This is a genomic window from Bacillus sp. EB106-06-01-XG163, assembly GCF_058791615.1.
This window is the reverse complement of record NZ_JBYTDS010000006.1, coordinates 56517-171859: the sequence shown is the minus strand read 5'-3', so window position 1 is coordinate 171859 and position 115343 is coordinate 56517. Positions and strand designations below refer to the sequence as shown.

The window sequence follows — 115343 nt, the reverse complement described above, 5'->3', positions numbered from 1 at the left end:
GGCGTGACGGTATACGGTCCGAAAGAGCGGGCGGGACTTGTGACATTTAATCTTGATGAGGTTCACCCTCATGATGTCGCGACTGTCCTCGATGCTGAGGGCATTGCGGTCAGAGCCGGCCATCATTGCGCCCAGCCGCTCATGAAATGGCTGGATGTATCTGCTACTGCGAGAGCGAGTTTTTATCTGTATAATACAGAGGAAGAGATCGATAAGCTCGCGGAAGCCCTCCAAAAGACAAAGGAGTACTTTACAAATGTCTTTTAATGCAAATTTAGATACATTATACAGACAAGTGATCATGGATCATTACAAAAATCCGCGCAACAAAGGGGTTTTGGATGACAGCATCGTCGTCGATATGAACAACCCGACTTGCGGCGACCGGATCAGACTGACAATGAAGCTTGACGGCGATACCGTTCAGGAAGCGAAGTTTGAAGGAGAAGGCTGTTCTATCTCCATGGCTTCAGCTTCCATGATGACGCAGGCGATTAAAGGAAAAGATATTGATACCGCCCTTTCCATGTCTAAGATTTTCTCAGACATGATGCAAGGGAAAGAGTATGACGACTCGATAGATCTCGGGGATATTGAAGCTCTTCAAGGCGTTTCGAAATTCCCGGCCCGGATTAAATGTGCCACCCTTTCATGGAAAGCACTTGAAAAAGGAGTCGCTGGCGAAAAAGGCGGCAATTAAAAGATTGGAGTGAAAATGGATGGCTAAAAAAATGCCTGAAATTGGTGAATACAAGTACGGTTTTCACGATAAGGACGTTTCCATTTTCCGTTCAGAGCGCGGATTGACAAAAGAAATCGTAGAAGAAATTTCACGCATGAAAGAAGAGCCTCAATGGATGCTTGATTTCCGCCTGAAATCTCTTGAGCATTTCTACAACATGCCGATGCCGCAGTGGGGCGGGGATTTAAACTCTTTAAACTTTGACGAAATTACGTATTACGTAAAGCCGTCTGAGCGTTCAGAGCGTTCTTGGGATGAAGTGCCTGAGGAAATTAAACAGACATTCGACAAACTCGGTATTCCTGAAGCTGAGCAAAAATACCTTGCCGGTGTTTCTGCACAGTACGAATCCGAAGTTGTTTACCACAATATGAAAGAAGATCTTGAAGAGCAAGGCATCGTCTTCAAAGACACAGACAGCGCGCTGAAAGAAAATGAAGACATTTTCCGCGAGCACTGGGCGAAAGTCATTCCGCCGACTGATAACAAGTTTGCGGCGCTGAACTCAGCTGTTTGGTCCGGCGGATCTTTCATCTACGTGCCTAAAGGCGTGAAGGTTGAAACACCGCTTCAAGCTTACTTCCGCATCAACTCTGAAAACATGGGTCAGTTCGAACGTACGCTGATCATCGTTGACGAAGAAGCAAGCGTTCATTACGTAGAGGGCTGTACGGCTCCTGTGTACACAACAAACTCGCTTCACAGCGCGGTTGTTGAAATCATCGTCAAAAAAGGCGGCTACTGCCGTTATACAACAATTCAAAACTGGGCGAACAACGTTTACAACCTAGTAACGAAACGTACGGTTTGTGAAGAAAACGCGACGATGGAATGGGTTGACGGAAACATCGGTTCTAAATTGACGATGAAATATCCGGCTGTCATTCTGAAAGGTGAAGGCGCGCGCGGCATGACGCTTTCTATCGCTCTTGCGGGTAAAGGACAGCATCAGGACGCAGGCGCGAAAATGATTCACCTTGCACCGAATACGTCATCCACAATCGTATCAAAATCGATTTCCAAACAGGGCGGAAAAGTAACATACCGCGGTATCGTCCACTTCGGACGAAAAGCGGACGGCGCCCGTTCAAACATCGAGTGTGATACGCTCATTATGGATAACAAATCAACTTCTGATACAATCCCTTACAATGAAATCCTGAACGACAACATTTCATTGGAGCACGAAGCGAAAGTATCAAAGGTTTCTGAAGAACAGCTTTTCTACTTGATGAGCCGCGGTATTTCTGAAGAAGAAGCAACAGAAATGATCGTTATGGGCTTCATCGAGCCGTTCACAAAAGAACTTCCGATGGAATACGCAGTTGAAATGAACCGTTTGATTAAGTTCGAAATGGAAGGCTCCATCGGTTAATAGTAAAACCCCGCCATATGGCGGGGTTTTTTTGTTTATTGAATAGTGAAATTTCCGTATTCGCTTGACCGGACATGAATCGGGCCGTTTAAATTGTAGTTCTTCTCTTTGACAATATCGCGGAAAACGTCGACACGGGCAACCGATTCTCTCCATTCGTCCTGGGTGTCCTCATCTGACGGATTCATCAGATCGTCATAGCGCACATCCAAGAATTTATTGAGCCATTTCTTCTCGTCAGTACCGTCTTTCGGTGACCCGCCCATTTTTTTGTTCGTGCGTTTAATCAGGGCATAAAAGGAGTCTGGATCATCGCCGTCGCCATGCTGAATCACCGTATCGTACATCACCGCTTTGGCCAAGGCCGTTTTCAGTCCGGCATTTTCTGAACGCTTCATCGCCGGCTGATAATACAAGCTGTCATTTACCTTATCCTGGGCAGCGCGGAAGGCTTTATCATTGCCAAGTGAGCGCCAGGCAGAAGCGAATCCTTTCAGATTGCTGATGTCATCGCTTTCGTCCTTCGCAAGGCGACGCAATTCAGGCAAATACTTTTTCAATTTGTTATTCGGCACCGCTTTCGTGTATACTTCGACTACTTCCAGCGCATCTCCGGTAGCCGTCGTAAAGCCGGCCCGCCCGCAAGTGTAACCTCTTCCGTCATCCAACGCTTCAACATATCCGTATTGGATTTCCGTCTTTCCGTTTTCAAAAATGCTGGTCAGCTGTTCCGCCCGGCGCTTCTGATCCTTATTCAGCCCGGCCGCAAAAACCGTACCGCTCATCATCAGGGTAAAAAACATGGTGAAAATAAGTGACGAAACCGCCGTCTTCTTCCAAAAACCTGCTTTTTTCTTCAAGCTGATTTTCATTGCCATACCCCTTTCATATGTAAGTTACGCACTCAGTATACATGAGGGGGTTGTTTTTTTGTTGAAAACACACGAATTTGTCAATATTTTGAATCCTAAGCCCTATCAGGCGCTTCATAAAAAGAACGCACCTTCATCAGACAGACAATCCCGTTCTCGCGTCATTCTCATCTGTAACATAGTCAACGCGGAGAAATCCGCATTGTACAGCCTGCTGATAAAGGGCTTCGAGCATATCCGGATCTTTGCAATATAACGTTACATACGAGCAATCTGCGATGAGAAGCACAAGTTCACAGGAACTCTCCAAATACTCCTCGTACGTATTGATTTCCGTTACCATCCCGCCCGGGAAAGCTTTCAATTCAGCAAAAATCATATAATAAGGGTTTCCTTCCAGACGCTGACGGAGTTCTTGACCCTGAATGATGCGCTGATTTTGCGGAAACAGGTCTGTATCGGTGTCTTCTTTGAATTCCGTATACGCCTCTCCATCACCGATAAACCACGTATAGGAAGAGATGGGGAACGGTTGTAATATATCTGCCGCAAACCGTCCGAATTGATTTGGGATGTCAAAAGTAATGCCGCGTTTCATATGGTCGTATCTCCTTTTGGCTTTTGCTAGAATAATATGGTATACCATTTGGATAAATATTGAAAGGGGTGGGTGTTATGACAACACGATACGGAATTGATGCGCCTTATGGAGCGTTTGGATTTATCTTTATTGCGCTCCTTTATGCCGCAGGCACGTTATACGGCATGATTCCTCCTTACTGGGGCTGGCTGACGGGCACCTTGTTTTTATTGCTCGGTCTTTGGATGCTCTTGTATTCAACGGCCATTAAACTTTTACACCGCCATCGCATTCTTGCGCTATCCGGTTTAAAGCCGGACATGAAGGTGCTTGATGTCGGTACGGGGCGGGGGCTATTAGCCATCGCCGCGGCTCAAAAAGGCGCTGACGTCTCAGCGATTGACAAATGGTCAAGCTGGGACCTGGTCGGAAACGGAAGAGACGCATTTGAAAAGAACAGACAGGCTGAAAGAGCGCCGGAAATTGATTTGTATGACGGACTGGCGCAAGACATGCCGTTTCCTGATGAGACGTTTGATCTTGTCATTTCGCATTTTGTCGTACACAACATTTCAGGCAGAAAAAAGAGGGAACGGGCGATTGCGGAAATGGTGAGGGTGCTGAAGCCTGGCGGCATTTTGGCCGTGTCAGATATAAAAAATACATCACAATACAGAGAGATTCTTGAGGAAAACGGCTTTCAGACAAGAACGTATTCCTTTTATTATACGTTTCCGTTTTCGAAACTCATCATTGCTGTCAGGACTCCAGTAGGAACCGGGCGCTCCATTTGTTAAAATAAATAAGACAAAACAGATAGAAAAGGTGTTATACATGAAGTCTTATTTGATTATCGGGGCCGGCATTCTCGGTGCGTCCGCGGCTTATCATCTCGCAAAGGCCGGGGCGGATGTAACGGTCATTGACCGGAAGCACCCGGGGCAGGCGACTGACGCCGCGGCGGGGATCGTCTGCCCGTGGCTGTCACAGCGCCGCAATCAGGCATGGTATGCGATCGCAAAAGGCGGAGCCCGCTATTATAACCAATTGATACAGCAGCTTGAAGCTGACGGAGAAACGGACACCGGTTATCAAAAGGTCGGTGCCGTCAGCCTCCATACGGATGAAAAAAAGCTCAGCCAAATGGAGGAAAGAGCTTATAAAAGAAGAGAGGACGCCCCTGAAATCGGTGACATTACAAGACTGACTCCGGAAGAAACGAAGGCGCTGTTCCCCGCGCTGTCGGAGGAATACGGGGCGGTTCATGTCAGCGGCGCGGCCCGGGTGAACGGGAGGGCGCTTCGTAAGGCGCTGTTAAACGCGGCCGTTAAGCACGGCGCGGCTGTTTACAATGAAGAAGCGTCAATATTGACAGAGGATGGTGCCGTCATCGGTGTGAAAACCGCAGAACGCACGCTTACTGCCGACCAGGTTCTCGTAACGGCCGGCGCTTGGGCGAGAGAGCTGCTTGAGCCGCTCGGCATCCGTTTTTCAGTATCATACCAAAAGGCACAGATCGTTCATTTAGAGCTTCAAGGAGAGGATACGGGCGGCTGGCCCGTCGTCATGCCCCCAAACGATCAATACATTCTCGCCTTTGACAGCGGCAGAATCATAGCGGGCGCGACTCATGAAAACGATACCGGCATGGATTTGCGGGTGACGGCCGGCGGGCTCCGCGAGATTTTTGACAAAGCATTAACCGTGGCGCCGGGGCTTTCAGACAGTACTGTGATAGAGACAAGAGTCGGTTTCAGACCGTTTACTCCCGGTTTTCTTCCCGTCATCGGCAAAGTGCCGAATATCAGCGGACTCCTCGTTGCCAACGGGCTGGGCGCCTCAGGGCTGACGAGCGGGCCGTATCTGGGGGCTGAACTGGCGAAACTCGCGCTCGGGCAGCAGACGGAAATTGATTTGAGCCTTTATGATCCGGCCGGGGCGCTTGAATAAAAAATAGCTTTTGGCGCATTCTTATGATAGGATGGAGCTTTAATGAATAAGAGGACGTGACCCATTTGATAAAAATAAACCTTCCTGCTCCTGATGTAACCATTACGGAACGGCAGCAGTCACCGTCGGAGAATGAACCGGCGATTAAAGCGATTTACGGTTTCATTGATTTTCACCAAATTCCGAGAGACAAAGGCGGCATCTTTATGTTTTATAACATTCATGATGAGCTGCTGTTTGTCGGGAAAGCCCGTAAATTAAGACAAAGAATCAAAAAGCATTTTGAAGACAATGTGTCGCCTGTTAAACATCACAGGGACGAAGTGTATAAAATTGAAGTATGTGTCGTAAATGATCCGATGGAAAGGGAGATTTACGAAACGTACGCGATCAATACCCTTCAGTCGAAATACAACATTGAGAAAGTATTTTATAAATAAGAAAAACCGGAGCTTAAGGGCTCCGGTTTTCTTTATGTTTACAGTGCCAGCCACATCACGGCAATATGCACGATCAGCAGACAGTAAACGACGAGGAATAGCTGGACGACCTTTTTTCTGAATAACATGCAGATCATCATGAGCACGGGAAAAATCAGGACGCCGGCCGTTTTATTGATTGATGTATTCGGACGGTTCGACACGTCATAGTGAATGGCCATATCAGCAGGAAGAAACGGATAAAACACAATCGACAGAATAAAGGCGAGAACTACAGCTCCCCACAGCACTTTATCATTCATCAAAAACATATGAACACTCCCTTTTTTACATATAATAGTATATTAGTCCGAAAAATCTAATTTATCAATATTTTACCTGTTGATTGGTGTATAATCATGTCAATGAAATTTCCATACGCTAGGAGGGTTTCAATTGACTGACAAGAAGCAAACCAGCATGTTTTCATTCTTTCTTTTTATCATGGCCGCCTGGATCATCGTTTTGTTTTTTACCGTCATCGCGGCACTGCCAAGCTCCGCCATCCAATTAACCAAGCATCAATCCAAAACCGTTTCCATGATTTATCCGCAAAGCTGGGGATTTTTCAGTAAAGATCCGAGAGAAGACAGCTTGAATATCTATCTTCTTGATGCCGATGAGGAGCTCAGATGGCCGAATAATTCTCTGAAAAATGTCATCGGCTTAAACCGCTACGGCCGGACGCAAGGGATAGAGCTCGGCCTTATGCTGGAAAAGCTGCCTTCCAAAGAGAAGTGGAACGACTTCACGACTGGCCAAGACATTAAGGATACCACATTTTTGAAAATGAAAAATGAGTCTCCCTCCCCAAGGCTGAAAGGGAAAATGATCATTACATATGAACGCATTACCCCATGGGCATGGAGCCAGCATACCGAAACGAAAAGAACCATCCAAAAATACATCGGAGTGGATGTCAATTGATTCAGGATGCAAAAAAGCAGCTCACCTTATGGATGATGAAGAATCCGCCTTGGACAAATGTGTACGGGCTTGCCAGAAGCTTAATCGCGCTCGGCACGCTGCTGACATTGCTGTTTAATCCGGCGTCTGTCTTCTTCAAAACGCAAAATCAAATGCTCAGTTTTTCCGACACGTTCAGCCTGTTTCTGCTGTTTCCCGATTTCCGTTACATTGAGATCGTCAAAGCCGTTTGTATCTGTATGTTAATCCTTGTCGTCATTGGCTGGCGGCCGCGAATCACCGGTTTTTTTCACTGGTGGATTTCGTACAGCTTCCAAAACTCCGCCGTTACCCTTGACGGAGGAGATCAGGTGGCTGCCGTTTTTACACTGCTGCTGCTCCCGCTGACATTAACCGATCCGCGGAAATGGCACTGGTCTCCGTACGAGGCGTCTTTTGAGAAAAGACCGCTTGAGCCTTATTACCGCTCCTTATGCTGGGCGACACTGACAATCATCAGAATACAGGTCGCGATGCTGTACTTTAACTCTGTCATTGCCAAACTGATGGAAGAAGAGTGGCAGAACGGAACCGCCGTTTATTACTATTTGAACGATCCGATGCTGGGTCTGCCGGATGCGCTTCACGGTCTGTTTGACTTTATCCTGCAGTCCAAGCTTGTCGTCATCCCGACTTGGGGCACGCTCATTGTGCAAACCATTATGTTCTGCGCTTTGTTCGCTCCGAAAACATATTGGCGTCTGATATTGTTTATCTCCATTTTTATGCACGAAATCTTTGCCGTTATGCTGGGGCTTACCTCGTTTTCCATTACGGTGGCTGGTATTTTGGTCCTGTTTTTGGTGCCGGCAGAGAAAACAGTAGCTTTGAACCATTACAATCCCCTTTTTATCAGATACAATTTTTTCAATAAAAGGAAAAGGAGGAAACTATTTGGTTAAAAGCAAGAAGTCCGCAGCTGCCATGATGCTGGTGTTTGTTTTAATGGTCGCATTAGTCGGCCCGCATGCCGCGGCGAAAACTGAGCCGTCGGTCTCTTATTCGGGTGAAGACATTTTTTCCGGCATCTTTTTCGGACAAGGTGAGGTCGCAAAACTCCTTCCTGAAGTATGGGATACCAAGGCTGTCAAAAAGATTGATCAGGATGAATTAAAGCAAGTTTCCGATCAGGTGATCGCTGATATTAAAAAGTCATCGCCGGATTATTTTAAAGAGTTGAAAGCGGCGGTCTACAGCGGCGATTATGAGAAAGTGAACAGCGTCATTGATCAAGGTTCGCAGATTATGGCGAAAGTGCTGAAAGAAGAGTTTGACAAAAAGAGCATGGACAAAGGAAAATCAACGGCCATCGGCCAATGCGCAACGGCTGTATGGGTATTTTTAAACGCGGCGGCCGCCATTGAGACGATCGCTCTTGCGGTAGCGGCCATCATTTTGACAGTAGCAAGCGTTGACGAAGATTCCGACTTAGGAAAAGAGCAGCTCATCGCTAATGTCGTTGACCGCATTAACGCGCAGCACTGAGGCTGAAGAAAGAAAACGCTAAGGAAACGAACCTTAGCGTTTTTTTGATTGAAGCATCTGTTTTAAATATGCTTCTGAATCAAAGCCGAGTTCCTCGTCGGCTTCTTTTTTCAGTTCAAGCTGAAGTCGCACGTACGTGTCATATTTCGGGCTGAGCTTTTGAAGAAGATTGCTGAAAGGCGATCCCGCCTTCAGCGCGGGCAGATCAGAAGCGGATTCTCCGACCTTGATCAGGCCTTCCCTGTATTCTTCATCTGTCTGCACTCTTTTCACAAGCTGAATGATGATGTTTTTATGAGTGTCCCAAGTGGCGGGGTCTCTCTCCAAAATCCGCTCGATAAATTGGTCATGCTGGACTTTGTGCTGCTGAAGCTGAGCCGGATCCTCCTTGCCGACCAGCTGCATCATCGGGTGTGCAGCCGGAACTTCTTCCATATCATCCAATACTTTAATAAGCTCCGCCCATATCGTTTTTTTCTCATCTGTATCAATAGAAAAGTCGAGGAACGGTTCAAACAGCGCGGCGATAAATTCTCCGAAATCTCCCGGGAACAGTTTTTTCAGCTGAAGTCCCATATACTTCGGTTCATCTATTTTGACCTCGCCGATATCATGCAGAATTGAATCGACATTTTCCGCATCTTCCACGCGCTTGATCAGCATTTCAGTCAGTTTCCGTTCCTGCTCAAGCTCTTCAATCTGCCGGCTGAGCTTTTGATGCTGCCGGCGCAGTATATCATGCAGACTGCTGCCCTCTAAGAGGAACGCTTTAATATCGCTTACAGACAGTGCCAGCATTCGGAGGGCGGCAATCATTTTCAGCGTATTCACGTTCTGAGCGGAATACTCACGGTATCCGTTAACAGGGTTTTTGCTGATGGTGATTAAACCTTCCTGCTCATAATATTTGATGGCTTTTTTCGTGAGACCCGTCTGCCTTGCGGCTTCTTTTATATTCATTCTGAATCACTCCCTGTTTTTCATTCTAAACGTGTCTCTAAGGGTCAGGTCAAGAGAGGGCGGGAAATAAGACGGGTTTATTTTATATTTTAGAAATTTCAGAAAATATGATTGACAACGCACCTTTGTTGCGATTAATATAACGTTATATAATGTTATATAACGTTATATAATAAAACACTGAGGAGTGAAGGATTTGAGTCAAACTGCCGCACAAGTGAATCACAAAGTTCAGGCTTTCTTGGATGATCTGAAAGGAAAAACGATTGACCACGTCTTTTTCGTCGCTTGCGGGGGTTCTTCAGCCATTATGTATCCGAGCAAGTACGTGTTTGACAGAGAGGCGAAAGCCATCAGCTCTGATCTCTACAGTTCAAATGAATTTATTCAGCGCAATCCCGTTCAGCTCGGAGAGAACTCTCTCGTGATTTTATGTTCTCAGTCAGGCAATACGCCGGAAACGGTGAAAGCCGCCGGTTTCGCCAGAAAAAAAGGCGCGCTTACGATTGCGATGACCTTTGAGCCTGATTCGCCGCTAGCGAAAGAAGCCGAATATGTCGCGGTGTATGACTGGGGTGAGAATGCACAGGCGATAAATACGAATTACGGGGTTCTGTATCAAATCGTGTTCGGCGCTTTACACGTGCTGGAAAACCATCCCGCGTTTGAGCCGGCGATCGACGGACTCAATAAGCTCCAGACCGTATATGACAAAGCGCTTAAACAAGAAGCGGATCACGCAAAGGCATTCGCGAAAGCCCACGAAAAAGAAGATATCGTTTACACGATGGCAAGCGGTGCGAACTACGGCGTCGCTTACTCCTACAGCATCTGCATTCTCATGGAAATGCAATGGATTCATTCCCACGCCATTCATGCCGGAGAATATTTTCACGGACCGTTCGAAATCATTGATGAATCCGTTCCATTTATTATCCTGCTCGGCTTAGACGAAACAAGACCCCTTGAAGAGCGGGCGCTTTCCTTCTCAAAAAGATACGGCAAAAAACTGACTGTGCTTGATGCGGCAGCATATGATTTTTCCGGAATTGACGATTCTGTAAAAGGCTATCTGGCTCCTCTCGTATTAAACCGGGTGCTCAGAAGCTATGCGGATGCGCTGGCGGAAGCAAGGAACCATCCGTTAAGCCAGCGGCGTTACATGTGGAAAGTCGAATATTAAGAACGCGCATTATATTTCACCGGACTATAATGATATATAACGTTATAGTCCGGTGACAAAGGAGGAAAAGCATCTGAAAAAGCTCATCTGCCTGTTCGTTCTGTTAGCCGTATGTCTGTCAGCCGCCGCCTGTTCAAGCCAAAGCAGTTCCTCTGACGGAAAAGTGACTCTGAAGTTTTTTCACAGGTGGCCGAAGGAGCCGGAAAAAAGCTATTTTGAAGAAGCGGTCAAAGAATTTGAAGCCGCTCATCCGGATATTCATATCCAAACGGAAGCGGTCTTAAACGATTCTTATAAAGACAAGGTGAAAGTCATGCTCGGAACAACGAGCCCCCCTGATATTTTCTTTTCATGGAGCGACCGGTTTGCTTATAAATTCATCAAAGGAGATAAAGCCCTCGATCTGTCGTCTTACTATCAGCAGGATAAAGATTGGTCCTCACAGCTTGTGCAGTCACAAATCAAACCTTTTACGCATGACGGAAAACAGTACGGTGTTCCGTGGCAAATGGACGCTAAATCATTCTTTTATAATAAGGACATTTTTAATTCATTACATTTGAAGCCCCCGGCGACATGGGATGAACTGATCACAGTCTCTGAGAAATTGAAAGAGAACGGATATATTCCGATCAGTTTCGGAACAAAAGCGCCTTGGACCATTTCTCATTATATCGGGACGCTGAACCAGCGTATGGTGGATGAAAAAACGCGGGCGAAGGATTACAGCCCGGAAACCGGGGAGTTTACGGACGAAGGCTATGTCAAAGCGCTTGAAAAGCTTCAGGAACTTCTGCCGTACTTTACAAAGCACGTGAACTCCGTTGATCACGAATACGTGCGCCAGCAGTTTACGAGCGGCAAAGCGGCGATGATTTATGCGGAAACGGCAGAAATTAAGCTCGTCGAACCGGTCAATCTGGGCTTGTTTCCTTTCCCGAAAATCAGCGGCGAAAAGGGATCTCCCCGTGCACTGACCGGATCTCCGGAAGGATTTATGATTTCCTCAAAAACGAAGCACCCGAAAGAAGCCATGGAATTTCTTCAGTTTTTAACCTCGAAAAAAATGGGAGAGAAGCTGATAAAAGACGTCGGTAAATACAGCGCGGTTCAGGGAACGGCGACAGAAAACAATTCCACCCCGATCCAGCGTGAAGCCGTGCAGGATATCGTCCGCGCCGAAACAATGGTGCCGTGGTTTGATATGGATGTTGACGTTGAAATCGCCGATGTGTATGCGGCAGGCGTTCAGCAGATGCTCGGCGGCACAATGACACCGCGCGAGGTGATGAATTCCGTGCAGAAAGCGGCGCGTCAAGTCAAAGCGTCATCTGAATAGAACAGATTTCTTTGGAGAAAGGAGATGAGGATTTCCTTGGTCAGCCGAAAACGTTTCATTCCGTATCTGTTTCTCGCGCCCGCGCTGATTTTTCTGCTGTTCGTTTACATTCCGATTATTGAGAATGTGTTTTTCAGTCTGTTTGAATGGAGCTCATTTCAACCCGAAAAGACGTTTATCGGTTTGAAAAATTATATTGACCTGTTTCACGATCCCGTATTTTTTACAGCGCTCCGCAACAATGTGCTGTATGCGGTCATATCGCTGATTTGCCAGGTTGGCGGCGGCTTAATTCTGGCGGCCGTGCTGGAAGACAGATTGGTAAGAAAATGGTCGCCGTTTTTCCGCACGGTCTTTTTTCTTCCGGTCGTCATTTCCATGACCGTCATTGCGCTGTTGTTTGATTTTATTTATAACCCGGAAATCGGGCTTTTGAATCAGCTGCTGGAAGCCGTCGGACTTGATGAACTGACCCGGGCGTGGCTGGGCGATGAAAACACCGCTATGCTTTCTGTCATTTTTGTGTCTCAATGGCAGTCTGTCGGTTACATCGCCATGCTGTACATTGTCTCGATTCAGAGCATTCCTGCTGAATTATATGAATCGGCGCAGCTGGACGGAGCCGGAAAAATCCAGCAGTTTTTTCACATTACGGTGCCGCAGACGAAAGAAATGTCGTTTGTTGCTGTGGTGATGACGCTGACCGGCGCATTTACCGTATTTAATGAACCGTATATTCTGACCGGCGGAGGGCCGGGCAATGCTTCAGAAGTGCTGAGCACATTTTTGTATAAGAGCGCTTTTACAAAGGATATGATGGGCTACGCTTCTGCGATCGCGACGGTGGTGCTTTTGCTGACGCTTGCTCTGTCGCTTATTCAGATGAAATTCTTTAAGACCGGAAAGGAGGAGTAGCCGATGCTTCCTGAAAAGACGGACTTGCGTCATGCCCGTCAGGCCGTCAGAACAGGCGGAAAACCGAGAAAATGGTATGTCGGGGAAACGTCTGTGTGGCTGTTTCTCATTATCTACCTCATTGCCGTTGCTTATCCGCTGTTATGGATGGCGGTCAGCGCCTTTAAAAGCTCGGATGAGATTTTTGAGCACAGCTGGTCGCTGCCCTCTGTCTGGCATCCCGAAAACTTCGTATCCGCATGGAATCAAGGGATTTCCGCTTATTTTATGAACAGCGTCATTGTGACCGTGCTGACTTGTCTCATCACCGTATTTGTGAGCGCCTGGGCGGCATACGGGCTTGCCCGTTTTCAATTTAAAGGAAAAGGGTTTGTGCTGATCATTTGTCTTGGCGGCTTGATGCTGACGCCGCAGGTCAGTCTTGTGCCGCTGTACTCTATTATCCAGTCATTGGGACTGTACAATACGTATTGGGCATTGATTCTTCCGTACGCCGCCTACCGTATTCCGTTTACCGTGATTCTGATCCGTTCCTATTTTTTGTCGATTTCCAAAGAGCTTGAGGAAGCTGCCTATCTGGATGGATGTACAAGTTTCGGGATATTTTTCAGAATATTCTTACCTATGAGCGTGCCGATTCTGGTGACATCAGGCATTTTGACGGCTTACCATACATGGAATGAGTTTATGTTTGCGATTATTTTTATCGATGATGAAAATTTACGGACGATTCCGGCCGGGCTGATGCAGTTCAGAGATGCGCTGCAGACGGATTGGGGCGTGCTGCTGGCCGGGCTGACGATTTCTGCTGCTCCGATCATAGCGCTGTTTTTATTGATGCAGAGATATTTTATCCGCGGCATTGCTGCGGGAAGCGTGAAAGGATAAGGAGGATGAAAAGATGAAACTGATAGCGGCCGGAGATAATGTAGTAGATTATTATCAGGATCAGGAGACGTTTTACCCGGGCGGAAATGCGTTAAACGTAGCCGTGCTTGCCCGGCGCTTAGGCCACGAAACTTCTTATATCGGGATTCTCGGCAGTGATGAAGCGGCGGATCACGTATTGAATGTGCTGAAACTGGAAAAGGTGAATGCCGATCTGATCCGCCGGGCATACGGCGAAAACGGGATGGCGGTCGTCACGCTTGATGAAAGAGGGGACAGGATATTTGCCGGATCAAATAAAGGCGGCGTGCAATCGCGTCTGACGCTCGCTTTTCAGGATAATGACATCTCATTTATCGCCGGACATGATTTGCTGCATACGAGCGTATACAGCAGGATAGAACGTGATCTTCCGATGCTGAGCGGCCATGTGCCGATTTCCTTTGACTTCTCTGTAAAACGTGACGAAGCCTATTTAGAAGCGGTCTGTCCGTACGTGACGTATGCGTTTTTTTCCGGGAGTGATTTGAGTGAAAGTGAATGTATGCGGCTTGCCGAAAAAGCCTGCGGTTTCGGAGCGAAAATCGTCTGTCTGACAAGGGGGGAATATGGCGCGGTGTTATCGGATGGGGGACGCGTCTATCATCAGCCGGTGGTAAGAGCTGATATAATAGATACATTGGGCGCGGGTGATTCTTTTATCGCCGGGTTTCTTACCGATTTCTTCGAGCATCAGGATATTCGGCGAGCGCTTACTGCAGCCGCCGGGACGGCTGCCAAAACATGCGAAGGGTTCGGAGCGTTCGGTTACGGGCATCCCTACAGGCCGGGCGGCGGGAAAAGCAGTGAAAAAACGAGAATACGATAAGCATTGTCTCGTTTTTTATACTTGTTACGCATAGGGACTGTTAATGGTAAACGTAACGCGGTCGGTATGCATTAAAAACAGCGAGCTGTATATCGGCTTGTCTTTTGACATAAATGCGGTTTTGTCAATTTCAAAAAGTGCATCCCCGATATCACAAGCCAGATAGCGGCTTTCTTCCTGCTTGGCGTATACGACATTTAACAGCTTCGTATTATGGGTGGGCACCACTTGATAGTGCTGTTTCAAAATGTCATGCATCGACACGCCTCCTTTAATATGCTTGCCGATGTCGGGAAATAAACTGAGCGGATAGTGGGCGATTTCGAATGAGAGCGGCTGGTCGTCGTGAAATAAAATGCGTTTTAATTCAAGAACGGGACTTTCGGAAGCGACGCGAAGTTTTTGGGCGATGGATTTAGGCGCTTCAATGATTTCATGGGAAAGGATCTGATGTTTCGGTTTTTTCCCCGTTGATTCCATAAATTCAGAGTAGCCGTTGACCGCGATGAGCTCCCGTTTCAGTTTAGGGCTTTTAACGAACGTTCCCTTTCCCTGCTGCCGGACGAGCCAGCCTTCTTCCACAAGATCAAGGATGGCCTTCCTGACCGTTATGCGGCTGACGTTGTACGTTTCGCACAGCTCATTTTCAGTCGGCAGTTTTACGGACGGCGAATAAACGCCCTTCTTGATATCGTCCGCGATAATTTGTTTCAGCTGAATATATAAAGGTTTCGAGCTCCCGTTATTTAACAATGGGACGGACCTCCTTTGTCAAGTAGTAGTACTATTATATGTATTATGACGTTATAATACAAATTTGCTTTTCATTTATGAATCTGTCAGAAACCCCGAACATTTTTAACATAACAGAAAGATGTGGCGGTTTCCAGTATTGGAGGAGGTTTCGAATGGCATCATTAACATTTGACCATATCAAAAAAACATACGGCGCCCAATCGGCGGCAGTGAAGGATTTTCACTTAGATGTAAAAGATGAGGAGCTGCTGGTGCTAGTCGGTCCCTCCGGCTGCGGCAAATCTACGACACTCAGAATGATTGCCGGACTGGAGAGCATTTCTGAAGGGAAGCTTTATATCGATGGAGACGCGGTGAACGATCTGCCCCCGAAGGATCGCGATATCGCGATGGTTTTTCAGAATTACGCGCTGTATCCCCACATGACGGTGTTTGATAATATGGCGTTCGGTTTGAAGCTCAGAAAGCTGCCGAAAAAAGAAATCGCAGAGCGAGTCCGGACTGCCGCTGATATTTTGGAAATCGGGCATCTGCTCAAGCGGAAACCGAAGGCTCTTTCAGGCGGACAGCGGCAGCGGGTTGCGCTCGGCCGGTCGATCGTGCGGGAGCCGAAAGTGTTTCTGATGGACGAGCCGCTTTCCAACTTAGACGCGAAATTGCGAGTGACGATGCGCGCCGAAATCAGCAAGCTCCATCAGCGTTTGAAAGCGACCATCGTTTATGTGACGCATGATCAGACGGAAGCGATGACAATGGGCGACCGGATTGTCGTGATGAATGAAGGAGATATTCAGCAGGCCGCAAGCCCCCATGAGATTTATCATTATCCGGCGAATCTGTTTGTGGCGGGTTTTATCGGTTCTCCGAGTATGAATTTTATAAAAGGCGTCATTGAAGAAAGTCACGGGCAATGGTATTTTGCCGGTTCGTCCGTTCGTCTGCCCATTCCGAAAGAAAAAGCGGCCGTTCTTGTGCAGAAAGGATACAGCGGTAAGGAGATGATTGCGGGGCTGCGTCCGGAGCATTTGACGCTTGCCGGACAATCAGAGCACCCGCCTGAAGCGGTGTGCCGCGCTGTGGCGGAAGTATGTGAAAACTTAGGCGCGGAGATGTACGTTCATGCGGTGAGCGGAGATGACCGCATGACGATCCGTCTTGACGGCGCTTCACAGGTGAAACCCGGCGATGCCATTCTGCTTGCGGTCAATATGAACCGGGCCGTCTTTTTTGATGCCGACACTGAAAACGCCGTATATTGAAAAAGGGAGCCTGATGATCGGGGCTCCCTTATCACTTCTTATGATACGATTACCAGATTTCATCCGCCCATTCCGGATGGTCGATAAACGGATTGCGGTTATGCTGATAGTCTTCGTAAATGATTTCGTTCCGCCGTTTTTCCTTACTGTCGACGGGGTCTTGTTGATTCCATTTGAGCAAAACGGACAGTTTTCCCATGTAAGGAGCTGAGCCGTTTCCGGTTTTATCATTCAGCTCAAGGTCAGGATACCCGTCGTCTCCTTCATAACGCACCGCCATGTAAAACAGCATGCGGGCGACATCTCCTTTAACCTCATCGCGCGGCTCCCAGGAATCACCGTCGTAATAATTGCCCGGCGCTTTCGGGTATTCTGAGCCGCCGTTATCAAAATCCATGTTTCCTCTGGCACTGTTCACCTGGACGTCTGCAGGGCGCAGATGATGAATGTCCGTCCCGGGGCCGGCAGCTGTTCCGAAGTTTCCGTGTGACTTTGCCCACACGTGTTCACGGTTCCAGTCCCCGGCGCTGCCGCCGTTTTTACTTTTGGCCCGTGATTCCTGGGTGTAGAGCAAGATGACATTGTTCGGGTTTGCCGGATCTTCGTCAGTTTCCTTCAATGCATTCCATACTTGGCTGTAAGACAGCTTTGTATGTCCGCTGATGATGCGGTGCAGGGCGCTCTTTAAGGCCGTTCCGCTTTTTCCGGAAGCTTCTTTGTAATATGTGTCCGTATCCGCAGACGGAGTGATGACAGCTGAGGCAGTTTGCGGAAAAAGAGTTGTGCCGCCGGCAGTTGAAACCGCCATCCGGCTGTACAGATTCATGTCAGCCGGCGCGCCCGCAGAGGCTGACGGCGCGGCCCATCCAAAAATGAAAAACAGGCAGACAATCGGCAGAAACCAAAGTTTTTTTGTCATGACTTGCCCTCCTTTACCTCTATTATCCAAAAAATAAATCTAATATTCTATCTTTTTTGAAAAATGGTTCCTTCGGCTTATTGGTCAAAGTATCCGGAAAATCATTGATTTTTTAGAGGATATGATAATGAACTCGTTATGCGCTCCTTCTATAATGAAGATCATCTTGTCAGTTTTTCAGTTTAAAAGGAGGGCGTGTATGGAACATCAGCAGCTTTCGTCGGCGAATATCGGGATTTCCGATGACATACAATGGCTGTCTCAATTCGGCGCTTCCGCTTCCGGCGGAGTGACGAGGCTTTTATATACGAAAGAATGGATGGACGCCCAGCTTGCCGTCAAAAAGAAAATGGAGGCGTTCGGGCTGGAAACGGCATTTGACGATGTCGGTAACGTGTTCGGCCGGCTGAGCGGCACAGAATCACCTGATGAGGTGATTCTGACCGGGTCGCATATTGACACCGTTATTGACGGCGGCAAATATGACGGTGCGTTCGGCGTGCTGGCGGGCATGCTGGCGATCCGGCATTTGCATGAGACGTGCGGGCGTCCGAAAAAAACGCTGGAGGCTGTGTCGCTCTGTGAAGAGGAAGGGAGCCGTTTTCCCATCACCTATTGGGGCTCAGGCAATATCACCGGTGCTTTCTCGCTTTCAGATGCGGAAACGCCGAAAGACGCGTCCGGCATTTCTCTGAAAGAAGCCATGCGGCAGAACGGCTTCGGTGCAGGCCGTTATCCAGCACCGCTGCGCACAGATATCAAAGCCTTTCTGGAAATTCATATTGAACAGGGGCAAACGCTTGAACGATCGGGAAGGGATATCGGGATTGTCACCGGGATTGCCGGACAGAGACGCTATACCGTTACGCTTGACGGTGAATGCAACCATGCCGGCACCACTTCGATGAAATGGCGGAAAGATCCGCTCGCGGCGGGAAGCAGCATCATCCATGAACTCATGCTCTCAGCGGAAAGACAGCCGGAAGAGCTCCGCCTGACGTGCGGGAAAATGACGGTTGAACCGAATATGGCGAATGTCATTCCGGGCCGTATCCAGTTTTCCGTTGATATTCGCCACCCGGAGGAAGACGTGCTGGCAGCCTTCCATCAGAAACTGGTGTCGATTGTTGAAAACATCAGCCGCAGCAAAGGAGTCAGGCCCGTTATTGATGAATATATGAGGATAGAGCCGGTTCAAATGAATCAGACACTGACGCGAACCGCAGCGGAGGCTGCAAAAGAACAAGGGGCGGACCCGGAGAAAATCGTAAGCGGAGCGGGACATGACGCCCAGATGCTCGGCAGAACCTTTCCGGCCTGCATGCTGTTTGTACCGAGCCGTGGCGGGATCAGCCACTCGCCGCTTGAATTCACACCCGCACATCAGCTTGAAACCGGCGTCCTTACGCTGGCGAATGTATTACATAAACTTGCCTATTAACGTAAAGGGGGAATCGGCGTGCCGACCAGAAAAGAATTGTGCATTCCGCAAAGAACCATTATGACACCGGGACCGACAGAAGCTGAACCGAGAGTGCTGAGGGCGATGGGCGCTCCGATCATCGGCCAGTTTGACCCGGCATTTACCGGCATCATGAACGAAACGATGCAAATGCTCCGTGAATTGTTTCAAACGGAAAACCGCTGGGCCTATCCGATTGACGGTACATCAAGAGCGGGGATTGAGGCTGTTCTCGCAAGTGTGATAGAGCCGGGCGACAGCGTGCTCGTTCCGATATACGGACGCTTCGGATACCTGCTGACTGAAATCGCCGAGCGGTACGGAGCGGACGTTCATACGATCGAGTGTGAATGGGGAACGGTCTTCCGGCCTGAAGAGATTATCAGCGAGATGAAAAAGATTTCCCCGAAAATCGTCGCTATGGTGCACGGAGAAACATCAACGGGGCGGATTCACCCGCTGAAAGAAATCGGGGAAGCGTGCCGCGCCCAAGACGCACTCTTTATCGTGGATGCCGTGGCCACGATCGGAGGCTGCGCCGTAAAAACGGATGAATGGAAGATTGACGCAGTCATCGGGGGAACGCAAAAATGCCTGTCGGTCCCCTCGGGAATGGCTCCGATTACTTATAATGACCGGACGGCAGCTGTCATTGCCGCGCGTAAAAAGGTAGAACGGGGCATTGCGACGGCAGCCGACGGCAAAAGGCTGTCCGGTCATCGGCCGGTTACGAGCAACTATTTTGATCTGAGCCAGCTCGAAGATTATTGGAGTGAAAGAAGGCTGAATCACCATACAGAAGCGACAGCAATGCTTTATGCGCTGCGGGAGGGTGTGCGCCTTGTCCTGGAAGAAGGACTTGAAGAACGGTTCCGCAGGCATCGGCGTCATGAAAAAGCGCTTACGGCGGGACTTGCAGCGATGGGCCTTGATTTATTCGGCGATCCGGAGGCGAAGCTGCCTGTCGTCACATGCGTGAAGATTCCGCCGGAAGCAGACGGCGAATCGATCAGAAGTATGCTTTTGTCTCAATTCGGAATTGAAATCGCCAGCTCATTCGGTCCGCTGCAGGGGAAAATTTGGAGAATCGGAACGATGGGCTACAGCTGCAGAAAGGAAAATGTGCTGTTTGTGCTGGCCGGACTTGAAGCGGTTCTGATCAGACACGGAGTTGCCGTTAAAGCCGGGGAAGCGCTGCAGGCGGCCCTTAACATATATGATCTGCCGGCTGAAACCGGTGTGCTGTCATGAGACATGAAAACGAGATTGAAATCATCTGGACTTTTTTCCCTTTTCCCCGTTATACTGAATGGTATAAAAAATGACAAATATGGAACGATCATCTGTTTGTCTGGGGAGAAGGTAAGAAATCATGGCGTACATGGGCCGATTGTCAATTTTAATGCTGAATATGTTTATTGCGATGCTTGGAATCGGATTGATTATTCCGATTATGCCCGCATATATTACCGAATTCGGAGCGACGGGGAGCACGATGGGTCTGCTTGTTGCGGCGGCGGGGCTTACACAGCTTTTATTTGCGCCTATTGCCGGGGAAATAACCGACAAATACGGACGGCGGAAACTGATTATTTTCGGCATCGCCGCCTTTGCCGTGTCGCAATTGATCTTCGCTTTTGCCGGAAGCCTGTGGCAATTGTTCGCATCCCGCCTTTTGGGCGGAATGGGCGCGGCGTTTTTAATGCCGTCAATGTTCGCTTACATTGCGGATATTACGACCGAAGAAGAACGCGGGAAAGGAATGGGGCTGTTCAGCGCGGCGATGACGCTTGGTGTCGTCATCGGGCCCGGTGTCGGAGGCTATTTGGTTCATTATGGCATGTCTGTGCCGTTCATCGTGTCTGCAAGTCTTGCCTGCTTTTCAAGTGTGCTTTCATTTTTCTTTCTGCCCGAAACGCTGGGACGTGAAAAGCAGCTGGAAGCCCGGGCAAAAACGGAAAAACGTGAGCATCTGTTTAAGCAAATGTCACGCGCGCTCAAATCGCCGTTCGCGTTTATGCTGATTCTGGTTTTTGTGCTGAACTTCGGAATTATGAACTTTGAATCCGTTTTCGGTCTTTACGTTGACCATAAACACGGATTTAAAGCCTCTGATATTGCCTTTATTATTACGGCTGCGGGTCTCATCGGCGTGTTTGTGCAGGCGGTCGGCGTCAGTTATCTCGTCCGCAAGTTCGGGGAAAAACGCGTGATTAACGTGACGTTGATCGGGGCTGCTGCAGGACTTGTGTGGTGCCGGTTTGCGGGTTCATATTGGGCCGTTTTTGCCGCGGCAATCTTTTTCCTGACGCTGACATCGCTGCTCCGGCCGGCGGTTAACACGATGCTGTCGAAGCTCGCCGGTGACCAGCAGGGGTTTGCCGGCGGGATGAACACCTCATTCATCAGCTTAGCGAATATCGCCGGACCGTCAGCCGCCGGTTTTCTCTTTGACGTAAATATGGAATTTCCGTATATGCTGGGAGCGGCCATTCTCGCCATCAGTTTTCTGGCCGCGCTTGGCTGGGGCAAAAAGACACAGACCCGGCCGTTCACGCAGCAAGGATAGAATCAAAAGCCTCCGGGTATCCGGAGGCTTTTTGCTATCTCATAGGGAGGAAAAAAATGAGTAGACTTAAAACCCTGTTTATTTTCATTTGCATACTGATCGTCACAACCTCTTGCTGTCTCATCCAAACTGGGAATGAAAAAGAGGAAAGAAGCAGCAATCAAAAGACTGTATTAAAGGATATTGACAATGCAAAATTTATTGTTGGTTTTTCTAACACTTTAGATAGGGGAAGTGAGATTGGGGTTTACGGTGAAGATGGTGCTAAAATGGATAGCTTGGAATTGAAAGATGGTATAAATTTCACGATGTCTTCATATAACAAAAACGATACGTTCTTCTCATCAAATAGAAGCAATAATCACTTGATGATAGACAATAAAACCGGAACAATAAACAAAATCAATGAAAAGAGTTTGTCAAAAACAACTGAAGATGAAGGTACTTTCTTTATAAATAGTTCTGACGGTTATATCATCCATGACATTAACGTTGGATATACAGACAAAGGGCTGGAAAGTGAACTGGTATATTGGAAGGGGAACAGCCGAAAAAACAAGAAACAAATAAAGCTTGACGGAGAACTTGGATCAGCAATCGTCGCCAAAAATAAAATTTATGTCATTTCAAGTGATGAAGAAAGTATGTCCATCCTTTCAATTAACCCAGAGACAAATAAGCAAGAGAACAAGGCATCCATACCGAATAAAGGGATATACTTCATGGATGAAAAGGATGCATTCCAAGCTCTAGATGAAAATACATTTGTACTGGCAGTTAATGATAACGTGAATGAGAAAGAGAATTCTAAGCTCATATTAATAGACAGAGAGACTCTTAAGGTAAAAAAAGAAGTCGAGATGGAGAAAGGGTTTCATCCTGTAAAATTGAAAATATTAAAAGATAGCATCTTAGCTGTTTCTTTTGATGGAAAGCTGCAGGTGTTTGATAAAAAAATGGTTAAGAAAAAATCTTTTGATTTTTATGCTGGGGATGATAACAAATTAATGAATGATGTTCAATTCACTGACAGAGAGATGTATGTTTTACTCAAAAACTTTGATATCCAGCGCGATAAGAAGCTTGGAGACATCACGTCTTATGATTTGAAATCAGGCAAAAAGCTAAAAACAATCCCGCTAAAAGCAAACAAAGAGTGGGAAATTGCACGTTTTGAAATTTTAAAATAAGTTGAGGTGATTAGATCAGCTCCAGTTATATCTGCATATATTATACTCAGCATTACCGGGAGATTCCAGCATGGTTCAGGTTACCCTGTAAAGGGCATTAAGATAAGCGAAGGGATGGATTGACATGAATAGTATCAGGTACATATTGTATTTTGTGATTTCTTTCGTTTTACAACTTCTCTGGTTCTTCTTAGTAAAAGAAAATTCTAATGTAACTATACTAGACATGTTGATAATGTCTCTGTTATTCACATTATTTATGTTCATCTTAGATAAATTTCTCAAAAAAAAGCAGGCTGCATAGGGACTGCTTTTTTTGTTGTAGACTTAAAACTCAAACCAAGATTTATGATCAAGACGAATGAAATTTTGCGGTTTTATTGCGGACATACATAATTTTGGAAATGTTAGAATATTATATAAAAGGAGGAGTGGCCTTGTGAGTTCTGTTTTACCATCATCGGAGGTTGGCGTTAAGATTAATGAATGGTACAAAATGATACGTCAGTTCAGTGTTCCGGATGCGGAGATTTTGAAAGCGGAAGTGGAACAAGAAATAAATGAGATGGAAGAAGACGAGTATCTACTGATTTACTACACCCTCATGAAATTCCGCCATCAGCTTATGCTGGATTATTTAGAACCGGTGACTACCCGCGTGAGACCGACAATTGACGAGCTGCTGGAAAAAATCGAAGCATCAAATAAAGGAATTTCCGGCCTGCTGTGCTATTATTCTTTATTTTTCCGCGGCATGTATGAATTTGATCAAAAGCAGTATGTAAAGGCGATCGGCTTTTATAGAGAGGCTGAAAAACAACTCATTCATGTGCATGATGAAATTGAGAGAGCGGAGTTTCATTTTAAACTGGCTGAAGCATATTACGGTATGAAACAAAGCCACGTCTCTATGCATCACGTAAAGCAAGCGCTCGATATTTACGATCAGTATGAGTTGTATAAGGTCCGGAAAATTCAATGTCTATTTGTCGTATCAGGGAACTATGTAGACTTTAAACGTTATGAAAAAAGCTTGCCGCATTTAGAAAAAGCTTTAGAGTTGTCGAAACAAGTAAACAATAATGAAAGGCTGCTCAGTTCTGCTTATTACAACATAGGAAAGAATTACGGAGACTTAGAAGAATACAATAAAGCTGAAATCTACTTAAAAAAAGCAGCGGAGATATCTGAAAAGTATAAATTGGGTAACCTTCCGCATTCCTTGTTTACATACGCAAAACTTCTATTTAAACAAGGGAAAACAAGCGAGGCGATTCAAATCAGCAAAAAGGGACTTTCATCAGCGATATTTCAAGGAGATAAGCTGTTTGAATCTCTGCAAAAATATTTGGAGGCTTTATATATTAATGCAATAGACCAAATAGGAATCAAAAAAACAATTGATTACCTTGAGAAACATAAAAACTATTCGTATGTAGAAGATATTGCTCTTGATACGGCTGCTGTTTATGCAGAGTCAAAGCAATATGACAAATCTTATTTTTATCATCAAAAAATGATTCAAACGCAAAAACAAATTCAGAGGGGAGAATGCCTGTATGAATTTTAGAAAAGGCGTATTTATCATTGTGTCGGCTGTCGTTTTAATGTCAGGGATCGGTCTAGCAACATCGGCTGTTTCATTTGATGTATCTTATCAAGTTTCGTCTGATCGTAATCAAACCTAAGAAGGAGAGTGCCTGTATGAAAAAAAGCATCTTCATTATTTTGGGTCTGTCGTTATCTTTGATATGCGGATTGGGTGTAAACACAGTGGAAAAACAAACACATGCTACCTTTCAAACTGCTTCTGATCGTCTTCAAACTTGAACAGCTTACGTCTTTTCTTCGGGAAAGGCTTTTTTAGTTTAGATTAGAGTCTGCTGAAAATCATAACTAACGGCTGATGACATCACTGAAAGCAGATGTTGATGGCAGCATTTTGAGGATTTAGCTGAATGAATTCCCCTTAAATAGGATGCGGGAGAACACCCCGCATCCCTGTCTCTAACGATTTCTTAACCGATCAGCCGCTGCATTCTCAGCGCGAGCCGCAGGCGCATCGTCGTCTCCGGATCTTTTAAGCTTTTGCCGAGCAGTTCCTCGCATTTTTCTAAACGATAGATCACCGTATTTCGATGGACGTACAGGCGCTTAGCCGTTTCTGAAATCTGGCAGTGGGTCTCCAGATAAACAGACAGCGTATGAAGCAGGCTCTGGTCCTCCTTTTGCCGGTCGGCCAGGCTTTGGAGGGTGGCTTGGTAAAATTTCTTCACATCTTCCGCCGGAAGCAGGCGGAGCAGCTCCGGCACGTCTTTGGCATGATAGATTTGAATAAACTCCGCGCTTCTGGACAAATGCCCGGATGAAATGGCGTCTGAAGCTTCAGTAAAAGCGTCAGGGACGTCGATCAGCTTTTGGCATATGTTTGAGATGCCGAAGGAGACAGTCCGTTTAAATTGCGTCCGGACCTGCTTTTGAAACTGCTCCAAAAAGCTGATGACAGACGCGTGCATTTCATTCCAGCTGTCTGTCGCTTCAATTAAAAGAATACCGACATTTCCTTTAATAAAGAGATGAGGGGGAAACGGGAAGGATGACAGCTCCCCTTCAAGCAGATCAAATACATGATCGGAAACGAGCTGATTTTCGGTAAAGCTGATCGTTTTCTCATTTCGGTCAAGCTTTCCGCAAATGCACATGTATTTCTGATCCCAGCGGAGCCGGAATTCTTTGGCGCGGCTTTTGATTTCTTCATGGCCGGTAAACGAGCGGTCGATGAAATTGCTGAAAAATTCATTGCGCGCCCGTCTGCTGAATTGTTTGACGGCATTTTCTTTCAGCAGTTCAAAGGAAATGACGTTAGCCGCCTGTTCAATAGTCAAAATCATGCCTTTATCAGCGGTCTGCACCAGCTCCGGTATCACCAGATAACCGCAGTTTTTTTCAACATTCAGAATCGGCAGGACAGAATACGCCTTTCTGTCGGACAGCATGGAAAAGCAGGTGAAATAAGGCCCGGAAAGGGAATAACAGATGTTTTTCAATAAAGACGTGTCAATGGGTATGCGGTGGGACGATGATAAGAGTTTTGTATGCTGATCCAAAAGCAGCACGGGAAGCCGGAGAATGTCTGAGAGCTTCTTAAGCAGGGATTGCAGCCCTTTGCCGCTCATGATGTGGTTTGTGAATTTTTTATGGGCGTAAATGGCCTGCTGGAGCTCATTTGAACGCATATCAAGAATATGGCTCAGTGTGGCGTTGACGATATCTCCCAGCCTGATGTCTTCCGGCAGCTCAATAATCGGAAATTCATACCGGTCGGCAAGCTCCGCGGCATCTTTCGGAATGACATTAAGATAACGCTTCGTTTTGATCCCCAGTCCCGCGCAGCCCCGTTTTGCCATGAGGCGGATCAAATCTTTCAACAGCTGCGGGCGGTCCTTCAAGTGGTAAGCCGTGGTGACGAGCAATTCGTTTTTATGTAAAAAATCAGCGATGTCCGGCGCATCCATCATGTTGACGTGCTGCACCTCCCTCCAGCCGCCGGATTTGCCTGCGATTAATGCAGCCCGCTCATAAGCGGGAATCTTCATCACGTCATAAATGTTCATCAGTCAGTCTCCTTTCAGGTTCTAAAGACAACCATTGGTTAATATGAATAAAAATCATCAAAAATTATAGCGGTTTTGCTGATGTATTACGATCATAGTAGCAGTAAACTGGCAATCATAGCCGCATGTTGTGATAAAAACTGACAGAAAATCGTCATCCTTACAGGGAGGAAGATAAAATGGCCTATGACGTAATTGTAAAGGGTGCGAAAGCTGTGCGAAAAGGCGGAACAGAGCGGGCTGATATCGCCGTCAAGGACGGGAAAATCGCCTTGATCGGACCCGGCATTGACGAAAACGCGGAACAAGTGGTGCAGGCGGACGGCATGTATGTGTTTCCGGGCGCGGTCGATTGTCACGTCCATTTCAATGAACCCGGCCGAGAAGAATGGGAAGGCATTGAAACCGGCTCAAACATGCTGGCTGCCGGCGGCTGTACGGCTTATTTTGATATGCCGCTTAACTGCATCCCTTCGACGGTAACTGCTGAAAACCTGCTGGCAAAGGCGGAAATCGCCGAACGGAAGTCAGCGGTTGATTTTGCGCTTTGGGGCGGTTTGATGCCCGGATATACCGAACATATCCGGCCGATGGCAGAAGCGGGGGCAATCGGGTTTAAAGCGTTTCTGTCTAAATCGGGAACGGATGAATTTCAATCAGCCGATGAACGGACTCTTTTAAAGGGAATGAAGGAAATCGCGGCGTGCGGCAAGATTTTGGCCCTGCACGCAGAAAGCGACGCCCTCACCCGATTCCTTGAAGCCGAGTACGCGCTCCAAGGGAAAATTGATGCCCGCGCTTACGCTTCCTCACGTCCGGAAGAAGCCGAATGCGAGGCTGTGCAGCGGGCGATTGAATATGCAAGAGCGACGGGATGCGCGCTTCATTTTGTACATATCAGCACGAAACGGGCCGTGCTCTCCATTCAGCAGGCGAAAAAAGACGGATTGGATGTCACCGTTGAAACGTGTCCGCACTACTTATTATTCAGCTTTGAAGACTTCCTCAAAAAAGGGGCGGCCGCCAAATGCGCTCCGCCGCTCCGCTCAGAGGCTGATAAAGAGGAATTGATCGGAGTTTTGGCTGAGGGCCTGATTGATATGGTGTCTTCGGATCATTCTCCCTGTCATCCGTCTTTGAAACGCGAGGATAATATGTTTCTGTCGTGGGGCGGGATCAGCGGAGGCCAATTTACGCTTCTCGGCATGATTCAATTAGCGATCGATCATGGGATTCCGTTTGAACATGTGGCCCGATGGACGGCCGAAGCACCTGCCAAGCGCTTCGGTTTAACGAATAAAGGACGGCTTGAAGAGGGATTTGACGCTGATTTTGCCATCGTCCGGCCGGAACCTTTTACCGTCACAAAAGAAACGATGTTTTCCAAACATAAGCAAAGCCTGTATGAAGGCCGCACCTTTCCATACCGAATTGCTGCGACCTACAGCAAGGGACGCTGTGTGTATCAGGATGGAGGCCGTAAGCAGAGCGGGGCTTTCGGAACATTCCTGAAGCCTTCTCAAATAAAAGAGCCGATTCTCTGATGAGAATCGGTTTTTTTTGTCGTTTGGAAAGCGGGTCTCGTGGTATCTTTTTATAAAAAGGAGTAAAACACATTGTATGATCAAATCTTGAACATATTAACGGCATCCTGGTCGCGCAAGACTAGTACAAAATGGACGGAAGATTGCCCGGCCAAAGGCCAGTGCGGCGTGACGGCTTTAGTCATCCAAGATGTTTACGGCGGTGACATTCTCAAAACAAAAACCGGCACAAGCTGGCATTTTTATAACCGAATAGACGGGGAGATATATGATTTCACGAGCGGTCAGTTTTCAGAGCCGATCGTCTATCAGCACATTCTTTCTTCCAGAGATGAGGCATTTTCGGACACCAATGAACATCAGTATCGGTTCCTGAAAAGTGCATTCAGAAAAAACATGGAAACAGAAAGAGAAAAACACCTGTGATAAACTAGAGTGAGAGGTGAAGGATTGTGATTTATATCGGACTGACGGGGTGGGGGGATCATGACAGCATCTATCCGCCTAAAACAGCGGGCCCGCAAAAACTGCAGGCGTATTCCTCCCATTTTCCCATCGTTGAGCTGGACGCGAGCTTTTACGCGATACAGCCCGCCCGCAATAATGAAAGATGGGTCAAAGAGACGCCGGAATCTTTTCAATTTGTCATTAAGGCATATCAAGGAATGACGGGCCATCAGCGCGGCGATATTCCCTTTGAATCGAAGGAAGAAATGTTTGAGGCGTTTAAGCTGTCATTATCGCCGTATATAGAGCATGGAAAGCTTGCCATGGTGCTGTTCCAATTCCCGCCGTGGTTTGACTGCAAGAAAGAAAACGTCGCATATTTAAGATGGTGCAGGCAGCAGATGGGCGATATTCCGTGCGCGCTTGAATTCCGCAACCGGTCTTGGTTTTCCCCGCCATTTTATGAACAGACGCTTTCCTTTATGAAGGAGGAAGGCTGGATTCACAGCATATGTGACGAGCCGCAAATCGGCGAGGGCAGCATTCCGACCGTCCTGAAAGCAACGGATGAAGAAAAAACGCTTGTCCGTTTTCACGGACGGAACAAACAGGGCTGGATCAAACCAGACGGCGGACAAAACTGGCGTGAGGTCAGATATTTATACCGCTATAACAAACAGGAGCTCAAAGATTGGAAAAACAATCTTCAGGAGCTGAAAAAACAGTCGCGCAATCTGTATGTGCTCTTCAATAATAACTCAGGCGGAGACGCCGCCGATAACGGGCTTGAGATGCTTGAAATGTTAAATATCTCATATACCGGACTTGCTCCGAAGCAGCTCGACCTATTCAGCTAGAAAAGAGGTTTCAAGACACATGTCTTATCTTATTTTGATTATATTGGGATTTATCGCGGGAACGGTCGGCAGCCTGATCGGGCTTGGGGGAGGAATTATCATCGTGCCGGCAATGCTCTATTTAAGCACGATGACTCCGTTTTTCCATGACGTAACACCGCAGACTGCCATCGGCACGTCCCTTTTGGTGATTATTTTTACGGGCCTGTCATCAACTCTGGCCTATATGAAATATAAAACCGTTGACTACAAAAGCGGACTGATCTTTTTTATCGGTTCCGGCCCGGGAAGCATCATCGGCGCGTATTTGTCTAAACTTTTTAATGCGCATACGTTTTCCGTCTGGTTCGGACTTTTTATGATTTTGATTTCCATTACATTAATGCTGAAGGCGAAAGCAAAACCGGTCAATAAAGCGCATAAAGGCATGATCCGGACATATGAGGATGAATCGGGTGAGCTTTATACATATTCGTACCGTATTTTTACCGGTATCGTGATTGCCTTTTTCGTCGGTTTATTGGGCGGTCTTTTCGGCATTGGCGGCGGCTCTCTTATGGTTCCGGCCATGATGCTGTTATTTTTGTTCCCGCCGAAAGTGGCTGTGGCGACGTCAATGCTCATTATTTTCTTATCCTCCGTGACGGGTTCCGTGTCACATATCGCAGAGGGCCATGTCAATTGGCTGTATGCGCTGTGCCTCGTTCCGGGCGCGTGGTTCGGCGGCAAAATGGGCGCGTGGGTTAATAAGCGGGTGCAGACGAAAACGATCGTGCTTTTCATGCGGGTCGTCTTGATTTTGATCGGCTGTGAATTGATTTATCAAGGGATATTCAGCTAAAAGGTAGGAGAGATGGTATGTTAGAGAAGCTCCGTTTATATCATACGAATGATTTGCACAGCCATTTCGAAAATTGGCCGAAAATCGTACATTATATTGAGCAGAAGAGAAATGAACATGAAAAAGACGGGGAGGAAACACTCGTATTCGACATCGGCGATCATATGGACCGATTCCAAATGATAACGGAAGCGACCTTCGGCAAAGCGAATGTCGACTTGTTAAATCGGCTTGAGATCGATGCGGCTGCCGTCGGGAATAATGAAGGAATTACGCTGCCTCACGATGAGCTGGCGGATTTATATACCCATGCCGCGTTTCCCGTCATTGTGTCCAACCTGTTTGACGCGGATGGACAGCGGCCGGAATGGGCCGAGCCCTACGTGATCAAAACACTGAAAAACGGGATGACCGCCGGCATACTCGGCGTCACGGTGCCGTATTATCCCGTCTATCAAAAACTCGGCTGGACGGTGACGGATGCGGAAAAAAGCATTCAAGAATCACTTGACGATATCAAGGGCAAAGCGGACATCATCATTCTGCTTTCTCATTTAGGCCTGATCGATGACCGGGCCGCAGCGGAAAAATTTCCGGACATCGATGTCATTCTTGAATCACATACGCACCACCTTCTTGAGGACGGACAGGACATAAACGGCGTATTGCTTGCATGTGCGGAGAAATACGGGAACTATGTCGGCTGTGTCGAGCTGACGATAGAAAGTGAATCACGAACCATTGTCAGCAAACAGGCGTCTGTACAGAAAATGGCTGATTGGCAAGGGGAATCTGAAGATACGGCGGCTTTTCTGAAAGAGAAGGAACGGGAAGCGGAAAACCTGCTCTCCGAACAAGTCGCCAACCTGAATGAAGAAGCCGGCGTGAAGTGGTTTGAGGAATCGCCGCTCCCGCTTCTATTAGCCGAAGCGCTGAAAAGCTGGTGCGGCTGTGAAGTCAGCATGGTGAATTCAGGCGTCATTTTGGGGCCTTTACAGAAGGGGCCTGTCACAAAACTTGACCTGCACCGCATCTGCCCTCATCCGATCAATCCGGTCGCCGTGCGTCTTTCAGGCAGGGAACTCCAGGAAACAATCAGCCAGGCCGCCTCGGAACAAATGGAGCAGCTGCGGATTAAAGGCCTCGGCTTCCGCGGGGAAGTGATGGGCAGGATGGTATATGCCGGAGCAGAGGCAGAGGCCGGCATTCTTGAAGACGGTGTGACGCATCTCCTCAATGTGAAAGTGAACGGAGAAGAGATTGATCCGGAGCGGATATACTCGGTTGCCGTTCTCGACATGTTTACACTCGGAAAGCTGTTCCCTTACATCCGCGATTCAAAAGAAAAGCAATACTTTATGCCGGAGTTTTTAAGGGATCTGCTCGCCTGGAAGCTCGCGCGGCAGCCGTAATGTCAGATATCCGCCGGCCGTTCCATTACATCCGAGTGAAGGTAAGCGGGACTTTTTAAGAGTGAAAATAAAATACTATGTCCCCTCTTACAAGCATACATTGTGATATGTAAGGGGGGATTTTTCTTGCCTAGATACCGGAGCGCTCTTCGCAAGAGAGGGCCTTTGCCTTTTCGATATGTGCTTCTTCTGTCGTTTGCTTTTTTTATCATATCGACGGTCATCAGCCTTTGGATGATCAACTCCTCAATCAAACCGGTGCTGATGAACATAGGAGAAATGGAAACCAAACGGGTGGCGACAGAGGTCATTACGGAATCCATTGAAGAATACATGTCTCACAGCGACAATGTGAAAGATATGGTCGATATGAAAACGGATGAAAACGGAAAAGTCACAACGATGGATTTTAATACACAAATGGTCAACAGCATGAAGGCGAAAGTGACAAAGCAGCTTCAGGCTCATCTGAAGGAAGCGGAGTCGAACAATAAGCAGCATGAAACGGAAAAAGGCGCGAAAACGGCCGATGAAATTATGATCGATATTCCCTTAGGGCAGGTCACGGGAAACAGCATTCTCGGAAATCTGGGGCCGAAAATCCCCGTGCGCTTTAACCTGATCGGTGATGCGTTAACTGATGTGAAAACAAAAATAAAGCCGTACGGCATTAACAATGCCCTGATCGATATCAGTATTTTTGTGGAAATAAAAGTGAAGGTCATTATTCCGTTTGCCAGTAAGACATCAGTCGTGACAAATAATATTCCGGTCTCCATTAAAGCGATTCAAGGAGAGGTGCCGCAGTTTTATAACGGAAGCGGCGGGTCAGGTGTGACGCCTTCCGTCCAGCTGCCGAGTGAAAAACAGAAGAAAGATAAATAAAAACACACAGCCGCAATCTTTCCTGGCGGCTGTGTGTTTACTTTTTCCTGCGGATTTCTTTTCGTTCCCATGCCCTTAAATGGGGATACGGATCAAAAGACCATTCCGATCTGCCGTTATCTTTATACATCCCGTAGTGAAGATGCGGCGGGAATTTTCCCGCGGTGCCCGGCGGTCCGTACCCGGAACTGCCGACAGAGCCGATCACCTCTCCGGGTTTGACGATCTGGCCTTTATGCACACCTTTTGCAAAGCCGTTCAGGTGAGCGAAGTAGTGATACGTGTTATTGATATCCCTGATGCCGATTCTCCAGCCGCCGAAACGGTTCCAGCCCTTCATTTCAACAATACCGTAGCAGGTCGATCTGACGGGGAGCCCGTAATGAGCGAACAGATCCGTTCCTTCGTGAATCCGGCGCCCGCCGAAACCCCGTGCGGCGCCCCATGTGCTGCGGTAGCTGTAATCCGTCTTCACGGGAAGCGGAAAAGCGTGCTCTCCGAGATCAAGGCGGCCGAACGTTTTAAACAGTGTCATGAATTCGGTGATAATGCCGACCGTCTGATCACGGCGGTAATAATTCCAGAGACCGATGCGGATATGGTCAAGATCGGTTCCGAATCCCGCTAAATACTGAGCAAATGTATAAAGGATATCCTCATCATTGCTTACCTCGGCTTTTCCGTCGCCGTCGCCGTCCAGGCCGATCCCGTCAAATACTTTAATGCTGAGAGGCGCATCGTCCTTAGGATTTGGATTTTCAGGGCCGCTCCACAAATGATCCGGAATATAAATGCTGATGATTCCCGCTTTTTCCGGCAGATCCTTTCGGTTCGAGCGGACATTTTCTTCATATTGATCAACTGCCGCAAGCACATACCAAGGAATCTGCGTGACTGCTTCGGCTTTGCGGTACAACTGCATCCGTTCGCCGTAAACAAGAGCCGATTGTTCTTTCCCGCTTGCAGCCGGACAGAAAACTGAAAAAAGGAGAAGAGCAGATAACAGAACTTTCACAACATGATCTCCTTTCAGGATTGAATACAAATAGTTTGCGGCAACAATCCGAGAAAATGTAAGTAATTCTCTTCCCTTGTCGAGAAATTTTTCCTATGTTAAAGTGACTATTGAATAGAAATCCGCAAGTTTTATGTCCATCGTGAAATAGAAATTTTTCGCACACGAACATGAATAAAGGGATAATGGAGATGATGGGGAAATGGCAAAGAAAGACGAGCATCTGAGAAAGCCGGAATGGCTCAAAATAAAGCTGAACACGAATGAAAACTATACGGGTCTGAAAAAATTAATGCGTGAAAATAATCTGCATACCGTATGTGAAGAAGCAAAATGCCCGAACATCCATGAATGCTGGGCTGTCAGACGTACGGCGACGTTCATGATTCTCGGTTCCGTCTGTACGAGAGCATGCCGCTTCTGCGCTGTAAAAACGGGTCTGCCGACCGAGCTGGATCTGCAGGAACCGGAACGCGTAGCTGATTCCGTCGCGCTGATGAATTTAAAACACGCCGTCATCACGGCCGTAGCGCGTGATGATCAGAAAGACGGCGGAGCAGGCGTCTTTGCGGAAACGGTCCGGGCGATCCGCAGAAAAAGCCCGTTCACGACAATTGAAGTGCTGCCATCCGATATGGGCGGAAATTACGACAACCTGAAAACATTAATGGATACCCGTCCTGATATTCTGAACCACAACATTGAAACCGTCCGCCGCCTGACACCGAGAGTCCGGGCCCGCGCAACATATGACCGTTCTTTGGAATTCTTGCGCCGTGCGAAAGAAATGCAGCCTGACATCCCGACGAAATCAAGCATTATGATCGGTCTCGGCGAAACGAAGGAAGAAATTATTGAAGTGATGGACGACCTGCTTGCGAACAATGTCGACATCATGGCGATCGGCCAATACCTGCAGCCGTCGAAAAAACATTTAAAAGTCCAAAAATATTATCATCCGGACGAATTTGCCGAACTGAAAGAAATCGCGATGCAAAAAGGCTTCAGCCACTGTGAAGCAGGCCCGCTTGTCCGTTCTTCCTACCATGCGGATGAACAAGTGAACGAAGCGTCTAAAAAACGCCAGGCCCAAGCATAAGATAAGCCGAAAAAACCCAAAACGCCGCAGGTTTTGGGTTTTTTGTGATGGAGCCGTTTTTGCAGGGAAAAAGTCATTCTTGAATAAGGATCGTCTGAACCGCTAAACTGGATATAAAGAGGAAAAATTCTCCGTCCGTCCGAACCGTCTCATTTTGCAATTGATGGACAGAAGTCAATGAATTATGATAGTAAAGAGTGATAAAAGAGGTGAAGACATGATTCTTATTCAAAATGCCGAGTTTGAACTCGTACACGATTTTAAAAACGGCTTTAATGAAGAAGCGTTCAAAGCCCGCTATTCGGACATATTAAATAAATATGATTACATTGTGGGAGACTGGGGATACAGTCAGCTGCGGCTCAAAGGCTTCTTTGATGACCAGAATCAAAAAGCAACCTTTGAAACGAAAATCAGCACATTGGACGAATACATTTACGAATACTGCAATTTCGGCTGCGCGTATTTTGTTTTAAAACGAATCAGAAAATAATTGATGCAGAAGGGGATGCTGTCACGTGTATTTTGTTGACAGAAATAATATCGAACAAACACTCCGTTTTTTTGAGACCCAGCTGGCGCTGTTTGACAGCACGCCTGCATGGGAGAGCGAGATCGAAAAAAGGGCGCTTGAGCGGATCAGCCATCTTATGATCGAATGCATTCTCGATGTCGGAAATGATATGATTGACGGCTTTATCATGCGCGATCCGGGCAGTTATGACGACATCATGGATATTCTGACGGATGAAAAGGTGGTAGCTGAGGATGAAGGAAATAAGCTGAAGCAACTGATCTCTTCCAGAAAGCAGCTTGTCCAGGAATATCAGCACGCCGATTATCAAGAGCTGTTTACGCTGATCACGTCAAACAGAGATGTGCTGAAAGCCTTTCCGGCCCGTGTAAGAACCTACCTGGAAACAGAATTAGGGCCTGTTTCCGCATTTAAATAACAACGAGTGAGAAAATCCACAGGAGTGTTGAGTATGAAGGATTATAAAGGATATTTGATAGATTTGGACGGCACAATGTACAACGGGACGGAAAAAATCGAAGAAGCGTGTGAATTCGTGAGAACGCTTAAAGCGCGCGGCATTCCGTATTTATTCGTGACGAACAATTCTTCCCGGACGCCGAAGCAGGTGGCGGACAAGCTGATGAGCTTTGACATTCCGGCATCTGAAGAGCAGGTCTTCACGACGAGCATGGCGACTGCGCAGCATATCGCCCAGGAGAAAAAAGACGCGTCGGTGTATGTGATCGGCGAAGAAGGCATCCGTCAGGCCATTGAAGAAAACGGGCTGAGCTTCGGAGAAGAAAACGCGGACTTTGTCGTTGTGGGAATCGACCGCGGCATTACATATGAAAAGTTGGCAACGGGATGCCTTGCGATCAGAAACGGCGCCCGGTTCATTTCAACAAACGGCGACGTTGCCATTCCGACTGAAAGAGGGCTTTTACCAGGGAACGGTTCGCTCACATCCGTTTTGACGGTGTCAACGGGCGTTGAGCCTGTCTTTATCGGCAAGCCTGAATCCATTATTATGGAACAGGCGATGCGTGTGCTCGGAACGGATATTTCCGAAACACTCATGGTCGGCGATAACTATGCAACGGATATTATGGCCGGCATCAATGCGGGCATGGATACGCTGCTGGTTCATACCGGAGTGACAAAGCGTGAGCATATGGCAGATTACGGCCAAAAGCCGACATATGCGATTGACTCTTTAACCGAATGGATTGAACATCTATAAAAAAAGGGACGGCCATGACGGCCGTCCTTATTCTGTATTTCTGGCGCTGTGAGCAAGCCGGCTTGAAGCCGCTGCTGCGATTGCGCCGACGATATCATCAAGAAACGTATGGCATTCGCCCGTAGATTTATCATTTAACCGCCCGAGAATGCCGGGTTTTTCTTTGTCAATGTAGCCGTAATTCGTAAAGCCGATTGAGCCGTATATATTCACGATAGAGAAGGCGAGCACCTCGTCAACCCCATACAGGCTTTCATCAATGGCCAGAATAGTCTGAAGCGGTTCAGACAGCTTTTTTTGTTCGGCGAGCACATCTAATTCTATTCCCGTTAAAATGGCGTTTTGCACCTCGCGTTTTGCGATGACACGGTCCACATTGAGCCTGCATACCTCCATCGTCAAATCAGGATGATATTTTTTTTGAAGGAAATACACCAGCTCGGCAATATCGTCCGTCTCAACCCCCCGTTCTTTTAAACGCGCCCTGGCGACAGCTTCCACCTGATTCAGTTGTTCCTTTTCTGACATTTGCTTCACCCAATCTTTTTTTACTAGTTTATACAACACTCTTCCGATGTGTACGATGTTTCTCCACTTGATTCAAAGGATTACAATATGTATTCATAATTCCGCCGGCGTATGACTACGATGTGAATAGCTCTAATTTTTCAGGCAGGTGATTATGATGAAAAGCATCATTAAAGAAAAATACGGCATCCACGTCAGACAGCTCTCCGTTTATCAGAAATACCAATGCTTCCAGACGCCTAATTCCTTCTTTCTTATAATTCCCGTTTCCGGGTTTTCGCAATCAGAGCTGACGGAGCTTTACTACATGAGTCAGTATTTACAAGAACAAAGTGACCCATACGTTTCAGTGTTTATCTTTACGAAGGAAGGAGAACTGACCTTTGAGGACGAAGGCAAAACGTATGCGCTCTTAAAAGCGCCGATTCCCGTCTCAAACCGGTCGTTTTCTGTCGGAGGGGAGCTTGCCGAATTTCACAGAAAAGGGCGGGGTTTTCCGTACGAAGTGAAAGAAGCGGGCAGGATCGGCCAATGGAAGGACTTATGGGGAAAACGGGTGGATCAGCTGGAATCATTCTGGATGCAGAAAATTCATATGTCTCCGCTTGAACCGTTCGAAAAGAAAATGATCGAAGCATTTCCTTATTATTCAGGCTTAGCGGAAAACGCTATTCAATATTTAGTGGATACGGAGCTGGATGACAATCCCGGCGCAGAAGACTCGGGGACAATCTGCCATCAGCGGATGGAACGGGATACCTGGTCGGAGGAATCATTGATCCGCATTCCGGGCGATTGGGTATTCGACCATGCCGCCCGTGATATTGCGGAATATATGCGCAGCACATATTTGTATCATCGTGACGACCTGCTCAAAGATGGGTTTTTGTTTCTGCAGGAATATGAGCAAGTTACGCCGTTATCCTCCTTTTCCAAGCGCCTGTTTTACAGCCGCCTGCTGTTTCCGCTCCATTTCTTCGAGACGGTGGAGAGCTATTACATTTCTCATGATTCTGAAAAACAGTTTTACGAAGAGCAGCTTGACTACATTCTTGCCGACTGCACCCGCTATGAACAGTTTTTACAGACATGTCACAACATGATGAATGTCAGGTCGACGCAGGTTTTTGTCCCGCCTGTGGCGTGGCTCGGAAAAGGAATCAGTTCGTAAGAAAATATGACGTAAAAATATTTAGAAAATAGGGAATCTTGTCATATCAGTGTGTTAAGCGTTTTCATAGCCGTAGAAACAATATTCAGCCGCTTGTCAAAACAAATGCGGGCTTATATAATATTTGTAACTTAAATGTCTGTGAAGGGTTAACAATTGTCCTTTTCTAGTGGACAAAAGGAAGAAAGGTGGAGTTTCTCTTTGGAAGCGATTCGTATTGGACTGTTAGGACTGGGAACCGTGGGAAGCGGAGTCGTCAAAATTATACAAGATCATCAGGATAAGCTTATGCACCAGGTCGGCTGTCCGGTGACGATCAAAAAAGTGCTAGTTAAAGATATTGATAAAAAACGAGACGCAGACCTGCCGAAAGAAGTGCTGACGACAGAAGTCTATGATGTGATCGATGACCCTGAGGTCGACGTGATTATTGAAGTCATCGGCGGTGTCGAACAGACGAAGCAATATCTTCTTGATGCCTTGAAAGCGAAAAAACATGTTGTGACCGCAAATAAAGATCTGATCGCCGTATACGGGTCAGAGCTTTTAGCCGCCGCAAAGGAAAATGGCTGTGACTTGTATTATGAAGCGAGTGTCGCCGGCGGAATCCCGATTTTACGCACGCTCGAAGAAGGCCTTTCCTCTGACCGGATCACAAAAATGATGGGAATCGTCAACGGAACGACGAACTTCATCTTAACGAAAATGATTAAAGAAAAAAGCCCGTATGAAGAAGTGCTGAAGGAAGCGCAGGATCTCGGATTCGCGGAAGCGGACCCGACCGCCGATGTAGAAGGGCTCGATGCCGCACGCAAGATGGCGATTTTAGCCCGTCTCGGCTTCTCTATGAATGTCGATCTGGACGATGTCAAAGTAAAAGGAATTTCCCGGATTACGGATGAAGACATCAGCTTCAGCAAACGGCTCGGCTATACGATGAAGCTGATCGGCATCGCCCAGCGTGATGACAATAAAATCGAAGTCAGCGTTCAGCCGACACTGCTGCCGGATCATCATCCGCTCTCTGCGGTGCATAACGAGTTTAATGCCGTTTACGTGTACGGAGAAGCCGTCGGCGAAACGATGTTTTACGGCCCCGGAGCCGGAAGCATGCCGACTGCGACATCGGTCGTTTCCGATCTGGTCGCGGTCATGAAAAACATGCGTCTCGGCGTAAACGGAAACAGCTTTGTCGCCCCGCAGTTTGAAAGAAATCTGAAGCAGCCGTCTGATATCTACGCCCAGCAGTTTTTAAGAATTCACGTCAAAGACCAGGTCGGCTCTTTTTCAAAAATCACATCGGCCTTCTCAGAGCGCGGCGTCAGCTTTGAAAAAATTCTGCAGCTGCCGATCAAAGGCCATGACGACCTCGCGGAAATCGTCATCGTCACGCATCATACATCGGAAGAAGATTTCAGTGACATTCTGCAAAACTTAAATGACCTCGAAGTCGTACAAGAAGTAAAAAGCACATATCGCGTAGAAGGGAACGGTTGGAGCTAATGTGGAAAGGACTCATCCATCAATATAAAGAATTTCTGCCGGTGACGGATCAGACGCCGGCCCTGACATTGCATGAAGGCAACACGCCGCTGATTCACCTGCCGAAACTTTCCGAAAAGCTCGGAATTGAACTGCATGTGAAAACAGAGGGCGTTAATCCGACGGGATCCTTTAAAGACCGCGGCATGGTCATGGCGGTCGCCAAAGCGAAAGAAGAAGGCAATGATACCATCATGTGCGCCTCTACAGGGAACACATCCGCGGCAGCTGCGGCATACGCGGCGAGAGCCGGCATGAAATGCATCGTCATCATCCCGGACGGAAAAATCGCCTTCGGAAAACTTGCGCAGGCCGTCATGTACGGTGCGGAAATCATCGCGATTGACGGAAACTTTGACGACGCGCTGGCCATCGTCCGGTCGATTTGCGAAAAATCACCGATTGCATTAGTGAATTCAGTAAACCCTTACCGGATTGAAGGGCAAAAAACAGCGGCCTTTGAAGTATGCGAACAGCTCGGCGGAGCGCCGGACATTCTGGCGATCCCGGTAGGAAACGCCGGGAATATCACGGCCTACTGGAAAGGGTTCAAAGAATACCATGAGAAAAACGGCACCGGACTTCCGAAGATGCGCGGTTTTGAGGCGGAAGGTTCTGCGGCTATCGTCCGCGGCGAAGTCATTAAAAATCCAGAGACCGTTGCGACGGCAATCCGAATCGGGAATCCTGCCAGCTGGGACAAAGCGGTGCTCGCTGCGGAAGAATCAGCCGGAAAAATTGATGAAGTCACAGATGAAGACATTCTTCACGCTTATCAGCTGATTGCCCGTGAAGAAGGCGTGTTTGCCGAACCGGGCTCCTGTGCATCCATCGCCGGCGTTTTGAAACAGGTAAAATCCGGTGAAATTCCAAAAGGCAGCAAGGTTGTCGCAGTTTTGACCGGAAACGGCCTGAAAGATCCGAACACGGCTGTAGACGTATCTGACATAAAACCGATTACGCTGCCGACAGATGAGGACAGTATTCTGGAATACTTAAATGGAGCGGCGCGTGTATGAATGAGGCGGAGATGCTGTTTTCCATTACGGTTCCGGGAAGCACCGCCAACTTAGGGCCTGGGTTTGATTCCGTCGGGATGGCGCTCAACAGATATTTGAAGCTTTCGGTTTTCCGAAACGATGAATGGCAGTTCTCGGCGGAAACCGAAACTGTTGCGGGCATCCCTCAAGGAACGGACAACCTCATCTACCAAGTCGCCAAACGGACGGCTGACCGCTATCAGAAAGAGCTGCCGCCCGCCCATGTCAAAGTGTGGAGTGACATCCCCCTTGCACGGGGTCTCGGAAGCAGCGCGGCCGCTATCGTCGCCGCCATTGAGCTTGCGGATGAGTTATGCGGCCTGCAGCTGTCGGAAAGCGACAAGCTGCACTTAGCCAGTCTTGAAGAGGGACACCCTGATAATGCCGCTGCTTCTCTTGCAGGAGGGCTTGTGATCGGCCTTCACGAAGAAGATGAAACACATATCGTGCGTGTTGCCGAAGCGGATATCGACGTTGTGGCAGTGATTCCGTTTTACGAAGTTCTGACCAGGGACGCAAGAGACGTGCTCCCGAAAGAGCTGCCGTACCGACGCGCCGTTAAAGCAAGCGCCGTCAGCAACCTTCTCGTTGCTGCGATCATGTCAAATGACTGGGCGCTCGCCGGGAAAATGATGAGAAAAGACATCCTCCATCAGCCGTACCGCGCCATGCTTGTTCCTGAGCTTTCAAAGGTGGAACATGCGGCCGAAATGAAAGGCGCCTACGGGACGGCGCTGAGCGGAGCGGGACCGACGATTCTTGTCCTGATTGAAAAAGGAAAGGGAGAAGAGCTGAGAAAGCAGCTTTCTGAGCATTTCCCCCACTGTGAGATTGCGGCGCTTACCGTCCCGTCAGAAGGAAGCGTAATTGAACGGAATCCTTTAGAGCAGGTGAAAAGTGTATAATGATAAAAAAGCGTTCTTCCCATCAGAGAAGGACGCTTTCTTTTTCTGGAGAAGGATTTTTATTTAGGGAAGCGAAATAAAAAAGAAAAGGAGGAGAAACGATTTGAAAAAACTCATAACCGAGGAGGACATTGCGACTCTCGTATCCGTGACAGACCCGCAATATGCCCCTGACGGCAGAAGAGCCGCTTACGTCCGGACAACAGTCAATCATAAGCGTGATTCCTATTCCTCAGCCATTATGGTATATGACACAGAATCCGGCATCTCAAACCCATGGACTTTCGGGGACAACAGAAATACAAGTCCGCGGTGGTCACCTGACGGACAGCGCCTCGCCTTTGTTTCTGACAGGGAGAACGGCGTCCCTCAGCTGTACATCATCGACGCTGCCGGCGGAGAGGCAAAGCAGGCGGCCGATATTCCTTGGGGCGTATCAGATCCGATATGGGCGCCCGACGGCAGATCCGTGCTTGTGTCCGTCAGTCTGACATCAGCGGAGCGCGCCGATGAGAAAGAAAAAAAGAAGCATGACGAGTATGAGCCGGTTGATATTCAGTCATTAACATATAAACGTGACGGGAAAGGCCTGCTGAACGGAAGCTGGGCCCAGCTTGTGCTGATTCATCTTGAAACGGGGGAGATTCAGCAGCTGACCGATCATGAAGCGGATCATTATGGCGCGGCCTTTTCACCGGATGGCAGGCAGCTTGCGTTTACCGCCAATTTATGCGAGCCGGGTGACGCCGGAAAGCCGAGCGATGTCTATCTGATGAATCTGGCGGACGGAAGCCTGAAGCAGATTACGCCGCACCGCGGTTCTTTCGGTTTCTGCGTGTTTTCACCAGACGGTTCTTATATCGCGATGCTGGGCCATGAAAATGAATTTCGCAATGCGACTTTAGAGAAAGCGTGGCTGTACGACGTGAAAACTGAGCGGCTCTCCTGCCTGACCGACATGCTGGATGTTCATTTGAGCGATGCGCTGCTTGCGGATTCAATCATAGGAGGAGTGACGCCTCGGCCGGTATGGACAAACGACGGGCAGGGTTTTTACGTTCTCGGGAGCGAGCAGGGAAGCACCGGTATTTATTATATCTCGATTGACGGCCTCGTATATCCGATCCGATTAGAAGAAGAGTATGTGAATGGTTTTGCTTTTCATCCTGATCAGAAAAGCTGTATCGCTGTCATTGCCAAACCCGCACAGCCTTCCGAGCTTTACAGCATTTCGCTCGAAGATGGGGAAGAGAAGCAATTGACATCCGACAATGATCGGTTTATTGAGGAGCGCATCATATCCGTGCCGGAAAAGCTGCAATATGAAACAAAGGACGGGCTGACGGTAAACGGCTGGTTTTTAAAGCCCGCCGTTTTTGAAGAGGATCAAACTTATCCGCTCATTCTATACATACACGGCGGGCCTCACATGATGTACGGCCATACGTATTTTCACGAATTCCAAGTGCTGGCCGCACAAGGATATGCTGTCGTGTATGTCAACCCGAGAGGAAGCCACGGCTACGGGCAGGATTTTGTCAATCGTGTCAGGGGTGATTACGGAGGCGGAGATTACCGTGATGTCATGCAGGCGGTGGATGAAGCTGTTCAGGCGTATCCGTTTATTGACAGCGGCCATCTCGGTGTGACGGGCGGAAGCTACGGAGGGTTTATGACGAATTGGATTGTCGGGCAGACCGGCCGTTTTAAAGCAGCCGTCACACAGCGCTCCATTTCAAATTGGTTCAGCTTCCACGGTGTCAGCGATATCGGTTTCTTTTTTACTGACTGGCAGCTCGGACATGATTTGTTTGAGGAAGCGGATAAGCTTTGGGATCGTTCTCCTGTAAAATATGCGTCCCGCGTTTCGACGCCGCTTTTGATCCTGCATGGTGAGCGAGATGACCGCTGTCCGATAGAGCAGGCGGAGCAGCTCTTTACCGCATTGAAGAAACTGAACAAAACGACGTCGTTCATCCGGTTTCCGAAAGCCACGCATGAGCTGTCGAGAAGCGGCCATCCGGAACAGCGGATGAAACGCATCCGTTATATTTGTTCATGGTTTGATGACTATTTGTAAAAAATAAAAAACCAGGCTGTCATGCAGCCTGGTTTTATGATTAAAATACTTGTTCTACTTCAACGACACCCGGTACTTCTTCAAGAAGGGCGCGTTCGATTCCGGCTTTCAGCGTAATCGTTGAACTTGGGCAGCTGCCGCATGCGCCAAGGAGGCGAAGTTTTACAATGCCTTCGTCTACATCAACAAGCTCACAGTCACCGCCGTCACGAAGCAGAAACGGACGTAATTTATCCAATACTTCCTGTACTTGCTCTTTCATTTCAACCTCAGTCATGAGATTCGCTCCTTTCATATACATAAAACCATTATATTCACAGTAACGGTAAAAATCTAATGTTTGGTTTGCAAAGCTGCTTTCCCCATTATAGCATATTTAAACTTGAACATAAAAACCGTTTTTTATACAAAAGCTGCCTCGTCCTTTGTATACTGGTGTAAAGGGGATGATATACATGACAAAGCCGGTTACGCTCAGTGTTTACGGCGCTGAAACGCTTTGCGCAAGCTGCGTGAATATGCCGAGCGCCAAAGATACGTTTGAATGGCTGGAGGCGGCGCTGCAACGGAAATATCCGGAGCAGCCTTTTCACATGCGGTATATTGATATTGACGCACCGCCTCAGCAAAAGGAGACAGAAGAGCTTGCGGAGCGCATCAGAAACGATGAATTTTTCTATCCGCTCGTGCTGGTGGAGGATGTCATTGTGGGGGAAGGGAATCCGCATTTAAAAGATATATATGAAGAAATGGAAAAGCGCGGCTATGTTGCGGGCTCTTAAAAATGGCCGCTGATCGCAATCAGCGGCTTTTTTCTTATCAGCCGTTATGATGCTTGTACATCCATAAAAGGCCTGATTTTAATAAACGGGGCACACGCCCGATGAGCGGACGGTCGTTGACAAGACCGAAGCCCGCTTTTTTTCCGAGTGAACCGAGAACGCCTTTCAGCTTAAATTGCGGCATTGTTTCCGGCAGCTCTTCATTGTTCCAGCGTTTCAGGAGGATCTGCACAATTTGTTCCGCCTGTGCTTCAGCCAGCTGGGCGCTCGGCGCATGCGGCAGGCTCGCGCAATCACCGACGACGTAAACATGCTCATCGCCCGGAAGGTTGTGATGCGGTGTTAAAACGATGCGGCCTTGCGGATCTTTTTCAGCGTCCAGTTCTCTGACGGCTTTATTCGGCTGAATTCCCGCCGTCCACACGATGGCATCGGCCGCTATTCCTTCATCATGATTATAAACGATCCCGTCTTCCACTTTTGTAATATTCGCATTATTGATAATGGTGACGCCGTGTTCTTCAAACCATTTCTGAACATACTTGCTGAGTCTTTTCGGAAAGCTTGATAAAATCAGGTCGCCCCGGTCAAATAACATAATCTTCAGATCGTCACGGCTCTCTCTTAATTCACTGGCAAGCTCCACGCCGCTTAATCCCGCTCCGACGATAGCGACAGATGCATTGGCGCCGAGGTTGTTCAGCTTTTGATAGGCTTCGCGTGACTGATCAATGGTCTGAATGCTGTAAGTATGTTCCGGCGCGCCGGGCACGTTATGATACTTATCCTCGCAGCCCAGTCCGATCACCGCGTCATCGTAAGAAATCGGTTCGCGGTCATGAAACAGAACCTGTTTGTTTTTCGTGTCGATGGAAGCCACCTCACCGTATTGAACATCCAGATTCGGATGCTCAGGAAAAGACACCCTGATATGATGATCAGAAATCGTGCCGGCGGCGAGCGCATAATATTCTGTTTTTAAGCAGTGATACGGGTTTCTGTCAATCAGCGTGATGGATATATCTGACGGAAGCTGGTTCGGCAGTAAGCGGTGCAGCACCCGCATGTTTCCGTACCCCCCGCCGATCAAGACCAATTTTTTCATAATGATTCCCCTTTTGCCCGAAAAATATGGTAGTCAATGTTGTTACAAAATAACGAACTATGTAAAATAACATCTAGAATTATATCGAATTTGATCTAAAACCACAATAATAGTTTTAAAATAACCTACAAATTGACCAGAAAACACGTAATAGTAAAACCTTTAACCTGAATTAATATGTTACGATAACATTGAGCGTGAAACCGGATCTTTGACGAATAGAGGAAATTCCGTTAGGATAAGGTACATATGTGAGGTGAAACCGCATGAATCCGATGATTGAATTCTGTGTCAGCAATTTAGCGCGCGGTTCCCAGGAAGCACTTGAGATCTTAGAGAAGGATCCGAACTTGGACGTGCTTGAATACGGCTGTTTAAGCTATTGCGGGAAATGCATGGAGTCCCTGTTCGCCCTGGTCAACGGCGAAGTGGTCACGGGAGGCACGCCTGCTGAACTGGTTGACAACATATATACATTCATAGAAGAAAATCCGATGTTTTAATCAGAGGCTCCGAACGGGGTCTCTTTTTTATTGCGCCCCGGGTTTTGGCAAAATAAAAAATTTGTAGACAGCAAAAATAAATATTGTTATCTTAATAAAGACTTTTTTTAAATAAAATTTTAGAGGTGGATTCATTGAATATCGTTTGGGGGCTGCTCGGGGCAGTTGCTATATTAGCCATTGCTTTTTTGTTATCAGAGAAGAAAAGCAAAATTAACCTGCGAACCGTCATTGTCGGTTTATGTTTACAAATGGCCTTCGGATTCATCGTATTAAAGTGGGACGCCGGACGGGCCGTATTTTTATGGTTCTCAAGCCGTGTGCAGCTTCTCATTGATTATGCGAACGAAGGCATCAGCTTTATTTTTGGCCCGCTGTTAAAAGTGGGCAGCAGCCCGGCTTTTGCGCTGAGCGTTCTGCCGGTCATTATCTTTTTCTCAGCGCTGATTGCCGTTTTGTATCACTTGAAAATCATGCAGCTCATCTTTCGCGTCATCGGAGGCGGACTGTCAAAACTTCTTGGGACAAGCAGAACAGAATCGCTTGCGGCGGCTGCGAATATTTTTGTCGGACAGTCTGAATCACCGCTTGCCATTAAACCGCTGATTGCGGGATTGACCCGTTCCGAGCTGTTTACGATTATGACGAGCGGCCTTTCGGCTGTAGCGGGTTCGACGCTTTTCGGTTACGCCCTGTTAGGCATTCCGATCGAATACTTGCTGGCGGCCAGCTTTATGGCGGCTCCGGCCGGTCTCGTGTTCGGAAAAATTTTAATACCTGAAACGGAAAAAACGCAGACGATAAAAGGCGATTTTAATATGGACGAAGAAGGCGAAGGCGCCGCTAATGTGATTGATGCAGCGGCAAAAGGCGCGTCCACGGGCCTTCAGATTGCTCTAAATGTCGGCGCCATGCTGCTTGCGTTTGTCGCGCTCATCGCCGTAGTGAACGGAATTCTCGGCGGAATCGGCGGCTGGTTCGGTTTCAAACATATTACATTAGAATCCATTCTCGGTTACGTGTTTTCACCGATCGCATTTGTAATCGGCGTTCCTTGGCATGAAGCACTCGGAGCGGGAAGCTATATCGGACAGAAACTTGTGCTGAATGAGTTTGTCGCTTATTCAAACTTCGGTCCGCATATTGCGGACTTTTCTAAAAAAACGTCTACGATTATCAGCTTTGCGCTGTGCGGATTTGCCAACTTCTCTTCGATTGCGATTATGCTCGGCACACTGGGCGGTTTGGCCCCAAGCCGCCGTTCGGACATTGCGCGCCTCGGATTAAGAGCGGTTATTGCGGGAACACTCGCAAACCTTCTCAGCGCGGCGATTGCCGGCATGTTTATTTAGTAAACGATAAAAGCTCCCTGCATATGCAGGGAGCTTTTATGTATGAAAAACGGGGGATATTTGTATTGTGTCCGAGCAGAAGAGCTTTTATACTAAGTAAAAGAAAAAAAGTTGGAGGCCGATATGAATTCATTCCGTTTTACCAAGATGCACGGTCTTGGAAACAGTTATATATATGTAAATCAATTTGAAGAACAGCTGCCGGAAGAACGGCTGGCTGAGATTGCCGTTAAAGTGTCCAGCATTCACACGGGCATCGGCTCTGACGGAATGATCCTCATCTGTCCGTCAGAAAAAGCGCCCGTCAAAATGCGGATTTTTAATAATGACGGCTCAGAAGGGAAAAATTGCGGCAACGGCCTTCGCTGTGTGGCAAAGTACGCATACGAACATAAGCTGACAGAAGAAACGTCCTTTTTCATTGAGACGCTTTCAGGTCTAGTGAAAGCAGACATTACAGAGGACAACGGGATTGTGCGTGAAGTCGCCGTTGATATGGGCGAACCGCGCCTCACCAAAAAAGAGCTGCCGATGCTCGGCAATGAAGATGAACGGACGATCGATGAAACCTTTGTTTTTGGAGAAACGGAGCTTTCCGGAACAGCCGTATCAATGGGAAACCCCCATATTGTTTTTCCGGTTGCGGATATCAATCAAGCGCCTCTTACAACGCTCGGTCCCGTCATTGAAAAAGACCCGAGATTTCCGGAAGGCGTCAATGTCGAATTTGTGGAAACCGTCAGCGCCGATGAACTTCATTTCCGCGTATGGGAACGCGGCTCCGGCATTACACAGGCTTGCGGAACAGGCGCCTGTGCGGCGGCTGTCGCATCCGTATTGAACGGTGTTTCCGAACGAAACCGGGATATCACCGTTCATTTAGCGGGAGGCGACCTTGTGATTAATTGGCAGGACAACGGGCACGTGCTGATGACGGGACCCGCCGAAACCGTATGCAGCGGCGTCTATTATTTGTAAACAGCTCGTTTGAGAAATACTCTCCTCAAGGTTTATAATAGATATCAGCATCCGTTTTTTAAAAAAGGAGGTCTACCTATGAGTGTTCCAGTAACCATCACTGAAGCAGCGGCTTTGCATATAAAAGATATGATGAAAGAGCATGAAGAAGAAAACGCGTTTCTCCGTGTGGGCGTAAAAGGCGGCGGCTGCAGCGGCCTGTCTTACGGAATGGGATTTGAGCACGAAAAAGGCGAAAAAGACAGCATGTTTGAACAGCACGGAATCACCGTTTTGGTCGACAGCGAAAGCCTTGATATTATGACCGGCACGATCATTGACTTCAAACAGTCCATGATGGGCGGCGGTTTCACCATTGACAACCCGAATGCCATCGCTTCCTGCGGCTGCGGTTCATCTTTCCGCACGGCCAAAAACGCCGGTACGCCGGAAGAGTGTTAAGGGTCAACCCGCCATTCTTAGGATGAAAAAATATGACGTCTTTCTTTCCGGTGGCGCTTGCACCATTGTTAAAAAAGGCGTTTATCTGTTTAATAAAAGGAAAACCCGCTCAACAGAAGCGGGTTTTCCTTTTTCAAAGAGGTTATTCGATTGTATGTTTCATAGCATGGTACATATTTGCCGTATGTTCATCGGCTTTATCCCGTGACATGCGCAGCCGTTCTTCTGAAGAACCATATCCGATTTCTTGTTTGCCCTCTTTCAGTCCTTTAAAAATCCCATCAGCGAATTCATCCAGCGGTTCTCCTTGAGTATGCAGCCCTGCTCCGCCTAAATCTGTATTCACCGCCGGAGGCGCAACTTCAATCACTTCTACAGATGAATCAGAAAGCTGATGTCTCAGACTCATTGTAAATGAATGAAGCGCCGCTTTCGTTGCTGAATAGATCGGTGCAATGGCAAGCGGTGTAAAAGCCAATCCCGAAGAGACGTTAATGAAAGCCGCATCTTCTTTTCCGGCAAAAAACGGAGCGAACAGCATAGACAGGTGGAAGGGAGCTTCAATGTTCGTTGTGATTTCTTTATTGAAATAGTCCCAATTGTCCTTCGCATCCGCTTTCAGCACATGAAAACGTTGTTGAATCCCCGCGTTGTTTACTAACACATTCACTTCCGGATAATTTTCTTTCACCCAATCAAACAGTGATATACGTTCAGATGGAATGCTCAAATCACTGACATATGTAATAAGATCCGGGAATGTTTCCTTTGCTTTTTGAAGAGCGTGCTCACGCCGTCCGGTCACGATGACTTTATTTCCCGCTTTTAAAAACCGTTCTGCGAAAGCCAATCCTATTCCGGCATTTCCGCCTGTAATCAGTATTGTATTTCCCGTCAGTTTCATATTAACTCCTCTTTTCCGATTGTTTTTACATTTCTTTGTCACATTTCAGCTTTGATCCAATCAATATATTCATCCCGCAAATAGGCATGAAATAAGACAGCAGTGATTCTGTAAAATTGATTTTAGATCATCGGGAAACCCGCCAAAACTATTCTTTCCTTGTCACAATATGATGATACGGCTTAAAGCACGGTTTAAGTCAACAAAAGAACCTTGTGCTTCCGTTTCGGTTACTCACATCAGACATAGGTCACGAAAGGAAAGGTGAACGTAAAGTCTTGGAATTTTCTTAATGCGATAAAGCGTACCGTATCACATGGGTGAGAGGCAATTAAAAAAACGTTTCTGATCAAAACAAAAGGACGGCGATGCATATGCAGGAAGGAAACAGCGTTGATATCAGGCCGCTCAGCTTGAATGATGCAGAGCAGGAACTGGTTTTGCAGACGGAAAACCGCATGTTTTTTGAACGGTTTGCCATGACGAGACAAGAGGATTTTTATACGCTGGAAGGCCGGAAAAAACGAATTGAACAATCACTGAAGAATGCAGAAAATGATACTGAATACAGCTTCGGCATTTTTCTTCAGGATCAGACCCTGATTGGCACGATCAGCCTTTTTCAGGTGGTTCGGGGTTCCCTCCAAAGCGCTTTTATCGGTTATTTTTTAGATGGCAAATATAACGGGAAAGGCTATGCGACGAAGGCTGTCAAGCTGGCAGTCGATTATGCATTCAACGAGCTGGAACTGTATCGGATAGAAGCCGGAGTCATGCCGAACAATAAGGCGTCAATCCGGGTGCTCGAAAAAGCTGGCTTTCATAAAGAAGGCATTGCGAGAAAAAATGTAAAAATAAATGGAAAATGGGAAGATCATCAGGTGCTGACGATCATACATCCGGAGGATACATGACGATATCCTCTTTTTTTATATCCTTCGTCTCTTTCGACAGGTTCTTCCTAAAACTTCAAATCAATTGTCTAAATCATACTATTTGCAAATTCAAAAAAAAATAAAGGGTACATAGCACCAAAAACTCTGAAAGATGTGCTCTTTGTCAACACGTCCTAAAGTCATATTTTTCGAAAGGATATTGATTTTTTGATAGGATTAAACTAAATTGTAAAAGTATAGAATAGTTAATTTATTTTGTAAGAAAAGGATGATAATATGATAGGTCAATTGAGCAATAAAAAAATATTTTTAAGTTCTTTTTTCATCATTTTGATCTGTTCATTACTCTTCCAATTCAGTATTTCAGATAAAGTTCTGCAGTCGTATTATTCTTCCGTCGGAGAAAATACCTACGATATCGGGGAGAAAAGTGTTCGTACGATTGTCATGTTTCTGCAAGGGTTTATGATCTTCACAACTTTTGTGGAAATTCTGATAGGCGGATTTCTGTTATTCGTTGCCGCTTTTATTCTCGGTACAAAAAAACCGAAAAAAATATATTTGCTTCTATATACGCTGACTTCTTTAATCTCGGCATTTAAAATGTTGATTCTTTCAGTTGTTAACTACTTAACGGCTGATTCCTCGCTTATATATTCTGCCGGCGGCACCAGCTTGAGTCTGCAGCTGCTGGATCCATTTCTGCTCATATCAATCGCGGCTCTTTATGCTGCTGCGGGAAAACTGACCGATCTCAGTAAAGGCAAGAGAATCATTTTGACTGGATGTTTTGTTTTACTAAAACTCTTTACTATTTTCTTAAACTATTTTATGGCGGATAAAATTTAGCTCGGGAGAGAGTCAATTAAGCTGAATTTTATTATAAATTAAAAAAACAGAGTAGGGAGATGTTATGATGAACTTAGTAAAATCTAATAAAAAGTCTTTCATTTTGTTTGGCGCGGCTCTTGCTGCAGCAACATTGGTTTATGCACTATTATTAACGGGAACTGAATTAAACGTGGCGGCGGCTCATGCATTCTCAGCCAATGCTGAATTAGCTTCTACTCTCGGCATCTCTACAGCAGCAGCTAAAAAAGCAATTGATATTATTGATGCGGCATCAACAATTGCTTCTATCATTTCTCTTATCGGTATCGTTACAGGCGCAGGCGCGATTTCTTATGCAATCGTTGCAACAGCAAAAACAATGATTAAGAAATACGGCAAAAAATACGCAGCTGCTTGGTAAAATCGATCAATAAATAATTGCTCTTTTTGTACAAGCTGCAAAAAGAGCCTCTCTCCCAAATACATATGTAAGGATTGAAAGTATGATAGTCAAACAAATTGCGGCTCTTATCAAATATAATACCCTGTCATCGTTTCGAAAAAGAAAGGAAGATTGGGGCATTCCTCAACTCAACAGCAAACTGCTGTCTGCCATTATTATTTCTCTGTTATGTTTATATCTCGTTTTCCTGGGATGCGGTGTTGTATTCGGGACAAAACTGATTCAGCTGCCCCTCAGCGCATGGGGGCAATTTGTTTTAATCGCCGTTTCACTTGAGCAGCTTTTTTGGGCTGCCGGCTTCTTTAAAGAACACCACAATGCCTTTCTGCTGGATACGCGCAAGGTCATTCATCAATTAAAAAAGGTTCGTTTTTTACAGCTGTTTTCTGTTTTTGCCGGCCAGGCGATCAAAAAAACCATTTTCGTATGGTATCTTTTTGTTTTTCCGGTCTTTTTATTTTTATCAAGCGCAGGCATGACCGGGTCTGCGGCGGTCATCGTATTTTTCTTGGGCTTCGTTTATTTTCTTCTCAATTTATTTTTATCTATGCTGTTTTCTTATGTTGTTTATCTTCTTACAAATATGTGGAGCAAATTGTTTTACTTGAAAATCATGAAAGGCATTTTATTCAGCGTCAGCCTGCTGGTTCCGCTTGCAGTCGGGTATGCCGTTTATCTTCTCGTGTTTGGGGAGTATACCGCAAAGGATATTTCAAGTTTTACGGAGTCACCGGCTTTCCGGAACATCCTCATGAATACGCCGTATGTATGGTTAGCATTCCGCTCACATTCCGTGCTCGTTTTCGCTGCGGTGTTTGCGGCCGCCGTCCTTTTAACGGCGGGGATGTTTAAACTGTGGTCGGCCACGCTGAAGAAAATGGACCTTATTCCTTATATGTTTTTGACAAACGCAGATTTTGCGCCAAAGCTGAAATTATATAGAAATAACAAAATATTTCATGCCGTTTTTCAAAAGGACCTGCTGTTTTTATCGAGAATTGACGGGTTTTTTATCAGGAACTTCGGCAGTATGCTGTATTTGTTCATGCTGTTTTTAGGTTTTTGTATTCCGCTTCTATCGCATCATTTTATCGGGTATTCGGCAGCCGCCATCGTGTCTGCGGCGGTTATCATTGCGAACTTTTCGTATCAGCTCGTCGGAGATGCGCTCAAAACAGTATTATCAGTTGACGGGGAAATAAAAAATCAGCATCTGTTTCACCGAAATATCAAACATGCGTGGCAGCTGGTGTTTCCAAAAGTATGTATTTATAATCTCGCCGCTCTTATCTATTCGTTCATCATCACCATTTTGATTACGGTGTTTTTTCCGTCTTCCGCTGCGCTGACGATTTACTTGTTTATTGTGTTTTTATGTTCGGGTTTTTTATACAGTCTTGTCCAGATTTCAAGCACCGCCCTGTATCCTAAGAAAAACTGGGAGCATATGTACGAAATTGGAGAAGCGGGGAAAGCAAAGACGTATAACAACTTATACGGATCTTTCATTTTCATTGTGTCGCTTCAAATCGCTGCGATCACGTCGTATTTTATCTATAAAAAGCCGGAACTTGAAACGATGCTTATTCATTCTGCATCAGGTATTTTTGTCCTGTTCACACTATTAAACTATGGAGTCATGTTTCTGTTTCTTCGCAGAATCAATATGGCGGAAAGGTTTGCGAACAATGATTAAATTAGTGAATATACAAAAAAACTATAGTGAAAAACAGGTGTTGAAAGATATTTCGTTTGAGGTGAAAAAAGGCTCAATTTATGCTTTGCTGGGGACTAATGGAGTCGGGAAAACAACGACTTTGAAAATCATTTCGGGCCTGCTTAAACCGACTTCAGGCAGCGTCATGATTGACGGTAAGGAACCGGATTCAGAAGAGGGGGGGCAAATATCGGCTGATATCGGTTTTGTGCCCGACCATGCCTTTTTATATGATTACTTAACGGGAGTCGAATACTTGCGTTTTACAGCGGAGATGTTTGAAGTACCGTCTCAGCGGACAAATGAGTATATAAAGAATATGTTAGAGACGCTGAAGCTTGCTCAAGACGGAAATCAGCTGATTAAAACATATTCACATGGAATGAAACAAAAATTATCAATTGCGGCCGCGCTCATTCATCAGCCAAAGATATTAATTCTTGACGAACCGCTGACGGGCATTGATTTAATCAGCGGTAAAACGATACGGACGTTATTAAAGGAATACGTCAAACAGGGACATACGGTCCTGTTATCGACTCACTTGCTGGAGCTGGCGCATTCGCTGTGCGATACGATCGGTATTATACATGAAGGCGTTTTTGCGGCGGAGTATCAGTCATCCGAGCATTCATTAGAAGAGATTGAAAAATTGGCTGAGAGTATTTATACATGATGAACCGCATGTTGCCGGCAATCAGGACGTCCGTCATTCCGTTAACCGCGTCATTGCTGTTTTTTTCAGGCGGTGTGATCGCTGCGTTTTTTTCCGATCACTTTGTTTCAACCGCGTCTTACAACGGCTCGTCAGGCGCGGTTGAACTGCTGAAAAACAATGCAATCGCTTGTCTGTTTTTAGCCGCGGGTTTTTTTACCTTTGGGTTGACCTCAATCTTTTATTTATTCACCAACGGGTTTATTTTAAGCGGCTCTATTATAGAAAATCTGCATAGCGGGGTTCCTTTTTATCAGATTTTTTTACTGCTAATTCCTCATGGTATATTTGAAGTTCCCGCGTTATTATTAAGTGGCGCCATTGGTTTTAAGGGCGTTGAATTGGTCATCAGGCTGTGTTTTTCTAAGGAAAAAAAGATAATGGCTTCAATGTTCAGGCATATTGGAATATTGGTGCTCATAATTATTTGTCTGCTGATCGCCGCTGCCATTATTGAAGCTTACATCACACCAATTTTTAAGTAAAAGGGGCAGAAATCATATGAGAAGTAAATTATCATTAATCGGTGTGCCGATTGTTATGATTATCGGTTATATCATTTCTTTATCCTTTGAGTGGCTGTTTCCTGTTCTTACTTTTGGGGTGGCAGGACTATATCTCTTTATATTTGCACCGGTGCAAAATAAATTCATTCGTTACATCTTTTTGTTTATTTTTGTGATTAATCTGTTGGCCAGTGCGGCTCTTTATTTCGGTATTTAATAAAAAAATGACATTCATATTGAATGTCATTTTCTTATTTTTTTGCGGCTCTGCTGCGTGTTAAAATCTGTCGCCGTTGAAAATAGAGTTTTTTACGATCACGTAGTCGACATTGCGGATGGCTTCGAGTGTATTGCCGCCGGCGTAAGAGATGGAAGATTGCAGATCCTGCTCCATTTCAACCAGCGTGTCCTGTAATGACCCTTTATGTTCGACATGCATTTTTTTGCCTTCGACGTTTTTCTTTTCGCCTTTTTGAAATTCAGAAGCGGAGCCGAAATATTCTTTGTACAGCTTGCCGTCGATTTCGATCGTTTGTCCCGGTGATTCTTCGTGGCCGGCGAATAATGATCCGATCATGACCATGGATGCGCCGAATCGGATGGATTTCGCGATATCGCCGTGCGTGCGGATGCCGCCGTCAGCAATGATCGGTTTGCTTGCCGCTTTTGCGCACCAGCGAAGCGCGGCTAATTGCCACCCGCCGGTTCCGAAGCCGGTTTTAATTTTTGTGATGCAGACTTTCCCGGGGCCGATTCCCACTTTTGTCGCGTCAGCGCCCGCTCGTTCCAGCTCCCTTACGGCTTCAGGCGTCCCGACATTCCCTGCAATGACAAAGCTTTCCGGGACATGTTCTTTAATAAATTCAATCATGCTGATCACGGCATTGGAATGGCCGTGCGCGATATCAATGGTAATATAATCCGGCACCAGCTCCTGTTCTTTCAGCTCCCGGATGAATTCATAGTCATTTTCCTTCACGCCGACACTGATGGAAGAAATCAGTCCGCGCGCTTTCATATCCCGGACAAAAGCCAGACGTTTTTCCGGCTCGAAGCGGTGCATGATATAAAAATACCCGTTTTCCGCGAGCCAGACCGCGATGTTTTCATCTATTATCGTCTGCATGTTGGCCGGTACGACCGGAAGTTTAAACGTGTGTCCGCCCAACGTAACTGATGTATCACATTCAGATCGGCTTTCAACAATGCATTTTGCAGGAATCAGCTGAATATCTTCGTAATCAAACACATTTTCCATATATAACACCCCTAAAAGCGAATAATATAATTAAATAAAATTAAAATGTTCGTCTTTTTATAATGTACTTTGTTTTGTCAGGAATGTCAAATGATTTCATGCTGCCTCATATGCGGTCAGCTTGTCATCCATTTGCAGTTTGGTTATCATAGTAGTATTGGTTGTTGTAAGACATTTGTTACGATAGATAGATTTGCAGAAGAAGGGAGGGGCCGGTATGGAACAAAAACAGCCCGGGCACAGTCCGAAAGCCCAAAAAATTCAGGACCGGATTATTTTAGGCACGATTTGGGTCGTGTCGGCGCTTGTCATTGCGCTCGTTGTCGGAACCGTCATGAATTATATTTGGATGTTTAAATAAAAAAGAGTCTGTGCCGGTATGACACAGACTCTTTTTTATATTATTTTTCAAACATGCTTGTAGAATGCAGTGGCTGGACGCGCGCTTTCGGGTCCATGTAGGCCTTCGCGTTGTTCACGGCTGTCGGAGCTTCGCCGAAACCGCTGGCGATCAGCTTGACTTTGCCTTCATATGTGCAGATATCTCCGGCGGCAAAGAAGCCTTCAATATTCGTTTCCATCGTGCTTTTGACGACGATGGAATTTTTCTCGATGTCAAGCCCCCAGTTTTTAATCGGGCCGAGAGAAGAAACAAAGCCGTAGTTTACGATCAGGTCATCAATTTCAATGATTTCTTTACGGTCGCCTTTCACTTCTTCGAGAACGAGCTGTTCGATCCGGTCTTCACCGACAAGTTCAGCGGGAACAAACGGTGTCAGCACGTTGACTTTAGAATTATGCAGGTTTTCGACACTGTGCTCATGCGCGCGGAATTTATCACGGCGGTGGATAATGCTGACTTCTTTGGCAATCGGCTCAAGCATGAGCGCCCAGTCAACCGCGGAATCGCCGCCGCCCAGAACGGCAACGCGTCTGCCTGCGAATTGATTGAGGTCGTCAATGAAGTAGTGCAGGTTTTTGCCTTCATATTGTTCCGCTGATTCCAGCTCAAGCTTTCTCGGCTTAAATGCGCCGTTTCCCGCGGTAATAATGACCGTTTTTGAATAATGCGTTTCTGAATTCGTGACAAGCTTAAACACACCGTCCGCCTGTTTTTCAACAGATTCAACGGCCTGCTCTAAGCAGATGGTCTGATCGAACTTTGCCATTTGCTCTTTTAAGTTGTTCACAAGTTCCTGGGCGCGGATTTTCGGGAATCCGGCTACATCATAAATATATTTTTCAGGGTACAGCGCGCTGAGCTGGCCGCCAAGCTGAGGCAGGCTCTCGATGATTTTGACGCTCGCCTGTCTCATTCCCCCGTAAAAAGCGGTAAACAGGCCGACCGGGCCGCCGCCGATGACCGTAATATCATAAACCTTTGAATCCTCTTGCATACCAAATTGCCTCCTAATTGAAAATTGTTATTAATTATAACATACAATTTAAAAGGATGACGAGTGCCGAAAACCGCCCGGCCGCTTCATTCTTGAAAAAAATTGCGGCCGCCGCTAATATGGGGACAAATTCCAATCTGTTTTTTCCTGAATGTTTTCTGATTCTTCCGGATAGTATGGTGATATGCAGACATGTGCGGTTTTCTAAAAAATTTTATATTTCATTTCATAAAATCCCGCCAATAAGCTGAAGCTAATACAAATGTTGATTTGATTATGCGTCTAACAGCAAAAAAAAGAAGGTGGATGTGATGGCATTGAATAAACCCAAAATCGTGGTTTTAGGTGCAGGTTATGGTGGATTAATGACAGTAACAAGGCTTCCGAAGCATATCGGGGCAAATGACGCTGACATTACTTTGGTCAATAAACACAATTATCATTATGAAACGACATGGATGCATGAAGCGAGCGCAGGAACGCTGCATCATGACCGCTGCAGATATCAAATAAAAGATGTAATCAATGAATCACGGGTCAAATTTGTGCAGGATACCGTAAAAGCGATAGATGTGCAAAATAAAAAGGTGACGCTTTCACAAGGGGACATCCCTTATGATTATCTTGTCATCGGGCTTGGCGCCGTCCCTGAAACATTCGGGATTAAAGGCTTAAAAGAATTCGCTTTTCCGATCGCGAATATTAATACGTCGCGCCAGCTGAAAGACCATATTGAGCTCCAATTTGCGACATACAATACGGAGGCCGAAAAACGCCCTGACCGCTTAACCATCGTTGTCGGCGGAGCGGGCTTTACGGGAATTGAATTTCTCGGTGAGCTTGCGAACCGCAAGCCGGAGTTATGCAGATATTATGATATAGATGAAAGTCTCGTCCGGATCGTCTGTGTCGAGGCCGCCCCGACGGTTTTGCCGGGATTTGATCCGGAGCTTGTCGATTACGCCGTTCAATACCTTGAGAGCAAAGGCGTTGAATTTAAAATCGGCACCGCGGTTCAAGAATGCCGCGCAGACGGTGTCACAGTCGGCAAGAAAGATGAAGAGCCGGAAGAAATCAAATCCCAGACCGTTGTCTGGGCGGCGGGCGTGCGCGGACATCCGATCGTGGAGGAAGCGGGTTTTGAAAATATGCGCGGCCGTGTCAAGGTCAACCCTGATCTTCGGGCGCCGGGACATGATGACGTTTTTATACTCGGCGACAGCTCGCTCTTTATCAATGAAGAGACGGAACGGCCGTACCCGCCGACTGCTCAGATCGCGATGCAGCAAGGAGAAACGGTCGCCAAAAATCTGGGCGGTTTGATTAAAGGAGGCCAGCTTGAAGAGTTCAAGCCTGACATTAAAGGAACCGTTGCCTCCCTCGGTGAGCATAACGCCGTCGGAGTCGTATACGGCAGGAAGCTCAAAGGCACGCCGGCGTCCTTTATGAAAAAGGTCATTGACAACCGCTCGCTCTTTATGATCGGCGGGCTGGGCCTGACGCTGAAAAAAGGGAAGTTTAAATTCTTCTGAAAACCCGCGGCCGCGGGTTTTCTCTTCTTTTAAAAAAGAGCGCTATCAAAAGAATGTAAAAGAAAAAAATGAATGTTTTCGCTTACATGAGTTATTTTGTTACATATTCTGACTTGGTGCTTGACAAGTAAATATGATATATTATCAGAAAATTAAGAAAAAGGGTGATCCGCATGAAAACGACAGCAAAAAGCACGGCGGCGTGTCCGTTCTGCTCAGGTAAAGGGTATTTTCAATTGCTTCTTGGCGGCTCCGAAACATGTCCCTCCTGCCAGGGAAGCGGCAAAGAGAGACGCTGATTTTTCCAGACGTTGACTTTTTTACCGCCCCCGAGGTACACTGAAAGTGCTGTAGGGGGTGGATGTTTGTGATTAGTTTGCCGGTCGTCCTGATCTCAATCGTACTATTTTTTGTACTGTTTTTCGGCATAGGCTTTCTGTTGAACATGCTGCTTAGAATGTCGTGGATTATGGCTGTTGTCTATCCGATTGTATGCCTTTTCATTATCAGCAATAAAAAGATGATCAGTTACGTGCAGGCGCCGGGGGAATCCTTTCAAAGCCTGTTTCAGCGCATCATGTCATTAGCGGTTGCGGATGTCGTGATTTTGGCGGGCGGACTGGCGGGAGCCATCATGTCAGGCATTGCCATAAAGGCGCTCAGAAAAAGAGGATATCAAATGTTTTAAGCCGCTTTCTTATTCGAGAAAGCTTTTTTTGTGTCGCGGCGCTTTTTGTATAGCACCCCACCGAGTTGGGAACAATGACTCGGAGGAGAGTGATTTCAGATTGACGATAATCAGACGCGTATTCATGATCGTGCTCTTTTTGGGCGCATGCCATGCGACATACTTTTCCATAACCGGAGTTGAAGCAAAGGATCTGACAAATTGGATGACGGAACATCGCGGCGCCGTTTTGAAAAACATCGGCACTCCGTTTCAATCCTTACAGAATCAGCCGGAAAAGAAGGCATCAGGCAGGATAAAACCGCTGGAAGAAGCTTTTGACTGGGAACGCTATCCGTCACAAAAGGTGACGGCCACCGGTTATACCGCCGGAGCGGAATCTACCGGAAAATCTCCGGGTCATCCGCAGTACGGAATTACATATTCAGGCGTGAAGGTCAAACGCGATTTATATTCAACTGTTGCGGCCGATCCGTCTGTTTTTCCGATCGGGACGATTCTGTTTATACCGAATTACGGTTACGGGGTTGTCGCCGATACCGGCTCAAAAATTAAAGGCAGCCGCCTTGACCTCTACTTTGACACCGTCAAGGACGTCTATAACAATTGGGGCAAAAAAACACTTGATGTCTACATGATTAAAAAAGGGAACGGCACAGTGACCGAGGACGAACTTGTAAAGCTGAACGAAACCAAGTCGATGCAAGTGTTCAGAAATCAATACAAAACGGTAAAAGAATAAAAACGCTTCAGCATCCGCTGAAGCGTTTTTTACATAAAGAAATAATCTAAAATCAATGTCAGCACAATACCGGTGACGCCGCCGAAGAACACTTCAATCGGCTGATGGCCGAGCAGTTCTTTCAGTTTCTTCTGTTTTTCCTTCTCTTCCGCTTTCTGAAAGTCCTTCGCTTCGCTGACAAACCGATTAAAGTCGATGACCAGTTTATTAATGACCGTCGCCTGTTCACCCGCATGCCGCCTGACACCTGTAGCGTCGAACATCGTAATGACGGCGAAAATCGCGGCGACTGCAAACAGGGGCGAGTCCAGTCCCTGTTCCAAAGCGACTCCGGTTGACAGCGCGGTGACGGCGGCGGAATGGGAGCTCGGCATGCCGCCGGTGCTCGTCACAAGAGACCAGTCAAGTTTTTTGGATACGATAAATTGAATAGGCACTTTTACAACTTGGGCAAAAATAATGGCGGCAAAACTCGCCAGTAAAGGAAAATTCATAAATACATCCATATGCAACATCCTTTCTGTATCTGCTGATTCCGATCGTATCGAAAAACTGCAGAAAACGCCCTTAGTTTGGTAAAATAAAATCAATGAAAAATGTTTTTTCATTATACCACTTTACATAACAAATACCCACATAAGGAGTGTGTACTCATGTTTTATGCATCTGATCAACTGCGGCATCCCGAAACACTGGTCATCGGTCTTTTTCAAAAAAGCACGCTGAACGGATTTACGAAGGAATTGGATGATAAATTGGACGGTCATCTGACCCAGCTGTTAAAGGATGGTGATGTGTCCGCCAAACGCAATCGTGTATCAAAAGTATACCCTCCGGCTGCGACCGGTATGAAACGTATTTATTTTATCGGCCTGGGAAGAGAAGCGGATTATTCGTTTGAAGATACGAAAGAATGCTTTGCACGAGTATTTCAGCAGGTTCATCAAGATAAAAAACAGGAAGTATCCGTTTTGCTCGATACATTCGTCTCCGGGGAAGTGCCTGCCGCCGATGCCGCTCATGCGCTTTCAGAAAGCTGTCTGCTTGCGGTTTACGAAGTGCAGGATTATAAACATAAATCAAATGAGCCGGATCAGGAACTGAAATCAGTCTGCGCCGTGACCGAAGAAGACCTGAGGGAAGTGCAGGCCGGCCTGAACGTCGGCGCGGCATACGGCCAAGGGACGAATTCAGCCCGCACACTTGTGAATATGCCGGGTAATATGCTGACGGCCACTGATTTGGCGTCATATGCCGCTGAGCTGGCGGCAAAATACGATTTCGAGTGTGAAATTTTAGAAAAAGATGAAATGGAAGAGCTCGGCATGGGCGGGCTGCTTGCTGTTAACAAGGGCTCATCCGAACCGCCGAAAATGATCGTTCTGAAGTATCAGGGCAAAGATCAGTGGGAAGACGTTATCGGCCTGGTCGGTAAAGGAATTACCTTTGATACGGGCGGATATTCAATTAAGCCGAAAACCGGCATCGTCGGCATGAAAAGCGATATGGGAGGGGCCGCCTCGGTATTAGGGGCAATGGAAATTATCGGCGAACTGCGGCCTGAACAAAACGTGCTCGCTGTCATACCGTCTACGGACAACATGATTTCGTCCGATGCTATGAAGCCGGATGATGTCATCGTTTCGCTCAGCGGAAAAACCATTGAGATCCTGAACACCGATGCGGAAGGGCGTCTCGTGCTTGCCGACGGCATCACATACGCCAAGCAGCACGGAGCCTCTGTTCTTGTAGACGTCGCAACGTTAACGGGCGGTGTCATTGTCGCCTTAGGGAACGAAATGACGGGCGCCATGACCAATCACGCCGCGTTTTATGAACAGGTGGCGGAATCGGCGAAAGAATCCGGCGAGCCGATCTGGCAGCTTCCGATTACAGAAAAGGATAAAAAACGGGTGAGAAACAGTCAGATGGCTGATTTGAACAATTCTCCGGGAAGAGAAGGCCACGCGATTATGGCGGGGGCATTCATTGGTGAATTCGCGGAAAACACGCCGTGGGTTCATCTCGATATTGCGGGAACCGCAACGGCGAATAAAGCGACATGCTTCGGACCTGCCGGCGCAACAGGCGTCATGGCAAGGACGTTGGCTGTTTTGACTGAGCGCTTTACGCCCGAAAGATAACAGCATCCCGCTGCCTTGATGCAGCGGGTTTTTTGATTTCCAAAATCTTTAGTTGACTAAAGCGCAGAATATATGGTAACTTTAATTATCTACTACATTAGCAAACTAAAGGATTTTTGGAGGGACTCATCAATGAATGCTGTTGTTATCGCAGTATTGCTTATGCTCGTCTTAAGCCTGCTGCGTGTCAATATTATTATAGCTTTAATGATCGGCGCGCTTGCCGGCGGGCTGACCGGCGGCTTAGGCCTAGGAGAGACGGTGAAGGCTTTTACGGACGGTCTCGGCGGAAATGCCACCGTCGCGGTCAGCTACGCGCTGCTCGGAGCATTTGCCGCGGCGCTGACAAAGACGGGGCTTCCCGATGCAATGGTGGAAGCGTCTGTCAAACTAATCGGAAAAAAGGAAGATTCGCGGAAAAAAGCACTGTCAAAAGTGTTAATCGTACTGATTATTTTAATCATATCCTGTTTCTCGCAAAACGTGGTGCCCGTTCACATTGCGTTTATTCCTGTATTGATTCCGCCGCTTTTAAAAATATTTAACGAACTTGAAATAGACCGCAGACTGATCGCGTGTGTGATGACATTCGGACTGACTGCGCCGTATATCGTTCTGCCTGTCGGATTCGGACAGATTTTCCAGGGGATGCTGAGAGATAATATGGCGGCAGCCGGTTTAAAGGTGCCGCTCAGTGATATCCCTTATGCTTTAATCATTCCGACGGCCGGGATGGTAGTCGGTTTAATTTTAGCCGTCATCGTCTTCCGGAAACCGAAGAAATATGAGACGAAGGAGATTGCCGGACTATCGTCTTCTCCTTATACGAAAAAAAGCATTGCCATCGCCTTGATCTCCATTGCCGTGTCGCTTGCCGTTCAGCTCTATCTGTCACAAGTGCTCGGAGTGGAAGGTATGATCATGGGCGCGCTTGCCGGCTTGTTTACGCTGTTTATCAGCGGAGTCATGAAGCGCAATGAAGCGGATAAGCTGATCACGGACGGCATGATTCTGATGGCTTTTATCGGGTTTGTCATGCTTGTTGCGGCCGGTTTTTCAAATGTATTGAATAAAACGGGCGATGTGGCTTCCTTGGTCAAAGCATCAACAGGCTTTATCGGCCACAGCCAATCATTGGGCGCGCTCCTGATGCTGGTGGTCGGTTTATTAATCACGATGGGAATCGGATCATCATTTGCAACCGTACCCGTTATTACGACCATATTCGTTCCGCTGTGCGCTCAGCTCGGATTCAGCCCGATGGCGACGATCGCCGTAATCGGAGCGGCCGCCGCGGTCGGTGATGCGGGTTCTCCTGCAAGTGACAGTACGCTCGGCCCGACGTCAGGCCTCAGCGCCGACGGACAGCACCACCACATTTGGGATACGTGCGTACCGACATTTATTTTCTATAACATTCCGCTTGTGATATTCGGCTGGATTGCCGCACTTGTCCTGTAAAAAAAGGCTCCCGGAAAGGGGAGCCTTTTTGTATGCTGAGAACATCTTACGCCGGGTTTCTGCTGAACCCCGTCGCTTTATGAATAGACCTGTAAACGGCAGGCGCGATTGATGCCAATAACAGTGCTAAAACGATATCTTTTATGAAAAACCATATCATGTAAAACCAGGCCATTCCGTAGCTGATCGGAGCATGAAGCCATAATTTCAGCGCAATATACGTATAGGTCGTGCCAATGATATAAATGACGGCGGTACCGATCAAAGAGGCCCATGCATAATGCAGGCGGCCGGGTTTTTTTGTTTTTTCCAGCAGCCATCCGGCTGCAAATGCCGCCGGGATATAAGCGAGAATAAATCCGCCGCTCTTTCCGATAAACGGCGCAAAGCCTGCTGAGAATTGAGCGAAAACAGGCGCCCCCGCGAGTCCGGCCAATGCGTATACCGTCATTGCAATGGCTGCCCGTCTGGCGCCGAGAAGCATCGCGGCTAACAGACAAAAGAAAGGCTGCAGCGATAACGGAATTCCCGCAACTTGCAAAAAAGGAGCCATTGATGTAATGTTGGCGCCGACGGCCATCAGTGCGGCAAACATGCCGATAAGCGCCATATCGCCCGCGCGAAGGTTGCGTTGTTTCATTTGTTTTTCCCCCTTACACTTGTACCAGATTAGCGTAATCGAAGGGTGATTGATTGTCAACAAAGATTTAACACAGGTTTACTAAATGGAGGGAGCCATATGTTTTTCGGGAAAACGAAACAAACAAAACAGTCGGAACGGATTCCGCCAAATCAAAATGTCACAACGAAGTTTCCCGTGCTTCACGCCGGAAATGTTCCTTATTATGAAGATATGTCAAAATGGAATCTGCAAGTGTACGGACTTGTTGACCGTCCTATGCTGTTAAGCTTTGAAGATATCAAAGCCTTTCCTGAAGCCGAAGTGAAAAATGATATTCATTGCGTTACGGGCTGGTCCCGTCTTGATAATATCTGGCAGGGAATACGCGCCAAAGACATCGCTGAGAAAGCGGGCGTGCACAAAGAAGCGGGATTCGTCATTCTGCACGCTGAAGAGGGCTGGACGGCCAACCTGCCGCTTTCTGATTTTGCGCGGGAAACATCCCTGCTGGCATATGCGCATAACGGCGAGCCGTTAACGCCAGAGCACGGCTATCCGCTCAGAGGCGTTTTCCCCCATCTTTATTTTTGGAAAAGCGCAAAATGGCTGCGCGGCATTCAGTTCACAAAGGAAAACCACCCCGGCTTTTGGGAGAAAAACGGCTACCATATGAGGGGAGATCCATGGAAGAATGAGCGCTTTACATGGGATTAAGCCCCTATCACTATATAGTTCTTAGGTACCTTATTGAAATAAGGTGCTTTTTTTATATCAAAAATCCATTGACTTTGTTTGGCAAAAAACCTATTATTTGAGGTGTCTTTTGATATTGAAAATCATTATCAATAAGCATAGATAAAGCAATTGCCGCAAAGGGGATGAACACATAATGGACGGAAAACAAATAAAGCGGGGTTTCGCGCCGGCCGGCCGATACGCGGTTCCGGGCACAGAAGTAAGAGAAATGCGCTCAAAAGGAGGCCGTATGTATCGTATCTTTGTCTCTTTTCCTCAGGAAGAACCGCCTGCATCCGGCTTCCCCGTCATATACCTGCTCGATGCGAATTCCGTATTCGGCACAATGGCCGAAGCTTTGCGGGTGCAAAGCCGACGGCCTGAAAAAACAGGCGTTGTTCCGGCGGTGATTGTCGGAATCGGCTACCCGACAGATCAGCCGTTTTCCGCCGAACGTCACAGTGATTTTACGATGCCGCTTTCTGAATCAGAACTGCCGGTGCACCCGCGGGGCGCGGCATGGCCCGAACAGGGAGGGGCGGAAGCGTTTCTGAGTTTTATAGAAGAAGAAGTAAAGCCCGCGATGGAGCGGGATTATCCGATCGACAGAGGCAGGCAGACGATTTTCGGCCATTCGCTGGGCGGTCTTTTTGTGCTGCAAGTGCTTTTGACGAGGCCGGACATGTTCCAGACCTATGTTGCCGGGAGTCCGTCAATTCACTGGAACAAGCGTTTTATTCAGGAAAAAGCGGAACGTTTGTCAGACCGGCTCTCTGCGGAAAATCTTCAAGTCAGCGTATTGCTGGCTGCGGGAGAAATTGAAAAAACACATAAAAGCAGAATCCCGCAGCACGCAGAGGCGCTGTACTCTTTATTATCCGGATTTGAAGATGATGGAGTCCGTGCTGAATACAGCGAGTTTAAAGGAGAGGGCCATATTTCTGTCCTGCCCGTTTTAATCAGCAGGGCCCTGCGTTTCTGCCTGAATCCGGGAGGACCGCATACCCCGTATTCTCCCGCATGAGAAAAAACAGGCCCTTCGAACTAAATGCGGCTGATTCTAATTTTCTAATTGACTGCGTGTTTTGATTTGGATATGATTGTCTTGAATCATAGTTGATAATGATAATCATTATCAATATAGAAAGGGAATGATAATATGGACGCATTGGGAATGAAAGGGAAAACGGCCGTTGTCACCGGCGCCGCTCAAGGCATCGGAGAAGCAACAGCGCTTGCCCTTGCTGAACAAGGCGTAAATGTGGCAGCTATAGATACAAATCAAGACTTGCTTCTCGGGCTTACTGACAGACTTCGGAAAAAAGGCGTGCAGGCGCAGGGGTTTGCCGCAGATGTATCTGACAGTGCGGCTGTCAATGATATCATCGCCGCCGTTGAACGCGACATGGGACCTATTGAAATATTGGCGAACGTTGCGGGCGTGCTGCGGCCGGGTCCGGTGCAATCCCTCAGTGATGAAGATTGGGATCAAACATTTTCTGTTAATACGACCGGCGTATTTCATGTGTCACGGGCTGTAAGCCGATACATGATTGAGCGTCAAAAAGGCGCCATCGTTACGGTCGGTTCGAATGCAGCCGGCGTTCCGCGTGCTTCCATGGCGGCTTATGCGGCGTCAAAAGCGGCTGCCGTCATGTTTACGAAATGCCTCGGACTGGAGCTTGCGGCCCATCATATCCGCTGCAACATCGTATCTCCGGGTTCAACGGAAACCGACATGCAGCGGGCGCTGTGGCAGGACGGGAACGGAGCCCGGGACGTCATCAGAGGTTCGCTTGATACATATAAAACGGGAATTCCGCTTCAAAAGCTGGCGAAGCCTTCTGATATTGCAAATGCCGTTTTGTTTCTGGCTTCTGAACAGGCAAACCATATTACGATGCATGATTTATGCGTTGATGGCGGCGCTACTTTAGGCGTTTGATGTAACGAGAAGGAGGGACAAACATGACAAATCAACATTTATTGGCGGAAGTGTCTGCAAAAGAGGTGCTGGACGCTTACAAGCCCGGGGCGTTCTTTTTAGCTTCCCCGAAAAGTACGATGCTTGCGGAAGGAATGTTTGCGGAAGTGCCTGATACAGACGCGGAAAATCAGCTGGATTCACTGCCTGAACGCGTGAGACAGACGCTTCTTGAGGCAAAGCAAGCCGGCATCAAACATCCGATTGCGGCCGGCGCCATTCCTTTTGACGGCAGAAAAGCTTCCCGGCTTTTTGTACCGAAGAATGTCCATACGGCAGGCCCGCTTTCGTTTGCGGAATCTTCCGCAGAAAAGCCGCAATCCAATACATATGACATCCGTCCCGTTCCGGAGCCTGAGGGCTTTATGAGCGGTGTGGAACAAGGCGTATTCAGCATTACGGACGGTCCGCTCAGCAAAATCGTGCTGTCAAGGACGCTTCATCTGACCGCTGAAAAGGATATCGACATTCCACAGGCCGTCAAGCATTTGGCGCAGCACAACCCGCGCGGCTATACATTCGCTGCGGATGTGACGGGAACGTCAGAAACAAGAAAAACGCTTTTCGGCGCAAGTCCTGAACTATTGCTGTCCAAAAACGGAACATCGATTCTGTCCAATCCGCTGGCAGGTTCCAGACCTCGCAGCACAGATCCCGCCGAGGATCAGAGAAGAGCGGAAGAACTGCTGCAATCAGCAAAAGATCTGCATGAACATGCCGTAGTCGTGGCCGCCGTGGCCGCCGCCCTTAAACCGTTCTGCCGTGTGCTTGATGTGCCGGAAAAACCGTCACTCATTAAAACTGAGGCGATGTGGCACCTGTCCACCGAGGTAAAGGGAGAGCTGCGTGATCCGTCAACGACATCACTTGAGCTGGCCATCGCCCTGCATCCGACACCCGCGGTATGCGGAACGCCGACGGATGCGGCGAGAGAAGCGATTCAGGATATTGAGCCGTTTGACCGCAATTTCTACACGGGAATGGCGGGCTGGTGTGATGCTGAGGGTGACGGAGAATGGATTATCGCACTCCGCTGCGCCGAAGCGGAAACAAGGTCTCTCCGGCTCTTTGCGGGTGCCGGGATTGTCGCCGGATCAAAGCCGCAGGATGAATTGGACGAGACCTCGGCCAAATTCCGCACCATGCTCCGGGCGATGGGGCTTTACCAAGATGAGTTGTAAAAAAGGAGGGAACGGATCGTGCTGACTGGATTTACGCCATGGCCGGAAGAATGGGCTGACAAATACCGAAAAGACGGCTGCTGGAAGGATGAGACGTTCGGAGGAATGCTGAAAGAGCGCGCGGCTTTATACGGAAATCAAACTGCCGTGACGTGTAAAGATGTACATTGGACCTACAAAGAATTAGATGAAAGGGCAGATCGTTTAGCGGCGGGGCTGCATAAGCTCGGAATTCAAAAGGAAGACCGCGTTGTCGTTCAGCTGCCGAATATCGCTGAGTTTTTTGAAGTGATTTTCGCGCTGTTCCGGCTGGGAGCGCTGCCCGTTTTCGCGCTGCCTTCTCATAGAAGCAGTGAGATTACGTATTTCTGCGAGTTTGCAGAGGCGAAAGCATACATCATTCCTGATATGCATTCAGGTTTTGATTACAGGGCGCTTGCCAGACAGGTGAAAGACAAACTTCCGGATTTGGCGCATGTCATTGTGGCCGGCGAAGCTGAAGAGTTTCAAGAACTGAGCAGCCTGCATAGAGAGCCTGTTCAGCTGGAAGAGGTAAGCCCGGCGGAAGTCGCCTTTTTACAGCTTTCAGGAGGCAGTACGGGGCTGTCCAAGCTGATTCCGCGAACACACGACGATTACATATACAGTTTGCGCATCAGCGCGGAAATATGCGGCTTGGATCAACACAGCGTTTATTTGGCCGCTCTGCCGACAGCGCATAATTATCCGCTCAGCTCGCCAGGTGTGCTGGGAACTTTATATGCCGGAGGCCGGGTTGTTCTGTCACCGACGCCGAGCCCGGATGACTGCTTCCCGTTAATTGAGAAAGAACGTGTCACGATTACAGCGCTCGTCCCGCCGCTTGCGATGGTGTGGATGGACGCATCCGGTTCGCGAAGTGATGATTTATCAAGCCTTCAAGTGCTGCAGGTGGGAGGCGCCAAATTCAGCGCTGAGGCGGCCCGCCGCGTAAAGAGCGCTTTCGGATGCACCCTTCAGCAGGTTTTCGGAATGGCGGAAGGATTGGTGAATTATACGAGACTGGATGATCCTGAAGAGATCATTGTCAATACGCAAGGCAGACCGATGTCACCTTTTGATGAGGTAAGGGTTTTAGACGATGACGGGCGGGATGTCGCCCCCGGTGAAGCGGGACATTTGTTTACACGCGGCCCTTACACGATTCGCGGATATTATAAAGCGCCTGAACATAATGAAAGATCATTCACAGCCGACGGATTTTATCAGACCGGCGATATCGTCAAACTGACGGCGGACGGCTATATCATCGTCGAAGGGCGTGCGAAAGATCAAATCAATCGGGGCGGTGAAAAAATAGCCGCTGAGGAGGTGGAAAATCACCTTCTTGCGCATCCTGCCGTTCATGACGCGGCCATGGTTTCAATGCCGGACGATTTTCTCGGGGAGCGATCCTGTGTGTTCGTCATCCCGAAAGGAGAAGCGCCGAAACCGGGAGAGCTGAAAGCATTTTTACGTGAGCGCGGATTAGCGGCATATAAAATCCCCGACCGGATTGAATTTATCGCTTCTTTCCCGAAAACCGGCGTCGGCAAGGTCAGTAAAAAGGATCTTCGCGAAACGATCGCCCAAAAAGTAAAGCCGGCTGAAATCAAACAATCTTAAAAAAGGAAGTGTTTACATTGGCTATACCGTCTATTCCCGCATATGCGCTGCCGACAGCGTCAGATATGCCTGAAAATAAAGTATCGTGGACGCTGAATCCGAAACGCGCGGTGCTTCTGATCCATGACATGCAGAATTATTTCGTCGATGCTTTTGCGAAAGGTGAAGCTCCGATCACGGAGGCGGCTGAGAATATCAAAAAAATAAAAGAGCAATGCAAAGCACTCGGCATTCCGGTGGTGTATACCGCGCAGCCGGGCAGCCAAGACCCGGCGGACCGTGCGCTGCTGACGGATTTTTGGGGGCCGGGGCTAAAAAGCGGGCCTTATGAAGAAAAGGTCATTCCGGAGCTTGCCCCGGATGATCAGGACATTGTCCTCACAAAGTGGAGATACAGCGCGTTTAAACGGACGAATCTCCTTGAGATCATGCGTGAAAGCGGCAGAGACCAGCTCATGATTACGGGAATTTATGCACACATCGGCTGTCTCGTCACAGCCTGTGAAGCATTTATGGATGATATCCAAAGCTTCTTTATCGGAGACGCCGTTGCTGATTTTTCTTCAGAAAAACATAAGATGGCCATCGAATATGCGTCTCAGCGCTGCGCTTACACGGCTTTGTCAAACGAAGTGCTGGAGCTGCTGGGCGGCGCGCCGGTTTCTGAAGGAGAAGAGAAGACTTCCGCCGTATTGACAAAAGACCGGGTGCGTGAACAAATTGCGGCGATTCTTCAAGAATCACCGTCTGATATTCCGGATCATGAAGACCTGCTGGACAGAGGTCTTGACTCCGTCAGAATCATGAGCCTTGTCGAACAATGGCGCCGTGACGGAGCTGAAGTGACGTTTGTGGAACTGGCGGAGAACCCGACGCTGGAAGAGTGGTGGAGACTTCTTTCTTCCCGATCTCAAAAAGTCTTGCCGAACGCAGATTATTTATAAAGGGAGAGAATAGAATGCATGATACACAACAGCTGCCTCTGACAGGCGCACAGGCCGGTATCTGGTTTGCGCAGCAGCTTGATCCTGATAATCCGATTTACAATACAGGCGAGTACGTTGAGATAAACGGCGCGATCGATGTGAACATATTTAAAACCGCTCTCGAACGCGTGCTGACGGAAGCCGCGTCATTACACGCCCGCTTCGAAGAGGGAGCAGACGGGCCGAAGCAGATCATCAATCCTCCATTTGAGGCTGCGATCGATGTCATAGATGTGAGTTCAGAAGCTGATCCGAAGCAGGCCGCACTCAGACTCATGCAGACAGATTTGGCTGAGCCCGTTGATATGGCGGCCGGGCCTTTGTTCCGCGACATTTTATTTCAGGCGGGACCGGAACGCTTTTTCTGGTATCAGCGCATTCACCACATTGCGATAGACGGCTACGGTTTTTCACTGCTGGCACGGCGTACGGCGCAAATGTACACTGCAATACGGGAAGGACGTCCGGATAACGGGCGCTCCTTCGGTTCTTTGGACGATCTGGTAAAAGAAGATCAAGAGTACCGCGCGTCTGATCAATTCCTGAAAGATCGGGAATTTTGGATGGAGAAATTTGCGGATGAACCTGATGTCGTCAGTTTGGCAGAAAGAGCGCCGCGAACGTCAACACGTTTTCGGAGAAGCACGGCTTATCTTTCTGAAACGGCTTTACAGCATGTAAAAGCGATTCCGAACTGGCATGAAGCCGTCACGGCCGCAGCGGCGGTATATGTCCACCGGATGACAAACGCAGGGGATATCGTGCTCGGTTTACCGATGATGGGGCGGATCGGCTCAATTTCACTGAATATTCCGAGTATGGTCATGAATCTGCTGCCTTTGCGGCTTTCGCTCCGCCCGGATATGAATTTTCATGAGGCCGTCAGCCAAGTGGCAAAAGAAATCCGAAACATCCGGCGCCATCAGAAATACCGCCATGAAGACATGCGCCGCGACCTTAAATTGCTCGGAGAAAATCGCAGGCTGTTCGGCCCGCAAGTCAATGTGATGCCGTTTGACTACGCGCTTGATTTCGCCGGAGCGCCAGGGACCGTCCATAATTTATCAGCAGGGCCCGTTGATGATTTGTCAATTAACGTTTACGACAGAGCGGACGGAAGCGGAATGCGTGTGGACTTTGATGCGAATCCGGAAGTGTACAGCGCCGAAGATATTGAAAACCATCAAAAACGATTCCTGCTTCTGTTGGAATCAGCTGTGAAAGACCAGACACAAAAAATCGGCACACTCAACCTTCTGCTTGAAAGTGAACGTCTCCGCGTACTGGATAGCTGGAATGACACGCGCAAGGCCGAGAAGCAGAAAAGTCTGCCGGAGCTGTTTTACGAACAGGCCGTAAAAACACCGGACCGGCCGGCAATCATCACCGAAAACGAAGAGCTCAGCTATGCCGAATTGAACAAGCGCGCGAACCAGCTTGCCGGCATGCTAAAGGAAAAAGGGCTCGGACCGGAACAATTTGCCGCTTTGCTGCTTCCGCGGTCACAGGAGTTGGCCGTGGGCATGCTGGCCGTTTTGAAAACGGGAGCCGCATACCTGCCGCTTGATCCTGATTTTCCTTCTGAGCGGATCACATACATGCTCAAAGATGCACAGCCTGCATGCCTGATTACAACGATGGAATTATCCGGCCGCATGCCGGAAGACAGTGATGCAAAAAGGATCATTCTCGATGACCCGGATACGGTAAAAACCGTTGCCGCTCAAAATGCTGACTGTCCCGCTCAGGCGGAATGTTCGCCTTTGCACCCCGCTTATATCATTTATACATCGGGCTCAACGGGCAAACCGAAAGGTGTAGTCGTCACTTTAAAAAGCGTAAGCAATTTCCTCTTATCCATGCGGGAAATGTTTACGCTCGGCGAACAAGACCGCCTGCTTGCCGTTACGACTGCGGCGTTTGATATTTCCGGACTTGAGCTCTTCCTTCCGCTCATCAGCGGGGCGGGGTGCGTCATCGCCCGTAAAGAGACGATTCAGGAACCGCGGGCGCTTGCGCACATGATTCACTCATACGGTATTTCAATCATGCAGGCAACGCCGACATTGTGGCATTCATTAGTCACCAATGAACCGGATTCTCTCCGGGCGCTGCAGGTGCTTGTCGGAGGTGAGGCGCTTCCGAACGCGCTTATGCATGCTCTGCTTGAATCAGGCTGTACGGTGACGAATCTGTACGGGCCGACTGAAACAACAATCTGGTCGGCCGCACAGCCGCTTGCAAAAGGCCATACAGGGGCGCCTCCGATCGGAAAGCCGATTTGGAACACGCGGGTATATGTGCTGGACGCCGCATTGCAGCCCGTCCCGCCGGGAATCGCGGGCGAGCTTTATATAGCGGGCGAGGGGCTTGCCAGAGGTTATTATAACCGTCCTGATTTAACAGCTGAAAGATTCATTGCCGATCCGTACGGGTCCGCGGGCGCGAGGATGTACCGGACGGGAGATCTCGTGCGCTGGCGTGAGGACGGCTCGCTTGATTATATCAGCAGAGCCGATCACCAAATTAAAATCCGCGGGTTCCGGATAGAATTAGGAGAAATTGAGTCAGTGCTGTCGAAATATCCGGGTATTTCGCAGGCCGCCGTCATTGTCCGTGAAGACCAGCCCGGAGATAAGCGGCTGGCGGCTTACGCTGTCGCGGATCAGCCCCTTGATATCGGCAGACTTCGTGAATATATGGGCGAAAGCCTGCCGGATTATATGGTGCCGGGCGCGTTTGTACAGCTGGAAGAATTGCCGCTGACACCGAATAAGAAGCTCGATCGCAGCGCTCTGCCTGCACCTGATTTTTCCGCTGTCCTGTCTGACAGAGGGCCGCGGACGCCGCAGGAAGAAATATTATGCGATCTGTTTGCCGAGGTTCTCGGTCTCGCGCGGGTCGGAATTGATGACGGGTTCTTTGAATTGGGCGGACATTCGCTCTTAGCCGGACGCCTGATGAGCCGGGTCCGGGAGACGATGGGCGCAGAGCTTGGCATCGGCCGTCTGTTTGATACGCCGACCGTTGCCGGGCTCGCCGCACAGCTTGACACCGCAAAGAGTGCGCGGCCTAAGCTCAAGCCGTTTGACCGGCCGGAGCATATCCCGCTGTCATTTGCGCAGCTGCGTCTATGGTTTCTCTACTGTCTTGAAGGGCCAAGCCCGACTTACAACATTCCGGTGATTGTCCGCATGTCAGGCAAGCTTGACCAATCAGCGCTGAAACACGCCTTTTACGATGTTGTCAGCCGTCATGAAAGCCTGCGCACCGTTTTTCCGGAAAATAAGGGATCATCTCATCAGCTCATTTTATCTGCTGAAGAAGCCCGCCCTGTGTTTACAGTGACACGTGCAGACAAAAACGAGCTCCAAGACATGCTTGCCGCTGCGGCACGATATCGGTTTGATCTCGCTAAAGAGCCGGCCGTCCGGGCCGAGCTGTTTGATCATGGTGACGGCGAGTATACGCTGATGGTTCTCCTGCATCACATCGCAGGTGACGGCTGGTCCTTGAATCCGCTCATGCGTGACTTATCCATAGCCTATATCGCCCGGCAAACAGGTGAAAAAGCAGAATGGGCGCCGCTGGCGATTCAATATGCGGATTATGCGCTTTGGCAGCAGCAGCTTTTAGGCAGCGCGTCTGATTCTGAGAGCTTAATTGCGCGCCAGCTGGATTTCTGGAAGAAAACGCTTGAAAATGTACCGGATCAGCTGGAGCTGCCGTCTGATTTTCCGCGTCCCACTGAATCAAGCTACAGGGGCGGCGTCATTCCGGTCAACATCGGCCAAGAGCTTCATGCCCGTCTTCTCTCACTTGCCAGAAATCAGCGCGTAAGCCTGTTTATGGTGCTTCAATCAGGGCTTTCCGCGTTACTGACCCGGCTCGGTGCAGGGACCGATATTCCGATCGGCAGTCCGATAGCCGGCCGCAGTGATGACGCATTAGGAGACCTTGTGGGTATGTTCATTAATACACTCGTACTGAGAACCGATACCTCTGGCGATCCGAGCTTTTGTGAGCTTCTTGAAAGGGTCAGGGAAATGAATCTCGCAGCATATGAACATCAGGACGTGCCGTTTGAACGTCTCGTGGAAGAATTGAATCCGGTTCGTTCCCGGTCAAGACATCCGCTGTTCCAAGTGATGCTCGCATTCCAAAATACGCCTGACCCTGTACTCAGTCTTCCTGATATGGAAACAAGCCTGCAAATCAGCAGTGTCGGATCGTCCAAATTTGATTTGACGCTGGAATTGGCTGAACAGCGCCATGACGACGGCACGCCTGCCGGTATTGAAGGTCTGCTGGAGTTCAGTACGGACTTATTTAGAAAAGAAACGGCTGAAGCACTTGCCGGACGCCTGCTTCTTCTGCTCGAAGATGCCGCATCACATCCGGATAAACCGATCGGAAGCTTAACCATTCTTTCTGATGAAGAGCGCCGGAAGCTTTTGCCGGTTAAACGGGCAAAACAGCATATTCAGCCTCGGCAGACACTGCCTGAACTGTTTGAAATACAGGCCGCCGCAAAATCGGATGAAACGGCGGCAGTTTTTGAAGAGAGCGGACTCACTTATAAAGAGCTGAATGAAAGAGCCAATCAGCTCGCGCACATGATGATTGCCTGCGGCGTCGGCCCGGAGCAGTTTGTCGCACTGGCGCTGCCGCGTTCTTTAGATATGATTGTCGGGCTGTTAGCCGTCCTGAAGACGGGGGCAGCGTATCTGCCGCTTGATCCTGATTATCCCGCGGACCGCATTGCTTTTATGTTACATGATGCCAAGCCTGTATTTATGCTCACCAACCGTGAAGGCGCAAGTAAGCTCTCTATCGAAAGCGGCATGCCGGCCTTCATCCTGGATGATCCGCAGAATAAAGAAACACTTGAGCGATATGCCGTCAAGAACCCTGCGGACGCTGACCGGATTCGTCCGCTGTCGCCGCTTCACCCGGCCTATGTCATTTACACGTCGGGATCAACAGGTGTGCCGAAAGGTGTCATCATTCCGCACAGCAATGTTATCAGGCTGTTTGAGTCGACGCGGCATTGGTATCACTTTCATTCTGATGATGTATGGACGATGTTTCACTCCTACGCTTTCGATTTCTCTGTCTGGGAAATGTGGGGGCCGCTGCTTCACGGCGGACGTCTCGTCGTCGTGCCGCATGACATCAGCAGATCGCCGGAAGCGTTTTTACATCTCCTCGTGAAAGAGCGGGTAACCGTGCTTAACCAAACGCCGTCAGCGTTTTACCAGCTGATGCATGCGGAAAAAGAACACAAAGAGCTGGGGCGTCAGCTCGCACTCAGATATATCATCTTCGGCGGCGAGGCGCTTGAGCTGAGCCGGCTTGAGGATTGGTACAGCCGCCACGCGGACAATCAGCCGGTGCTCGTGAATATGTACGGCATTACGGAAACGACGGTGCACGTCAGTTACCTTGAATTAGACAAAAACATTGCCGAACTGAGAGCAAACAGCCTCATCGGCTGCGGCATTCCTGATCTGAACGTATATGTGCTTGATGACCGGCTGGAGCCTGTGCCCCCGGGCATCACGGGCGAAATGTATGTGGCCGGAGGAGGCGTGGCACGCGGCTACTTAGGGCGGCAAAGCCTGACCGCCGAACGCTTTGTGGCTGATCCGTACGGCCCGCCGGGAACGAGGATGTACCGGACGGGGGATTTAGCCCGTCTGCGGACGGACGGTTCTCTTGATTATATGGGCAGGGCGGACCACCAGATTAAAATCCGCGGCTTCCGGATTGAATTGGGAGAAATCGAAGCGGTTCTCGTCAAACATCCGGATGTCGAGGATGCCGCCGTAGTCGTCCGTGAAGACCGGCCGGGAGATAAACGGCTGGCCGCCTACCTTGTCCGATCTGTCGGCAGCACCTTGGACACAGGAAACATGCGCCGGTTTGCCGAAGAAAGCCTGCCGGATTACATGATTCCGTCAGCTTTTGTCCAAATGAATGAACTGCCGCTGACACCGAATGGAAAGCTTGACCGAAAAGCGCTTCCTGCGCCTGACTTCCAAACGGAGGTCACCGACCGGGGACCGAGAACGCCGCAGGAAGAAATGCTTTGTGAGCTGTTCGCAGAGGTGCTTCATCTGCCGCGTGTCGGTATTGATGACAGATTTTTTGATTTAGGCGGTCATTCTTTGCTTGCGGTTCATTTAATGAGCCGTATTCGGGAAGCGATGGGAGCCGAGCTGAGTATCGGAACATTATTTGAAGCTCCTACGGTGGCAAGCCTTGCTGAAAGACTTGAGTCAGGAACGGGCGCAAGCGCGCTTGATGTTCTTCTTCCGCTCAGAACGGCAGGAGAAGAAACACCGTTGTTCTGTGTCCATCCGGCCGGCGGTCTCAGCTGGTGTTATGCCGGGCTGATGTCTTCTTTAGAGGCTGATTATCCGATATACGGCTTACAGGCGAGAGGCATCGGAAAAAAAGAATCGCTTCCGCAAAGCCTAGATGACATGGCGGCGGATTATATTGAAAAAATCCGCACCGTGCAGCCGAAAGGGCCGTACCGTCTGCTCGGCTGGTCTCTCGGAGGGAATGTCATTCAGGCCATGGCGACACAATTACAGAGCCGGGGTGAAGAGGTTTCGCTTTTGGTGATGCTTGACGCGTATCCGAATCATTTTCTGCCGATAAAAAATGCGCCTGATGACGAGGAAGCCGTCATCGCGCTGCTCGCCCTGGGAGGGTACGACCCGGACAGCCTCGGTGATCAGCCGCTTGATTTTGACGCCGCGCTGACCATTCTCCGCCGTGAGGGAAGCGCATTAGCCAGCCTGGACGAGTCAGTGATGATGAATCTGAAAGACACGTACATTAATTCTGTCGGGCTGTTAGGAACATACAAGCCGAAACCGTTCCACGGAGATGTGCTGTTCTTCAGATCAACGATTATTCCGGAGTGGTTTGACCCGATTGAGCCGGATACTTGGAAACCGTATATTACGGGGAAAATCGAGCGGTATGACTTAGACTGCCGCCATAAAGATATGTGCCAGCCGGGCCCGCTTGCCGACATTGGCGCGATTCTGGCAGAGAAATTAAACGGACGGCGTACAGTCCGGTAAAGAAAGGAAAGAGATGATATGACAAATCCATTTGAACGGGAAGACGGCTCATACCATGTGCTCGTCAATGCTGAAGGCCAGTACTCACTGTGGCCGGCCTATCTGGATGTGCCGGACGGCTGGGAAACCCGCCTCACGAATGAAACCCGCCCCGTTTGTCTCGAATATATTGAAACAAACTGGCGTGATATGAGGCCGGAAAGCCTGAAACAGGCCGAAGCCGCTAAAATGTAATAAGAAAAGCCTGCCGTTATTTCGGCAGGCTTTTTATGCGGACATCAGCCGTTAAGCTGTGTATGATCACAAAATGTATAAGGGTGGCCTTCTTCATTCGTGCACCATGACTGAGACAGAAAAGCCAAAAAGACCGCGGCCCACTGGTCTGCAAACTGGATTAAAATACCGCCGTCGTGCCACGTTCCGTTATCCTTCTTCCAGCGTGTATCAATTGGGTTTCCCTGATTCATATGAATATTATGCATGCCGTTTGTCGGCTTGAACCCGAAAATCTTATCAGCGCCCGGCTCCGGCCCGAATTTAGAGCCGTAAATATAGACGGTGGCTTTTTCTGATTTGGCTTTTTGCATGTACGTCTCAATAAAGTCATTTAAGTCATTATCCGGACCGGTGACTTCATGCGGGAGGGGCACCATGTTCCGGGGATCAAACAATCCGCCGCGGACATAATCCAGCGCCAGCTCACGGCTGGTTTCATCAATTGGGGTATATCCATACGGAATGTTGGGCAGCAGGGTGATCGCGCTTGCGTCAAAATGATCGCGTGCCGCATACAGAACCTCTGATTCTTTTGAACTTGACATGACATTGATCGCACAGCGATAGCGCGTATCAGGCTCGCCTAGCACCTCGACTTGAAAATGCGGAGAATCATCATCTGTTTCCCTTTTCATATCTGACACAGTGCCTTTTAATACACCATAGTGCTGAACAGCCATATGAATCCTCCTTTTTCTTCCGGGATATGAATTGATATTCGAGACAGGGGGCCGTTTTTCCTTTTATGAGAAAGAAAAAAGGACAGCCCGCTGATCAGGCTGTCCTCTTCATATCTATTAAGCTTTTGCAGCCGAACCTTGCATTGCTTTTTCAGCAGGCACGTAGTCATAGCCTAAGTCTTTGGCTACCGCTTCATACGTGACATGTCCGTTAGCCGTATTTAAGCCCGCTTTAAGCGCAGGGCTGTCTGCAATGGCTTGTGCCGCGCCTTTATTGGCGATTTGAAGCGCGTAAGGAACGGTTACATTCGTTAATGCGAGCGTAGACGTACGCGGTACGGCGCCCGGCATATTGGCGACAGCGTAGTGAACGACGCCGTGTTTTTCGTAAGTCGGATTATCGTGGGTTGTAATATGATCAACGGTTTCCACAATGCCGCCCTGATCGATGGCAACATCAACAATGACGGAACCCGGTTTCATTTGTTTAACCATTTCTTCCGTAACGAGAGTCGGCGCTTTGGCTCCCGGGATGAGCACGGCGCAGATCAGAAGATCCGCTTCCGCGACGGAATCTGCAATATTTACAGGGTTTGACATCAATGTTTTAATCTGATGCCCGAAAATATCATCAAGCTGACGCAGTCGGTCTGCGTTCAAATCGATCATTGTCACATCGGCACCGAGTCCGACAGCCATTTTCGCGGCATTTGTTCCGACGCCGCCCCCTCCGATGATCGTGACTTTTCCGCGGGATACACCCGGTACGCCGGCTAATAAAATTCCTTTTCCGCCCTTTGGTTTTTCAAGAAACTGAGCCCCGATTTGCGCGGCCATTCTGCCGGCCACTTCGGACATCGGCGTAAGCAGCGGAAGGGAACGTCCGTCCGTTACCGTTTCGTACGCGATAGCTGTCACGCCTTTTTCTGTAAGCGCTTTAGCTAATTCCGGCTCTGCAGCTAAATGAAGGTAAGTGAATAAGACCAGACCTTGACGGAAATACGCATACTCTTCAGCCAGCGGTTCTTTTACCTTCATGACCATTTCCGCATCCCATACTTGCTTTCTGTCCTCCAGAATTTCCGCCCCTGCTGATACGTAATCTTCATTTGTAAAGCCGCTTCCGAGTCCCGCTCCGGATTCCACAAGAACCCGATGGCCGTTTCCGATAAGCTGTGAAACGCCTCCAGGTGTTAATGCCACTCGATTTTCATTGTTTTTGATTTCCTTTGGAACCCCGATAATCATGTCTGTTTCCCCCAATGTTTGTGTGATGCTTCAAGTGTAGCGCGATTTTTGCGAAAATTCTTTGTTTGAAACAGAAAATAAAAAAACACGGATTTGTGAAATTTCACGAACCCATGCTGCGAAGTTTGATATCAAGGTAAATCGTAAACTTTTCATTCACATTTTTTAAGTCGATTTCTGCGATCTGGCTGATTCTTTTCAGCCTGTAATTCAATGTATTGACATGGATGTTAAGCGCTTTAGCGGCGGTGTTGACGTTGCTGTCGGCATCAATAAAATGTTCGAGCGTTTTTACCATATCGGCTTGGTGCTCCCTGTCATACTGCTCAAGCTTTGACAGGGAATAGTTCATATAGCCGCTGTGCTTACGTTTTTCATCCAACACATCCAGGTACTGATAAATGCCGAGTTCCGAAAAGCTGAAAAGGTGTTTGGTTTCTCTCACAAACCGCTCTTTCGCTTTTAATACGGAAAGCGCTTCCTGATAGGAGCGGTAAACATAAGAAATCGATTCGTAAATACCGCCGACCGCAATCGACGCATCCTCAATTTTATATCGTTCCTTCAGCTGTTTTTGAATATGAAGGGCGAAGTGCTTTACATCTTTAAAAGGCTGATCGGTTTTCGGCGCGGCTAATAAGATTAATTCATTTGAATCAACAGTCGCCAGCATGACATGAATCTGCTGTGTCGTTTCCTGCAAATATTGCAGCTGCTGTTCCGTCTTTTCAGTCAGCTCATCATGTAAACGGATGATCATGACGCTGAACACGGACGGCAGCGCCATTCCGAGCTTATGAAACCCTTCGGCCATTTCGGCTTCCTGATAAATATGGCCGGTCAGCATTTTCCAAAAAAACTCCTGGCCCCGCTCTTCGATTTTCGTTTTGCGGATCTGCAGGTGCAAAAGCTTGTTCCGCACCGCTTTGGCTGCCAGCTGAAGTGTCTTCAGATCTTCGTCATTGAGCTTTTTTTTGATCTCAAGCGCCCAAATAAATCCGAGAACCTGACTGTTTTTCCAGATGGAAATCGCCACGCGGTTGCTCAGGCCCACCTCGTCAATTTCTTTCACTTTGATCGGCTGGTCCGTTTTTAAAAGGGCCGGAATGGTTCCGTCTTTCCAGAGTTTGTTGATGACTTTTTCCGGCACCCTCCGCCCGATAATCGTCGACGTCCGGGCCGGATCTGTACAATCGCTGTGCGTGCTGTATGCAAGCAGTTTATGATTAACGTCTTCTATTGTAATGGGGCATTGAAGAACTTCACTGATATGGTCGGCAACATCTTCAAGCCTGTCGAAACTGTACTTAAATGGATCCTTTGGATTGGTCATCTGTATCCCTACTTTTTCATAGCTTCATATCTTGATCTTACCATCTTGCTTTTCAGACTGAAAGGCATCTTTGCAGGGAAATGGACTAGGACAATGAGATCATTCGATGAAAACGAAAATAATAAGAAAATCATACTATTGTATTTACAAAATGTGTAAATATGACGAAAAATCCAATATATCATAAGACTCATTTTGTAAAATTAAAACAGATTTGTTTGACTGTGCCGATTGGTTGTTTTTATAATAATGACGTTCAAAAAATAAGTGAATTAGCCCATATTTAGGCTGATGACACAGGAGGGTATAAGGAATATGTCTGGATTAATTCGTGTCACACCCGAAGAGCTAAGAGCGATGGCTAAGCAATATGGCGTTGAAAGTCAGGAAGTCATGAATCAGGTTGACCGCCTGAACCGCATGATTTCTGATTTGAAAGGCATGTGGGAAGGTGCTTCAAGTGAAGCATTTGCAGATCAATATGAGCAGCTGAAACCTTCATTTATTAAAATGTCTGAATTGCTTCAAGATGTGAATCATCAGCTCGATCAAACGGCAAATACGCTTGAGTCTACTGACCAAGATATCGCTAACCAAATTCGCGGATAATAAGATGAATGAAGAAACGGAGCGCCTGATTCAATCAAGAAGACGGCGCTCTTTCTATGTAAGGGTGATATGAATATGTATATCGATATTACAATAGATTTAACACATTATAACGGCAGCGTCTTCGATCTCAGATTGTCAGATTACCATTCTGTGAAAAAAGTCATTGATATTGCCCGGCAGGCTCAGCATGTATCCGTTCCGCCGCGTGAAGGCTATTGGATCAGAGTGGTCAATAAAGAAGCGGTTTTTTCCGGAGAACAAAAGCTATCTGACTGCGGCATTACGAACGGAGACCGCCTTGAAATTTTATGAAAGGACATGGTGGAATGACAGGTCATAACAGATCTTATTTAGAAACAGAATTAGACGCCGTCCGGGAAGAAACCGAATCAGGCTTCACGTTCACCTTCCAGCGGGAAAAAATCAAGCTTCTTGACGGGCTGGAAGCAAACGTGATTAAAGATGCTGATCCTTTTTTTCAAAAAGAGGTCTCAGTTTCAGAAGACGAAGTAACCATCACAATCAAACCTCCTTCTTCTTATCAGGCTTTCCGCTATATAAAAGGAAAAGATAAAAAAAGCAGGTGGCAATTTGCCTACCGTCTCGTCCAAGCCGTGAAACAGCATAAGCTGAAACGTCTCAATCTGATTGCCGCCCCTGAAAATATCGTGTTTGATAAAGCGCTGACGCCTTACTTTCTTCATTACGGCGTAAAGGAGAGCCTTCCGCCTTATGAGGAAGATAGAGAAAGGGTGTTAAAAGAGCTCAAAGCCTGTGCGGCGCTTGCAGCTGACGGGGCGTACACCTTCGATGAATATTTGAAGTACAAGGAGACGCTTCACTTCTCTCCTGAGGTGAAAAGCGTGCTAGAGGCGGAGACGATTGAAGAACTGGAAGAAACCATTCAAACCGCAATTGATTCCCTCGAAGAAAGGGACAAGACATACATAAAACTGCCGAAAAAGAAATGGAAAATCCAAAGATACGCCGGTCTGGCGCTTGCCGTCCTCCTTGTGCCGACACTTCTTTACTCCTTATACGTTCTGTTTTTCGCCCAGCCGAAGCAAGAGGCAATTACGGAAAGCAACCGCTATTTTTTAAATCAGCAGTACAGCAAAGTCATTGACACACTCGCCAAATACGATGCGGAAAGCCTCCCGGAATCTGTCCAGTACGAGCTTGCTTCCTCTTATGTGGCAGTTGAAAATCTGAGGGAAGAGCAGCGGAAAAACATCGGGAATCTGGTCACGCTGCAATCAGACCCGAAGCATTTCCTTTATTGGATTGATATCGGCAGAGGGGAAAATGAAGAAGCCATCAAAATCGGCCGCAATCTTGAGTACAACCCGTACATCTGGCTCGGACTTACAAAATATAAACAGCAATTATTAGCGGATGACAGTATGAAAGACGACGAAAAGCAGAAAGAACTGGACGCCGTGGAAAGCGAGCTTGCGAAGGCGAAAAAAGAGGCGGAGGAGCAGCATAAAGAAGCGGAGGAAAACGGTGACACCGCCGAAGCTTCCGCCGGACAGGATGAAAGCAAACAAGACAAAGCGAAAGATAACAAAGAGAACGACAAGAAAGATGAGAAAAAAGATGAAAAAAAATAACAGCACACATCAAATGGCCGCAGGTAACGATCAGGCTGTCAGGAGGTTCGCCATATGAGTCTGTTATGGGTCTTTTACCGAGAGCACGTACAAAAGATTCAGCTGTCTGAACTCCCGCCGTCTCAGCCGATTACGATCGGTCCGGATATGAAAGATACAATCACGGTCGGCACACTTCCGTTACGGCAAAACGCCGCAACCCTTTATCGAAAAGAAACAGATCGTTATGATGTTTTCCTGGGAAATAACTGTGCCGGCGAATTGACAATAGGAAATGAAATGCCCTGCCGGATTGAAGAAGAGACGATGCGGCTTCTGCTCACCCCTGACAAAGAAGAATCCTCCGTTTATTTTATCGGCGGGAAGGATGAGATCGTTTTCTCATCAGAAACAGAGGAAGCGGATATATACAAAGAGCCGTCCTCCGCTCAAACAGGGGCTTTTTATCTGCGAAAGTCGGGAGGATGCTGGTCTGTCGTCCCTGATGGCCAGGACGTTTATGTGAACGGAATACTTGCAGAAGCTCCCGAAAGGCTCCGGACGGGAGATGAGCTGCTGTGGAATTTTCTGCGTGTGAGGCTGACGGAGGACGACCTTTTAGAAGTCGTTCATCACGAAAAGCTTCAAACCGGTTTAACCAAAACGGTAAAACCAAGCACCGAAATGAAAAAGAAATACCCGCAATATCGAAGAACGCCGCGCATGGTCTACGATCTTCCAGAAGACCGCGTTTCATTCAGCTTTCCCTCGCAGGAAAGCGAACAGAATAACCGGGGGCTGTGGCTCGTCATTCTGCCTCCTTTGGTCATGCTGGTTGTAATGGGGGTTGTCGCCATTATACAGCCGAGGGGCATATTCATCCTTGTCTCTTTGGCGATGTTTATGATGACTCTCATTACGTCCACCGTGCAGTATTTCCGTGAAAAAAACCAGCGGAAAAAACGGGAGGAAAAACGGGAGCGTGTGTACAAGCAGTATTTGGAAAGCAAACGGAAAGAGCTTCAGATGCTGTCGGAAAAACAGCTGCAAGTGCTGACGCATCATTTTCCCCCGTTTGAAAAAATGAAATATTTAACTTCTGAAATCAGCGGCCGCATTTGGGAGAAATCGCTGGAAAGCAGGGATTTTCTGATGCTTCGACTCGGAACGGGCACGGTCCCGGCAAGCTACGAGATTTCAATGAGCGGCGGAGACCTTGCGAACCGTGATGTGGATGACTTGATGGAGCAGTCGCAGCACATGCAGCGTGTGTATAAAGATATCCGCCATGCGCCCGTGACCGTTGATTTACAAGAAGGGCCGATGGGGCTTGTCGGGAAACCTCAGATCGTCAAAAATGAAATTCACCAGCTGATCGGCCAGCTCGCGTTCTTCAACAGCTACCATGATCTGCGATTTGTCTTTATCTTTCATGAGGACGAATATAAGGAATGGGAATGGATGAAGTGGCTGCCGCAATTTCAGCTGCCTCATATGTACGCGAAAGGATTTATTTACAATGAACAGACCCGCGATCAATTGTTATCGTCCATTTACGAGCTGCTGCGGGAGCGGGATTTGGAAGAAGATAAAGAAAAGAAGATCTTCCAGCCGCATTTTGTCTTTGTCATCACAAATCAGCAGCTGATCGCAGAGCACGTCATTTTAGAATACATCGAAGGCCGACATGAGCATCTCGGCATCTCGGCAATCATCGCCGCGGAAACGAAGGAAAGCCTGGCGGAAAACATTCACACCCTCGTCCGCTACATTAATGAAGATGAGGGAGACATTCTCATTCAGCAGAAAAAAGCGGTGCAGATCCCGTTTAAGCTGGACAGGCACGAACGGACAAACAACGAGCGGTTTTCCCGGACGCTTCGGACATTGCACCATCAGGTCGGAATGACGAATTCCATTCCTGAAACGGTCTCATTTCTGGAGCTGTTTCATGCGAAGGAAGTAAAAGAAATCGGCATCAGGCAGAAGTGGGAGACAAGTGAGTCTGCAAAATCGCTGGCTGTTCCGATCGGCTATAAAGGAAAAGACGACATCGTCTATTTAAACCTGCATGAAAAAGCGCACGGGCCGCACGGATTGCTGGCGGGAACGACCGGCTCCGGGAAAAGTGAATTTCTGCAAACGTACATCCTGTCATTGGCCGTTCACTTTCACCCGCATGAAGCGGCGTTTTTGCTGATTGACTATAAGGGCGGAGGAATGGCCCAGCCGTTCCGCAAGATGCCGCACCTTCTCGGAACCATCACGAATATTGAAGGAAGCAGAAACTTCAGTATCAGGGCGCTTGCATCCATTAAGAGCGAGCTGAAAAAACGGCAGCGTCTGTTTGATCAATATCGCGTCAATCACATCAATGACTATACAAAGCTGTATAAACAGGGAGAAACGGAGATTCCGATGCCGCACCTGTTTTTGATTTCAGATGAATTCGCCGAGCTGAAAAGCGAAGAGCCTGACTTTATCAGGGAGCTTGTCAGCGCGGCCCGCATCGGACGGAGCCTTGGTGTGCATTTAATTCTCGCCACGCAAAAGCCGGGCGGCATCATTGACGACCAAATATGGAGCAACTCACGCTTTAAGGTCGCGCTGAAAGTGCAGGATGCAAGTGACAGTAAAGAAATCCTGAAAAACAGTGATGCGGCGAATATTACGGTCACCGGACGCGGCTACTTGCAAGTCGGAAATAACGAAGTGTATGAGCAGTTCCAGTCTGCCTGGAGCGGCGCCCCTTACATGGAAGATGTATACGGCACCGAGGATGACATTGCCATCGTTACCGACACCGGCTTAATCCCGCTGTCTGAGGTGGATGCGGATGATGCGGCGAAAAAAGACGCCCCGGCAGAAATAGAAGCCGTAGTCGAAGAAATCGAGCGGATTCAAAATGAAATGGGCATTGAAAAGCTGCCGAGCCCGTGGCTTCCGCCGCTTGCCGAACGTATCCCGCGCACGCTTTACCCTGCGCAGGAAAAAGACCGCTTCTTCATCGCCTGCGTGGATGAGCCTGATCAGCAAAGACAGGCGCCTCTCGCTTATACGATGATGGATGACGGCAACATCGGCATTTTCGGCTCATCCGGCTACGGCAAGTCAGTGGCTGCCATCACCTTTCTGATGAACTTCGCGGAAGGATACACGCCGGAAGAGCTTCATATGTACATCTTTGATTTCGGAAACGGCACGCTTCTGCCATTGGCGAAGCTTCCGCACACCGCAGACTATTTCTTAATGGATCAAATGAGAAAGATCGAAAAATTCATGATCCGCATCAAGGAAGAAATCGAGCGGCGGAAACGGCTGTTCAGAGAAAAAGAAGTCAGCCATATCAAAATGTACAATTCGCTCAGTGAAGAAGAGCTGCCGTTTATATTTATCACAATTGACAATTTCGACATCGTAAAAGATGAAATGCATGAATTAGAAACGGAATTTATCCAGATTTCACGCGACGGGCAAAGCTTAGGCATTTACTTCCTGCTGACTGCAACGAGGGTAAACGCCGTCCGCCAGTCGCTGTTAAACAACATAAAAACGAAAGTCGTCCATTATTTAATGGATCAGTCAGAAGGATACTCCATTTACGGGCGTCCGCCGTTCAGTCTCGAACCGATCCCGGGCCGCGTGATGATCCAAAAAGAAGAACTGTTTTTCGCGCAAATGTTTCTTCCGGCTGAAGCGGAAAATGACCTCGAGATGTTCCAGGCGCTGAAAGCCGATGTCAAAGCATTAGCTGAGCGCCACGCCGGAACAGCCGGCCCAGACCCGATTCCGATGCTTCCGGATAGGCTGACGGCCGGCGAATTTTCACTCCGTCTCGGCCCGGATCAAGAACCGTTCCGCATTCCTGTCGGGCTTCATGAGGAAAAGGTCAGCCCTGTGTACTTTGATCTGGGCAAAAATAAGCATTGCCTTATCTTAGGCCAGACACAGCGGGGAAAAACAAATATCCTGAAAGTGATGCTGAATCACCTGCTGCGTGAAGGTACGGAACAGGTCGGGCTGTTTGACTCGATTGACCGCGGACTGTCGCAGTATGCGCAGGAAACAAAAGTCAGCTATCTGGACACAAAAGAAGACGTCCGGCAGTGGATCGAAACGGCAGAAGCCATTTTCACGGAGCGCGAAGCTCAGTATGCGCAGGCCGTCAAAAATGGCGATGTGCACAAACTCAGTTTCTCTCCGGTCGTGTTAATGGCCGACGGCATTACAAGATTCCAGCAGACGATCGACACCGCCATTCAGGACAAGCTGGCGATGTTTATGAAATCTTACGCGCATGTGGGCTTCAGTTTTATCCCGGCGGGCAATCACAGCGAATTCTCAAAAGGCTATGATTCCTTAACGACGGAAATGAAACAGATCCGCCACGCGATGCTGCTTGTGAAAAAATCCGAACAAAATGTCATTCCGCTGCCTTACCAAAGGCAGGAACCGGACATTCAGCCGGGCTTCGGCTATTTGGTTGAAAACGGGAAAGAGCAAAAAATCCAAATACCTTTATGTTCAGCGGAAAGGGAGGCCGTCAGATGACTGAACAACGAAAAAGCCTGATCAAATTAATAGCCGCGGTCGTCATCATTCTGCTGCTGCCGGTGCTGTTTTTTCGGTTTATCGGCGATGACCCGGGAAAACAAAAAATCAACGCCACCCGCCAAATCGCAGTCGTGAATGAAGACATGGGCTTACAAACAGATGAAAATGAGGAAGAGGAATCCGTCCATTTCGGCAAAGAAGTAGCGGCCGCTCTCGGCGGCCGTCCGGATTATTCATGGACGGTTGTCAACAGGAGCGCGGCTGAAAACGGTCTGGCGGCTAAGAAGTATGACGCCGTCGTTTACATTCCATCCGATTTTTCAAAAGACATCTTAAGCTATGACAAGGAGCGTCCGCAAAAAGCCACGCTGACATTCAATATTCAAAGCAACCTGAACGCCGTCAACAAAGAAAAGGTGCAGCGTGAGCTAGAAGACGCCCAAAAATCAATGAATAAAAAAATGTCGGCATTATATTGGAATTTCGTCTCGCAAAAAGTGAACAATGTCCGAGGCGATTTTGACAAGATCGTCAATAAAGAATCAGAGTTTCAAAACGTCATGTACAACTTTTACAAGCCGAGCTCCAATGACTTGGCAGGTGAAATCAAACGGCAAAAAGACCTGATTGACGAACTGAAAAAATCAATGAATGAAGCGCAGGGCGCGGCAAAAGAAAAATTGACTTCGGCAGATGAAGCCAAAACCACGCTTAAAGACTTTGCCGACACGGTCGAGCGCTATAAACAATATCAAGAAAATCAGAAAAAACTGCTGATGGCCGCGCAGGAACAAAACCAAAAGCAAATCACAACCGGACTGAATGCCATTAAAGCACAGCAGGCCGCCAACCAGTTCAGCACGATGATGAGCGGGCTGTCTTCAGGCATAAACCGGGCGCAGACACAGCTTGACCAGACGGGATCGGCTCTTCTTGCCGCTCAACAGGTGAGAGAAGCGCAGGTTCCTGATCAGGAACACGGGATGGCGAATATTCAATCCAATTTACTGGACAATTATTTGACTCAATATAAAGCTCAAGCAAGATTTGAAACACTGAACAGTATCCAAACCCTTATGAAAAGGGATCGGCCGGCATTAACCGTTCCGGAAAAGGACCCGGGTGATGACGGCTCGGATGAACCGAAAGAAGAAGAAAAACCGGAAGAAGAAAAACCGGAAGAAGAAAAACCCGGCGATCTGAAAATGGACCTTGACGATCAGCGTGACGAATTAAAACGCATCTCCGCTGAAATCAATCACATTTCTGACGGATTAAAAGAACCGGAAAAAGAAAAACCGGAACCGGAAAACCCGGGCCAAGGCGATGACGGTGAAAACTCCGGCGATACCGATCCGGATAACGGAACGAATCCCGGAGAAGACGGAAAAACGGAAGACGGCACAAAAGAAGAGCAGCCTGCTTCCGATAACACAGGCGATCAGGAGCCAAAAACCGTCCAGGCCGCGACAGCCGCTAAAAACGTCACTCCGCCTGCTGATGAGCCGGCGGACGACCCGAACGATTCTGAAGGGGACGGCGGCACGGACATATCTGAGGCGAAAGAAAGGCTGAACCAAGCCGCAGAGCGCATTCAGCAAATTGAAAAAGAGCTGGAAGAGAAACAGCAGACTCATAATGAAGAACTGAAAAAACGTCTCGATGCTCTTGATGAAGAAATCCAAGGCCTTCAAGACCAGATTGATGACGTCAAAAAACGTGCAAAGAAAAAGCTAGAGGAATTGAAAGAAACGAGAAAACAAGACTTCAATACCGTTTACAGATTGATTGTAAGAACAGAACAGAACATTTTGAACTACCCGTCATTGGATAGCGGCCGCAAATCTGCTCTTGAACAGATATTTGCCGCTGACATTAATACAAAAAAGATATCCGATTTAATGAGTTACTATAATGATTTATCCCTGTATGAGGCCACACTCTATCACTCTCTTGACGCGGGCTCGCTGCCTGATGTGAAAAACAGGGTGCTGAAAGCCCAGCAAGGCGAAGTCCAAACCGTTCTCGCCATCAAACCGGAAGAAACAGCAAGCTGGGAAAATCTAAAAAACAACAAAATGCAGACAGATGAAGACATCAGCAATTTCATTAAAGGCATGACCGAATTCTCGGATAACTACAGCTCGTATATCAGAGATGAACAAGCCGGAGTGCTCGATGAGCTCGCCAGCATTTCAGACAGCGCGGCGAAAGCATCCGATCAGCTGGCTGAAGGCGCCGTGCAGGAAGCGGCCGCGTTCAGCGGAGACGGATTAACCGGAACGATGGCGCTCGGCGCTCAGGATACCGTCGGCCGCGAAGTCCTGCAAATGTCTGACACGATGGGCCATCTGTCAGAACGCCAGTCCGGCATCATTAGCTATACCGACAATATGCAGCAAAGCGTAAATGATGTCCAGCATAAAGCGGACACCCTGAACAGCAACTGGGGCAAAAACGTCGATTCCACGAAATTGATCAGAAATGACGTGTACGGCATTTTAGGGAACGCGCTCGTTGACGGACAGGAAAACGGCTATGTTTACGATTATCTCGCCAACCCGCTTAAAATCAGCGGAGAGGTGCCGGAAGACCGGGTTCAGAATGTTCCGCCGGTCGTCATTTTGGTGATCGTCCTGATCAGCAGTCTTCTGATCGGCTATTTCAGCTCGTATTATCAGCAGGCGCCGCTTCTTGTCAAAGGCGCGCTCTTTGGGATTTTAAACATTATGGTCGGATTGATGATCAGTCTGTTCGGTCTGAATATCTACTCGCTTCCGGACGATCAGACGATTAAATGGTCAGTCTTTACGATTCTCTTGCTTGCGGCGAGTTCAGCTTTTATCCGGGCAGCCTTTGTCTTCAGCTCAATCACCGGATGGATTGCATCATCCGCGCTCATTCTCTTTTATGTGGCGCCTTTGATCGACCTGATTATGCCGAACTTCACCTTTGACAGTCCGGTTTCGAAAGTCTATATCGATATTCAATACGGAACGGGCCATCTGTTTGCGATGGGGGTAACGGTTCTTGCGATCATTACGCTGATTGCGGCGGCGCTTCCGCTCGTCATTCGGCTGTTTGCGGAAAAAACGGTGGAAAGTGATCAGTCTTATGAGGCGTAACACGTTCATGGAAAAAGGATTGCTGCTGTTTGCTCTCTCCTTTTTCCTTTTCCTTCCCCAAGCCGCAGCCGCGAATGAGGAAAATACTGATGTCAAGCCGAATGAATATGAAAAGAAAGACATTGAAATTCGTACGGATTACCTGCACGACGATGCCTACTCCGAGGAAAAAACGGCGCTTCCGAAAGAACAGAAGGATATTACCTTTGATCAGCCGGCCGAAAACCCGGATGACAAACTGATATCAAAGTTGTTTACATCGTCAGACACGGAGGCGAATACGATCAAAGCGCAATCGAAAAAACTGGGTATCACATTTGCCGAGCCTGCGGTGCGGCATACCTCGGCAGATATGGAAACGGAGGAGAAAAAGACTTCTTATCTGCTGCCTGTCATTTATGCCGTCTTGATCCTCCTCGGGATTGCGGCGATGATCTATTTGATCCCGAAAGTCACGGCGCAGGAAAAGGCAAAGCGGTAAACGGATCGCTTGTGTTTGCGGGAAGACAGCCCGTAAAATAAGAAAAAAAGGAGGAGTTTCATGCAGTTTTTTCTTATAACAGGCGCGTCAAAAGGCTTGGGCCGGGCGCTGACGGAACAGGCGCTGCAAGAAGGAGCCGAAGTCGCCGCGCTTTCAAGAACGATAAGCGGGGAAAAGCGTGAGGGGCTGACAGAATACAGTGTTGATTTAACCGATCTGGCAGATACAGAGCGGCAGATGAAGGCGATTCTTGATCAAGCAGAGGAGAAGGGGTACTCCGCCGTCACACTGATCAACAATGCCGGAATGGTGGAACCGATCAAGCGGGCGAAAGAGGCTTCCGCCGAAGAATTAAACCGCCATTACACCCTTAATCTGACGGCGCCCGTTTTGCTCAGCCAAATGTTCACAAAGCGTTTCGAAGCGTTCAGCGGCAGCAAAACAATTGTCAACATCACATCGGGCGCGGCGAAAAATCCTTATAAAGGATGGAGCGCGTATTGCAGCTCAAAAGCGGGGCTTGATATGTTTACGAGAACATTTGGGTTTGAACAGGAAGATGAAGAGCTGCCGGTCCGCATGATCTCATTCTCGCCGGGAGTGATGGATACAGACATGCAGGCCGTCATCCGTTCTTCGTCAAAAGAAGATTTCCATGACATCGAGCGGTTCCGCAATCTGAAAGAAACGAAAAACCTCAGAAGCCCGGAATACATCGCCGGCGTCATTCACTCACTGATCGCGGGCGAGCCGGAAAACGGACGGATATACGATATTAAAGAATTTTTGTAGAGCAGCTTTTACGCTGCTCTTTTTTGTTTGTACAATCACTTCGGGGTCCGGCGGCATATGATGAATGAAACAACGTATAAGGGGTATAAGAAATGTATCAGATGAATTGAGTTTCTTCTCGATTTATGTTAGGATTCTAAAAATATATTAAGGAGGGGTTTCCATGAGAAATGTAACGTTAATGGATGTCTTCACCCATCCAATCGCACAAAAGTATTTACAGCGTTCCGGTGTCGCCCATGCGATCGCCTGCGCGTTTCATGCATACCGTCTTGCCGTAAAAGCAGGTGTCAGCCCGGACCTTGCGGCGAAAGCGGCTTTACTGCATGACGTCGGCCATTATGAATGGTACACAGACGGCAAATGGGATTATGAAAAGTACAGAAGAAACGATATCCATGCCATTAAAGGCGCGGAACGGGCGCATAAGCTGCTCATCCGGCTCGGTGAAGAACCGAAAGCGGCGAAGGACATTGCGCTGGCGATTCTGCTTCACACCGATTCCTATCTGCCTGAAGGCGAACTGGACAAGAATACGCTCCAGCAAATCGTGAAACAAGCGGATGAACTCGATGAAGAACCCGGCGGACATCACCATTACCGCCAAATGGATCACACGGCCGCGCTCAAACAAATCCAAAAGCTTGATCAGTTAATTGACCAAGCCCAATATCCCTTAAGAAGCTCAGTCTAGGCCACTCATGCGGCCTTTTCCGCTTACATAACTCCGCATGCTCACTAACACCTTTTCCGCTCCGATAGACGTACTGTGTCAAAGCCTTTGTCCGCTGCATATGCTGAAGGAAAACATAGTAAAGGGGATCAGCGAAAATGGCCCATCAAGGAAGCCCGCAAATCGTCTCGTTAGTGGATCCTTACGTTTATCAGACCATCCATAAGCTTATCGGCTCAAGGTTTATCATTCAAACCGTCAGACGCATTGTCAGAGGACGGCTGATTGATGCCACTCCGGATCACATCGCCATTGAAGAAACGCATGACCGTGTATTTTATATCAGAAACCGCCATGTGGTTTCCGTCATGCCTGATTATACCGAACGCGTGTAACAGCACGAATAAGGCGCAAACCGGAGGCGGCCCTATAGAACCCCGGTGCGTCTTCTTTTTTGAGATACATAGATGCACGGCGGCTTTTTTTGGTACAATCACAGTACAAGTTCACATGACAATAGGAGGAAACCGCTTGTTGAAATCAAAGGTCCATTTTTGGACGCTGCAAATTTTGCTCGTTTTGCTCATTATTTACGTATCAACGAAAGTCTCGTTTATTTTTCAGCCGTTTTTCGGTTTTATCACCACTCTGTTTTTTCCGATTTTAATCTCGGGCATTTTGTTTTTCATTTTTAATCCGATCGTACGCCTGCTTGAGAAAAAAATCCCCCGGACATTGGCGATCCTGCTCATTTATCTCGTTTTCATCGGCCTGATTGCCTTTATGTTCACCGCCATCGGACCGATTGTGGCTTCCCAGGTCACGGGGCTGATTAACAATTTCCCTGATTACATTCATCAGATTCAAGTCTTGACGGCGCAATTATCCCATTCCAAATGGTTTACGTGGATGATGACGCAGGATTATGTGTCGATAGAAAAAGTCCAGCAGTCTCTGACGGGATTTTTACAAAGCCTTCCGCAAAATATTACGGCAAGCCTGTCGGCCGTGTTCGGCGTCGTTACGAATATCACGCTTGTCGTGATCACCGTTCCGTTCATTTTGTTTTATATGCTGAAGGACGGCCGGCGGTTTCCGCTCTTGGCGGTTAAAATCCTGCCTACTTCCTACCGGGCGGAAGGTCGCAAAATATTTAATGACTTATATGTCACATTGGCCGCCTATTTCCAAGGACAGCTGCTGATTTGTCTCTTTGTCGGAACGGCATGCTTTATCGGATATTGGATCATCGGCCTGCAGTATGCGTTAATTCTCGGGATGGTGATCGCCGTCACCAATATCATTCCGTACCTGGGGCCGTTTCTCGGGGCGGCGCCCGCGGTGATTATCGCGTTTATGGATTCGCCGGCTAAGGCGCTGTTTGCCGTTATTGTTGTCGTTGTCGTCCAGCAGCTTGACGGGAATCTGCTTTCTCCGCTTGTCATCGGGAAACGGCTCAATACCCACCCGCTCACCATTATTCTTCTGCTTATCGGAGCGGGCAGTTTCGGCGGCATTCTCGCAATGATTCTGGCCGTGCCGGTTTACGCGGTTTTAAAAGCTTTCGTCTTAAATATCGTCCGGCTTATCAAACTTCGTCAGCGGTCAAAGCTCGAAGACAGCCGCAAGCCGAAATAAAAACGGGCACAACTCCCGATGCAGCGCATAAAATGCTGTAAAGAAAAGCGGAGGTGCGGGTATGCCTGCAATTGTGGGACCGATTTATATTATGAGTTTAGCCGGAGACGCTGCGGCGAGCTTCGGTGACGTGTTTGCCATTTCTCCCAAAGCCGTTGACCACTCAGGCGCGGGGGCAGGGGCGTTTCATTCCGGAGATTTTGTCAAAGTCACTAATAAATTCAGCACAACGCGCTTTGAAGACATCGATGTGTTTGACGAACCTGATTGGTTTAACGCGTGACAGCCTCCTTTTAGGAGGCTGTCGCTTTTTTGTAGTATAATAGAATCAGTCTTTATAAAAGGGGAATTTTTTATGAAAATCAGAAAAGCGAATATTACCGTGCAGTCCGGAATGATCGGTGATGTATATCTGCATGAAAATAAAAAAGAACAGCATACCCTTGTAGCCGTTCCGGAACTTGAGTGGAGCACGATCATTTCCTATGAGGAAGAGAAAAAGGCGCTGGCGCAGCGGCTTTTCCAATCATTCAGCAAGCTGATTGAAGAAGAACCCGCCGGAGAGCTCGCCGGCAAGATCTCCCATTGGGTGGCTGAAATGTAACGAAGCGGTTTACCGCGTCCCGTCCGGGGAGATAATTGTAAAACAAGCTGAGGAGGGACAGGCCGATGAGCGACAAAACGGTTGACCTTTATTTACAGCAGGGGATGTACGGCCCTCTGCAGACGAAACCGGATGAACGCCATTTATTTTTAGGCTCGCTGCGTGAAAGAGTCATCATTGCCCTGACGAAGGGGCAGGTGCTGCAAAAGCAGCCGTATGAAGAAGTGAAACAGGCGCTGAAAAGCCGAAAAGACGCGGTGCTCTATATAAACGGAAGGCTCCCGTATCATGCTTATTCACCATATATGAAGCTTGCCGCACTTGCCGGTGTCCGAAGCTCCGTCATATCGGATCTTCAATTCGAAACGCCGCTGGGCCTGGTTTTTGCCGCCGATTATGCCGTGAACCTTGACGGCATTTACGTACAGGATGACATTTTTCAGCGCTCACTCCTGAAATCTTAAAAGGGCAAAACACCGTTTGTCATTTTACAATGCCAATTCACTTACAAGTGGAGATAGGATATAATGGTTTTCATATGAATGGCGGGGAGGCCGGCTATGAAAAAAGCATTTATATGCATTGATTATACGAATGATTTTGCAGCAGAGAACGGGGCATTAACCTGCGGAGAACCCGCGAGACAGATTGAAGATACGATTGTCAGTTTGACGCAAGCATTTATAGAAAACGGTGATTACGTTGTCTTTGCGGTAGATTCGCATGATGCAGACGATGACTTTCATCCCGAGACACGCCTTTTTCCTCCGCATAATATCAACGGCACGGAGGGCAAAGAGCTGTACGGAAGGCTATCGCCTCTTTATGAGAAACATAAACACGCAAAAAACGTAAATTATATGGAAAAAACGAGATATTCTGCTTTTGCGGGAACGGATTTAGAGCTGAAACTGCGGGAACGGCAGATTACTGAGCTGCATCTTGCGGGCCTGTGCACGGACATCTGCGTTCTTCACACGGCGGTTGACGCCTACAACAAGGGCTTTCAGATTGTCATTCATCAAAACGCTGTGGCCAGCTTTAATCCGGAAGGGCATGAATGGGCCCTGTCCCATTTTAAGAACAGCATCGGAGCGCAAGTGGCAGAGTAAGGAAGGGGAAAATAATTTTGGTGGAGCATGGTTTTAAAGACGACAGTTTGTCTTTACATACAGATCTTTATCAAATTAATATGGCCGAAACGTATTGGAGAGACGGCATTCATGAGAAAAAAGCGATTTTTGAGCTTTTTTTCAGAAAGCTTCCCTTTGAAAACGGCTATGCGGTATTTGCGGGCTTAGAAAAAGCAATCGAATACTTGGAGAACTTCAAATTTACCGACAGCGATCTGAATTATTTAAAAACGGAATTGCACTATGCTGATGATTTCATTGAGTATTTACGGGATCTTTCTTTTACCGGATCTCTTTACAGCATGAAAGAAGGCGAGCTCGTTTTTAACAACGAACCGATTATGCGGGTCGAAGCGCCCCTGATCGAAGCCCAGCTGATTGAGACGGCTCTGCTTAACATTGTGAATTACCAAACATTAATCGCCACGAAAGCGGCCCGCATTAAAGGCGTTGTCGGTGACGAAGACGCCCTCGAATTCGGAACGCGGCGCGCCCATGAAATGGATGCGGCCATGTGGGGAGCGAGAGCGGCTTTGATCGGCGGCTTCAGCGCAACGAGTAATGTAAGAGCCGGAAAGCGTTTTAATATACCCGTATCCGGCACGCACGCTCATGCGCTCGTACAAGCGTACCGCGATGAATATACGGCATTTAAGAAATATGCGGAGACCCACAAAGACTGCGTGTTTCTCGTAGATACGTACGATACGATCCGTTCGGGCATGCCGAATGCGATTAAAGTCGCAAAGGAATTCGGCGACCGGATCAACTTCATCGGCATCCGCCTGGATAGCGGGGACTTGGCGTACCTGTCAAAAAAAGCGCGTGAAATGCTTGATGAAGCGGGTTTCACAGACGCAAAGGTCATTGCTTCAAGCGATCTTGACGAGCACACGATATTAAATCTGAAATCCCAAGGAGCGAAAATCGATACGTGGGGCATCGGCACGAAGCTGATTACCGCATACGATCAGCCGGCCCTCGGCGCGGTTTACAAGCTTGTCGCCATTGAAGAGGACGGCAAACTGACTGACACCATTAAAATTTCGTCAAACCCTGAAAAAGTGACAACGCCGGGAAGAAAGAGAGTATACCGGATTATCAACAAGCTGAATCACCACTCGGAAGGTGATTATATCGCGCTTTATGACGAGCGGGTAAATGATCAGAAACGCTTAAAAATGTTCCATCCCGTCCACACGTTCGTCAGCAAATTCGTCACTGATTTCTATGCGAAAGACTTGCATGAGCCGATTTTTGAAAACGGCGTTTTATGCTATGATAATCCCGAAATTACCGACATCCAGCAATACGTGCAGGATAACCTCAAACTTCTGTGGGAGGAATACAAACGGATCAGCAAGCCGGAAGAATATCCGGTCGATTTAAGCGAAGACTGCTGGAGCAACAAGATGCAGCGGATTCATGAAATCAAAAGCGAGCTGAAACGGGAACTTGAATAGAAGACAAAGCGGCCTTTCCTTTCTCTGGAAAGGCCTTTTTGTTGTGATAATATTTTTCACATTTAGACAAATTTCGTCAAGTTATTTGATATACTTATGTTCGAAGGCCGCATCTAAGGGGGTAAATGAATGAAGGTGTTTGTTGCGAGACAGCCTATCTTCAACAGAAACGAACAGGTTGTTGCTTATGAACTTCTTTACCGGGAGAGCGAAGAGAACCGTTATTCGGCCGCTGATGGAGATAAAGCTACGACGGATCTCATTATTAACAGCTTTATCAACATCGGAATCGAAAAGCTGACTGAGGGGAAACGCTGCTTTGTGAATTTTACAGAAAGCCTGATGTTTTCAGATCTCCCTACCTCCTTTGATCCTGACCAGCTTATTATCGAAATTCTTGAGGACATACCGATCACTCCGGCACTCATCTCAAGATGCAGACAGCTGAAGAAATTAGGATATACATTAGCACTTGATGATTTTTACGCCATCAATCCGGAAAATGAAGAGTTAGTGGAACAGCTGATGAAATATATTGATATTTTAAAAATCGACTTTTTGCAATCCTCGCGTCTGGAGCGCAAAAAAATCATTCAGACATACAGCTGTAAAAGTCTGATTTATTTAGCGGAGAAAGTGGAGACGAGAAAAGATTATAAACAGGCGGCCATAGACGGCTTTCACCTGTTTCAAGGATATTTTTTCAGTGAACCGCGTGTCATCAGCGGAAATGATCTGACGTTTCATTTTCATTCTTACTACCAGCTTTTAAGCGAATTAAACAATGACCAGCCCAATATACAGCGCGTGACGGAATACATAGAGCGGGACGTCAGCTTATCGTATCAGATTCTGCGTTTTTTAAACGGATCGCAAACAAGGCTGAAAAAAAAGATAGACAGCATCCAGCAGGCCATCATGATGCTTGGGCTGAATGAGATTAAGCGCTTGATTTACATTCTTTCATTCAGAGATTTAACGGCGAAAAGCCACTCAAGCCAAAAAGAAATCATTAAGATTTCCTTAATCAGGGCCAAACTGTGCGAACTGCTGGCGAAAAGAACCGGAAGGCCCCAGCCCTCTTCTTACATGCTGATCGGCATGTTTTCGCTCATCGATACGCTTCTCCACAGGGAGCTGGAGGATATCATCAAAGAACTGCCTTTAATCGATGAAGTCGGACAGGCGCTGCTCGGTTATGAAAACGATTATTATAAGATGCTCGCGTTCGTCAAAGCCATTGAATGCAACAACTGGGACTGTGACGAGTGGGGAAAAGAACTGAACAAAGAAGAAGCGTATGAATGTTACTTACAGGCGATCGAATGGTGCCGGCAGCTGATCGTGGATTGAGCCGCTTTAAGCCGACCACCTGAGGGCGATGGTAAACCGGCTTTGCTCTCTGATCAGACTGACACGGATGCCGTCGGGATTATACGTCACGTCAAAGTCATTTTTGATGCCGGTCTGCTTAATGAGCCGCTTGACCGCTGCGGTGTCAGATGATTGCGCTGCGGTGAGGATACGGCGCGCAAGCTCTTTTGACGCCGACAGCCGCGCAAGGAGCAGGCGCGCATCCTCCAGCATGCCCGCAGCCTCTTTTGCGGACGCTGTCAAAATATCTGCGTGAACCGGGGCACTGGGCGCAGGATGCCGGTATGGCGCGGCGAAAACAGGACAGCATGGATACACATAATGCATACGGCGGCCTCCTTCCTGAGAAAACATTGGTTATACATGAGTATAGGCGGCGTGATAACGAGTTATGACATGCAAAAAGACCACAATGCGGGGGTTGCGGTCTTTTCGGTGTTTGTCGGTGGTTATGCGACGCTGTTCGCCCATTCTGTTTTGAAATTGCGACGGCAGGGACTATAGTCCTTGCCGGTTTGTCGGAAAACCGTTAAAAAAACAGCAGAACCGCCAGATTGGTCTGCTTCATCCTAAACGTCTGCCTTTCTGGTAGTTATATAGTCCTGTTCGCTAAATGCTCCATTCGGGACTATAGGATTACCACGGTTTGCGGTGTCACGCAGATACTTTTACACATACTTTTCGGTGAAAAATCCCGCAAAAACGTTTACACTATTAGTAACAGATCAAATACCTAGGACTCGTTCACCATACACAATTCATTGATCTTTCAAAAAAAGGAGTGTGGAAACGGTGGAAAACAAATTAGAAGAAGTAAAGCAATTATTATTCCGACTTGAAAATGATATCAGAGAAACAACCGACTCATTACGAAACATTAACAAAAGCATTGATCAGCTCGATAAATTCTCATATGCTATGAAAATTTCTTAAAAAGACTTGGAAACAAGTCTTTTTTTTGTGCATTTTTTATCCATTTCGTGGATAAAGTATTATACGATTGTTAAAAAACGAAAAACCTGCTGTCTTTCATCACCTGCATTTAGTAAAATAGAATGGGAGGGTGAAGACAATTATTGAGCAAATGTGTTTAGATGCCAACCAAATCAAGAATAAAATGAAGAGTATAATAGAGCAAAACATATTTAATCAACATTTACTACAGCTTCTTCTTGGGTTTGTTGAATCCAGAAAATATTTAACCTTTGCTGAATCTGCTTTATTGCATTATGAAGTTTTTGGCGGAAGGGATTTTAAGACTGCTGAGAAACTTGCGGCGGGAATTGAAATTCTTACGCTTTCCGCCGATATTATTGATGATCTTGAAGATGAAGATAACAAACAAGCTCTTTGGATGAAGATAGACCGTTCAGAAGCTTTAAGCGCAGCTTTTTCATTATACACAGCAGGGCTGCAGGGGATTAATTCAATTAACATGAATCCTTTTATTCTTTCTTACATACTGAAATATACACAAGACGCTATGCAAGGACAACACGATGATATAATCAATAAGCCAGAGAAAGAAGATGAAAGTTTAGAGGTCATTAGATTAAAATGCGGGAGTCTATTCGCTCTATCCAATGTGGCAGGTACTATGTTAGCAACTGGAAAGTATAATGAAACTGTTGAAACGTATTCCTATTACAAAGGAATGTTTGAACAGATATATAGTGATTATCTGGCTCTTTTCAGCTCTAAACGCAGTGATATTTTAAAAGATAAACACACGTTAATCAACTTGTACCTTAAGAGGCTGTTTAACGAGCCTTCTGAAAAATTGGTTCGTATGTTTTCTCATAGAGAAACACACCTTAAGTTTATATCTGATAAAAACAATTTTATTCAGACATTAACTGATGCAGGTGTTACTCAGTATGTTTCAGTTTTACACCAATTGTATAAGCAAAAATGTGAAAATGCTATAGAGAAACTAAATCTTGAAACCAGTAAAATAGATAAATTGAAAAAATATGTAGTTAATAGGGGGATTGAAGTATAATGCAGGATTTAATCAATTATATATTGAAATATCCGGAAGTGTTAAAAAAATTAAAAGTCAATGAAGCAAGTTTATTAGGCTATGATTCAGGTATTACCCAAATATTAATCAATTCATTTGAAGAATCTTCAATTGTGAAAAACGATGGAAAAATAGAGCAATGGGAAAAAGGATGAATGTTCGGTGGTGTAATATGTGAAAAACTTTATTAAACAATTCACTATTTCAGTCATTATCTTAAGCCTCGTTTATGTTTGCTATGTTTCATATATAAACATAAATGGGATTATAATCGGGACAAAAGTTATTGAAAATAAAAACAAACAATTCCAAGTAATAGAGATGTCAGAAACTACTTACGGGAAATTCGTAGGTTTAGAAAAAGGTGACATCATTTTAAAAATCAACAAAGAAAAACCATCTGCTAAATTTTTAAAAGGAGATAATCTTAGTCATATCAAAAGTTTAGATGTAAGCAGAAATGGAAAGCAAATTCATTTAGATGATTTTGATATTGTTAATTTAGACAAATCCTATAGCTTTTTTGTATTCGTTCTTCCACTTGTGTTTTATTTTTTAAGTATAGTATGTATATTTTACATTCTAAAGGTGAATCAAACAAGAAAATCGTTTGCGGGATACATTTTAATTTTGTTTTTGTTAGATATTTCAATTGCTTATATAAGCGCAGGAGGACCATTTAGAGGACATTCATTTAACAGGTATGTCAATTTGTTCACATTTATAGCTTCTCCTATATTTTATCTTCAGTTCATACAACAATATTTTGAGGAATTAGGAAAGAAGTTTGCAAATCGTCTAATCAATTTCTTATATATATTTCCGATTTTTAATATTATCCTGGAATTTTTCCGTAAGAAATTACCTTTTGAAAACATTATAACAAACCTTAATCTTATCTCGTTTTTTCTCGTTACTCTTTCAGGTTTTGTTCTCGTGTTCTATCACTTATATAAGTATAAATATTCAGAGCATGCTTATATTTTGAAAGTTTTAATTCTGACAAATACACTTTCTTTTGCTCCATTTTTACTTTTTTACGTCGCACCTAATATTTTAACTGGTGATTATATATTTCCAGCACTGGCATCAGCCTCATTGCTTGTCCTTATCCCATTTGGATTAGTATATCAGTTTGTTGCAAATAAAATATTTGATATAGAATTTATATTAGGAAGAATGAGGTATTATACTTTACTGGCTGTAATCCCAACGCTAGTTATTGTCGGAGTTTTATCGGTCTGGGCGGGAACAAATGCGCTTCAAATGAATCCTATTAGACAGACTGTTTTCATCTTTATCGTAATGTTTGCTGTATTTTACTTTAAAGAAATAATAGATTTTAAATTTCGTTTAAAACGTTTTTCTGAAAAATTTAATTATCAAGATAGTATATTCAAATATACTCAGCTTATCAGAAGTATAACATCTTTAAAACAAATGTTTAAAGAACTAAAAAAGACGATTCTGGATGTTCTACTTGTCAGTAAAGCTTATGTCTTTGAAGTTACCTCTGAGGGTGACATTTTATATCATGATAAAAGGGATAATGAACCTGATTGGGAAATGTATTCAAAAGAATTTAAGAAGGTTACTTCAGAGATTGGAAAAATCATTGAGCTAAACCGCGGTTTCTTAATCAAGATAGGAGAACGCGGGGGAAGTTCTTATGTTTTGCTTTGTTTGTCCTCCATTAATACACCGAGACTGACACGGGATGAGATTTCATGGCTGAAAACATTGTCTTTCTATACGAGTGTCTCTATGGAAAACGTGATACAGATCGAAGAACTCATGAACCATTTACAAGATCTAAAACAACAAGGCTCAAACCCGGTCTGGCTCAAAAAGCTGATGTTTACGATCGAGGAAAAGCAGCGTTCGGATTTGGCCCGTGATCTGCATGATTCGGTGCTGCAGGATTTAATTTCTTTGAAGCGCCAGTGTGAGCTGTTTCTGGCCGATTTTAAGAAAGAGGAGCCTTGCCAGTTAGAGGTGCAGGACAAGCTTCATCAGATGAATGAGCAGATGTCGGATGTCATTTTGATGACCCGGGAGACGTGCCATGAGCTGCGTCCTCAGCTGCTGTATGATTTGGGTCTGGTCAAGGCGGTATCCAAGCTTGCCGCGCAGCAGCAGGAGCGTGCGCCGTTTCATATCCGTCTGAATACGGGCCGGTTTACGGCGGCGCTGGATTTGGATACGCAGCTGAATTTGTACCGCATTATTCAGGAATTTCTTTCGAACGCCATGAAGCATTCACAGGCGAATGAGGTGCTGATTATGCTGATCAGCATTCAAAATAAAGTGATTCTGCATTATGAAGACGACGGTGTCGGCTGCAATCAGGAAAAAGGCGGCGGCCAGTCGATGAGCATGGGTCTTTCGGGTATTAAGGAGCGCGTCCGTGCGCTTGACGGACGGATGAAAATCGACACAAGTGAAGGAAACGGTTTTAAAGTAGATATTGAAATGGAATTGTAACCAATTTATCACCAAATCGACTTGGCAGAAGCCAAGTCTTTTTAATAAAATGGAAATGAGTGAGTAAAAGGGAGGAAACCATGAAAAAGATACTAGTGATTGATGATCATCCGGCTGTCATGGAGGGCACCAAGACGATTCTGGAAACGGACACGAATCTTTCTGTCGATTGCCTCAGTCCTGATGCCAGTGAACAATTCGTTCTCCGGCATGATTTTTCAGCTTACGATCTCATATTAATGGATTTAAATCTGGGTGATGACATCAGCGGCATAGAGCTTTCCAAGAAAATCTTAAAAGAGAATCCTCTCTGTAAAATCATTGTCTACACAGGCTATGAGGTTGAAGATTATTTTGAAGAATCCATCCGCGCGGGCCTGCATGGCGCCATCAGCAAAACCGAATCTAAAGAGAAAATCATGCAATACATATATCACGTGCTCAACGGACAGATTTTAGTTGATTTCTCCTATTTCAAACAGCTGATGACCCAGCAAAAAACAAAAACGTCTTCTTCCCCTCAAAGTGAGCAGGATCGGTTAACCCCGAGAGAGCGCCATATTCTCCAAGAGGTCGAAAAAGGTTTGACCAATCAGGAAATCGCAGATGCGCTTCACTTAAGCAAGCGGTCGATTGAATACAGCCTGACATCCATTTTTAACAAGCTGAATGTCGGCTCCCGAACTGAAGCGGTGCTGATCGCCAAGTCAGATAACGTACTATAAATCTTGAAGGGAGAATGACCTATGAATCTGAACAATACATTGCTCGGCGCACTCGGTATTGAAATCACTGAAAACACGCCGGAGAGATGCGTGGCGGTGATGCCGGTGGATAAGAGGACGGTGCAGCCTTTCGGATATCTGCATGGTGGCGCGTCAGCAGCGCTGGCAGAGACTGTTGCAAGTGTCGGGGCCCAGCATTTTATCGACCGGTCGAACCAGGCGTGTGTCGGGCTTGAGATTAATGCCAATCATTTAAAATCCGTGAAAGAGGGCGGGACGGTCACGGCGATTGCGAAACCCGTTCACACAGGCAGGGCAACCATTGTGTACGGGATTAACATTTTCGATGAACGGGAAAGGCTGATCTGTGTTTCCCGCTGCACGCTGGCTGTTATAACAAAATAAACAAACAGCCGGAACCCTGAATCGTCCGGCTGTTTGTTTTTACAAATATGAATCTTCTTTACGTTTGATCACAAAGTTTCTGATCCCTTTGTAATCATCCTGAACGCTTCTTTTATCAAGCGCCGCTCCCGAATTGTACGCGGCCCTGCATATGAGGTGCGCTCCGACCGGCGCCGTCAGCAGGATAAAAATGATGCCGAGCAGTATTTTTACAGAAATTTCTCCGGTCAGCATCCACAAGTAGCCTAACACCCCGAGCAATACCAAATTAACGCCGAGTGTCGAGCCTTTTGAAGAGGCGTGGGCGCGCGTATACACATCAGGAAGCCTGAGTGTGCCGAAAGACGCGACCAGGCAGATCAGCGATCCCATCAGAATACAAACGGCGACGGCCCATTTAACGATTTCGATCATTTTCGATAATCTCTCCTTTCTCCAAAAACTTAGCAAAGGCAATCGTGCCGATAAACGATAAAATGCCGAGCAGCAGAATGATGTCCAAAAAGGCCGATGTGTTTAAGAGAATGGATACAAGCGCGGTCATGGCAATCAGATTAATGCCGATCCCATCAAGCGCGACGACCCGGTCCGGTATCGTAGGCCCTTTTATGACGCGAATGACGTACAGAAGAGTCGAAACCGCCATAATGCCGAGTGATAATTGCAGAATAAACGTAAACATCAGCGGCTCACCTCCTGAATGGCTTTCTCAAAAGAGACGCGGATGTCATGGATCGCTTTCTCCGCATCTTCAATGTCCATGGCGTGTATATAGAGAATCGACCGGTCATCGGAGATATCCATCACGAGCGTACCCGGTGTTAAAGTGATTAACAGCGAGAGCAGCGTGATCTCCCAATCCTCCGTCAATTCCGTCTTAAACGCGAAAATGCCCGGGCGGATGTTCAGTTTCGGCGATATAACGGTTTTCAGCACGCTGACATTGGCCAAATATAATTCCTTTATAAAGATCAGCGCCAGTTTGATGACTGACCATATTTTCCAAATGTAAAACGGCCGCGAGAAGAAGCGCCGGAAAAAAAACAGCGCCGCCAAGCCCGCGATAAATCCGGTCATAAAACCCGCCGCGCTGAGGCTGTTTGTGAGAAACATCCAGCAAACAGCGAGAAGAACATTTAATAATAGTTGAAAAGCCATGCCATCTACTCCTTCAAAACAGCTTCAATGTATTTTTCCGGATTCAGCAGATTCTCAGCCGTCTGATTGACATACGGTGAAACCCATTCGGTTCCGAGCCCGAACAAAAGCGACAAAAGGAGAAAAGCGGCTGCCGGATAAAGAAGTCCTTTTGCGGACCGTCCGCCTGCGCCGGGGACTTCTTTTTCTTCTCCCCAAAAAGCCGTCGTAAAAACCTTCAGCACCGAATAGAGCACAAGCAGGCTGGATAAGAGAATCAATACGGAAAACAAAGTTTCCCCCTTATCGAACCCGCCTTCCGCGATCTTCAGCTTGCCCACAAATCCGCTGAACGGCGGGATGCCGGCCAGAGATATGGCTGAAATAAAGAACATCCATCCCAAAACGGGATAACGGGTGATCAGTCCGCCCATTTTATGCAGGCTGGCAGTGCCCGTCAATGCGATAAGCGTGCCGGCGAGCATGAACAGCGCTCCTTTAATCAGCATATCGTGAATCAAGTAATAAACCGCTCCTTGAATGGAGGCCGGCGTGTTCATGGCAATGCCGAACAAAATCACGCCGACGGCTGTAATAATATTGTAGATGACGATTTTCATGACATCCGAAAAGGCGATAGATCCGATTACGCCGAATAACACCGTCAGCATCGCAAGCCACATCATCAATTGGTGGGTAAAGCCCGTATCGTGAATAAAGATCAGGGTGAATACTCTTAAAATGGCGTACAGGCCGACTTTCGTCAAAAGAGACCCGAATAAGGCCGAAATCGCAGCCGGCGGGGCGTAATAAGAGCCCGGCATCCAGAAATACAGCGGGAATATCCCGCCCTTTAAACCGAAAACGACGAGAAGAAGGACGCCGATGACGGTTATCAGCCCGGTCTGGCCCGATTCACTTATTTTTACGCTTAGATCAGCCATATTCAGCGTGCCCGTCACCGCATATAAGTAACCGACGCCGATGACAAAAAACGCGGATGACACAATGTTAAACACGATATACTTCAATGATTCTCTTAATTGAATTTTCGTTCCGCCAAGCACGATCAGCATGTAGGACGCGATAAGCAGAAGCTCAAAAAAGACGTACATGTTGAACAGGTCACCCGTCAAAAACGCTCCGCTTACGCCGGCTAGAAGAAACTGCACCCCTGAATAATAGAAAGCGCGCTCCCTTTTTTCTCCGATGGAGCGGAAGGAGTACAGGGTGACGAGCAGCCCGATTATGGCGGTTGTCAAAACAAGCAGTGCGGCAAGCTGATCCGCGGCGAGCACAATGCCGTACGGCGCTTTCCAGCCGCCGAGTGTCAGCGTCTGAATCCCGTGTGTGAAAACCGTCTGAACGAGAGCGGCGCTGATGACGATGGAGACACAGGAAGCGGCAGTGCTGAATATCCGCATCAGCATCACGTGTCTGTTCATAAAAATCAGCAGCACTGCGGCAAGCAGCGGCACCAGAATAGGCAATATCACAAAGTTATTCATGTTGATCATTTCCCCTCATTCGATCCATATCGTCCGTTTTCAGTTCCTGATAGGCGCGAAACGCCATCACAAGCAGGAAGGACGTGACGCCGAACGAAATAACGATCGCCGTCAGTATGAGTGCCTGCGGCAGCGGATCGACAAACGACGTGCTTTTTCCGCCCAGTATGGGAGGAGCGCCTTTTTTCAGTCCGCCCATGGTCAGGAGCAGCAAATGGACGCCGTGGCTTAATAGCGCGGTGCCGATAATCACGCGCAGCAGACTTTTAGAAAGCAGCAGGTAGGTTGCCGCCATAAACAAAATACCGGCAATGACAGACATTAAGATTTCCATTATTCTTCCTCTCCAATCGTTTGAATAATGGTCATCGTCACGCCGACAACAACGAGATACACACCTAAATCAAACAAAGTGGCCGTCGCAAGCTCCGTATTCCCAAGCACCGGGAGATGAAAATGGCCGAATGTATGGGTGAGAAAGGGTGCTCCGAATAAGAACGAACCTGCACCCGTTGCAATCGCGATAAGCAGACCCGCGCCCGCCACATAAATAAAATTGACGGGCAAAATCGATTTGACGGTTTTTAAATCAAAGGCCAAAAGCAACAGCACGATGGCCGAAGACGTAATCAGTCCGCCGACAAATCCTCCGCCGGGAGCGTTATGTCCCGATAAAAATAAATAGAAAGAGAAAAGCAGAATGATAAAAGATACAAGCTTCGTTGCCGTCTGAAGGATGATGTCGTTTGTGTTTTGCTGTCTCAACGCTCTTCTCCCTCCTCTTTTACTTTCGTTCTGATCATGCCGTAAATCCCGAGTGCGGCAATCGACAGCACCGTGATTTCAAACATCGTATCAAATCCCCTGAAATCAACGAGGATGACGTTGACGATATTGTTTCCTCCCCCGAGCTTATGGCTGTAAGCGGTGAAAAAGGAGGAGATGCTGTCTTTTGTTTTTTCGCTGGAAGACGCGATTCCGAGCATTGTCACGATGACGCCGACACCGAGAGAAATGATAAAATTCGTCATCCGGAATGTTCTTGTCTTCTTTTTCCGCCGCATTTTCGGCAGATGGTAAAAACAAAGAAGAAACAAGGCGACCGATATCGTCTCAATGACGAGCTGCGTGAGCGCCAGATCGGGCGCTCTGAAAATCACGAAAAACAGCGCGAGTGTGTACCCGACAACACCGAGTGAGATAATGGCCGTCAGCCGCGATTTGGCGAACACAGTCGCAATCGTTGCGCTCACCATAACGAGGGACAGCACGATTTCATAAAGGCCGATTTCAGCCATGCCTTTCGCTGTCATGGAAAAGCCGCCTTTTGTGACGAACGCCGTTCCGATGAGAATGATAAACGCCGCAAAGATATACAGCAGATAATCCCGCAAAAATCCGGTCATATAAGATGACGTCAGCTGGTAAGATCTTTTTTCCATACTGCCCGTCACCGCATCGTAAAGCTTGTTCAGCGTCAGTTTTTTCGGAAACAGACCGTACAAACGCTCCCATTTAGACAGCGTTACGTAACCGATCGTGCCGACAATGATGATGCCGAGGGTCATCATTACCTCAGCCGTCACCCCGTGCCACTGGGAAATATGGACATGGAATGTATCTCCGCCGGTTAACAGAGCCGGATAAATGGAGTTCATCGCCGGTTCAATCAGGCTGTAAGACAAAACGTTCGGTGCAAAAAACAGACTGACGGCGCAAGCGGCAAGAATCACCGGCGAAATCAGCATGCCGAGCGGTGCTTCATGCGGCGTCTTTTCAAGCTGATCAGGTTTGCGCGCGCCGCTGAACGTTCTGAAAAACAGCTTCATGCTGTAGATGAAAGTGAAGACGCTCCCGATCCATGCGAGAACGGGGAACAGCACGCCCCACGTATCAAGACTGAAAATATCTGCATGAGCAATCCGCAGCATACTTGTAAAGAACATTTCTTTACTTAAAAAGCCGTTAAACGGAGGGAGGCCCGCCATGGAAAACGTTCCGATCAGTGAAACGGTGAACGTTACCGGCATAAGCGCCATCAGTCCGCCGAGCCTGCGGATGTCCCGTGTTCCCGTTTCATGGTCGATAATGCCGACCGCCATAAATAAACTTCCTTTAAAAGTAGCATGGTTAATTAAGTGAAACACAGCCGCGGTGACAGCCGCCGTAAAATACTCTGAATGCTGGTAATGAAGCGCGGCGGCTCCTGCGCCGAGCATCGATACAATCATACCGAGCTGGCTGACTGTGGAAAATGCCAGAATCGCTTTTAAATCGGTTTGTTTAATCGCATTAAAGGAAGCCCATACCATCGTGATCAGACCGACTGAGGCAACCGTCCAAAACCAGACGGGTGAAAATGCAAAAACCGGACTGAATCTGGCAATCAGATAAATGCCCGCTTTCACCATTGTAGCCGAGTGCAGATAGGCGCTGACAGGAGTCGGCGCCTCCATGGCATCAGGCAGCCAGATATAAAACGGAAACTGCGCTGATTTCGTAAAGGCCCCCAATAACAGGAGAACCATCGCCGGAATAAAGAACGGATGGCCTGCGATAATATGCACCTGGTTGACCATTTCCCTGATACTGAAAGAATCCGTCATCAGATACAGCAGGATAAAGCCGCCGAGCATGCACAGCCCGCCGCCGACGGTAATCAGCAGTGACTTTTCCGCACCGTAGCGTGATTTCTTCCGCTTATGCCAATACCCGATTAATAAGAAGGATGACAGGCTTGTCAGCTCCCAGAACATATAAAGCACGATAACGTTATCGACGAGCACAACGCCGAGCATCGCGCCCATAAACATCAGCAGGTACACATAAAAGGGGCCGAGCTTTTCTTTGTCCTTCGATAAGTAAAAAATACTGTAAAGCGTCACCAAAGAGCCGATGCCCGTAATCAATAAAGCGAATAACAGCCCGAGTCCGTCAAGATAAACGGTATAGTTAATACCGAGGGACGGAATCCATTCGGCCGCATATCGGACGGTTTCCCCAGCCATTGTTACAGGGAGCTTGCTGATAAAGTAAACAAACAGCACAACGGGCACTATCAGCACAAACCAGCCTGTATGGACTTGTTTTACCCGTTTATAAAGAAAGGGAACGATAAATGCAAATAAAAAAGGCGCCAAAATCGCGAAATGTAACAGCTGCAACAGAAGACCTCCTTTGCTTGTTTTTTCATCAAGCAACTGCTTTATGTAAGAGTGAATTAATCAATTCACGGTCATAGGACCCAGTACAAATTATATCGCACTTTTTTTTACCCTGCTACGGCATAATGTATTCCTCTCTGTGTTTTTGTGGTCTTTTGAACCCAAAATAAATTTATCAAATATCCTGATCTTTGTATATACATTTATCTTTCAGATCAAGCTTTTAAAAAAGGAGCTGGTCAGATGAAGAGAAAGGCGGCGGCCTGTATTGGAATATTTTGTTCTATTATTGCAGGAACATTCATAGCGGACGATTTCTGCAAAACGCGGCAGCAGACGGAGGCAGATGAATGGGAGCGTTTTTTTCTCGGTGCGGAATACGCGGAAGAAAAGCTGAGTGCGGCTGAATCAATGCAAACACCGTTTCAGCCGCGTGAGTATATCAGAATCGTATATAGATGAAAAGAGTTCCGGCACCAGGGTGCGGAACTCTTTTTTTTGTGGCAATCAGCGTTTTCCTTTAATGTAAGGGATGCCGTTGGCTTTAGGCGCATCCGCGCGGCCGATGAAGCCGGCAAGCGCGAGAATGGTCAGAATGTAAGGAGCCATCAGCATGTATACATTCGGAATGTCTTTGAACAGGGGCAAAAGCGAGCCGATAATGCTCAAACTCTGTGCAAATCCGAAGAACAGCGCAGCCCCGAGCGCGCCGATCGGATGCCATTTGCCGAAAACCAGCGCGGCGAGAGCGATAAAGCCTTGCCCGGAAATGGTGGAGTGCGTGAAATCAAGCGCGATCGTGGAAGCATATACACCGCCGCCGAGCCCGCCGAACAGCCCGCTGATCATGACGCCGATATAGCGCATGCCGAACACGTTGATTCCCATCGTATCGGCCGCCATCGGATGTTCCCCGACAGAACGGATGCGGAGGCCGAACGGCGTTTTGAATAAAATAAACCAGGAAACAAAGGCCAGTACGATGGCTAAAATCGACGTATAATATACGTCGGAAAAGAAAATCTTTCCTAAAACCGGAATATCGCTTAACCCGGGAATGTTCGTTTTGTAAAAGGGCTCCGGGATTTTATCAGTCTGCGCCTTTCCGTAGATCAGCTTGACGATAAACAGTGTCGCTCCTAACGCGAGCATATTGATCGCCACACCGGTTACCGTCTGATCGGCGCGGAAAGAAACCGCGGCGGCCGCGTGAATCAGTGAGAACAGTCCGCCGGCAATCATAGCCGCAGCCAAGGCGAGCCAAGGAGCGGCGGCGCCAAGCTCGCGTCCGAAAAATAAGTTGAACATGACGCTTGTAAAGGCGCCGATAATCATCAGTCCTTCAAGACCGATGTTGACAACTCCCGATCTTTCAGAAAACACGCCGCCGAGAGCGGTTAAAATAAGCGGAGCCGCATATACGAGTGTTGCCGGGACAATAATGGATAAAATCTGCAGGAAGTCCACTTACTTCGCCCCCTTTTTCTTCAATTTATCAAGGATGAGACGGATGGCGTAGCTTGATGCCACAAACAAAATAATAATGGCGATGACGATGTCAACGACTTCAGAAGGCACCCCGGATTCAATCGGCATATTTAATGCCCCGACTTTAAGGCCGCCGAGAAGACATGCCGCCAGAACAACGCCGATTGCCGTGCTGCCGCCGAGAAGCGCAACCGCAATGCCGTCGAAGCCGACGCCGGTAAAGGCGCCCTTAACCGCCGCGTATTGAAAGGTTCCGAGTCCTTCCATCGCGCCGGCAAGCCCCGCGAAGGCGCCGGAAATCATCATGGCGTACATCATATTTTTTCTGACGCTCATTCCGGCGTATTGTGCGGCGTGCTGGTTAAAGCCGACAGCCCGGAATTCAAATCCGCTTTTTGTTTTATGAATGATAAACCACATGAGGACTGCCGCAAACAGAGCGATCAGAATGCCCCAGTGAAGGCGGGAGTAATCTGTCATCTGCTCTAAAAACGGCGAGCGGAGCGACGCGCTTTCATGAATTTTGTCTGTTTTGTCCCGGTGGTCCGTCATAACATCGGAAATGAGATAATTGGTTAAATGAAGAGCGATATAATTCATCATGATCGTGACAATCACTTCGTGGACAAAAAAACGGGCTTTTAAAAATCCGGGAATCAGGCCCCAAATGCCGCCCGCAACCGCAGCCGCCAATAACGAAAGCGGAAGGTGGATGTAAGCGGGGGCGTCAAAGGAAGCGCCGACCCACACCGCGGCGGTCCAGCCGACAAGGAGCTGTCCTTCAACCCCGATATTAAACAGGCCGGTCCGAAATGCGAATGCCACGGCCAATCCGGACAAAATATATGGCGTAATCTGGCGGATCGATTCCCCGATGTAATACACTTCTCCGAAAATGCCGCTCCAAAGAGCCGAATACCCGCTTACGACATTGTAGCCGCTGGCGAGCATGATGACCGCACCCGCAGCTAACCCAAGGATGATCGCAATCAGCGGCACAGCCAGATGAGAAAGTCGATTAATCATGTGTTTTCCCCGCCTCCATTTGCTTACTTCCCGCCATTAAAAGTCCGAGCTCCTGCTCGTTTGTTTCAAGCGGATTGACGTTTGCGATGATGCTGCCTTCAAAGATGACGGCGATGCGATCGCTGAGATTCATTATTTCATCAAGTTCAAAAGATAACAGAAGCACCGCTTTACCGGCGTCACGCTGCTCAATGATCTTTTTATGGACGAATTCAATCGCGCCGACATCGAGTCCCCGCGTCGGCTGGGCCGCAATTAAAAGATCCGGATTTCTGTCCACTTCCCGGCCGATAATGGCCTTTTGCTGATTCCCCCCGGAGAGAGCGCGCGCAGGCGTATATTCATCAGGTGTTCTGACGTCGTATTCTTCAATCAGGCTTCGCGCTTTGTCATAAATCGTGTGTTTATTTAATATGCCGAAAGAAGAGTAGGGCTTTTGGTAATAACTTTGCAGCACGATATTTTCTCCGATCGGAAAATCAAGGACGAGCCCGTGTTTATGCCTGTCCTGCGGAATATGCCCGATGCCGGCTTCAGTGACTTTCCTGGGCGGCATGTTTTGCAGCTGTTTGCCCTTTAACGTGATCGTGCCGGCATTCGTTTTTCTGAGACCTGTAATGGCTTCAATTAATTCAGACTGGCCGTTTCCGTCAACGCCCGCAATGCCGACGATTTCACCGGCTCTGACTGAGAGGGAGAGCTGTTTGACCGCCTCAACGCCGCGCGCGTCCTTAACCGTTACATCAGAAAGTGAAAGCACTTCTTGTTTCGGATCGGCCGCTTGTTTATCCGTCTTGAATGACACTTCGCGTCCGACCATAAGGCTTGCCAGTTCATCTTGATCCGTATGTGCGACATCGAGTGTTGTAATGCCTTTTCCTTTCCGGATGATGGTGACACGGTCGCAGACTTCCATAATCTCTTTTAATTTGTGGGTGATGAGGATGATTGATTTTCCTTCATTGACAAGATTTTTCATAATCTGAATCAGTTCTTGAATTTCGTGCGGGGTCAGCACCGCGGTCGGCTCGTCAAAAATGAGAATGTCGGCGCCCCGGTAGAGGGTCTTTAATATTTCCGCCCGCTGCTGCATACCGACGGAAATATCGGCAACTTTGGCTTCAGGATCAATGTGCAGGCCGTAACGGTCGGAAATATCGCGCACGTCCCGGGCGGCGCGCTGTCTGTCAATTCGGCCGAAAGTTTTCGGCTCTTTTCCGAGAATGATATTTTCTGAGACGGTAAAGGTATCCACAAGCATAAAATGCTGGTGCACCATCCCGATGCCGAGATCGTTAGCTCTGTTCGGGCTGTTGATGTGAACGCGTTCGCCCCGCACCCGGATCTCGCCTTTTTCCGGCTGATACAGGCCGAATAAAACGTTCATGAGTGTCGATTTTCCGGCGCCGTTTTCACCGAGAAGGGCGTGTATTTCGCCTTTTTTCACTTGAAGCGTGACGTCATCATTGGCGACGATTCCGGGAAACTCCTTGCGTATATTAAGCATTTCAATGATATAATCCACCGATTTGACGCTCCTTTTCAGAGATACTTTGATGAGAAAGAGCTTGGCAAAAGAAAAGCTGCAAGAGATGCAGCTTTTCCTTCACCGCTCTTTTCATAAAAGAGAGGGGATTAGCACGG

116 protein-coding genes (1 of these 116 only partly in view) are annotated in these 115343 nt (G+C 47.5%); 86 read left to right on the top strand and 30 right to left on the bottom strand.

From position 1 onward, the window contains the following. The 3 genes in view from sufS to sufB are tightly spaced (at most 19 nt apart) and all read left to right on the top strand, a layout consistent with a single transcriptional unit that may run on beyond the window. On the top strand, positions 1–267 hold the 3' end of the coding sequence (gene sufS, locus AC3WTF_RS09640; RefSeq protein ID WP_007410089.1) for a cysteine desulfurase SufS. It extends 954 nt beyond the left edge of the window; 267 of the gene's 1221 nt are visible here — the last part of the coding sequence; its start codon lies off the left edge, out of view; its stop codon occupies positions 265–267. Further along, entirely contained in the window at positions 257–700 is a 444-nt protein-coding gene (gene sufU / locus AC3WTF_RS09635; RefSeq protein ID WP_003151877.1) for a Fe-S cluster assembly sulfur transfer protein SufU, read from the top strand. The genes sufS and sufU overlap by 11 nt, the downstream gene beginning before the upstream one ends. A gap of 19 nt (positions 701–719) precedes the next feature. Then, positions 720–2117 carry a Fe-S cluster assembly protein SufB gene (sufB, locus tag AC3WTF_RS09630; protein WP_007410090.1) on the top strand — a complete coding sequence of 466 codons (1398 nt, stop codon included), beginning with the start codon at positions 720–722 and terminating at the stop codon, positions 2115–2117. 35 nt (positions 2118–2152) lie between these two features. On the opposite strand, the gene csn is transcribed toward sufB, so the two are convergent. Both csn and AC3WTF_RS09620 read right to left on the bottom strand, forming a co-directional pair. Then, positions 2153–2989 (bottom strand): chitosanase, encoded by an 837-nt coding sequence (gene csn / locus AC3WTF_RS09625; RefSeq protein WP_003151879.1) that lies wholly within the window; start codon positions 2987–2989, stop codon positions 2153–2155. Between the two features lie 136 nt (positions 2990–3125). Further along, positions 3126–3587 (bottom strand): DUF2691 family protein, encoded by a 462-nt coding sequence (locus tag AC3WTF_RS09620; RefSeq protein ID WP_007410091.1) that lies wholly within the window; start codon positions 3585–3587, stop codon positions 3126–3128. A 77-nt stretch (positions 3588–3664) separates the two neighbouring features. Here AC3WTF_RS09620 and AC3WTF_RS09615 point away from each other — a divergent pair, with 77 nt between their 5' ends. From AC3WTF_RS09615 to AC3WTF_RS09605, 3 genes are all read left to right on the top strand, one after another. Beyond that, positions 3665–4366, top strand: coding sequence for a class I SAM-dependent methyltransferase (locus AC3WTF_RS09615; protein ID WP_020956307.1), 702 nt, complete (start codon positions 3665–3667; stop codon positions 4364–4366). A gap of 37 nt (positions 4367–4403) precedes the next feature. Next, positions 4404–5519 (top strand): NAD(P)/FAD-dependent oxidoreductase, encoded by a 1116-nt coding sequence (locus tag AC3WTF_RS09610; protein ID WP_032869743.1) that lies wholly within the window; start codon positions 4404–4406, stop codon positions 5517–5519. A gap of 65 nt (positions 5520–5584) precedes the next feature. Next, positions 5585–5959 (top strand): nucleotide excision repair endonuclease, encoded by a 375-nt coding sequence (locus AC3WTF_RS09605; RefSeq protein ID WP_007410094.1) that lies wholly within the window; start codon positions 5585–5587, stop codon positions 5957–5959. Positions 5960–5997: 38 nt separating this feature from the next. On the opposite strand, the gene AC3WTF_RS09600 is transcribed toward AC3WTF_RS09605, so the two are convergent. After that, on the bottom strand, positions 5998–6270 hold the full coding sequence (locus AC3WTF_RS09600; protein ID WP_007410095.1) for a DUF1648 domain-containing protein: 273 nt from the start codon (positions 6268–6270) through the stop codon (positions 5998–6000). Between the two features lie 124 nt (positions 6271–6394). Here AC3WTF_RS09600 and AC3WTF_RS09595 point away from each other — a divergent pair, with 124 nt between their 5' ends. Genes AC3WTF_RS09595 through AC3WTF_RS09585 form a run of 3 tightly spaced genes read left to right on the top strand, consistent with a single transcriptional unit; the run spans position 6395 to position 8449 of the window. Then, positions 6395–6925, top strand: a complete 531-nt coding sequence (locus AC3WTF_RS09595; protein ID WP_007410096.1) for an SdpA family antimicrobial peptide system protein — start codon at positions 6395–6397, stop codon at positions 6923–6925. Continuing rightward, positions 6922–7866, top strand: coding sequence for a sporulation-delaying protein SdpB family protein (locus tag AC3WTF_RS09590; RefSeq protein ID WP_007410097.1), 945 nt, complete (start codon positions 6922–6924; stop codon positions 7864–7866). The genes AC3WTF_RS09595 and AC3WTF_RS09590 overlap by 4 nt, the downstream gene beginning before the upstream one ends. Continuing rightward, positions 7859–8449, top strand: a complete 591-nt coding sequence (locus AC3WTF_RS09585) for a sporulation delaying protein family toxin (RefSeq protein WP_007410098.1) — start codon at positions 7859–7861, stop codon at positions 8447–8449. Before AC3WTF_RS09590 ends, AC3WTF_RS09585 begins: the two co-directional genes overlap by 8 nt. 33 nt (positions 8450–8482) lie before the next feature. On the opposite strand, the gene AC3WTF_RS09580 is transcribed toward AC3WTF_RS09585, so the two are convergent. Next, positions 8483–9409, bottom strand: a complete 927-nt coding sequence (locus AC3WTF_RS09580) for a MerR family transcriptional regulator (protein WP_015240530.1) — start codon at positions 9407–9409, stop codon at positions 8483–8485. A 196-nt stretch (positions 9410–9605) separates the two neighbouring features. Here AC3WTF_RS09580 and AC3WTF_RS09575 point away from each other — a divergent pair, with 196 nt between their 5' ends. From AC3WTF_RS09575 to AC3WTF_RS09555, 5 genes are all read left to right on the top strand, one after another. After that, positions 9606–10592: an SIS domain-containing protein gene (locus AC3WTF_RS09575; protein ID WP_205164374.1), complete on the top strand. Its 987-nt coding sequence runs from the start codon at positions 9606–9608 to the stop codon at positions 10590–10592. A 73-nt stretch (positions 10593–10665) separates the two neighbouring features. Further along, a complete protein-coding gene (locus AC3WTF_RS09570) occupies positions 10666–11931 on the top strand; it encodes an ABC transporter substrate-binding protein (protein WP_032865287.1) in 1266 nt (421 codons plus the stop codon). Between the two features lie 24 nt (positions 11932–11955). After that, on the top strand, positions 11956–12846 hold the full coding sequence (locus AC3WTF_RS09565; protein ID WP_012118373.1) for a carbohydrate ABC transporter permease: 891 nt from the start codon (positions 11956–11958) through the stop codon (positions 12844–12846). 3 nt (positions 12847–12849) lie between these two features. Then, positions 12850–13734, top strand: coding sequence for a carbohydrate ABC transporter permease (locus AC3WTF_RS09560; RefSeq protein WP_095284433.1), 885 nt, complete (start codon positions 12850–12852; stop codon positions 13732–13734). 13 nt (positions 13735–13747) lie between these two features. Then, positions 13748–14602, top strand: coding sequence for a PfkB family carbohydrate kinase (locus AC3WTF_RS09555; protein WP_327966611.1), 855 nt, complete (start codon positions 13748–13750; stop codon positions 14600–14602). A gap of 24 nt (positions 14603–14626) precedes the next feature. On the opposite strand, the gene frlR is transcribed toward AC3WTF_RS09555, so the two are convergent. After that, the gene (gene frlR, locus AC3WTF_RS09550) at positions 14627–15355 is read right to left on the bottom strand and encodes a transcriptional regulator FrlR (protein WP_053574106.1); all 729 of its coding nucleotides are present in this window, start codon (positions 15353–15355) and stop codon (positions 14627–14629) included. Positions 15356–15510: 155 nt separating this feature from the next. On the opposite strand from frlR, the gene AC3WTF_RS09545 reads away from it, so the two are divergent. Further along, positions 15511–16617, top strand: coding sequence for an ABC transporter ATP-binding protein (locus tag AC3WTF_RS09545; protein ID WP_032867113.1), 1107 nt, complete (start codon positions 15511–15513; stop codon positions 16615–16617). Between the two features lie 49 nt (positions 16618–16666). Here AC3WTF_RS09545 and AC3WTF_RS09540 read toward each other — a convergent pair whose 3' ends face one another. After that, positions 16667–17536, bottom strand: a complete 870-nt coding sequence (locus AC3WTF_RS09540; RefSeq protein WP_492314244.1) for an endonuclease I family protein — start codon at positions 17534–17536, stop codon at positions 16667–16669. Positions 17537–17735: 199 nt separating this feature from the next. Between AC3WTF_RS09540 and allC the strand changes: the two genes are divergently transcribed. The 6 genes from allC (at position 17736) to AC3WTF_RS09510 (ending at position 24327) form a co-directional block, all read left to right on the top strand. Then, entirely contained in the window at positions 17736–18977 is a 1242-nt protein-coding gene (allC, locus tag AC3WTF_RS09535; protein WP_061047100.1) for an allantoate deiminase, read from the top strand. Positions 18978–19037: 60 nt separating this feature from the next. Next, positions 19038–20249, top strand: coding sequence for a pyridoxal-phosphate-dependent aminotransferase family protein (locus tag AC3WTF_RS09530; RefSeq protein ID WP_197985421.1), 1212 nt, complete (start codon positions 19038–19040; stop codon positions 20247–20249). Between the two features lie 121 nt (positions 20250–20370). Beyond that, positions 20371–21567: an MFS transporter gene (locus tag AC3WTF_RS09525; protein ID WP_032869760.1), complete on the top strand. Its 1197-nt coding sequence runs from the start codon at positions 20371–20373 to the stop codon at positions 21565–21567. Between the two features lie 56 nt (positions 21568–21623). Next, a complete protein-coding gene (locus tag AC3WTF_RS09520) occupies positions 21624–22757 on the top strand; it encodes a hypothetical protein (RefSeq protein ID WP_492314243.1) in 1134 nt (377 codons plus the stop codon). Between the two features lie 124 nt (positions 22758–22881). Then, on the top strand, positions 22882–23061 hold the full coding sequence (locus AC3WTF_RS09515; RefSeq protein WP_007410112.1) for a hypothetical protein: 180 nt from the start codon (positions 22882–22884) through the stop codon (positions 23059–23061). 135 nt (positions 23062–23196) lie between these two features. Further along, the gene (locus tag AC3WTF_RS09510) at positions 23197–24327 is read left to right on the top strand and encodes a response regulator aspartate phosphatase (protein ID WP_492314249.1); all 1131 of its coding nucleotides are present in this window, start codon (positions 23197–23199) and stop codon (positions 24325–24327) included. A 448-nt stretch (positions 24328–24775) separates the two neighbouring features. Here the strand turns inward: AC3WTF_RS09510 and AC3WTF_RS09505 are convergent, their stop codons facing one another. After that, the gene (locus tag AC3WTF_RS09505; protein ID WP_012118361.1) at positions 24776–26371 is read right to left on the bottom strand and encodes a PucR family transcriptional regulator; all 1596 of its coding nucleotides are present in this window, start codon (positions 26369–26371) and stop codon (positions 24776–24778) included. Between the two features lie 179 nt (positions 26372–26550). On the opposite strand from AC3WTF_RS09505, the gene AC3WTF_RS09500 reads away from it, so the two are divergent. The 6 genes from AC3WTF_RS09500 to yunB all read left to right on the top strand — a co-directional run bounded on the left by AC3WTF_RS09500 (position 26551) and on the right by yunB (position 32357). After that, positions 26551–27915 carry an allantoinase gene (locus tag AC3WTF_RS09500; protein ID WP_032867130.1) on the top strand — a complete coding sequence of 455 codons (1365 nt, stop codon included), beginning with the start codon at positions 26551–26553 and terminating at the stop codon, positions 27913–27915. A gap of 72 nt (positions 27916–27987) precedes the next feature. Next, positions 27988–28341 carry a YunG family protein gene (locus AC3WTF_RS09495; protein WP_007408736.1) on the top strand — a complete coding sequence of 118 codons (354 nt, stop codon included), beginning with the start codon at positions 27988–27990 and terminating at the stop codon, positions 28339–28341. 26 nt (positions 28342–28367) lie between these two features. Further along, a complete protein-coding gene (locus tag AC3WTF_RS09490; RefSeq protein WP_014305754.1) occupies positions 28368–29219 on the top strand; it encodes a DUF72 domain-containing protein in 852 nt (283 codons plus the stop codon). Positions 29220–29238: 19 nt separating this feature from the next. Further along, on the top strand, positions 29239–30060 hold the full coding sequence (locus AC3WTF_RS09485; RefSeq protein WP_007613562.1) for a sulfite exporter TauE/SafE family protein: 822 nt from the start codon (positions 29239–29241) through the stop codon (positions 30058–30060). 17 nt (positions 30061–30077) lie between these two features. Continuing rightward, positions 30078–31472 carry a bifunctional metallophosphatase/5'-nucleotidase gene (locus tag AC3WTF_RS09480; protein WP_020956294.1) on the top strand — a complete coding sequence of 465 codons (1395 nt, stop codon included), beginning with the start codon at positions 30078–30080 and terminating at the stop codon, positions 31470–31472. Positions 31473–31598: 126 nt separating this feature from the next. Continuing rightward, complete coding sequence (gene yunB, locus AC3WTF_RS09475; RefSeq protein ID WP_020954305.1) at positions 31599–32357, top strand: sporulation protein YunB; 759 nt, start codon at positions 31599–31601, stop codon at positions 32355–32357. Between the two features lie 37 nt (positions 32358–32394). Here the strand turns inward: yunB and lytH are convergent, their stop codons facing one another. Then, positions 32395–33372: an L-Ala--D-Glu endopeptidase gene (lytH, locus tag AC3WTF_RS09470; RefSeq protein WP_007408731.1), complete on the bottom strand. Its 978-nt coding sequence runs from the start codon at positions 33370–33372 to the stop codon at positions 32395–32397. A 202-nt stretch (positions 33373–33574) separates the two neighbouring features. Between lytH and lipA the strand changes: the two genes are divergently transcribed. From lipA to AC3WTF_RS09450, 4 genes are all read left to right on the top strand, one after another. Beyond that, positions 33575–34471: a lipoyl synthase gene (lipA, locus tag AC3WTF_RS09465; protein WP_003151923.1), complete on the top strand. Its 897-nt coding sequence runs from the start codon at positions 33575–33577 to the stop codon at positions 34469–34471. A gap of 217 nt (positions 34472–34688) precedes the next feature. Then, entirely contained in the window at positions 34689–34964 is a 276-nt protein-coding gene (locus AC3WTF_RS09460; protein WP_003151928.1) for a YutD family protein, read from the top strand. Positions 34965–34989: 25 nt separating this feature from the next. Next, positions 34990–35424: a DUF86 domain-containing protein gene (locus tag AC3WTF_RS09455; protein ID WP_007408729.1), complete on the top strand. Its 435-nt coding sequence runs from the start codon at positions 34990–34992 to the stop codon at positions 35422–35424. A 33-nt stretch (positions 35425–35457) separates the two neighbouring features. Continuing rightward, complete coding sequence (locus tag AC3WTF_RS09450) at positions 35458–36228, top strand: TIGR01457 family HAD-type hydrolase (RefSeq protein WP_007408728.1); 771 nt, start codon at positions 35458–35460, stop codon at positions 36226–36228. A gap of 27 nt (positions 36229–36255) precedes the next feature. Here the strand turns inward: AC3WTF_RS09450 and AC3WTF_RS09445 are convergent, their stop codons facing one another. Next, complete coding sequence (locus AC3WTF_RS09445) at positions 36256–36756, bottom strand: phosphatidylglycerophosphatase A family protein (RefSeq protein WP_003151934.1); 501 nt, start codon at positions 36754–36756, stop codon at positions 36256–36258. Between the two features lie 154 nt (positions 36757–36910). Here AC3WTF_RS09445 and cotNH point away from each other — a divergent pair, with 154 nt between their 5' ends. The 5 genes from cotNH (at position 36911) to AC3WTF_RS09420 (ending at position 43494) form a co-directional block, all read left to right on the top strand. Next, a complete protein-coding gene (gene cotNH, locus AC3WTF_RS09440) occupies positions 36911–37927 on the top strand; it encodes a spore coat-associated protein CotNH (protein ID WP_106079978.1) in 1017 nt (338 codons plus the stop codon). Between the two features lie 201 nt (positions 37928–38128). Then, a complete protein-coding gene (locus AC3WTF_RS09435) occupies positions 38129–39430 on the top strand; it encodes a homoserine dehydrogenase (RefSeq protein ID WP_003151938.1) in 1302 nt (433 codons plus the stop codon). Next, on the top strand, positions 39430–40488 hold the full coding sequence (gene thrC, locus AC3WTF_RS09430; RefSeq protein ID WP_041482465.1) for a threonine synthase: 1059 nt from the start codon (positions 39430–39432) through the stop codon (positions 40486–40488). The genes AC3WTF_RS09435 and thrC overlap by 1 nt, the downstream gene beginning before the upstream one ends. Next, a complete protein-coding gene (gene thrB / locus AC3WTF_RS09425; protein ID WP_492314242.1) occupies positions 40485–41414 on the top strand; it encodes a homoserine kinase in 930 nt (309 codons plus the stop codon). The genes thrC and thrB overlap by 4 nt, the downstream gene beginning before the upstream one ends. A gap of 103 nt (positions 41415–41517) precedes the next feature. Then, positions 41518–43494, top strand: coding sequence for a S9 family peptidase (locus AC3WTF_RS09420; RefSeq protein WP_492314241.1), 1977 nt, complete (start codon positions 41518–41520; stop codon positions 43492–43494). A 40-nt stretch (positions 43495–43534) separates the two neighbouring features. Here the strand turns inward: AC3WTF_RS09420 and AC3WTF_RS09415 are convergent, their stop codons facing one another. After that, on the bottom strand, positions 43535–43870 hold the full coding sequence (locus tag AC3WTF_RS09415) for a NifU family protein (protein WP_169510385.1): 336 nt from the start codon (positions 43868–43870) through the stop codon (positions 43535–43537). A 79-nt stretch (positions 43871–43949) separates the two neighbouring features. Between AC3WTF_RS09415 and AC3WTF_RS09410 the strand changes: the two genes are divergently transcribed. Continuing rightward, on the top strand, positions 43950–44276 hold the full coding sequence (locus AC3WTF_RS09410; protein WP_015240509.1) for a YuzD family protein: 327 nt from the start codon (positions 43950–43952) through the stop codon (positions 44274–44276). Between the two features lie 37 nt (positions 44277–44313). On the opposite strand, the gene AC3WTF_RS09405 is transcribed toward AC3WTF_RS09410, so the two are convergent. Further along, on the bottom strand, positions 44314–45381 hold the full coding sequence (locus tag AC3WTF_RS09405) for an NAD(P)/FAD-dependent oxidoreductase (RefSeq protein ID WP_020956288.1): 1068 nt from the start codon (positions 45379–45381) through the stop codon (positions 44314–44316). A gap of 266 nt (positions 45382–45647) precedes the next feature. Between AC3WTF_RS09405 and AC3WTF_RS09400 the strand changes: the two genes are divergently transcribed. The 4 genes from AC3WTF_RS09400 (at position 45648) to AC3WTF_RS09385 (ending at position 48655) form a co-directional block, all read left to right on the top strand. After that, positions 45648–45884: a YuzB family protein gene (locus AC3WTF_RS09400; protein WP_007408721.1), complete on the top strand. Its 237-nt coding sequence runs from the start codon at positions 45648–45650 to the stop codon at positions 45882–45884. Positions 45885–46018: 134 nt separating this feature from the next. Continuing rightward, the gene (locus AC3WTF_RS09395; protein WP_012118346.1) at positions 46019–47236 is read left to right on the top strand and encodes a NupC/NupG family nucleoside CNT transporter; all 1218 of its coding nucleotides are present in this window, start codon (positions 46019–46021) and stop codon (positions 47234–47236) included. Between the two features lie 123 nt (positions 47237–47359). After that, positions 47360–48214: a diaminopimelate epimerase gene (gene dapF, locus AC3WTF_RS09390; RefSeq protein ID WP_012118345.1), complete on the top strand. Its 855-nt coding sequence runs from the start codon at positions 47360–47362 to the stop codon at positions 48212–48214. Positions 48215–48292: 78 nt separating this feature from the next. Then, entirely contained in the window at positions 48293–48655 is a 363-nt protein-coding gene (locus AC3WTF_RS09385; RefSeq protein ID WP_003151967.1) for a HesB/IscA family protein, read from the top strand. Between the two features lie 142 nt (positions 48656–48797). On the opposite strand, the gene AC3WTF_RS09380 is transcribed toward AC3WTF_RS09385, so the two are convergent. Continuing rightward, positions 48798–49559 carry an SDR family oxidoreductase gene (locus AC3WTF_RS09380; protein WP_007408717.1) on the bottom strand — a complete coding sequence of 254 codons (762 nt, stop codon included), beginning with the start codon at positions 49557–49559 and terminating at the stop codon, positions 48798–48800. A gap of 374 nt (positions 49560–49933) precedes the next feature. Between AC3WTF_RS09380 and AC3WTF_RS09375 the strand changes: the two genes are divergently transcribed. The 7 genes from AC3WTF_RS09375 (at position 49934) to AC3WTF_RS09345 (ending at position 54904) form a co-directional block, all read left to right on the top strand. Then, on the top strand, positions 49934–50473 hold the full coding sequence (locus tag AC3WTF_RS09375; RefSeq protein WP_129003736.1) for a GNAT family N-acetyltransferase: 540 nt from the start codon (positions 49934–49936) through the stop codon (positions 50471–50473). Positions 50474–50731: 258 nt separating this feature from the next. After that, entirely contained in the window at positions 50732–51304 is a 573-nt protein-coding gene (locus AC3WTF_RS09370) for a hypothetical protein (protein ID WP_007408715.1), read from the top strand. Between the two features lie 67 nt (positions 51305–51371). After that, positions 51372–51707, top strand: coding sequence for an uberolysin/carnocyclin family circular bacteriocin (locus AC3WTF_RS09365; RefSeq protein WP_003151973.1), 336 nt, complete (start codon positions 51372–51374; stop codon positions 51705–51707). Positions 51708–51789: 82 nt separating this feature from the next. Further along, on the top strand, positions 51790–53445 hold the full coding sequence (locus AC3WTF_RS09360) for a hypothetical protein (RefSeq protein ID WP_007408714.1): 1656 nt from the start codon (positions 51790–51792) through the stop codon (positions 53443–53445). Beyond that, positions 53438–54142, top strand: a complete 705-nt coding sequence (locus tag AC3WTF_RS09355) for an ABC transporter ATP-binding protein (protein ID WP_007408713.1) — start codon at positions 53438–53440, stop codon at positions 54140–54142. The genes AC3WTF_RS09360 and AC3WTF_RS09355 overlap by 8 nt, the downstream gene beginning before the upstream one ends. Then, positions 54139–54666 (top strand): stage II sporulation protein M, encoded by a 528-nt coding sequence (locus tag AC3WTF_RS09350; protein ID WP_025285208.1) that lies wholly within the window; start codon positions 54139–54141, stop codon positions 54664–54666. The genes AC3WTF_RS09355 and AC3WTF_RS09350 overlap by 4 nt, the downstream gene beginning before the upstream one ends. Positions 54667–54682: 16 nt before the next feature. Beyond that, positions 54683–54904, top strand: a complete 222-nt coding sequence (locus AC3WTF_RS09345) for a DUF5970 family protein (RefSeq protein ID WP_003151978.1) — start codon at positions 54683–54685, stop codon at positions 54902–54904. A gap of 60 nt (positions 54905–54964) precedes the next feature. Here the strand turns inward: AC3WTF_RS09345 and guaC are convergent, their stop codons facing one another. Continuing rightward, complete coding sequence (guaC, locus tag AC3WTF_RS09340) at positions 54965–55945, bottom strand: GMP reductase (RefSeq protein ID WP_129003734.1); 981 nt, start codon at positions 55943–55945, stop codon at positions 54965–54967. Between the two features lie 217 nt (positions 55946–56162). Between guaC and AC3WTF_RS09335 the strand changes: the two genes are divergently transcribed. Continuing rightward, complete coding sequence (locus tag AC3WTF_RS09335) at positions 56163–56306, top strand: hypothetical protein (RefSeq protein ID WP_003151982.1); 144 nt, start codon at positions 56163–56165, stop codon at positions 56304–56306. Positions 56307–56346: 40 nt separating this feature from the next. Here the strand turns inward: AC3WTF_RS09335 and yumC are convergent, their stop codons facing one another. Beyond that, positions 56347–57342, bottom strand: a complete 996-nt coding sequence (yumC, locus tag AC3WTF_RS09330) for a ferredoxin--NADP reductase 2 (RefSeq protein WP_003151984.1) — start codon at positions 57340–57342, stop codon at positions 56347–56349. Between the two features lie 311 nt (positions 57343–57653). Here yumC and AC3WTF_RS09325 point away from each other — a divergent pair, with 311 nt between their 5' ends. The 4 genes from AC3WTF_RS09325 (at position 57654) to spsC (ending at position 60304) form a co-directional block, all read left to right on the top strand. Continuing rightward, positions 57654–58874 (top strand): NAD(P)/FAD-dependent oxidoreductase, encoded by a 1221-nt coding sequence (locus AC3WTF_RS09325; RefSeq protein WP_012118337.1) that lies wholly within the window; start codon positions 57654–57656, stop codon positions 58872–58874. A gap of 173 nt (positions 58875–59047) precedes the next feature. After that, positions 59048–59173 carry a YuiA family protein gene (locus AC3WTF_RS09320; RefSeq protein WP_007408708.1) on the top strand — a complete coding sequence of 42 codons (126 nt, stop codon included), beginning with the start codon at positions 59048–59050 and terminating at the stop codon, positions 59171–59173. A gap of 68 nt (positions 59174–59241) precedes the next feature. Further along, positions 59242–59562, top strand: a complete 321-nt coding sequence (locus tag AC3WTF_RS09315) for a YuiB family protein (protein ID WP_003151989.1) — start codon at positions 59242–59244, stop codon at positions 59560–59562. A gap of 100 nt (positions 59563–59662) precedes the next feature. Beyond that, positions 59663–60304, top strand: a complete 642-nt coding sequence (gene spsC / locus AC3WTF_RS09310; protein ID WP_012118336.1) for a stationary phase survival protein SpsC — start codon at positions 59663–59665, stop codon at positions 60302–60304. Positions 60305–60333: 29 nt separating this feature from the next. Here the strand turns inward: spsC and AC3WTF_RS09305 are convergent, their stop codons facing one another. Next, positions 60334–60810: a divergent PAP2 family protein gene (locus AC3WTF_RS09305; RefSeq protein WP_040238935.1), complete on the bottom strand. Its 477-nt coding sequence runs from the start codon at positions 60808–60810 to the stop codon at positions 60334–60336. Between the two features lie 147 nt (positions 60811–60957). Between AC3WTF_RS09305 and AC3WTF_RS09300 the strand changes: the two genes are divergently transcribed. Both AC3WTF_RS09300 and AC3WTF_RS09295 read left to right on the top strand, forming a co-directional pair. Beyond that, positions 60958–62448, top strand: coding sequence for a leucyl aminopeptidase (locus AC3WTF_RS09300; protein WP_007408704.1), 1491 nt, complete (start codon positions 60958–60960; stop codon positions 62446–62448). Positions 62449–62580: 132 nt separating this feature from the next. After that, a complete protein-coding gene (locus tag AC3WTF_RS09295) occupies positions 62581–63909 on the top strand; it encodes a Na+/H+ antiporter family protein (RefSeq protein ID WP_020956285.1) in 1329 nt (442 codons plus the stop codon). A gap of 46 nt (positions 63910–63955) precedes the next feature. Here the strand turns inward: AC3WTF_RS09295 and AC3WTF_RS09290 are convergent, their stop codons facing one another. Beyond that, on the bottom strand, positions 63956–64549 hold the full coding sequence (locus tag AC3WTF_RS09290) for a biotin transporter BioY (RefSeq protein WP_007408702.1): 594 nt from the start codon (positions 64547–64549) through the stop codon (positions 63956–63958). Between the two features lie 99 nt (positions 64550–64648). On the opposite strand from AC3WTF_RS09290, the gene AC3WTF_RS09285 reads away from it, so the two are divergent. The 8 genes from AC3WTF_RS09285 to AC3WTF_RS09250 all read left to right on the top strand — a co-directional run bounded on the left by AC3WTF_RS09285 (position 64649) and on the right by AC3WTF_RS09250 (position 78395). Beyond that, positions 64649–65245 carry a sulfite oxidase-like oxidoreductase gene (locus AC3WTF_RS09285; protein ID WP_020956283.1) on the top strand — a complete coding sequence of 199 codons (597 nt, stop codon included), beginning with the start codon at positions 64649–64651 and terminating at the stop codon, positions 65243–65245. 175 nt (positions 65246–65420) lie between these two features. After that, a complete protein-coding gene (locus tag AC3WTF_RS09280; RefSeq protein ID WP_492314240.1) occupies positions 65421–66290 on the top strand; it encodes an alpha/beta hydrolase in 870 nt (289 codons plus the stop codon). A gap of 135 nt (positions 66291–66425) precedes the next feature. Further along, positions 66426–67211, top strand: a complete 786-nt coding sequence (locus AC3WTF_RS09275; RefSeq protein WP_020956281.1) for a 2,3-dihydro-2,3-dihydroxybenzoate dehydrogenase — start codon at positions 66426–66428, stop codon at positions 67209–67211. Between the two features lie 23 nt (positions 67212–67234). Continuing rightward, complete coding sequence (gene dhbC, locus AC3WTF_RS09270; RefSeq protein ID WP_007408698.1) at positions 67235–68431, top strand: isochorismate synthase DhbC; 1197 nt, start codon at positions 67235–67237, stop codon at positions 68429–68431. 18 nt (positions 68432–68449) lie between these two features. Next, on the top strand, positions 68450–70075 hold the full coding sequence (locus tag AC3WTF_RS09265) for a (2,3-dihydroxybenzoyl)adenylate synthase (protein ID WP_047936087.1): 1626 nt from the start codon (positions 68450–68452) through the stop codon (positions 70073–70075). 17 nt (positions 70076–70092) lie between these two features. Then, on the top strand, positions 70093–71019 hold the full coding sequence (locus tag AC3WTF_RS09260) for an isochorismatase (protein ID WP_020956279.1): 927 nt from the start codon (positions 70093–70095) through the stop codon (positions 71017–71019). A 14-nt stretch (positions 71020–71033) separates the two neighbouring features. After that, positions 71034–78161, top strand: a complete 7128-nt coding sequence (locus AC3WTF_RS09255) for an amino acid adenylation domain-containing protein (protein ID WP_492314239.1) — start codon at positions 71034–71036, stop codon at positions 78159–78161. Positions 78162–78179: 18 nt separating this feature from the next. Then, complete coding sequence (locus AC3WTF_RS09250; protein ID WP_007408694.1) at positions 78180–78395, top strand: MbtH family protein; 216 nt, start codon at positions 78180–78182, stop codon at positions 78393–78395. A gap of 44 nt (positions 78396–78439) precedes the next feature. Here AC3WTF_RS09250 and AC3WTF_RS09245 read toward each other — a convergent pair whose 3' ends face one another. From AC3WTF_RS09245 to adeR, 3 genes are all read right to left on the bottom strand, one after another. Further along, a complete protein-coding gene (locus tag AC3WTF_RS09245) occupies positions 78440–79117 on the bottom strand; it encodes a YukJ family protein (RefSeq protein WP_007613467.1) in 678 nt (225 codons plus the stop codon). Positions 79118–79234: 117 nt separating this feature from the next. Next, entirely contained in the window at positions 79235–80365 is a 1131-nt protein-coding gene (gene ald, locus AC3WTF_RS09240) for an alanine dehydrogenase (RefSeq protein WP_003152011.1), read from the bottom strand. A 103-nt stretch (positions 80366–80468) separates the two neighbouring features. Continuing rightward, positions 80469–81698, bottom strand: a complete 1230-nt coding sequence (gene adeR / locus AC3WTF_RS09235) for a sporulation transcriptional activator AdeR (RefSeq protein ID WP_007408691.1) — start codon at positions 81696–81698, stop codon at positions 80469–80471. A gap of 315 nt (positions 81699–82013) precedes the next feature. On the opposite strand from adeR, the gene AC3WTF_RS09230 reads away from it, so the two are divergent. The 16 genes from AC3WTF_RS09230 to AC3WTF_RS09155 all read left to right on the top strand — a co-directional run bounded on the left by AC3WTF_RS09230 (position 82014) and on the right by AC3WTF_RS09155 (position 99718). Next, entirely contained in the window at positions 82014–82307 is a 294-nt protein-coding gene (locus AC3WTF_RS09230; RefSeq protein ID WP_003152013.1) for a WXG100 family type VII secretion target, read from the top strand. A gap of 75 nt (positions 82308–82382) precedes the next feature. Next, a complete protein-coding gene (gene yukD, locus AC3WTF_RS09225; RefSeq protein ID WP_007408690.1) occupies positions 82383–82622 on the top strand; it encodes an ESX secretion system protein YukD in 240 nt (79 codons plus the stop codon). Positions 82623–82636: 14 nt separating this feature from the next. Beyond that, entirely contained in the window at positions 82637–83923 is a 1287-nt protein-coding gene (essB, locus tag AC3WTF_RS09220; RefSeq protein ID WP_039063744.1) for a type VII secretion protein EssB, read from the top strand. A gap of 54 nt (positions 83924–83977) precedes the next feature. Then, positions 83978–88453 (top strand): type VII secretion protein EssC, encoded by a 4476-nt coding sequence (essC, locus tag AC3WTF_RS09215; RefSeq protein WP_327992285.1) that lies wholly within the window; start codon positions 83978–83980, stop codon positions 88451–88453. Beyond that, entirely contained in the window at positions 88450–91581 is a 3132-nt protein-coding gene (esaA, locus tag AC3WTF_RS09210; RefSeq protein ID WP_492314238.1) for a type VII secretion protein EsaA, read from the top strand. The genes essC and esaA overlap by 4 nt, the downstream gene beginning before the upstream one ends. Positions 91582–91588: 7 nt before the next feature. Next, a complete protein-coding gene (essA, locus tag AC3WTF_RS09205) occupies positions 91589–92062 on the top strand; it encodes a type VII secretion protein EssA (RefSeq protein WP_042635455.1) in 474 nt (157 codons plus the stop codon). 60 nt (positions 92063–92122) lie between these two features. Further along, positions 92123–92854, top strand: a complete 732-nt coding sequence (locus AC3WTF_RS09200; protein ID WP_032867179.1) for a (S)-benzoin forming benzil reductase — start codon at positions 92123–92125, stop codon at positions 92852–92854. 163 nt (positions 92855–93017) lie between these two features. Further along, entirely contained in the window at positions 93018–93548 is a 531-nt protein-coding gene (locus AC3WTF_RS09195) for an HD domain-containing protein (protein ID WP_007408684.1), read from the top strand. Positions 93549–93685: 137 nt separating this feature from the next. Beyond that, positions 93686–93922 carry a DUF2642 domain-containing protein gene (locus AC3WTF_RS09190; protein ID WP_003152023.1) on the top strand — a complete coding sequence of 79 codons (237 nt, stop codon included), beginning with the start codon at positions 93686–93688 and terminating at the stop codon, positions 93920–93922. Positions 93923–94058: 136 nt separating this feature from the next. Continuing rightward, positions 94059–95165: an AI-2E family transporter gene (locus tag AC3WTF_RS09185; RefSeq protein ID WP_007408683.1), complete on the top strand. Its 1107-nt coding sequence runs from the start codon at positions 94059–94061 to the stop codon at positions 95163–95165. A 61-nt stretch (positions 95166–95226) separates the two neighbouring features. Beyond that, positions 95227–95448, top strand: a complete 222-nt coding sequence (locus tag AC3WTF_RS09180; protein ID WP_020956273.1) for a spore germination protein — start codon at positions 95227–95229, stop codon at positions 95446–95448. A 72-nt stretch (positions 95449–95520) separates the two neighbouring features. Then, a complete protein-coding gene (locus AC3WTF_RS09175) occupies positions 95521–95769 on the top strand; it encodes a YueH family protein (RefSeq protein ID WP_007408681.1) in 249 nt (82 codons plus the stop codon). Between the two features lie 65 nt (positions 95770–95834). Then, positions 95835–96233 carry a YueI family protein gene (locus tag AC3WTF_RS09170; RefSeq protein ID WP_003152031.1) on the top strand — a complete coding sequence of 133 codons (399 nt, stop codon included), beginning with the start codon at positions 95835–95837 and terminating at the stop codon, positions 96231–96233. Between the two features lie 96 nt (positions 96234–96329). After that, complete coding sequence (locus tag AC3WTF_RS09165) at positions 96330–96881, top strand: cysteine hydrolase family protein (RefSeq protein WP_003152033.1); 552 nt, start codon at positions 96330–96332, stop codon at positions 96879–96881. Between the two features lie 17 nt (positions 96882–96898). Then, positions 96899–98365 (top strand): nicotinate phosphoribosyltransferase, encoded by a 1467-nt coding sequence (locus AC3WTF_RS09160; protein ID WP_020954301.1) that lies wholly within the window; start codon positions 96899–96901, stop codon positions 98363–98365. A gap of 129 nt (positions 98366–98494) precedes the next feature. Further along, positions 98495–99718 carry an EAL and HDOD domain-containing protein gene (locus AC3WTF_RS09155; protein WP_007408678.1) on the top strand — a complete coding sequence of 408 codons (1224 nt, stop codon included), beginning with the start codon at positions 98495–98497 and terminating at the stop codon, positions 99716–99718. A gap of 6 nt (positions 99719–99724) precedes the next feature. Here the strand turns inward: AC3WTF_RS09155 and AC3WTF_RS09150 are convergent, their stop codons facing one another. Next, positions 99725–100066: a YuzC family spore coat inner layer protein gene (locus tag AC3WTF_RS09150; RefSeq protein ID WP_007408677.1), complete on the bottom strand. Its 342-nt coding sequence runs from the start codon at positions 100064–100066 to the stop codon at positions 99725–99727. A gap of 465 nt (positions 100067–100531) precedes the next feature. On the opposite strand from AC3WTF_RS09150, the gene degQ reads away from it, so the two are divergent. The 6 genes from degQ to AC3WTF_RS09120 all read left to right on the top strand — a co-directional run bounded on the left by degQ (position 100532) and on the right by AC3WTF_RS09120 (position 105376). Then, a complete protein-coding gene (gene degQ, locus AC3WTF_RS09145; protein ID WP_003152043.1) occupies positions 100532–100672 on the top strand; it encodes a degradation enzyme regulation protein DegQ in 141 nt (46 codons plus the stop codon). A 130-nt stretch (positions 100673–100802) separates the two neighbouring features. Continuing rightward, a complete protein-coding gene (locus AC3WTF_RS09140) occupies positions 100803–101741 on the top strand; it encodes a polyprenyl synthetase family protein (RefSeq protein WP_020954300.1) in 939 nt (312 codons plus the stop codon). Then, positions 101741–101917, top strand: a complete 177-nt coding sequence (locus tag AC3WTF_RS09135) for a competence pheromone ComX (protein ID WP_007408675.1) — start codon at positions 101741–101743, stop codon at positions 101915–101917. The genes AC3WTF_RS09140 and AC3WTF_RS09135 overlap by 1 nt, the downstream gene beginning before the upstream one ends. Positions 101918–101936: 19 nt before the next feature. Beyond that, positions 101937–104246: a sensor histidine kinase gene (locus AC3WTF_RS09130; protein ID WP_033574914.1), complete on the top strand. Its 2310-nt coding sequence runs from the start codon at positions 101937–101939 to the stop codon at positions 104244–104246. An 80-nt stretch (positions 104247–104326) separates the two neighbouring features. Next, positions 104327–104971, top strand: coding sequence for a two-component system response regulator ComA (gene comA / locus AC3WTF_RS09125; protein ID WP_003152052.1), 645 nt, complete (start codon positions 104327–104329; stop codon positions 104969–104971). A gap of 21 nt (positions 104972–104992) precedes the next feature. Then, positions 104993–105376 carry a hotdog fold thioesterase gene (locus tag AC3WTF_RS09120; protein ID WP_007408674.1) on the top strand — a complete coding sequence of 128 codons (384 nt, stop codon included), beginning with the start codon at positions 104993–104995 and terminating at the stop codon, positions 105374–105376. Between the two features lie 39 nt (positions 105377–105415). Here the strand turns inward: AC3WTF_RS09120 and mnhG are convergent, their stop codons facing one another. From mnhG to AC3WTF_RS09085, 7 genes are read right to left on the bottom strand one after another with little or no spacing between them, the layout of a single operon-like run. Next, a complete protein-coding gene (gene mnhG, locus AC3WTF_RS09115) occupies positions 105416–105790 on the bottom strand; it encodes a monovalent cation/H(+) antiporter subunit G (protein ID WP_003152056.1) in 375 nt (124 codons plus the stop codon). Next, on the bottom strand, positions 105774–106058 hold the full coding sequence (locus AC3WTF_RS09110) for a Na(+)/H(+) antiporter subunit F1 (RefSeq protein ID WP_012118311.1): 285 nt from the start codon (positions 106056–106058) through the stop codon (positions 105774–105776). Before AC3WTF_RS09110 ends, mnhG begins: the two co-directional genes overlap by 17 nt. Then, positions 106058–106534 carry a Na+/H+ antiporter subunit E gene (locus tag AC3WTF_RS09105; protein WP_007408672.1) on the bottom strand — a complete coding sequence of 159 codons (477 nt, stop codon included), beginning with the start codon at positions 106532–106534 and terminating at the stop codon, positions 106058–106060. The genes AC3WTF_RS09110 and AC3WTF_RS09105 overlap by 1 nt, the downstream gene beginning before the upstream one ends. A gap of 5 nt (positions 106535–106539) precedes the next feature. Then, the gene (locus tag AC3WTF_RS09100; RefSeq protein WP_041482464.1) at positions 106540–108021 is read right to left on the bottom strand and encodes a Na+/H+ antiporter subunit D; all 1482 of its coding nucleotides are present in this window, start codon (positions 108019–108021) and stop codon (positions 106540–106542) included. Then, entirely contained in the window at positions 108014–108355 is a 342-nt protein-coding gene (locus AC3WTF_RS09095; RefSeq protein WP_003152063.1) for a Na(+)/H(+) antiporter subunit C, read from the bottom strand. The genes AC3WTF_RS09100 and AC3WTF_RS09095 overlap by 8 nt, the downstream gene beginning before the upstream one ends. Then, positions 108355–108786 carry a Na(+)/H(+) antiporter subunit B gene (locus AC3WTF_RS09090; RefSeq protein WP_007408670.1) on the bottom strand — a complete coding sequence of 144 codons (432 nt, stop codon included), beginning with the start codon at positions 108784–108786 and terminating at the stop codon, positions 108355–108357. The genes AC3WTF_RS09095 and AC3WTF_RS09090 overlap by 1 nt, the downstream gene beginning before the upstream one ends. After that, on the bottom strand, positions 108783–111185 hold the full coding sequence (locus tag AC3WTF_RS09085) for a Na+/H+ antiporter subunit A (RefSeq protein ID WP_020956267.1): 2403 nt from the start codon (positions 111183–111185) through the stop codon (positions 108783–108785). Before AC3WTF_RS09085 ends, AC3WTF_RS09090 begins: the two co-directional genes overlap by 4 nt. A 243-nt stretch (positions 111186–111428) precedes the next feature. Between AC3WTF_RS09085 and AC3WTF_RS09080 the strand changes: the two genes are divergently transcribed. Then, positions 111429–111647: a hypothetical protein gene (locus AC3WTF_RS09080; RefSeq protein ID WP_047936077.1), complete on the top strand. Its 219-nt coding sequence runs from the start codon at positions 111429–111431 to the stop codon at positions 111645–111647. 45 nt (positions 111648–111692) lie between these two features. On the opposite strand, the gene nupQ is transcribed toward AC3WTF_RS09080, so the two are convergent. From nupQ to AC3WTF_RS09065, 3 genes are read right to left on the bottom strand one after another with little or no spacing between them, the layout of a single operon-like run. Then, a complete protein-coding gene (gene nupQ, locus AC3WTF_RS09075; protein WP_003152071.1) occupies positions 111693–112652 on the bottom strand; it encodes a guanosine ABC transporter permease NupQ in 960 nt (319 codons plus the stop codon). Further along, positions 112653–113699: an ABC transporter permease gene (locus AC3WTF_RS09070; protein ID WP_047936075.1), complete on the bottom strand. Its 1047-nt coding sequence runs from the start codon at positions 113697–113699 to the stop codon at positions 112653–112655. After that, on the bottom strand, positions 113692–115224 hold the full coding sequence (locus AC3WTF_RS09065) for an ABC transporter ATP-binding protein (RefSeq protein WP_043020760.1): 1533 nt from the start codon (positions 115222–115224) through the stop codon (positions 113692–113694). Before AC3WTF_RS09065 ends, AC3WTF_RS09070 begins: the two co-directional genes overlap by 8 nt. Positions 115225–115343: the final 119 nt, after the last annotated feature.

What these genes read in the sequence shown, in the direction of transcription:
- sufU (WP_003151877.1), top strand. Translation starts at nt 257, where the DNA reads ATGTCTTTTAATGCAAATTTAGATACATTATACAGACAAGTGATCATG.
- sufB (WP_007410090.1), top strand. Translation starts at nt 720, where the DNA reads ATGGCTAAAAAAATGCCTGAAATTGGTGAATACAAGTACGGTTTTCAC.
- csn (WP_003151879.1), bottom strand. Translation starts at nt 2,989, where the DNA reads ATGAAAATCAGCTTGAAGAAAAAAGCAGGTTTTTGGAAGAAGACGGCG.
- AC3WTF_RS09620 (WP_007410091.1), bottom strand. Translation starts at nt 3,587, where the DNA reads ATGAAACGCGGCATTACTTTTGACATCCCAAATCAATTCGGACGGTTT.
- AC3WTF_RS09615 (WP_020956307.1), top strand. Translation starts at nt 3,665, where the DNA reads ATGACAACACGATACGGAATTGATGCGCCTTATGGAGCGTTTGGATTT.
- AC3WTF_RS09610 (WP_032869743.1), top strand. Translation starts at nt 4,404, where the DNA reads ATGAAGTCTTATTTGATTATCGGGGCCGGCATTCTCGGTGCGTCCGCG.
- AC3WTF_RS09600 (WP_007410095.1), bottom strand. Translation starts at nt 6,270, where the DNA reads ATGTTTTTGATGAATGATAAAGTGCTGTGGGGAGCTGTAGTTCTCGCC.
- AC3WTF_RS09580 (WP_015240530.1), bottom strand. Translation starts at nt 9,409, where the DNA reads ATGAATATAAAAGAAGCCGCAAGGCAGACGGGTCTCACGAAAAAAGCC.
- AC3WTF_RS09565 (WP_012118373.1), top strand. Translation starts at nt 11,956, where the DNA reads ATGAGGATTTCCTTGGTCAGCCGAAAACGTTTCATTCCGTATCTGTTT.
- AC3WTF_RS09560 (WP_095284433.1), top strand. Translation starts at nt 12,850, where the DNA reads ATGCTTCCTGAAAAGACGGACTTGCGTCATGCCCGTCAGGCCGTCAGA.
- AC3WTF_RS09555 (WP_327966611.1), top strand. Translation starts at nt 13,748, where the DNA reads ATGAAACTGATAGCGGCCGGAGATAATGTAGTAGATTATTATCAGGAT.
- AC3WTF_RS09545 (WP_032867113.1), top strand. Translation starts at nt 15,511, where the DNA reads ATGGCATCATTAACATTTGACCATATCAAAAAAACATACGGCGCCCAA.
- AC3WTF_RS09540 (WP_492314244.1), bottom strand. Translation starts at nt 17,536, where the DNA reads ATGACAAAAAAACTTTGGTTTCTGCCGATTGTCTGCCTGTTTTTCATT.
- allC (WP_061047100.1), top strand. Translation starts at nt 17,736, where the DNA reads ATGGAACATCAGCAGCTTTCGTCGGCGAATATCGGGATTTCCGATGAC.
- AC3WTF_RS09530 (WP_197985421.1), top strand. Translation starts at nt 19,038, where the DNA reads ATGACACCGGGACCGACAGAAGCTGAACCGAGAGTGCTGAGGGCGATG.
- AC3WTF_RS09525 (WP_032869760.1), top strand. Translation starts at nt 20,371, where the DNA reads ATGGCGTACATGGGCCGATTGTCAATTTTAATGCTGAATATGTTTATT.
- AC3WTF_RS09520 (WP_492314243.1), top strand. Translation starts at nt 21,624, where the DNA reads ATGAGTAGACTTAAAACCCTGTTTATTTTCATTTGCATACTGATCGTC.
- AC3WTF_RS09515 (WP_007410112.1), top strand. Translation starts at nt 22,882, where the DNA reads ATGAATAGTATCAGGTACATATTGTATTTTGTGATTTCTTTCGTTTTA.
- AC3WTF_RS09505 (WP_012118361.1), bottom strand. Translation starts at nt 26,371, where the DNA reads ATGAACATTTATGACGTGATGAAGATTCCCGCTTATGAGCGGGCTGCA.
- AC3WTF_RS09500 (WP_032867130.1), top strand. Translation starts at nt 26,551, where the DNA reads ATGGCCTATGACGTAATTGTAAAGGGTGCGAAAGCTGTGCGAAAAGGC.
- AC3WTF_RS09485 (WP_007613562.1), top strand. Translation starts at nt 29,239, where the DNA reads ATGTCTTATCTTATTTTGATTATATTGGGATTTATCGCGGGAACGGTC.
- AC3WTF_RS09480 (WP_020956294.1), top strand. Translation starts at nt 30,078, where the DNA reads ATGTTAGAGAAGCTCCGTTTATATCATACGAATGATTTGCACAGCCAT.
- lipA (WP_003151923.1), top strand. Translation starts at nt 33,575, where the DNA reads ATGGCAAAGAAAGACGAGCATCTGAGAAAGCCGGAATGGCTCAAAATA.
- AC3WTF_RS09460 (WP_003151928.1), top strand. Translation starts at nt 34,689, where the DNA reads ATGATTCTTATTCAAAATGCCGAGTTTGAACTCGTACACGATTTTAAA.
- AC3WTF_RS09450 (WP_007408728.1), top strand. Translation starts at nt 35,458, where the DNA reads ATGAAGGATTATAAAGGATATTTGATAGATTTGGACGGCACAATGTAC.
- AC3WTF_RS09445 (WP_003151934.1), bottom strand. Translation starts at nt 36,756, where the DNA reads ATGTCAGAAAAGGAACAACTGAATCAGGTGGAAGCTGTCGCCAGGGCG.
- cotNH (WP_106079978.1), top strand. Translation starts at nt 36,911, where the DNA reads ATGATGAAAAGCATCATTAAAGAAAAATACGGCATCCACGTCAGACAG.
- thrC (WP_041482465.1), top strand. Translation starts at nt 39,430, where the DNA reads ATGTGGAAAGGACTCATCCATCAATATAAAGAATTTCTGCCGGTGACG.
- thrB (WP_492314242.1), top strand. Translation starts at nt 40,485, where the DNA reads ATGAATGAGGCGGAGATGCTGTTTTCCATTACGGTTCCGGGAAGCACC.
- AC3WTF_RS09410 (WP_015240509.1), top strand. Translation starts at nt 43,950, where the DNA reads ATGACAAAGCCGGTTACGCTCAGTGTTTACGGCGCTGAAACGCTTTGC.
- AC3WTF_RS09405 (WP_020956288.1), bottom strand. Translation starts at nt 45,381, where the DNA reads ATGAAAAAATTGGTCTTGATCGGCGGGGGGTACGGAAACATGCGGGTG.
- AC3WTF_RS09400 (WP_007408721.1), top strand. Translation starts at nt 45,648, where the DNA reads ATGAATCCGATGATTGAATTCTGTGTCAGCAATTTAGCGCGCGGTTCC.
- dapF (WP_012118345.1), top strand. Translation starts at nt 47,360, where the DNA reads ATGAATTCATTCCGTTTTACCAAGATGCACGGTCTTGGAAACAGTTAT.
- AC3WTF_RS09385 (WP_003151967.1), top strand. Translation starts at nt 48,293, where the DNA reads ATGAGTGTTCCAGTAACCATCACTGAAGCAGCGGCTTTGCATATAAAA.
- AC3WTF_RS09380 (WP_007408717.1), bottom strand. Translation starts at nt 49,559, where the DNA reads ATGAAACTGACGGGAAATACAATACTGATTACAGGCGGAAATGCCGGA.
- AC3WTF_RS09375 (WP_129003736.1), top strand. Translation starts at nt 49,934, where the DNA reads ATGCAGGAAGGAAACAGCGTTGATATCAGGCCGCTCAGCTTGAATGAT.
- AC3WTF_RS09370 (WP_007408715.1), top strand. Translation starts at nt 50,732, where the DNA reads ATGATAGGTCAATTGAGCAATAAAAAAATATTTTTAAGTTCTTTTTTC.
- AC3WTF_RS09365 (WP_003151973.1), top strand. Translation starts at nt 51,372, where the DNA reads ATGAACTTAGTAAAATCTAATAAAAAGTCTTTCATTTTGTTTGGCGCG.
- AC3WTF_RS09360 (WP_007408714.1), top strand. Translation starts at nt 51,790, where the DNA reads ATGATAGTCAAACAAATTGCGGCTCTTATCAAATATAATACCCTGTCA.
- AC3WTF_RS09355 (WP_007408713.1), top strand. Translation starts at nt 53,438, where the DNA reads ATGATTAAATTAGTGAATATACAAAAAAACTATAGTGAAAAACAGGTG.
- AC3WTF_RS09350 (WP_025285208.1), top strand. Translation starts at nt 54,139, where the DNA reads ATGATGAACCGCATGTTGCCGGCAATCAGGACGTCCGTCATTCCGTTA.
- AC3WTF_RS09345 (WP_003151978.1), top strand. Translation starts at nt 54,683, where the DNA reads ATGAGAAGTAAATTATCATTAATCGGTGTGCCGATTGTTATGATTATC.
- guaC (WP_129003734.1), bottom strand. Translation starts at nt 55,945, where the DNA reads ATGGAAAATGTGTTTGATTACGAAGATATTCAGCTGATTCCTGCAAAA.
- AC3WTF_RS09335 (WP_003151982.1), top strand. Translation starts at nt 56,163, where the DNA reads ATGGAACAAAAACAGCCCGGGCACAGTCCGAAAGCCCAAAAAATTCAG.
- yumC (WP_003151984.1), bottom strand. Translation starts at nt 57,342, where the DNA reads ATGCAAGAGGATTCAAAGGTTTATGATATTACGGTCATCGGCGGCGGC.
- AC3WTF_RS09325 (WP_012118337.1), top strand. Translation starts at nt 57,654, where the DNA reads ATGGCATTGAATAAACCCAAAATCGTGGTTTTAGGTGCAGGTTATGGT.
- AC3WTF_RS09320 (WP_007408708.1), top strand. Translation starts at nt 59,048, where the DNA reads ATGAAAACGACAGCAAAAAGCACGGCGGCGTGTCCGTTCTGCTCAGGT.
- AC3WTF_RS09305 (WP_040238935.1), bottom strand. Translation starts at nt 60,810, where the DNA reads ATGGATGTATTTATGAATTTTCCTTTACTGGCGAGTTTTGCCGCCATT.
- AC3WTF_RS09300 (WP_007408704.1), top strand. Translation starts at nt 60,958, where the DNA reads ATGTTTTATGCATCTGATCAACTGCGGCATCCCGAAACACTGGTCATC.
- AC3WTF_RS09295 (WP_020956285.1), top strand. Translation starts at nt 62,581, where the DNA reads ATGAATGCTGTTGTTATCGCAGTATTGCTTATGCTCGTCTTAAGCCTG.
- AC3WTF_RS09290 (WP_007408702.1), bottom strand. Translation starts at nt 64,549, where the DNA reads ATGAAACAACGCAACCTTCGCGCGGGCGATATGGCGCTTATCGGCATG.
- AC3WTF_RS09285 (WP_020956283.1), top strand. Translation starts at nt 64,649, where the DNA reads ATGTTTTTCGGGAAAACGAAACAAACAAAACAGTCGGAACGGATTCCG.
- AC3WTF_RS09280 (WP_492314240.1), top strand. Translation starts at nt 65,421, where the DNA reads ATGGACGGAAAACAAATAAAGCGGGGTTTCGCGCCGGCCGGCCGATAC.
- AC3WTF_RS09275 (WP_020956281.1), top strand. Translation starts at nt 66,426, where the DNA reads ATGGACGCATTGGGAATGAAAGGGAAAACGGCCGTTGTCACCGGCGCC.
- dhbC (WP_007408698.1), top strand. Translation starts at nt 67,235, where the DNA reads ATGACAAATCAACATTTATTGGCGGAAGTGTCTGCAAAAGAGGTGCTG.
- AC3WTF_RS09255 (WP_492314239.1), top strand. Translation starts at nt 71,034, where the DNA reads ATGCATGATACACAACAGCTGCCTCTGACAGGCGCACAGGCCGGTATC.
- AC3WTF_RS09250 (WP_007408694.1), top strand. Translation starts at nt 78,180, where the DNA reads ATGACAAATCCATTTGAACGGGAAGACGGCTCATACCATGTGCTCGTC.
- AC3WTF_RS09245 (WP_007613467.1), bottom strand. Translation starts at nt 79,117, where the DNA reads ATGGCTGTTCAGCACTATGGTGTATTAAAAGGCACTGTGTCAGATATG.
- ald (WP_003152011.1), bottom strand. Translation starts at nt 80,365, where the DNA reads ATGATTATCGGGGTTCCAAAGGAAATCAAAAACAATGAAAATCGAGTG.
- adeR (WP_007408691.1), bottom strand. Translation starts at nt 81,698, where the DNA reads ATGACCAATCCAAAGGATCCATTTAAGTACAGTTTCGACAGGCTTGAA.
- AC3WTF_RS09230 (WP_003152013.1), top strand. Translation starts at nt 82,014, where the DNA reads ATGTCTGGATTAATTCGTGTCACACCCGAAGAGCTAAGAGCGATGGCT.
- yukD (WP_007408690.1), top strand. Translation starts at nt 82,383, where the DNA reads ATGTATATCGATATTACAATAGATTTAACACATTATAACGGCAGCGTC.
- essB (WP_039063744.1), top strand. Translation starts at nt 82,637, where the DNA reads ATGACAGGTCATAACAGATCTTATTTAGAAACAGAATTAGACGCCGTC.
- essC (WP_327992285.1), top strand. Translation starts at nt 83,978, where the DNA reads ATGAGTCTGTTATGGGTCTTTTACCGAGAGCACGTACAAAAGATTCAG.
- esaA (WP_492314238.1), top strand. Translation starts at nt 88,450, where the DNA reads ATGACTGAACAACGAAAAAGCCTGATCAAATTAATAGCCGCGGTCGTC.
- essA (WP_042635455.1), top strand. Translation starts at nt 91,589, where the DNA reads ATGGAAAAAGGATTGCTGCTGTTTGCTCTCTCCTTTTTCCTTTTCCTT.
- AC3WTF_RS09200 (WP_032867179.1), top strand. Translation starts at nt 92,123, where the DNA reads ATGCAGTTTTTTCTTATAACAGGCGCGTCAAAAGGCTTGGGCCGGGCG.
- AC3WTF_RS09195 (WP_007408684.1), top strand. Translation starts at nt 93,018, where the DNA reads ATGAGAAATGTAACGTTAATGGATGTCTTCACCCATCCAATCGCACAA.
- AC3WTF_RS09190 (WP_003152023.1), top strand. Translation starts at nt 93,686, where the DNA reads ATGGCCCATCAAGGAAGCCCGCAAATCGTCTCGTTAGTGGATCCTTAC.
- AC3WTF_RS09180 (WP_020956273.1), top strand. Translation starts at nt 95,227, where the DNA reads ATGCCTGCAATTGTGGGACCGATTTATATTATGAGTTTAGCCGGAGAC.
- AC3WTF_RS09175 (WP_007408681.1), top strand. Translation starts at nt 95,521, where the DNA reads ATGAAAATCAGAAAAGCGAATATTACCGTGCAGTCCGGAATGATCGGT.
- AC3WTF_RS09170 (WP_003152031.1), top strand. Translation starts at nt 95,835, where the DNA reads ATGAGCGACAAAACGGTTGACCTTTATTTACAGCAGGGGATGTACGGC.
- AC3WTF_RS09165 (WP_003152033.1), top strand. Translation starts at nt 96,330, where the DNA reads ATGAAAAAAGCATTTATATGCATTGATTATACGAATGATTTTGCAGCA.
- AC3WTF_RS09155 (WP_007408678.1), top strand. Translation starts at nt 98,495, where the DNA reads ATGAAGGTGTTTGTTGCGAGACAGCCTATCTTCAACAGAAACGAACAG.
- AC3WTF_RS09150 (WP_007408677.1), bottom strand. Translation starts at nt 100,066, where the DNA reads ATGCATTATGTGTATCCATGCTGTCCTGTTTTCGCCGCGCCATACCGG.
- AC3WTF_RS09135 (WP_007408675.1), top strand. Translation starts at nt 101,741, where the DNA reads ATGCAGGATTTAATCAATTATATATTGAAATATCCGGAAGTGTTAAAA.
- comA (WP_003152052.1), top strand. Translation starts at nt 104,327, where the DNA reads ATGAAAAAGATACTAGTGATTGATGATCATCCGGCTGTCATGGAGGGC.
- AC3WTF_RS09120 (WP_007408674.1), top strand. Translation starts at nt 104,993, where the DNA reads ATGAATCTGAACAATACATTGCTCGGCGCACTCGGTATTGAAATCACT.
- mnhG (WP_003152056.1), bottom strand. Translation starts at nt 105,790, where the DNA reads ATGATCGAAATCGTTAAATGGGCCGTCGCCGTTTGTATTCTGATGGGA.
- AC3WTF_RS09110 (WP_012118311.1), bottom strand. Translation starts at nt 106,058, where the DNA reads ATGTTTACGTTTATTCTGCAATTATCACTCGGCATTATGGCGGTTTCG.
- AC3WTF_RS09105 (WP_007408672.1), bottom strand. Translation starts at nt 106,534, where the DNA reads ATGGCTTTTCAACTATTATTAAATGTTCTTCTCGCTGTTTGCTGGATG.
- AC3WTF_RS09100 (WP_041482464.1), bottom strand. Translation starts at nt 108,021, where the DNA reads ATGAATAACTTTGTGATATTGCCTATTCTGGTGCCGCTGCTTGCCGCA.
- AC3WTF_RS09095 (WP_003152063.1), bottom strand. Translation starts at nt 108,355, where the DNA reads ATGGAAATCTTAATGTCTGTCATTGCCGGTATTTTGTTTATGGCGGCA.
- AC3WTF_RS09080 (WP_047936077.1), top strand. Translation starts at nt 111,429, where the DNA reads ATGAAGAGAAAGGCGGCGGCCTGTATTGGAATATTTTGTTCTATTATT.
- AC3WTF_RS09070 (WP_047936075.1), bottom strand. Translation starts at nt 113,699, where the DNA reads ATGATTAATCGACTTTCTCATCTGGCTGTGCCGCTGATTGCGATCATC.